This window comes from Rhodococcus sp. KRD162 (genome assembly GCF_017168335.1).
GTDB lineage: Bacteria > Actinomycetota > Actinomycetes > Mycobacteriales > Mycobacteriaceae > Rhodococcoides.
The window spans coordinates 540,172-653,806 of the sequence record NZ_JABFAU010000013.1 but is presented as its reverse complement, the minus strand read 5'-3'; the positions used below and the strand labels follow the sequence as shown (position 1 = coordinate 653,806).

Genomic DNA, 113,635 nt, shown 5'->3' with positions numbered 1-113,635 from the left:
GATCGAATCGAGTTCGCGCGGGACGGTGTCGTTGACCAGCGACGGCAGCTGAGGATCCTCGCGTACGTGCTGGTAGGCGACGGCGACCGGAGAATCACCGGTGAAGGGCGGCTCGCCGGTGAGGATCTCGAACAGCACACAGCCGAGTGAGTAGACGTCCGATCGGGCGTCGACCTGCTCGCCGCGGGCCTGTTCGGGAGAGAGATATTGGGCGGTTCCGATGACGGCCGCAGTCTGGGTCATCGGCGACGAGGAATCGGCGATGGCCCGGGCGATGCCGAAGTCCATCACCTTCACTGCGCCGGCGTGGTTGATCATGATGTTGGCGGGCTTGACGTCGCGGTGCACGATGCCGTTGCGGTGGCTGAAATCGAGTGCAGCGCAGACGTCGGCGATGACCTCCATGGCTCGACGCGGCGCCATGGGTCCCTCTGCGCGCACGATGTCTCGCAGGGTGTCACCGTCGACGTATTCCATGACGATGAACGGGAGCGGACCTGCTTCGGTCTCTGCTTCCCCGGTGTCGTACACGGCGACGATGGCGGGGTGGTTCAAGGCTGCGGCGTTCTGGGCTTCGCGTCGGAACCTCAGATAGAACGTGGGGTCGCGAGCGAGGTCGGCGCGCAGAACCTTGATGGCGACGTCGCGGTCGAGCCGAGTGTCGCGTGCCAGGTGAACCTCGGACATGCCTCCGAAACCGAGTATCTCGCCCAGCTCGTAGCGAGAGGACAGCGTACGGGGAGTCGTCATTGTTGTCCTTGTGGCTCTTGCTGGAACGGAATCTGGATCAGCGGCCGTCTCGTCGTCTGCGTGGGCTCCTCCGAGGTCGTCGTCGGCTCCTCGGTTGTCGTCGGCTCCTGGGTGGTCGTCGTCGTCGTGGTCGTGGTGGTTTCTTCGGTGGTGGTGGGCTCTTCGGAGGTTGTCGTCGGTTCCGTCGTCGTGGTCGTGGTGGTGGTGGTCGGCTGCGTGGTGGTTGTCGTCGGAGGCACGAACGGCGTCGGTGTGTCGTCCCTGCCCCCGGTGAAGAGCACATAGCCGCCGATGAGCAGGGCCAGAAGCAGCAGCCCGGCACCGCCCCAGGCGAGGGCCTTCTGCGCCGAGGACATTCCGGTGGGCACCGGCGTGGCCGCGGCAGCCGTTCCGGTGGCGGGACCGCGATACTCGCGTTGCGAAGTCGGCATCATCTGGGTGCTCGACGGCCGATCCGGCTGCGGACTCGGAACGACTCCGGGAACCATCACCCGGCCGGTGCCCGTGCCTCGGGAGTTCCCGGGTGTCGGCGGTCGACGGCCTGCTCGGACCGCGGCGACGGCGTCCGCGAATTCGCCGCCGTCGGCGTAGCGGGCAGCGGGGTCCTTGACCATCGTGATCTCGATGAGTTCGCGGACGGCGGGCGGCAGATCGACCGGCATGGGTGCCGGTGCCTCCCGAACGTGCTTCATGGCGACGGTCAGGGCGCCGTCACCGACGAAGGGTCGCGAGCCTGCCAGCGCCTCGTATCCGACCACGCCGAGCGAGTAGACATCGGAGGCCGAGGTGGCCTCCTCGCCGAGAGCTTGTTCGGGCGCGATGTACTGCGCGGTGCCCATCACCATTCCGGTCTTGGTCACCGGGGAGGCGTCGACTGCCTTGGCGATGCCGAAGTCGGTGATCTTGACCTGCCCGGTGGGGGTGATCAAGATGTTGCCGGGTTTGACGTCGCGGTGCACGACGCCTGCGGTGTGGGCGATCTGCAGGGAACGGCCGGTCTGCTCGAGCATGTCAAGGGCATGGCCGAGCGGCAGCCGGGACATCCGTCCCAGCACGGCGTTGAGCGGCTCGCCGTTGACCAGTTCCATCACGAGGTAGGCCAGTGATTCGCCTGCGCCGTCGCGGGTTTCGCCGTAGTCGTAGACCCCGGCGATGCCGGGGTAGTTGAGCTGCGCTGTCGTTCGGGCCTCGAACCTGAAGCGCTGCAGAAACTCCGGGTCCTCGGAGAATTCGGCTTTGAGTACCTTCACCGCTACCCGGCGATCCAGACGATTGTCCATCGCTTCCCACACTTGCCCCATACCGCCGGTGGCGATGAGGCGCAGTAGTCGATAGCGCTGGGCGATGACTGCCCCGTTGCTCAATGGCACCTATCTCACCTCCCCTGCAATGCCGCTGCGATGACGGCGCGTCCGACGGGTGCGGCCACGGATCCACCGGTGGCTGCCAGTGCCCGGTCGCCACCGTTCTCGACGATCACCGCGATGGCGACCTTGGGGTCCTTCGCGGGTGCGAATGCGATGTACCAGGCATGCGGAGGAGTGTTGCGTGGATCGGAACCGTGTTCTGCCGTACCGGTTTTCGAGGCGATCTGCACGCCGGGGATCTTGCCTTCGCCGCTGGTGTCGTTCTCGGCACCGATCATCAGATCGGTCAGAGTTGCAGCGGTCTCCGGGCTGATGGCCGCTCCCATGGCTTTGGGCTGATAGTTCGACAGATCGGACAGATCAGGAGACTGCAACTGCTGCACCAGGTTCGGAGCCATCCGCACACCGCCGTTGGCGACGGTTGCGGCGATGACGGCATCCTGCAGGGGGGTCAGTGCTACGTCGCGCTGGCCGATGCTGGACTGGCCCAATGCCGCGTCGTCGTCGATCGGCCCGATGGTGCTGTCGGCCACCGGAAGTGGAATCGTGATGTCCTCGCCGATACCGAACGCGGCGGCGGCGTCGCGCATCTTGTCCACCCCGGTGTCGATGCCGAGTTCGACGAACGCGGTGTTGCACGAGCGCGCGAACGCTTCACGCAACGACGCGGTCTGGCCGCTGCCACACGTCGAACCGTTGTAGTTCTCGAGCGTCGTCGAGGTGCCCGGCAGCGTGATGTTCGACGCGGCCGTCAGCTGATCGTCCGGCGTTGCGCCCGCCTCGAGAGCGGCCGCGGTGGTGATCACCTTGAAGGTGGATCCGGGCGGGTAGGTCTGCGAGATGGCGCGGTTGACCATCGGCTTGTCGGGGTCGTTGCTGAGGTCCTCCCACGCTGTCGTCGTGGTGACACCGTCATGGCTGGCGAGCAGGTTGGGGTCGTAGCTCGGGGTGCTGGCCATGGCGAGGATGTTGCCGGTGGCGGGGTCGAGGGCCACGACCGAACCGGTGTATCCCTTGGCTGTGAGCTGGTCGTATGCGACCTGCTGAACGACGGGGTCGATGGTGGTGACCACGTTGCCGCCGCGGGGATCCCGGCCGGAGATGAGGTCGAACAGGCGTCCGCCGAAGAGACGGTCGTCGGAACCGTTGAGGACCGGGTCCTCGGCGCGTTCGAGTCCGCTGCTCGAGTACAGCATCGAGTAGTAGCCGGTGACCGGCGCGTTGGCCTCGGGGCTCGATGGCGAGATCGAATTCTGCGGGTAGGTGCGCAGGTACTTGTATCGGTCGTCGGTGGCGACGGAGGACGCGAGTACCTGCCCACCCGCCGAGATCTGACCGCGTTGGCGGGAGTACTCGTCGAGCAGGACCCGTGAGTTTCTCGGGTCGGTACGCAAACTGTCGGCCTTGATGACCTGAACGTAGGTGGCGTTGGCGAGCAGGGCGACCACCATCACCATGATGGCGATGGAGACGCGGCGTAGGGGAGTGTTCATGCGCGCTTCACCATTTCGGTCGGCGCCTCGGCGATCGGGGTGGCGACAGCGGGCTTCTTCTTGGGTGTCGCAGGTTCACGGGCGGCGTCGGAGATCTTGATCAGCAACGCCACCAACAGGTAGTTCGCCAGCAGCGAGGATCCGCCGTAGGACATGTACGGGGTGGTCAGTCCGGTCAGTGGAATCAGCTTGGTCACACCGCCGACGACGACGAACAGCTGGATGGCGACCGTGAACGACAGGCCGGCCGCCAGCAACTTACCGAAGCTGTCTCGCACGGCGAGAGCGGTTCGCATGCCTCGAATGATGAACAGCAGGTACAGGATCAGGACTGCGGCCAGCCCGATGAGGCCGAGCTCTTCCCCGACGGTGGCGATGATGAAGTCGGTTTTGGGGAACGGCACCTGGGACGGTCGGCCGCTACCGAGCCCGGTGCCGGCGAGGCCGCCGGTGGCGAGCCCGAACAGCGATTGGGAAATCTGATATCCGGTGTTGTTGTAGTCGGCGAACGGATCCAGCCAGGTCAACGTGCGCACGCGAACGTGACGGAACGCCTGGTAGGCGAAGAAGAACCCCACGAGCAACATCCCGCTACCGATGATGATCCAGCCCACGCGTTCGGTGGCGATGTAGATCATCACCAGCACGGTGCTGAAGATCAGCAGCGACGTACCGAGGTCCTTCTCGAACACCAACACCGCAACAGAGACGAGCCAGACGACGATGACGGGTCCGAGATCGCGGGCACGAGGGAAGTCCATCCCGAGCCAGTGCTTGCCCGCCGTGGTGAACAGTTCGCGCTTGGATACCAGCAGTGACGCGAAGAAGATCAACAGCAGAATCTTGGCGAACTCACCGGGCTGCAAACTGAATCCGGGCAACCGAATCCAGATCTTCGAGCCGTTGACCTCCGAGAACGCCGAGGGCAGCATCGCCGGGATGGCCAGCAGCACCAGGCCGGCGAGGCCGAGGGTGTAGCCGTAACGTGCCAGCGTCCGATAATCGCGCAGCAGCACCAGCAGTGCCACGAAACCGGCGATCGCGAGCGTCGTCCAGAGCACCTGCTGGGTGGCATCGGGTGACGGAATCGGGTTGCCGAGATACAGCGCCTGCTGTTGGTCGGCCAGATCGAGGCGGTGAATGAGCACCAGGCCCAGTCCGTTGAGCAGCGCGACGATCGGCAGCAGCAGCGGATCGGCGTAGGGCGCGAAGCGTCGTACTGCCAGGTGCGCCACCGTCATCAGCGCGAGATACGCGACGGCGTACTTGGCGAGGTCCCAGGTGATGGTTTGTTCCTGGCTCGCCTCGACCAACACCAGCGAGATCGTCGTGATCAGGACCGCGGCACCGAGCAGAAGTAGTTCGACGCCGCGCCGATTCGATTGGACCGGTGCGGGAGCGAATCCTCCGGGCGGACTCGGAAAGGACCCTCCCGTAGAAGCAGTGGAGCTCATTGAGTACCGGTCCTGCAGTTCTGGCCGGGAATCTGGGGAACCGTCGGGGTCGGCACCGCGGTGGTGGTCGGTGCGAGGTCCGGTACCGGCTCCTGTTCGGCCTGGGGCAGAGGCACTCCGGGCGGCGGGATGATCGTCGTCGGGGTCGGTTCGACGGTGGTGGTGACGACCGGCTCGGTCTCGCAGACCTGCAGCAGATCTCCGGACGCCAAGCGCTCGATCTGTCCGCGCGCATCCTCGAGGGATCCCGAGGGCAGTCCGGTGGTGACCTGCTCGCGCGCCGCAGGCAGGAGGTCGTCGATCTCGAACGGATTGCAGTCTGCGGGAACTGCATCGGGGCCGCTGAGTGTGACGGTGCCGTCGTCTGCGAGGCAGCCGGTCAGTTCCACACTCTGCAACGAGTATCCCAGGACCGAGCCGGGTAGACCGCGCAGCACGGTGACCTTACCGTTGTCGGCGCCGACGTAGTAGTTGCCCTTGATGATCGAATTGGCCACGAACACACCGATTCCCGCCAACACAACCAGGGTCAGGGCGATCAAACTCCAGCGCAGTTTGTGTGACTTCTTCTCGGGCGCGACCACCGGGGCGGTGACTCGTTTGGGCGTCGACCGTGGTGGCCGCATCGCGGCGGCCCGTCCTGCTGCGGTGTTGGGCGGAGGTGCGTCCTCCTCGTCCTCGGTGCTGGCAGCGCCGCCGAGGATCGGGTGGCTCTGTCCGTAATCGAGGTCGATGACGTCGGCGACGACGACCGTCACGTTGTCCGGCCCGCCGCTACGCAGGGCGAGTTCGATGAGTCGATCGGCGCAGGGACCGGTTTCGCCCTCGTTCATGGTGTTCTCGATGGTCTCGTCGCTGACGACGTCCGAGAGGCCGTCGGAGCACAGCAGGTAACGATCACCTGCCCGTACTTCCCGAACGGTGAGCGTCGGCTCGATCTCGTTGCCGGTGAGGGCCCGCATGATCAGCGAACGCTGCGGATGGGTGTGTGCCTGCTCGGCGGTGATGCGGCCCTCGTCGACGAGTGACTGAACGAAGGTGTCGTCGCGGGTGATCTGGGTGAGCGATCCGTCGCGCAGCATGTACGCGCGTGAGTCGCCGATGTGGACCAGTCCGATTCGTTTGCCCGCGAACAAGATTGCGGTGAGCGTCGTGCCCATACCGTCGAGCTCGGGTTCGTCCTCGACCTGATCCGCGATGGAGGCGTTGCCCTCACGGGTGGCTGCTTCGAGCTTGCCCAGCAAGTCGTCACCGGGTTCGTCGTCGTCGAGGTGAGCCAGGGCGGCGATCATCAACTGCGACGCCACTTCACCGGCAGCGTGCCCGCCCATGCCGTCGGCCAGGGCCAGTAGCCGAGCCCCGGCATACACGGAGTCCTCGTTGTTCGATCGAACGAGACCGCGGTCACTGCGGGCGGCATAGCGTAGGACGAGGGTCACGGGCGCAACTCGATCACGGTCTTGCCGACACGGACAGGGGTTCCCAGCGGGACGCGAACAGCGGTGGTCACCTTCGCTCGGTCGAGGTAGGTGCCATTGGTCGAACCGAGGTCCTCGACGTACCAGTCGCCGCCGCGCGGCGACAGACGAGCATGTCGTGTCGACGAATAGTCATCTGTCAGAACGAGAGTCGAGTCGTCTGCGCGCCCGATCAAGACGGGTTGGGTGCCCAGCGATATGCGCGTTCCGGCGAGACCGCCCTGGGTCACCACGAGGTACTTGGCCACCTTCTGCTTGTTGAACGACGGGAGAACCTTCGAGCCACCGGAGTAGCGAGCGGGCACGCGCATGCCTGCAGCGGCGTAGATGTCGCTGCGGAGGGTGCGAAGGACGGCCCAGACGAAGAACCACAACAGAAGCAGAAAACCTGCCCTGGTCAGCTGCAGAATCAATCCCTGCACGACGATTCACCTCCTCCTTCGCGATCGGACCGGCATCTCACACACTCGAATACTGCGGCGCGGCAGACATGGCTGCCTCGCAGCATCATAGGGTGAAGCCGCTCGTGTGGACGACATACGGGTGGACGAGTACGAAAGTCGACGAAACGAACATCGCCGCGGCTCCCCGCAGGCTCTACTCGCTCCCAGCCCACGCCGAGCGTCAGACGATCCGGACCAGAATTTCGGAGTGACCGGCTCTGATGACGTCACCGTCCGCCAATTGCCAATCCTGCACCGGAGCTCCGTTCACGGTGGTGCCGTTCGTGGAACCGAGGTCCGAGAGCATGGCGACGCGGCCGTCCCAGCGAATCTCGATGTGCCGCCGCGAGACACCGGTATCGGGCAGTCGGAACTGTGCGTCCTGACCACGGCCGATGATGTTCTGACCGTCTCGGAGCTGGAAGTAGCGGCCACTGCCGTCTTCGAGCTGGAGCGTGGCAGCGAGCGCCTGACCCTGACCGGAGTACGCGGCGGGCTGCTCGTAGCCGTACCCGTCTCCTCGAGGGGATCCGCCCTGCGGGTAGCCGCGGCCGTAGGCAGGCTGTGCGGGCGGGTAGTCGTAACCGGGCTGCTGGTAACCGGCGGCGCGGGGATCGGCGTACTGTCCGGCCGGCTCGCTGTATGCCTGCTCCTGATAGGGGGCCTCGGAGTAGGCACCACCTTGCTCGGCACCGTTGTAGTCGTAGCCCTGACCGTTGTAGCCCTGCGCGTCGTAGCCCTGGCCGTTGTAACCCTGGGCGTCGTACCCCTGAGCGTCGTAGCCCTGGGAGTTGTACGCCTGATCCTGGCCGTAGGGGTGGTGGTCGTAACCCTGATCGCGGCCGCCTGCGGCGCTGTACGCCTGACCCTGGTCGGCGTACGGCTGTTCGTCGTAGCCCTGACCGTTGTAGGGCTGCTGATCGTAGGCCTGACCGTTGTAGGGCTGCTGGTCGTACTCGCCGGGCGCGTAGGCCTGCGCGTCGTAGCCGTTCTGCTCACGTCCGGCGTAGCGCGGATCCTGGCCACCGGCATAACCATTGCGAGCGCGCGGATCGGGACGATGACCGTCCGCGGGATCGCGCTGCGGGTCGTAGCCTGGGTTCTGCGTCATGTGGCCGGCTCCTGGTATCGACATCGGTGGGGCAGACGGTCGCTGCGTAGCTGAAGGGATGGGACGGGGTGCTGGCGGAGCCGATACGTTCTGCTGGGCCGACGCGCCTTGCCGCGCGGACGTGTTCCGTGCAGCAGTCGCCGATCGTCCCACATCGGGATCGACCGAGCCAGTGGCGCGGAACTGTCCGGTGTGAAGAGTCGGGGACGGCTCGAAGCGAACCACCACGTCACCGTAGGTCTGCCACCCTTGATCTCGGATGTAGTCATCGAGGTGGCGAGAAAATGCCTTGACGGTGAGTTCTCGATCGCAGGCCAGTTCCTCGTGGTCGGAGCTGTTGATGGTGATCACGAAGCTGTTGGGAGCCAGATTGTGGCCGCCGTCGAGGGGACGGACCAGATCCGAGGCTTCCTGTTGCAGCGCTGCTTCCACCTCCGCCGGTACGACGCCCCCGCCGAACACGCGGGCGAAGACGTCGCCGACAGCACCCTGGAGCTTGCGTTCGAACCGCGCAACGATGCCCATCGTGACCCCTCCTCTCACTGTCTCGAGCCACCGTACGGTGCCTGCGGGTACACAGGGAGCGACGACCGCGTGTCATCACGAAGTCGCGCTGCAAGCATGATATACGTTGCCGCCGACGTGGACCGAGTCCCGCCGCTCGCTCCGGGCACCCCGAGGCCGCGATTTTCGAGCGCGGCAGGGTGCGTGTTAGTGTTCTCGCCGTCACCCGGGCGGGTGGCGGAATGGCAGACGCGCTGGCTTCAGGTGCCAGTGTCCTTCGGGACGTGGGGGTTCAAGTCCCCCTCCGCCCACCACGCTGGCCGCAGCTGACTCGAATCGCTGCGGCCAGTTTTTTTTACTTCCGAATGTCTTACACGCGTGTGCTTCTCGGGTGACGTGGCCCGTCCGTCACACATCGTGGCCGAAATGTCGACCTGTATAGGGAAATTCCCAGGTGAAACGCAATATTAGGCATGCCTTATTTGCGGGGGTACCCAGGTGCTGACTTATCGTTCGTAGTTGGATCGGCCTCACCACGGCCGAATCCGTCGAGACCTCACTTTTCTACCACGCGCTCACCTGCCCGTGCAGAGGAAAGCGTCGACCATCGACAGGTGCTGCTTCAACGGCGAGGACGCACCGAATGCCGTTCGTGCACGCGGTTACAACAAGACCGGCACCGACGAGTTTCAAGGCTGGACTTATCCGAAGGCTAGGTATGAAGCACACTCCGGGCCCGCAAGGCCTCTACGATCCCGTCAACGAGCACGACTCCTGTGGTGTCGCGTTCGTGGTGGACATGCACGGTCGTCGCAGTCGCGACATCGTCGAGAAGGCGATCACCGCACTGGTCAACCTCGAGCACCGCGGAGCCGCCGGCTCCGAACCGAACACCGGTGACGGTGCCGGAATTCTGATCCAGGTACCGGACGCATTCTTCCGCGCGGTCGTGGACTTCGAGCTTCCCGCTGCGGGCGCGTATGCCACCGGAGTTGCATTTCTCCCGCAAGGCCGCAACGACGCCGCACGCGCCTGCGAGGGTGTCGAGAAGATCGTCGTCGACGAGGGCATGACCGTCCTCGGATGGCGTGATGTTCCCACCGACGACTCCTCTCTCGGGGCGCTCGCGCGCGATGCGATGCCGACCTTCCGTCAGCTGTTCTTCGCCGCACCCGACAGCTCCGTTACCGATCTCGATCTCGAGCGCGTCGCTTTCGTCATCCGCAAGCGCGTCGAGCACGAACTCGGTGAGGAAGGCGCAGGCAAGGACGGCCCCGGTCGCGAAACCGTGTACTTCCCGTCGTTGTCCTCGCAGACCTTCGTCTACAAGGGCATGCTGACCACCCCGCAGCTCAAGGGTTTCTACCTCGACCTGCAGGACGAGCGAGTCGACAGTGCACTCGGACTCGTGCATTCGCGCTTCTCGACCAACACCTTCCCGTCGTGGCCGCTGGCGCATCCGTTCCGACGCGTCGCTCACAACGGCGAGATCAACACCGCCACCGGCAACGAGAACTGGATGCGGGCCCGTGAGGCACTCATCACCTCGGACGTCTTCGGTGGCCCCGATGCGCTCGAGAAGATCTTCCCCGTCGTCACCCACGGAGCGAGCGACACGGCACGCTTCGACGAGGTGCTCGAGTTGCTGCATCTCGGCGGACGCAGCCTGCCGCACGCCGTGCTGATGATGATCCCCGAGGCCTGGGAACGGCACGAGTCGATGGACCCCGCTCGTCGGGCGTTCTACAAGTACCACTCCTCGTTGATGGAGCCCTGGGACGGGCCGGCCTCGGTGTGCTTCACCGACGGCACCGTCATCGGAGCCGTGTTGGACCGCAACGGCCTGCGCCCGAGCCGGCTGTGGGTCACCGACGACGGCCTGGTCGTCATGGCCTCCGAGGTCGGCGTTCTCGACATCGACCCGTCGAAGGTCGTCCGGAAGGTGCGCCTGCAGCCGGGCCGGATGTTCCTCGTGGACACCGCACAGGGCCGGATCGTCTCCGACGACGAGATCAAGGACGAACTCGCCGCCGAACATCCGTACCAGCAGTGGCTCGACGAAGGCCTGACCTCGATCGACGATCTGCCCGAGCGTCCACACGTGCACATGCCGCACGATCGGGTTCTCATCCGGCAGCAGATCTTCGGGTACACCACCGAGGAACTGAACGTGTTGATCTCGCCCATGGCGAAGTCCGGGGCCGAGGCCATCGGGTCGATGGGCACCGATACTCCGATCGCCGTCCTGTCGGCTCGGCCGCGGATGCTGTTCGACTACTTCTCGCAGCTGTTCGCTCAGGTCACCAACCCCCCGCTGGACGCGATCCGCGAAGAGATCGTCACCAGCCTCGGCGGCACCATCGGCCCTGAGGGCGATCTGCTGAACCCGGGTGCCGACGGCTGCAAGCAGATCGTGCTGCCGCAGCCGATCCTGCACAACGACGATCTCGCCAAGCTCGTACACATCAACGACGAAGGTACCCAGGAGGGTCTTCGGTCGGTGGTCGTGCGCGGCCTCTACCCGGTCGCAGAGGGCGGCGAAGGTCTCCGAAAGTCGTTGGAAGCCATCCGCGCTCAGGTCTCTGCTGCCATCTCCGGCGGTGCGCGGATCATCGTGCTCTCGGACCGCGAGTCGAGTGAGAAGCTCGCTCCGATTCCGTCTCTGCTGCTCACCTCCGCAGTGCACCATCACCTGGTTCGGGAGAAGACCCGCACCAAGGTCGGTCTGATCATCGAGGCCGGTGACGCCCGCGAGGTGCACCACATGGCGTTGCTGATCGGTTTCGGTGCCGCAGCGGTCAATCCGTACATGGCCTTCGAATCGATCGAGGACATGATCGAGCGCGGAGCCCTCACCGACATCGATTTCGACAAGGCCGTCGCGAACTACATCAAGGCCGCCGGCAAGGGCGTGCTGAAGGTGATGTCCAAGATGGGCATATCGACACTGGCGTCGTACACCGGTGCTCAGCTGTTCCAGGTGATCGGCCTCTCGCAGGAACTGGTCGACGAATACTTCACCGGGCACAACAGTCATCTCGGCGGTATCGACCTCGACCAGATCGCCGACGATGTCGCAGCGCGGCACGCGGTGGCCTACCTCGAGAACCGTCAGGAACGAGCACATCGCGAGCTCGAGACCGGCGGCGAGTACCAGTGGCGTCGTGAGGGGGAGTACCACCTGTTCAACCCCGACACGGTGTTCAAACTGCAGCACTCCACCCGCACCGGTCAGTACGACATCTTCAAGGAATACACGAAGATGGTCGACGACCAGTCCGAGCGGCTTGCGTCCCTGCGTGGACTGTTCCGATTCAAGACCGAAGAGCGGCAAGCGATCTCGATCGACGAGGTCGAGCCGGCCAGCGAGATCGTCAAGCGCTTCTCCACCGGTGCGATGAGCTACGGCTCCATCTCGGCCGAGGCGCACGAGACCTTGGCCATCGCCATGAATCGTCTCGGCGGACGCTCGAACTCGGGTGAGGGCGGCGAGGACGTCTCGCGGTTCGAGCCGGACGAGAACGGCGACTGGCGACGCAGTGCCATCAAGCAGGTCGCGTCGGGACGTTTCGGCGTCACCTCGCACTACCTGACCAACTGCACCGACATCCAGATCAAGATGGCGCAGGGAGCCAAGCCCGGTGAGGGCGGCCAGCTTCCGGCCCACAAGGTCTACCCGTGGGTCGCCGAGGTGCGGCATTCGACGCCTGGCGTCGGACTGATCTCGCCGCCGCCGCACCACGACATCTACTCGATCGAGGATCTCGCGCAGCTGATCCACGACCTGAAGAATGCCAACCCGCAGGCCCGCATCCACGTGAAGCTGGTCTCCGAGGTCGGTGTCGGAACCGTCGCGGCCGGTGTATCGAAGGCCCACGCCGATGTGGTGCTCATCTCGGGCCACGACGGCGGCACCGGTGCCACGCCGTTGACCTCGGTCAAGCACGCAGGTGGACCGTGGGAGCTCGGCCTGGCCGAGACGCAACAGACGTTGCTGCTCAACGGTCTTCGCGATCGCATCGTCGTTCAGGTCGACGGCCAGCTCAAGACCGGCCGTGACGTGATGGTTGCTGCCCTGCTCGGCGGTGAGGAGTTCGGTTTCGCCACCGCTCCGCTCGTGGTCTCGGGCTGCATCATGATGCGCGTCTGCCACCTCGATACCTGCCCCGTCGGAGTTGCCACGCAGAACCCATTGCTGCGCAAGCGTTTCGCAGGTAAGCCGGAATTCGTCGAGAACTTCTTCATGTTCATCGCCGAAGAGGTTCGCGAGCTCATGGCCGAGCTCGGGTTCCGCACCCTCGACGAGGCCGTCGGCCAGGTGGGTCTGTTGGACACCACTGCAGCCAAGGAGCACTGGAAGGCGTCCAAGCTGGACCTGGCACCCATCCTCGAAGAGGTCGAATCGGCCTTCATGAATCAGAACCTCTACAACACCGGGGTTCAGGATCACGGCCTGGACAAGGCCCTCGATCAGCAGCTCATCGTGGCCAGCCGCAATGCGTTGGACAAGGGCGAGAAGGTCGTCTTCGAGTCCAAGATCACCAACGTCAACAGGACCGTCGGCACGATGCTCGGACACGAGGTCACCAAGGCATACGGCGGTGTCGGGCTCCCGGACGACACCATCGACATCACGTTCACCGGTTCGGCCGGTAACAGCTTCGGTGCTTTCGTTCCATCCGGCATGACATTGCGTCTGCACGGCGATGCCAACGACTTCGTCGGCAAGGGACTGTCCGGTGGACATCTCGTGCTGCGTCCGTCGTTGGAGGCACCCAAGGGATTCGTCGCCGAGGACAACATCATCGGCGGCAACGTCTTCCTCTTCGGCGCCACCAGCGGCGAGGCCTTGATCCGTGGTGTCGTCGGTGAGCGATTCGCCGTACGCAACTCCGGTGCCGAGGCCGTCGTCGAGGGCGTCGGTGATCACGGATGCGAATACATGACGGGCGGCAAGGTCGTCATCCTCGGCGCGACGGGCCGCAACTTCGGTGCCGGCATGTCCGGGGGCGTCGCGTTCATCTTCGATCCGGACAAGACGTTCGAGGCCAACCTCAACACCGAGCTGGTCGACATCGAGGAGCTCGAGGGTGACGAGTTCACCTGGCTCCGCGGCATTGTCACCCGTCACCAGGAGCAGACCGGCTCCGAGGTGGCCGAGCGGATCCTCGCGGACTGGTCACAGCAGGTGAACCATTTCGTGAAGGTCATGCCTCGCGACTACAAGAAGGTACTGCTGGCCATTTCCGAGGCCGAGAAGAACGGCGCGGACGTGGACGAAGCGATCATGGAGGCAGCTCGTGGGTGACCCACAAGGATTTCTGAAGAACACCGTTCGCGAAGTACCCAAGCGGCGGCCCGTCGACCTGCGTCTGATGGACTGGAAAGAGGTCTACGAGGACTTCTCGAAAGACACGCTGCGCACTCAGGCGAGCCGATGCATGGACTGCGGTATTCCGTTCTGCCACAACGGTTGCCCACTGGGAAACCTGATCCCCGAGTGGAACGACCTGGTGTTCAAGGATCGCTGGCGTGACAGCATCGATCGGTTGCACGCCACCAACAACTTCCCGGAGTTCACCGGACGGTTGTGCCCCGCTCCGTGCGAGGCGTCGTGTGTGCTGGGCATCAACCAGGACCCGGTCACCATCAAGCAGGTCGAGGTCGAGATCATCGACAAGGCTTTCGAAGAGGGCTGGGTCACCCCGGTGTATCCGACGCATCTGACCGGTAAGACCGTTGCCGTCGTCGGTTCGGGACCCGCCGGACTTGCAGCGGCACAGCAGCTCACCCGCGCCGGCCACACCGTGACGGTCTTCGAGCGTGCCGATCGCGTCGGCGGACTGCTGCGCTACGGCATCCCCGAATTCAAGATGGAGAAGCGCCACATCGATCGACGGCTCGCGCAGATGGAAGCCGAAGGTACCGTCTTCCGCACCAATGTCGATGTGGGCGTGGACATCTCGGCAGACGAACTGCGCGAGCAGTTCGACGCCGTCGTCCTCTCCGGCGGTGCCACCGCGTGGCGCGACCTGCCCATCGAGGGCCGAGAACTCGATGGCATCTACCAGGCGATGGAATTCCTGCCGCACGCCAATCGCGTCCAGCAGGGCGACATGGACGAGCCACCGGTCAGTGCACACGGCAAGAAGGTCGTCATCATCGGCGGCGGCGACACCGGTGCCGACTGCCTGGGCACCTCGCACCGTCAGGGTGCGGAAAGCGTCCACCAGTTCGAGATCATGGCCCGGCCTCCCGAGGAGCGTGCGACGTCCACCCCGTGGCCGACGTACCCGCTGATGTACCGGGTCGCCTCGGCCCACGAAGAGGGCGGCGAGCGCGTCTTCTCCGTCAACACCGAGCGTTTCGTCGGCGAAGACGGCAAGGTCACCGCACTCGAAGCCTGCGAGGTCGAATTCAAGGCAGGCAAGTTCGAGAAGATCGAGGGTAGCGAGTTCACCCTCGAAGCCGATCTCGTGCTGCTGGCGATGGGATTCGTCGGACCTGCGAAGGGCGGTCTGCTGACCGATCTGGGTGTCGACTTCAACCAGCGAGGCAACGTCGAGCGCACCAGCGAGTGGGTCACCAACGTTCCCGGCGTCTTCGTCGCAGGCGATATGGGTCGTGGCCAGTCGCTGATCGTATGGGCGATCGCCGAGGGTCGCTCGTGTGCGGCCGCTGTCGACACCTTCCTGCAGGGAAAGACGGCGCTGCCCGCACCGATCGTGCCCACCCAGGCGCCGCAGCGGTAAGTCACTTTTTCGCCGAGCTCGAAGTTATGGATGGATTACGGTCCGATCCCGTCCATAACTTCGAGCTCGGCTGCGTTTCACGACCTCGCGGACGCTGTTACGTCCGTTAACCATGTAGGCATCTGATGGTCACAGGCCCCTGGCACTGTGAATCTCGAACAGCGCTCGTTCGACTTTCACCAGTGAGGCCCCCTCCCCATGAGTGTCAAGAAGTTCTGCGCCGGTATCGGCGTCATCGCAGCTCTCGCGTCCGGTGTCGTCCTCGGCGCGGCATCACCCGCGATCGCCGATCCCGGCGACTGCCCCTCGATGTACGTGGTGGCCATTCCGGGAACGTGGGAGACCAGCTCGGGTGCGGCCCCGAAGCCGGGAATGCTCACCGATGTCACCGATCGTCTCGGCGGCGATATACGCACCGACTACGTCTCCTACCCCGCCACCGCGTTCCCGTGGGAGGGCGAGGTGTACGGACAGTCTCGGGCGGTCGCCGTCACCAACGCGGGCAGCATGCTCAAGGCCATGGCAGACCGCTGCGGCGCAACGAAACTCGCGATCATCGGATACAGCCAGGGCGCCGATGCGGCCGGCGATCTCGCCGCGGCGATCGGGACCGGAGCTGGCATCGTGCCTGCGGACAGAATCGCCGCAGTGGGTCTGATCTCCGATCCGAAGCGCTCCGACACCGACGCTCTGGTGGGCCCCGCCGTGGTGGGTACCGGAGTCGGTGGCCCCCGTGTCGGCGGATTCGGTCACGTCAGTCCGGTGGTGCGGACCTTCTGTGCCGTCGGCGATCTGTACTGCTCGACGCCGAAAGACGATTACGTGGCCCGGCTGGCCGGATTCCTCGCTGTGTCCTCCAGCCCCGAGCCCGATGTCGCGGATCAGTACTCGCAGGAAGCACAGTCGTTGCTCGCCGACCTCACGGCAGCCGGTGGCCTCCCCGTACTGCAGGGGCAGCTCACCGATCAGGCAAACGACCAGCGTCGGCGAGAGATCGAAGCGTTCTACCGGTCGGGAATTCACCAGGAATACCAGAGCTACGAGGTCCAGGACGGTCGATCTGCAACCAGTTGGCTGGCGGGTTACCTCACTGCCGCGGTCTGACGTCGTAGCAACAGGAAGACAGCCAGCGCACTGACGGCCATCAGGACAGCGCTGGTACCGGCAGCGAGTTCGAAGCCGTCGATGAACGACGAGTCGGCGACTTCGGTCAACTGCGAGGCAAACGGCTCGGGCAGGTAATCGGCGACGGCAATGGCACCTCCGATGGTTTCGCGCGCTGGGTCGGCGATATCGGCCGGTGTCCCGGCGGGGATGGCGTCGGACATGCGGTTGCGGTAGACGGTGCTGCCGATGGTTCCGAGGATGGCGATGCCCACGGCACCGCCCAGTTCGGCACCGGTCTCGGACAGGGCCGACGCAGCGCCTGCCTTCTCCGGAGCGGCTGCCGTGAGCACGATGTCGGAGTTGAGGGTCGACGCTGCACCGATGCCGAACGTCAGCAGGGCCATTCCGGTCAGGAGCAGGGGTAGCCCGGAGTCGACGGCGACGAAGAACATTGCTACGCAACCGAACGCGATGAACAGCAGGCCGCCCGCAATGATGGTGCCGGTGCTGATCACCTTGCTCAGCGTCGGTGCCAGGACGGCACCGGCGGCCGCGGCGACGGCGGGAATCAGCAACCACAGCCCGGCCTGGAGAGGCCCGAGGCCGACGACGAGTTGCAGGTACTGCGAGGCGAACAGGCTGAATCCTGTCATCGCGAAGATGACGAGGAACTGCACGACGACGGCGGCGCTGAAGGCACGTTCGGCGAACAGGGTCACGTCGATGAGGGGGTTCGCAGCCCTGCGTTGTCGGATGACGAACACCGTACCGAGAGCGAACCCGACGACCGCGGTGGTGATGGTGGCTGCGTCGATGCCTTCCTGCGCACCGTGTTTGATGGCGTAGACGATCGAGAGCATCGAGGAGATCGCGAGGACCACGCTGATCGGGTCGAACTTGCCGGGGTCGGCGTCCTTGAACTCCGGCACGAGCAGAGGGGCCGCGACGAACAGCAGCACCATGATCGGGATGTTGATCAGAAACACCGAGCCCCACCAGAAGTGCTCGAGCAGCACGCCTCCGATGACGGGTCCGACGGCCGCTCCACCCGCGAATCCGGCCGTCCACAGACCGATCGCTTCCTTGCGCTGAGCCGGATCGTGAAACATGTTGCGGATCAACGACAGTGTGCTCGGCGCGATGGTGGCTCCGCCGACTCCCAGCAATGCACGCGCCACCAGCAGCATCTCGGGAGAAGTGGAGAACGTTGCAAGCAGAGACGCGACACCGAACACGACCGCGCCGATCATCAGCAGAGTGCGTCGGCCGATCCGATCGCCGAGGGAGCCCATGGTGATGAGCAGCCCGGCCAGCAGAAAGCCGTAGATGTCGAGGATCCACAGGGTCTGATTGCTGCTGGGCTCGAGGTCGGCCGTCATGAACGGCAACGCGAGATACAGCACCGACATGTCCATCGAGACGACGAGAATGGGCACGACCAGTACGGCGAGACCGAGCCAGTCCTTCTTCGTGGCCAGTTGCTCGGCCGCCCTATGGGTCACTGTTGCTTCCCTTCCGCGTAGTCACCTCAGCTTAGGTGGCGCGGGAGTACGTTCGGTGAGGACAGTGTGTCTCGCCGAACGAAGGAACCAACTCATCATGAGCAACGATCTCGAGGTAGTCGCGACGATCACCGCCAAGCCCGACGCCGTGGACGCCGTGCGGGACGGATTGTCCGCCTTGGTCGCCGAATCACGGAAGGAAGACGGAAACGTCTCCTACAAGCTGTTCGAATCCGCAGTCGAACCGGGCACCTTCATCACCATCGAGGTCTGGAAGTCGCAGGAGGACCTCGATGCACACATGCAGACTCCGCATCTGCAGAAGGCGCTAAGCGAGTTCGGTGCCCATCTCGCGGCCGCGCCCGCTATCCACCCGCTCCGGCCCGTCGGCTGAGTCGCCCCGCGCACTCGCGTACACCAGTGCCGAGACGGCCAACAAGGCGACAGTGGCACCGATCGCGAGCCAGCCGGTCCCGCTCATCTCGCCCGACGCGATGATGCGGGCACCGGCCGCGGTGTAGCTCATCGGCATGAATGCGGCGAGATCGCCCCAGATCGACGCGGTCGAGGCGTACGCGAAGCCGCAGACGACGACCTGCACCGCCAGAGCAACGATATTGACGATCTGGCCGACGACGGCACCGAGAACACGTTGAATCGCCCCTGCAGCGGCGAGATACGCAGCGGCGGAGACGACCAAGAACGCACCTGCTCCGAGCACCGGCCCGATGGCGGCTTCGGTGGCGAACGCGAACGCGAGGGCGGCGCTGATGCCCACTGCGGCCACGGCTGCTCCGATGGCGAGCCATCGCGGCGTGCTGTCCCGGCCGAGCACCCGCACCAGGCTGACGCAGCCGAGGGCACCGAGTGCCACCAGGGCCGCGATCAGGTACGGGGTGGCCCCGGTACCGGTGGACGTCGAGGTGGTCGCGGTGCTCTGAGCGGACGTCGTCCCGTCCGTAGCTGCGGCGGCGGTGCCCGGCGGGAGGGCTGCGGAGGCGTCGCGCACGTTGGTGGCGATCCCGCTGACGATCCCCTCGACCGGCCCGACCGCCGTCACGAGCTGATCGGTACCCGCCTTGAGCTGCTGTCCGCCGTCGTCGAGTTGACCGAGTCCGTCGCGCAACTGCACCGTGGCGTCGCCGAGCTGGGAGGTGGCACCGAGGAATTGACTGTTCGGGTCGTTGAGCTCTCCGGAGAGCTGCCGAGCACCGTCCTTGAGGGTCTGCAGCTGCGCGAGCGTGTCGGGTCCGAAGGCCTGCGTGTTCAGGGTGTCGATCACCCCGCGGATTTCACCGGAGATCGCGTCGGAACCCGGGTGCGGGAAGCGGTCGACCTGATCAGCGGTTGCGGCCAGTTTCGCGGTGAAGTCGGCCTGCAGGGCACCGAATCCGGCGAGCTGGTCGACCACCTGGTCGACACCACCACTGATCTGTGATGCACCGTCGCCGAGCTCACCGATCCCGTCCCGGTACTGCCCGAAGCCGTCGGCGAGTTGGATCGTGCCGTCGTGAGCCTGGCTGATGCCGTCGGCGAGCTGCCCGACGCCGTCGTTGAGCTGCGTTCCGCCGTCGGTCAGCTGGCCGATGCCACTGGAGAGGAACGTGATGGGAAGCGATGCGCTGTTGAGGCTGCTGCGGGCCTTCGCGAGCGGATCTGCCGTCGGCTGGTCGGAGGCCGGTGCCTGGTCGGTGTCCGCTACCACGGTTGTGGTCTCCGTGGCGGGCTCTGCGCCGAGGTCGTAGCCGGTGCCGAGCGCGAATGCACCCACCGCTACCAGAGGAAACGCCAATGCGGTGAGAGCAACGGCAGGACGTCGGAAGATACGCAATTCACCCATGATGAGTTCGAGGCTATCTGGCCCGGGACCCTCGGCCGACCGACGGACGACCGTGAACGCCGTGTTCGACCGCGCTGAGCTGGGAATTTAAGAGGTCTCTGTGGATTGTCGGTTGCGGGGAAGCAGGTCCCATACATGCTCGGTCTCGTTCACCGAGGAGACCGATCTCGCGCCGCTTCGGGAGAACAGGACGCGCGTCACCGAGCAGTAGTCGATCGGAAACCCCAGCACCTTCGGAGTCTGCAAAATATCCTGCAGCACGATGTTGATGACGCCGCCGTGGGCGAAGAGTGCGACGGAGTCGGAGTGCGCGCTCGACGACACGATATCGCTGACACCCGCCAGGACGCGTCGGCGAAAGGCCTGCTCGTCGACCTGGTCGGGAAGATGCCCGGCCTTGATGCGATCGAAGGCTGCACGGAATTCGGTCTTGGCCGCCTCGATGGGCACGTAGCCACCGAAATCGCGATCGTATTCGGTCAAGCGGTCGTCCGGCTCGATCTGCACGCCGAGCCGCTCGGCCAGTGGTTGCGCGGTCTCGAGGGCGCGCAACTGCGAACTCGCAACGACCCGGGAGATCGGGAACCGGGCCATCGCGGCGGGTACCCGCAACGATTGCTCGACGCCGAGTTCGGAGAGAGCGGGGTTGGCGGAGGTCTCCGATCGTTGCGGCAGCGCGTGCCGCACCAGAACCAGTTGCATCGACTCACCTAATCACGAGTGTTCGACCGCTGCGCTGAACCATCGACCGGAACGCCGCAACCTGACGCGGCGAATCGGCTCGCGGGTTCCACACCATTCCGATGCGTCGCCGGGCAGCGGGCTGGGTGAGCCCGATGTCGACGGTTCCGCCGTCGCCGCCGTGCGCGCGGATCCGCGGCAGGATGGAGATCCCGAGGCCGGCACCGACGAGCCCGCGCACGGTGTGGGTGTCCTGGCCCTCGAACGCGATGCGCGGGGTGAAGCCGGCGGCGGCCCACAGCTCGTCGCAGATCGACCGCATCCCGAAGCCGTGGCCCATCGCGATGTAGTTCTCGTCGACGGTGTCGGCGAGATCGACCGATCTACGCGAGGCCAGGCGATGGTCGGCCGGGACGACCAACATCAGCCTCTCGTCGTAGAGCTGGAACGAGTTGTCGTCGGTGTGTTCGGCGCTGAGCGAGACGAACGCCAAGTCCGACGTTCCGTCCGCGAGGCGGTTCAGACAGCGGGCGCGTGCGCCCTGGTCCAGATCGAATGTCACGGCCGGATGGTCGACGCGGAACTGGCGAATCAGCGTGGGAACGACGTCCTCGCCCAAGGTGTTCTGAAACGCCACGGCGATGCGACCCCTGGCACGGGCGTCGTGCTCGGTGATGGCGTCGATACCGGCATCTATATCGCTCAGCGCTCGCTGCAGGTACGGGATGAGTACTCGACCGGTGCTGGTGAGGACGATGCCGCGGCCGCGTCGTTCCATCAGTTCGACGCCGAGGATCGCCGATGCACGCGCCATCTGACGACTGACGGTGGGCTGCGGCATGCCCAGTACGTGGGCGGCGTCGGTGATGTGTTCGGTGTCGGCCACCGCCACGAGAGTCGGCAGCAGAGGAAGCAGATCAGTGGTCTCCTCACGCATCCCCGAATCATACCGCTGAGGCATTGATTTGCACCGTCTCATGCATTGGACGAATGCTGTGAGCCCTCCTAACGTAATCCGTGTGACTTCGACGCAGCCGGCCGTTCTCCCATGGGAGGGGCATCCGCGGGGATCGAGTCAGTACCGACGCCTCGTACTGGCTCTGTTGTTCGCCGGGATCGCAACATTCGCGCAGCTGTACTCGGTGCAGGGAATCCTGCCGCTGATCGCCGCCGATCTCGACATCACGCCCTCGCAGTCCTCGCTGACCGTCGGTCTCGGGACCGTCGGAGTTGCGGTGTCGGTCATTCCGTGGTCGGTCGCAGCGGACCGCATCGGTCGCGTCCGAGCGATGACCATCTCGATTCTCACTGCGACGACGCTGGGTCTACTGTTGCCGCTCGCCCCCTCGTTCGAGGTGCTGCTGGCAGTGCGGTTCCTCGAAGGTGCTGCCATGGGCGGACTCCCGGCCATCGCAATGGCCTACCTCAGTGAAGAAGTGAACCGCAATCACACCGCCGTTGCCGCAGCGACGTACGTGTCCGGCACGACGCTGGGCGGTCTGCTGGGCCGCATCGTCGCCGGACCCGTTGCCGAGTACACCAATTGGCGCATCGGCACCTTGACGGTGTCGATGATCGCGGCACTGGCAGCGGCCCTGTTCGTGTGGCTGGCCCCGAAGCCGCGAACGGCGCTCGTGCACAGCGAGATCCGTGAGCTACCAGGACGACTGTGGGTGAACCTACGAGAACCGGGAATGGCTGCCCTGTACGGCCAGGCCTTCCTCCTGATGGGCGGATTCGTCGCCATCTACAACTTCCTCGGATTCCGTTTGGAAGCGGTGCCCTTCGGACTCCCACAATCGCTGATCAGCATGATCTTCGTGGCATACCTCAGCGGTACTGCCTCGTCACGCATTGCAGGCAAGCTGGCGACCAAGCACGGGAGGTCGGTGGTGCTCGCCGGATCAACCGCAACGATGATCGCCGGAGTCGCGTTGACCATGGCGGCGAACCTCGCCGTCATCCTGATCGGCCTGGTGGTCCTCACCATGGGATTCTTTGCCGCCCACGCCATTGCATCGGGATGGACGGGTCAACGCGCCGTCCACGGCCGTGCCCAGGCGACCTCGCTGTACAACCTGTTCTACTACGGCGGCTCGTCCGTCGTCGGCTGGATCGGCGGAGTCGTCTTCCAGACACTGGGATGGAACGCACTGGCACTGTTCGTCATCGCATTGGCCGTGACCTCGGGCGTGTGGGCGATGTGCCTGAAAGACCGCCTTGCGCAACCCGTCTCCGTAGGTCTCAGTAGGTCTCGGTAGGTCTCGGTAGGTCTCAGTAGGTCGATGACGTCGAGGCCGCAACTGCGAACAGAATGATCCCAGCCACGATGATGACGAACAGCGCGATCGACACGTAACCGATGACGAGGCCCGCCGTCGCAAGGCCGGACCCGCCTTCACCGGTGCGTTTGATCTGACCACGTGAGATATGGCCGCACACCACCGCACAAATCGATGCGAGCAGCGGCAGGAACGTCAACCCCAGAATGGCCAACACCAGCGAGACGATCGCCAACGTATTGGTGGGCGTCGGTGCCTGGTAGCCCGCACCCGCATAGGGATACTGGGGATTCTGGTACTGGGGGTTTTGGTATTGCGGGTTTTGGTATTGCGGGTTCTGGTACTGGGGATACTGCTGCTGTCCCTCGTACGGCTGCCCCTTGTCGGATTCGCCGAACTGATCGCTGCCCTCGCCCTGCGGATTCACCATTGCGGGAGTCTGACACCTCGAGACAGCCCCTGCAAGAGTTGAACCCCGACCCTACGAGCCGAGCTTGCCCCAGCCGACATACGCATCCACAGTCACATACCCGGTCACGCGCGGCTGATCCCGAACCGGATACGGATGGCCCGTGTAATGCGTCGAAATGCGATCGATGTCCACCAAATCCGGGTCGTCGCGCAACTCGATCGAGCCGTGCACCGTCACATGCGTGTACCAACTAGCCTCGTCCAACACCGAAATCGACACCTTCGGATTCGCCCGAATGTGCTCGAGGCGCTTGCGCGACGCATCGAAATTGAGCACTATCTGCCCGCCCTCCCACAAATACCAGGTAGGTGCAGTGATCGGCGTTCCATCAGCACGAACCACAGCCATGACTGCGGGATTCGCCTTCTTCAACAACTCGACAGCAGCATCGGGTAACGGGGGCTTCGGCATACGACAACCCTACGACTCGGCCGCAGTATTGGCCGCGATTCCGCCGACACCTGCCCCCGAGTCCACTCGATGTGACATTGACTGCCGAAAAGGCCACTAGATGTCACATCGAGTGCACTGGGGGCTCCGGGCGCATGCGTCGACGTGCGAGCGGGTCAGGCGTGAACCAGCTACTTACAGCTTCGGGAGCTTGACGACCTGCCCGGCGTAGGACAGTCCAGCTCCGAATGCGAGCAGCAGCGCCGTATCTCCTGCTTGTGCTTTGCCGGTGCGCAGGAGTTCTTCCATTGCCAGTGGGATCGATGCGGCCGAGGTGTTGCCGGTTTCCGCTATGTCGTTGGCGACGGGGGTTTCCTCGTCGAGGTTGAGGCTCTTGGCGAGTAGTTCGGTGATGCGACTGTTCGCCTGGTGGGGGATGAAGGCGTGCAGTTCGTCTGCTTTGATTCCGGCGACGTCGAGTACCTTCTGCGCGGCCTTGCCCATTTCGAACGCTGCCCAGCGGAAGACGGAGATTCCGTTCATCCGGATCCAGGGGCGTTCCATGTCGGCTTTGGTGATGTAGTCGTACCAGTCGATGGTCTGCACGATCGCGTCGGATTGCGAGCCGTCCGAGCCCCATACGGCAGGTCCGATTTCGGTCTCGTCGCTCTGTCCGACGACGACGGCACCTGCGCCGTCGGCGAAGATGAAGCGTGTGGTGCGGTCGTAGGGGTCGGTGGTGACGCTGAGTTGCTCGGCTCCGATGACCAGTACGTACTTCGAGGTTCCGGCCTTGACCAGGTCCGACGCGACGGCCAGGGAGTAGCAGAAGCCTGCGCATCCGGCGCAGATGTCGAATGCGGCGGGTCCTTTGGTGCCGAGGCCGTGCGCTACTTTCGCGGCTGCTTGGGGGGTCAGCTCGAGATGTGTCGAGGTGGCCACGATGACGGTGTCGACCTGGTCGGCGGTGATTCCGCTGGCCTCGATGGCTTTGCGTCCTGCCGAGATCGACATCTGCACGACGTTTTCCTCGGGGTCGGCGAAGCGCCGATTCTTGATGCCCGATCGCGACTGAATCCATTCGTCGCTGGAGTCGATGAACTCGCAGATCTCGTCGTTGGTCACGACCCGTTCGGGACGGTGGACGCCCAGACCGAGCATCTTCGACTGTCGACCTTGCGTTGTGCTGATCGCACCCATCTTCAATTTCCTCTCGTGCTACCGCGCCATCGCCGAGCTTCGGCTCGGGTCTTGGGCTGCGGGCTCGGTGACACACGTTACGTGCGTCGATTCGAGTAGCTCACACCAGTTCGGTGATGAGGGCTGCGACCTCGGCGGGCTTGTCGATCATGGCGTGGTGATGTGCGGGTGCGACGACGGTGAAGTCGGCTCGGAGGTAGTCGGCGAGTCTGCGTTGGGTTCGGATCCATCGGGCACCCCAGGGCGATGGCCGGCCGGTGTGCGCGACGGCAACGGTGACGGGAACGTCGAGCTCGAATCGGGTGCGGATGCGCTCGAGTTCGTCGACGAGATCCGGATAGACCAGGTCCTCGACCAGCGCGGCGGTGAGATAGCTGGGCCGTCGGTAGATTTCGTCCACCCAGTCGAGTGTCTCCTGCGGTGTGCCGTTCGGTGGGATCGCCTGGTTGAGCACCCTGCGCACGTGTGGTCCGAGGAGTCGCTGTACGCCCGTTCGACTCAGCGCAGCGGAGATGAGGTGTGCCGCACGGACGCGCACCGATGCCGGGATGATGCGTCGGGGGTCGGAGTCGGCGCTGGAATCGAGGAGCAGCACACCTCGGATGCGCGACGGGTACATCCGGGCGACGGCTTCGGTGTAGAAACCGGCAATCGAGTGGCCGACGACGACGGCTGTTTCCGTGATGTCGAGTTCGTCGAGAACTGCGATGATGCGGTCGGCTTCGCCGCGCACCGTGGGGGCGGCACCGGTGGGAAGCGGATCGCTGAGTCCGAATCCGGGCCGGTCGAGGACGACGACGCGGTGATCGGCGGCGAGAACGTCGACGGTGTCCTGCCAGTCGAACCAATTGCTGCCGAGACCGCCGCACAACACGATCGGCGGTCCGTCGCCGCGGACGTACACATGCAATCGCTGACCGTCTACCTCGACGAACCGGCCCGGTGGATGTTTCACGGGAAACAATGTCCTACTGCGTGATGGTCGACGGCGTAACGGCCTTCGACGGTTCCACTCGGTAGGCGATCGCGTCCACGCGGACCGGTTCCTGCCGCGGCTGCTGTCCAGTCACTGCCGAGGTTTGGCGAGTGGGAACGCCAGAGTCTCGCGAATACTGCCACCGGTGATGAGCATGACGACGCGGTCCACGCCCATGCCGAGGCCGCCGGTCGGCGGCATTCCGTGTTCGAGCGCCTGCAGGAAGTCCTCGTCCAAGCTCATTGCTTCCTCATCACCGCCTGCCGCCAGCAGGGATTGCTCGGTGAGTCGGTTGCGCTGATCGACGGGGTCGGTCAACTCGCTGTATGCGGTGCCCAGTTCCACACCCCACGCCACGAGGTCCCACTTCTCCGCCACTCCCGGGATGCTGCGGTGCGGCCTCGTCAGGGGCGACATCGACGTCGGGAAGTCCTTGTAGAAGGTAGGGAATTCGGTGAAGTCCTCGACCAGATGCTCGTACATACCCTGAGCGACTGCCCCTGCGTCCCATGATTTCTCGTAGGGAATCTCGTTCTCGTCGCACAGGCGCTGCAGTTCTTCCAGAGGAGTCGACGGCTCGACGGCCACACCCAACTTCTCGGCGACGGCACCGTGCAGTGTCTTGACCGGCCATTCGCCGGAGATGTCGATCTCGATCATCTCGCCGTTCGGACCATCGGGACGAAGGATGATCTCGCGACCGTGCGCTGCGACCGCAGCTCGCTGAATCAGTTCACGGCACAACACCATTGCGCGCTCGTAGTCGCTGTGAGCCTCGTACGCCTCGAGGATCGTGAATTCGGGATTGTGTTTGAAGTCCGCTCCCTCGTTGCGGAACACCCGGCCGATCTCGAACACTTTCTCCATACCGCCCACGCACAGGCGCTTGAGATACAGCTCCGGCGCGATGCGTAGGTACAGATCCAAGTTGTAGGCGTTGATGTGGGTGACGAACGGTGCCGCGTTCGCCCCACCGTGGACCTGCTGCAGGATCGGGGTCTCGACTTCCATGTAGCCGCGCTCTCCCAGCGAATCACGCAAGGACTTCACGACGTTGGAGCGTGCGATGAGCAGCGAACGGGCGTCGCGATTGATGGCCAGGTCGACGTATCGCTGTCGAACTCGGGCTTCCGGATCGGTCAGTCCGCGGTACTTGTCCGGCAGCGGATGCAGACATTTGGCGTTCATCCGCCAATCGGCCGCGAGCAGCGAGAGCTCTCCGCGTTTGCTGCGCCCGATCGTGCCGCTGACCTCGATGAGATCACCGAGATCGAAATCGGCGTCGAAGGATTCGATCGAGGGCCCGACGCGTTCGCGGTCGAAGAGGACCTGCATATCGGCCGACCAATCCCGCACTACGGCGAATGCCACCCCGCCGTAGTCCCGGATTCGAAGAATGCGTCCGGCGATCCGCACCGTGGTGCCCTGCGGCGACGCCACCGCGTCCTCGATGGTGTGCGTCGGCGGATACGCGACGGGGTAGCCCTCGATCCCGTCTCGGTGGAGGCGATCGAGCTTGGACATGCGTACGCGCACCTGGTCAGGGCGCTTCGGGCCCGGGGTCTGTTCGTCCGGATCACTGTCGGGACCACTGCCGTCGGGATGGATGTCGTCCCCGTTGGCCAGAGCGGCGGGGACTGCGACATGGGATCCGGTGTGCTTCGAGGCCCGTCGGAACGTCGGCAGCGTCAGGAAGCCCTCCGCGATGGCCGATGCGACGCCGACCTTGGGCAACACCCGATTGTCCGCGAAGCACAGGTAGCGCGGCTCCCACTCTGGCAGATACTTCACATTCGAGCGATACAGGGCCTCGAGCTGCCACCACCGAGAGAAGAACACCAACACACTGCGCCAAATCCGCAGTACCGGCCCCGCTCCGATCCGGCTGCCCTCCTCGAACGCCGCGCGGAACACCGCGAAGTTCAGCGAGATCTTGCTGACGCCGAAATGATCCGCACCGGTGGTGAGCTCGGTCACCATCAGCTCGATCACCCCATTGGGCGACGCCGGATCACGGCGCATCAGATCCAGTGACGCGCCGGTACGACCCCACGGCACCAACGACAGCACACCGATCACCTTCTCGCCCTGAACTGCCTGAACCAGAAGGCAGTCGCCATCGAGCGGATCACCCAACCGGCCCAACGCCATCGAGAAACCACGCTCGGTCTCGGTATCGCGCCAGGCGTCCGCGCAGGAAATGATCTCCGACATCTCCTGCGACGAAATATCGCGATGACGACGCACGGTGACCTCGACACCCGCTTTGCGAGCCCGCGTCACCGCCTGACGCACCGGGCGCATCTCGCGTCCATTGAGGTTGAAGTCTTTGGTTCTCAAGATTGCTTCGTCGCCGAGTTCGAGGACGCTGAGGCCGGCCCGCTTGTACGCGGTAGCTCCGATCTCGCTCGCCCCCATGACCGCCGGAGTCCAGCCGTACTTCTCGGCCAGGTCGAGCCACTCCGAGATCGCGTGTGGCCAGGCCTCGGGATTGCCGATCGGGTCCCCGCTCGCCAGACACACCCCGACCTCGACCCGGTACGTCACCGCCGCCTTGCCGCTGGCGGCGAAGATGACGCCCTTGTCGCGGCGGGTTGCGAAGTAGCCCAGGGAATCCTCGGCACCCCACTTGTCGAGCAGACCGCGAATGGCCGACTCGTCCCGGCCGGTCAGCGCATTGCTCGACCGCTGCGAACGGAACAGCGTCACCACCGCACCCAGCAACGCCAGAGCACCGAACAATCCCAGCGCTGTGTTGACGAAACCGTTGGGCCTGCCGTCGAACTGCTCGTTGTCCACGGTCGCCAACGCAGTGACCCGGTTGAACGACCACAGAAGCGTCTGCCCCTCCTGCAACGAACCAGGGAACAACGCCACCAGAGCCCAACCGACGATCGTCCCGACCGCTGCCCCGAGCACCAGCACCCCCAGTGCCTTCCACACCGCACCGCGGCGAACCCGGGTGTAGAACTCCTTGCGCGCCGCAATCAACACCCCCGCCACCACTACATGTACAGCCAGCGCGACCCACGAGTTGACGTTCTTGTCCTGGATGCCTTCGACGACATTGGTCAGGGCCAACAACACGAGATAGATCGTCAGCAACCACCACGCAATGCGCTTGCGACTCGCCAACGCCGCCGCCAACAGCCCCACAACCAGAGCCCACGACAAACTCGTATCCGGTGCATCGAAGTAATACCTGTCGACGTACTCGCGCGGAGCGTGAATCAAATAGCGAAGAGTGGGCGACAGACTCCACAGGAACAACAGCACGGCGAACACACCGAGCACCAGACCCGCGATATGCGGAACCTCACTCAACCGACCGCGCACGGGTGGGACGAACGACCGCGGAGTCGCGGAACCGGACCGATCCGTGGGAACTGCTGTCGCCGTCATGTCTCACTCCCGAAGTCAGAATGCACCTATGCAACGTAGACGGTATCCCCGTCACCCCGACTCGGTTCACCATTGCCCGCACCCCGGCTCACTCAATGTGACCGACAGTGGCCTTTTCGACGGTCGATGTCACATCGAGTGGACCTCGTGGGTCCTCGACGGGCGATCGATAGCGCGTGCGTTCGGCGGCTGAGTCAGCGCTGGATTCGGGATTCGTCCACAGGGCACGAGTTGTCCACAGGTCAGTCTGTTCTGCGTCGACGTGTCCGCATCGTGTCGTGTCGGCAGCGCATCATCGTGTGCATGAAACGGGGCGGTGGACGAATCGATGCCAAGGCGATCGCGGCCGCGTCGGATCGCGGTTTGGTGAGAACGGCGCATCTGCTTGCGCTGGGGGTGGCATCGAAGACGATCGTTCGACGCACATTGCCGGGTGGCGTCTGGGCACGTGCGCTTCCCGGGTTGGTGTTTCTGAAGAACCGGTCGTTGACGCCGATCGAACGTGCGACTGCGGTCTCGATCTATTGCGGACGCGACGCGGTGATCAGCGGCCGGGCAGGGCTGGCGCTGCATGGCCTGGGCGCATCGGGATCCTTCGAGGAGACGTTTGCACTCATTCCGGAGTCGCAGCATCGCAAGTCGGTGGGTTTCGCAGCTGTAGAACGTACGTGGAGGATGCCCACCCCGGAGATCAAGTCCGGACTTCGCGTCGCGCCTGTCGTTCGCTGCCTGTGTGATGCGGTCCGACGGATGAAGAACACCGAACAGTGCATGGCGTTGATTGCGAGCGTCGTGCAACGGGGCGCGGCGACGGTCGACGCGATCATGAAAGAACTGGACGCCGGGAGTACTCGTGGAACTGCGATGCCGCGTCGAGTGCTGAGAGAATTGGCTGCGGGCGCACACTCCGTGGCCGAAGCGCAGGCACAGAAGCTGTACGGGCGCAGCGGACTTCCGCCGATGCAACACAACGTTGCCGTGTACGACGAGCGCGGCAAGTTTCTGTTGATCGCGGACAATTGGCTCGACGACGTCGCATTGGACTGGGAAATCGATTCGCTCGAGTATCACCTGTCACCCGCGGATCATCGAGCGACTGTTGCGCGTCGCGAGCGAGCACAGAACGCAGGGCTCATCGTCGTGACGCACTTGCCGAGCGATGTTCGTGACGATCCGGAGCGTGTGCTCGCCGATCTCCGAGCGCGCTACGACCAGGCCAGGGCGCGAGCCCGACCGAACGTCACGGTGCGGCCCTTGGCGGATCGGAACTACCGACAATCCGGCTGATACACCCACACCATGTGGCGGCCGGTCTCGGACGCAGCAGCGATGGGCCGATTCTCGACTCGGTCGAGAACAAAGCCGAGCCTCTTGGGCACGGCCTGACTCCTGAGATTTGCTTCATCGCAATGGATTTCGACTCGGTCAATATCGTCGAGCTCCAGCGCGACCTTCGTGAGCGTCGCGGTGGCCTCGGTCATGACCCCGCGACCCTCGGCATCGGCATCGAGCCAATATCCCAATTCGATTCCGTGCGGGCCGATTCTGCGGTGCATCCCGATCTTGCCCAAGAACGACCCGTCGGAAGGGTCGAAAATTCCGAAATCGAACATCTGCCCGGTGGCCCACTGCTCTTCCGCCTCCGCGATGCGGGCGACCTGCGTCGTGACCTCGGTAGCCTGATCCGTCACCCACCTCATCCACGGAAGTAACCGAGCACGATTGCGGGCAATGGCATCGGCGACGACCGCAGCATCGTCCATCGACTCCCGACGAAGCACGAGCCGATCGGTTTCGGTGCACTCAGGAGGTACAGAAGCCATGCACACCAGTGTGGCGGCTAGCCGGTGCGTTGGCGAACGATTTTGGTCCGGACTCACCCCGCCGCCAGTCCACTCGATGTGACATCGACGGTCGAAAAGGCCACTCGACGTCACATTGAGTGAACGGGAGGACAGGTGAGCGGGAGGGCAGGAGGGCCGGGGGAGGAGCGGAAGTCAGGAAGCCGACCAGGATCTCCAGGCCAGCTTGTCGATGATGATCACCGGACCCCCAGGTCTGTTCCCTTGATACTGACTGTATTTCGCAACGAGGGCGTCGATGGCTGCTGTGCCTTCGTCGCTGGAGGCGTCGGCGATGTGTGCGTTTCCGTCGGCGCGGATCCACCACAGTTGTGACCAGTCGTCGCTGTAGTGGTCGATGATGAGGCTGACGGCCGGGTCGGCTCGGATGTTGTCCAGTCGTTGGAGTTTCCGGGTTGTTTTGGGTTTCCAGTCGATGGCGGTGACGATGCGGTCGCCGGTGGGTGCGACGGCGAACACGATGGGTACCAGGTGCGGTGTGCCGTCGGGGTTGATGGTGGACAGTTGTGCTCGGGGCGCGTCGGTGAAGCGTTGAACTTCGTTGTCGATCTTCACGTTCGGTCCTCGGTTCATGCGGATTCGCTGTGGGTGCTGTGTCGGGCGATGAACTGTTCGAGGGCGGCGGTGGACATGGGCCGGCCGAGCAGGTGTCCTTGGCCGAAGGTTACGCCCATGTCGGTGCAGATCTGGAGTTGTTCGGGGGTTTCGATTCCTTCGATGACGGTGTCTTTGCCCAGTGTGGTGGTGACTTCTACCAGGGCTGCGCAGAGCGTGGTCATGGCTCGGCGTCGGTGGAGGTTGTCGCTGTCGAGGTGTTGGGTGAGTGATTTGTCGATCTTGAGTATGTCGACGGGGAGGGTGGCGAGTCGTTCGAGGGAGGAGAATCCGGAGCCGAAGTCGTCGATGGCGATGAGGACGCCGTGGCGTTGGACGTCGCGGAGTTGGTAGTGGACGGCGTCGAGGTCGTGCAGTGTTTGTGATTCGGCGAGTTCGAGTGCCAGGCAACCGGGTTCGATGCGGTAGGTGTCGACGATATCGATGACGTCGGTGGCGAGGGTGCCGGTGGCGAAGTGTGCAGGGCTGACGTTGACGCCGATTTGGAGGTGGATGCCCCTGGCTTGCCAGTCGGCGATGGTGTGCGCAACTTCGGCGATGATCCACATGCTCAGCGGGACGATGAGATCGGCGTCTTCGGCGAGCGGTATGAATGCATCGGGCATCAGCAGGCCCAGTTCGGGGTGGTTCCAGCGGATGAGGGCTTCTGCGCCGACGACGTGTCCTGTCGCGAGTTCGACGATGGGCTGGTAGACCATCGTGAGTTCGCGTTCGACCATGGCGATGCCGCGTAGTCGTTCGATGAGGTCGAATCGGATTCGGTTGGTGTGGTGCAGTTGGTCGGTGAAGACGTGGTGATTGTTGCGGCCGACGGCTTTGGCGGCGTGCATGGCTGCGGTGGCGTTGTGGACCAGTTGTGTTGCGCTGATGTCTGCGTCGGTGCTGGAGGCGACTCCGACGCTGGCCGTGAGGGTCAGCTGCCGGTCGCCCAGTTCGAAGGCGGGTTCGAAGACGCTTGCGAAGCCTGCAGCCATGGCGCGAGCGGCGATGGAGTGGCATCGCCGGGCGATGACGACGAATTCGTCTCCTGCGAGTCGGCCGATGGTGTCGCCTGGCCGGAGCGATGAGGTGAGTCGGTCGGCGATCAGACGCAGTAGGGCGTCGCCGGTGGCGGGTCCGAGTGCGTCGTTGAATTCTCGGAATCCGTCGATGTCGACCAGCAGCACACTGCAGTGACTGTCTGCGCTGCGGTTGTCGAGTTCGGCGGTGATGAGGGCCAGGATTTCGTCGCGGCTCGGCAGGCCGGTGAGGGCGTCGTAGCGGGTTGTTGCGTCAGGGACATGACGGGGCGGCGCACCATGCTCTCGGCTCACTGTTCCCCCTCGTGGCCGGACAGCCATGAGTCATAGTAGCCCAAGAGATTGCTTTTGCGCTATAAACAGGGAACATGCCCTTTTTAGCGCCTATTAGACCATGTTGGTCTCGGTTTGTGGGCCGTTTCGGCGACCTGTGGACACGCGCTCCTCGATACTCCAGGCCGCGGAGTCGATCGCGGCGCTGAGTCCGAGTACCCACCGTGCGGCCGAGCGGCCCTGGTCGAACAACGACTGCGCGACGGTGGTCAGCCCCGCAGCCGCTGCAACGGTGGAGTCGTCCCACCCGGTGATGGCGAGTTGCGTCGGAATGTCGACTCCGGTTGCGGCAGCGGCGTCGAGTACCCCGAGGGCGAGTTCGTCGCTCATCACCAACAAGGTGTCGACGACGTCGTCTTGCAGCAACAGTCGCGCAGCTCTGTCGCCTTCTGCGCGTGCGTTGTGGGTGGTGAACAGGGTGGGAACTGCCGCCCAGTCGAGACCGAGACGTACGCAGGCGTCGCGGTAGCCCTCGAGTCGGGCTCGGGTCACCGGCATCGAGATGTCCGACGGTTCCGCACCGTGCAGGGTGGTCGATTCGCGTCGGGAATCAGGTCGAAGTGCCACGATCGCGGGGCGTGCGTGCTCGGTCATTGCCGCGGTGGCGACTGCATCTGCCGCTGCTCGGTCGTCGATGCCGATCCACTCGACTCCGGGGTGGTGGGGCCCGCCTTGAATGCAGGTCGGACGGCCGGTGCCGACCAGCACGTCGAGGAGGGGGTCGTCGATCTCGGTGGTCCACAGGACGTATCCGTCGACCTGTGCGTCTCGGATCCGCGCGTTGTCGTTGTCGCTGTGCAGGTTCGGCAGCATCACCAGTGCGGTGTTCGCCTCGAGGCAGGCGTCGGCGATGCCCGTCAGAAAGCGTCGGGCCTGTGGATCCTCGAAGGCATACGTGAGGTTTTCTCCGAGTACGACGCCGATGCTGTTGTGCTTGCCGTTTCGTAGCGAGCGGGCTGCTCGGTTGGGTCCGGTGTAGCCGAGCTGGGTCGCCGCCGCGTGGACGCGATCTCTCGTGGCCGACGAGACGCGGCTCGGTTGGTTGTAGGTATAGGACACGCTCATGGTGGATACGCCCGCGGCCGCTGCAACTTCCGCCATGGTCACCCGAGTGTTCACGGGCCAACTGTAGCGCGACATCCCGATGGTGTGTAACGTTACACAACATGTCCTCGCCCATGCCGAAGCTGCTCGTCCTCGCCGCGGCCGCCTTCATCTACGTCACCGCGGAAACGCTGCCCGTCGGGTTGCTCCCCGAGATATCGAGCGACCTGGGCGTCAGCGAATCTGCCGTCGGACTGCTGCTGACCTTCTACGCCTACGGTGTCGCTGCGATGACGATTCCGCTGATCAGGGTCGTGCAAGAGTGGCCGCGCCGACGCGTCATGGTCATCACCGTCGCCGCATTGGCACTGTCGCAGCTTCTGTCGGCAGTGTCGGTCGGCTACCCCATGCTGGTGATCTCACGAATGCTCTGTGCCGCAACGCACGGCATCTTCTGGGCCGTCGTCGCACCCGTCGCAGCCTCGCTTGCGTTGCCCGGTAAGCAAGGCAAGGCCATCGCCACCGTCTACGTCGGTACCTCGCTGGCACTGGTTGCGGGCAATCCACTCACCGCGGCGATGGGTCAATGGCTCGGATGGCGAATGGCTGCAACAATTCTCGGAGTCGTTGCAACAGCCATCGCGGTGGCACTGTACTTCGTACTCCCGCCGCTGCCGATCAGCCGAGCCGATGAGGTACGGAAAAAGACACCGCGAGTGCTCGACGGCACCCTGGCCATCTTGTGTGGCGTGACGTTCCTGGCGGTCCTGGGCCACTTCGTCGCCTACACGTATTTCTCCCTCATCGTCGATCGTGCGATCGGTTCAGCCGGAACGACGCTGACCCTGATGTTGATGCTGTACGGCCTGTTCGGGGTCATCGGTATATGGGTGATCGGCCGAACCTACGACCGGTGGCCGCGGTACTCCACCATCGCGGCCTTGGGCGCAGTCGCCGCTGCGGTCGCGATCTTGTGGTGCACGCTGATCGGAGCGCCGGGTGGGCTGGCCGTGTTCGCCGTCGGGGCCATTGCATTGTGGGGAATGGCGTTCACCACGATCCCGGTGTGTCTACAGTCCGCCGTGGTCAGGGCAGCCTCGGAAGATACCGACAAGGCGTCGGCGATCTATGTCGTGGCCTTCCAGTTGGCGATTGCCACGGGTGCACTGGTGGGCGGCGCCTTCATCGACCTCAGTGGCATCGTGACGGTCACTGCCGCCGCTACTGTTCTGGTCGCCGCTTCGCTGGCCGTGGTCGTGCTGGCGCGCAGTACTTTTCCTCGCAGTGTCCCGCTCGAGCCGGAGTCGGCAGCAGCACGCTGACCTTTCGGGTACCGCACACGATAAGGTCAGCACGCGACGAACGAGGGAATCCGGTGCAATTCCGGAGCTGGCGCGCAACGGTGACGGGCGAGAGCTCGAAGTCCGAATGCTCGGGCGTCGTGGTTCACCCCACCCGCGGCTCCGCGACACGAGCCCCAAGCAGGAAGCTCTTCGATGCGTACCACTCTCGCCGTACTAGGCGCTGTCTCCGTTCTTGCCGTGGCCGGCTGCTCCTCCCCACCGCCCACTGCCGCCGTCTCCGTCACCAACGCCGACTACCCGCTGACCATCGAGAACTGTGGACGCGCGGTCACCGTCGATGCGCCTCCGCAGCGCGCGGTGTCTCTGAACCAGAGTTCGACGGAGATCCTGCTGTCACTGGGCTTGGCCGACCGCATGGTCGGAACGGCCACCTGGACGGACCCGGTCCGCTCGAATCTCGAATCGGAGAATTCCACAGTACCGAGGTTGGCGGACAACAAGCCGTCCCTGGAGGTGGTGTTGGATACCGAGCCCGACTTCGTCTCGGCGTCCTTCAGCGGAACCCTCGGGCCGGGAGGCGTCGCCGATCGGGATCAGTTCGAGCAGCTCGGTGTGCCGAACTATCTCTCTCCCACAGACTGTGACGGAAAGACCGACGACAGTGTCAATTCCGACGGCGCACGCACCACGCCGCTCGAGATCGACACCGTGTATCGGGAGATCCGCGATCTGGCGGCAATCTTCGACGTGCGTGATCGCGGGGAACGCTTCGTCGCGCAATTGCAGGACCGTTTCTCGCAGGCCTCCGGTGCCGTCGACGCATCGGGTGTGCGCTTGGCGTACTGGTTCGCCGACACCGACACCCCGTACATGGCGGGATGCTGTGGCTCCTCGGGCATCATCACCGATTCGGTCGGTGCCGACAACATCTATGCGGACACGACCGACGAATGGCCACAGGTTAACTGGGAGAGCGTTGCAGATCGCAATCCCACCGCGCTCGTGCTGGCGGATCTGAGTCGGCGCAGCATCGCCGGGGACGCACTCGGCAGCAAGATCGAATTCCTCGAATCGAATCCCGTCACGAGCCGACTGACCGCCGTCGAGGACAAGCGCTACATCGTGGTCAACGGAGCCGATCTCAACCCATCGATTCGCACCATCGACGGAGTCGAGAAAGTTGCTGCCGCTCTACAGAATTGGGGCCTGACCACCCGATGAACCGCACCGATCGGGGATTGTTGATCCCGCTTCTGCTCGGTGGCGGTGTGGTGTTGGTGCTCTCGATCGCAGTGGCCGTGACGATCGGACCGGCCAGCGTATCCGTCACCGATGTCTACCGAGTGATCCTGGCGCACATCGGGATCGGCTCGGCGCAGGTGAGTCGCATTCAGGACGGCATAGTCTGGGAGCTGCGGCTGCCGCGAACCCTGCTGGCATCGATCTGCGGTGCCGGCCTGGCGCTGTGTGGGGCCATCATGCAGTCACTGCTGCGTAATCCGCTGGCCGATCCGTTCGTGCTGGGGATCTCGTCCGGAGCCTCCACCGGCGCAGTCGTGATTGCCGTGCTCGGGGTCGGCGGCGGAGCTCTCTCGCTGTCGACCGGAGCCTTCGCGGGCGCACTGCTGTCCTTTCTGCTCGTGATGCTTCTCGCCGCCGGGGCCGGCGGCGGCAACGACCGCGTCGTACTCGCGGGAGTTGCCGGTACCCAACTGTTCTCGGCCCTGACGTCGTTCATCGTCATTTCCTCGGCCGATGCCGAACAAACCCGCGGCGTGCTGTTCTGGTTGCTCGGCTCCCTGAGCGGTGCCGACTGGAGCGATGTGGCTCTGTGCGGCACGGTCGCGCTCCTCGGAATGGTGGTGTGCCTGCTCAACACCTCCGCCCTCGATGCGTTCACCTTCGGCCACGACGCGGCCGCATCACTCGGAGTGCCGGTCAAAGGGGTGCGAATACTGTTGCTCGTCATCACCGCACTGATCACTGCCGCCCTCGTCAGTGCCGCCGGAGCCATCGGATTCGTGGGACTGGTGCTCCCACACGCCGCCCGCTTCCTCGTGGGAGCGCGGCACCGAAGACTGCTCCCGACGACGGTTCTGATCGGCGCCATCTTCATGGTCTGGGTCGACACCATCGCCCGAACTGTGTTTGCACCACAGGAGATTCCCGTCGGCGTCGTCACGGCACTCATCGGTGTGCCCGCCTTCGCACTCATTCTGTTCCGGCTCAGGAGATCCCGATGACACTGCACGCAGCGGACATACGCTGGACGCGTGGCGGCCACCCGATCTTGAACGGCATCAGCTTCGAACCCGACGCGGGCGAGACCATCGGTCTGATCGGCCCCAACGGCTCGGGCAAATCCTCGCTCCTGCGCATCCTCGCCGGCATCGTCGCCCCCGACAGCGGTGACGTGCTGCTGAGCGGGCACAGTCTCGGAACCCTGCGTCGCCGACGCATCGCACGGCGCGTGGCGATGGTCGACCAACACTCCGACACCGACGTCGACATCAGCGTCCGCGACGTCGTCCGCCTCGGCCGCATCCCGCACCACGGCATCTTCGCCGGCGACACATCCGACGACGACACCGCCATCGCCCGAGCACTCGAAGACACCGGCATGACATCGAAAGCCACCCGCCGCTGGCACACACTCTCCGGCGGCGAACGCCAACGCGTCCACATCGCACGCGCCCTCGCCCAACAGCCCACCGAACTACTGCTCGACGAACCGACCAACCACCTCGACATCCAACATCAACTCGATATCCTGACGCTCGTCGCCGGACTACCCCTGAGCAGCTACATCGCCCTACACGACCTCAACCTCGCCGCCATGTTCTGCGACCGCATCATCGTGCTGAACAACGGCACCATCGTGGCATCGGGAACCCCGGACGAGGTGATCACCGAACACCTGGTGCGCACGGTGTACAACGTGCACGCCACCGTCACCAACACCGAGACCTATCCGCAGGTGACCTACCGACGTCCCTGACCGCCCAGCCGATGGTGGTCGACCCCACCCCACTCCCCTCGACCGAAGTCCACTCGATGTGACATCGACCCCCGAAAAGGCCACCGAATGTCACATCGAGTACCGGCAAACGCGGCGGATCGAGGCGATTGGAGCACGAATTCAGAGTTGCCGAAGCTTCCTCTCGAAGGCGTCGATTCGTGTGGTGTCCTCGAAGAAGTCTTCCTGGGAGACGATTTTTCCCCAGCTCGTGCGGACCAGGAGCACGGTGCGGTTGCTGTAGATCTGGGTACCGTCGGCCGCGTGGGCTTGGTCGTCGAAGCGCACGAGCAGGGTCATGCGCCATGGTGCGCCGCCGCTGTAGATCTCTGTGATCTGGCCTTTGATTCCGGCCGCGACGAAGTCCTGGAAGAATCTCTCGATGGCTGCGCGGCCGCGGTGGGTACCCGACCAGCGGCTGTCTCCATCAGCGAATTTGAGCACCGCGTCTCGGTGGAAGGACGACAGTAGCGGGCGGTAGTTGCCCTTGTTCAGTGCGTCGATGTCTCGCTGCAGCTTGAGTGTCAGCGCTCGCATCAGCAGGAGCTTGAATGCGAAGGCCGTCGAGATGCCGGCCAGAAATCTCAGTTGCATGCTCATACGTTTGCCTACCGTTCACCGGCGTGTCAATCGAGTCGGCGGTACGTTCTGACGATGATCCATCATGTGCAGGTCGCGTGTCCGGTGGGCGGCGAGAACCTCGAGCGTGCGTTCTACTCAGAAGCCTTGGGCTGGGAGGAGATCCCGAAGCCGCCGCTGCTGGCCGTACGCGGAGGCTGTTGGTTTCGAGTGCCGGGTGTCGGTGGTCCTGACGGCGAGCTACATGTCGGTATCGACGATGACTTCAGGCCGGCAGTGAAGGCGCACCCCGCATTTGTCGCCGACGTCGACGCGACCGCTGTGGCGTTGCAATCTGCCGGCTACCCGGTGGAGTGGGCCGACCCTGAGCAGATACCGGGTCGACGACGGTTCCATACCCGCGACGGGGTGGGCAACCGAATCGAATTCGTAGGCCGGTAGTCGGCGGGTGTTGTTGTTAGGAGGGGGAGTCGGACACGTCGCCCTCTCCGTGTCCCGATGACAATGCACGTGGGGACAGACCCAACGGTGGCGTCAGCCCGCAGCATCGTGCACGATCGATTCCATGCTGAGTTGGGAAGAGCGGATAGCGGAATTCTGGCGCGACGCGGACGATGCCGATCCCGATCGCATGCGGATCCAGATCAACCAAATACTGTCCGTTGGAGAGTGTTCCGACGCTCGTGGACTGTTCGAGAGAGCGTCCTTGGAAGACTTCCTGGGTGAGGAATCTGCGGCCGTTCCGCTGTACGAGGCATCGTTGTCCGAGGGGCTCGATGTCGACAGGGAGAACCAGGCTCGCCTTCAACTGGCTAGTTCGCTCCGCAATCTGGGTCGACAGGACGACGCGTTGCGAGTGCTGAACGAGTTCGAGTTCGCGGACGAATACTCCTCTGCGCGTGACGCATTCGCAGCACTCGCCCTCTGGGACAAGGGCGACGGTGCGCAGGCGTTGCTCAATGCACTGCATGCCGCAGATCCGGCGCTGGGGAGGTACCGTCGAGCAATCGGGGCCTACGCGGCGGAGCTGACCGACGACAGACAACCGTGAAGTCGGAACGGAACAAAGGCGTCTTCGACGACGTTCCCTGTTGAAAAGCTCGTGCACGCTTGTTTCGACGACCAATTGGGGACACCATGACCGGAACTACCTACGATCCACATGCGCTTCTCGAGCAGAGCCGAATCGGTGTGCTCGCCACCATCAAAGCGAGCGGAATGCCGCAGCTCTCACCGGTGACGCCGTTCTACGACCGTGCAGCCGGCACCATCACCATCTCGGTCACCGAAGGGCGAGCGAAAACGACGAATCTACGCCGAGACCCTCGCGCCGCGCTCGAGGTGACCAGCGCCGACGGAACAGCATGGGCGACGGCGGAAGGAACCGTTACCCTCACCGGGCCGGGATCGTCACCCGAGAGCCCCGAGGTCGATGCCTTGGTGGACTACTTCCGCGCCGCCGCCGGTGAACACCCCGATTGGAACGAATACCGCGCAGTCATGGTCGCCGATCGACGAGTGCTGATCACCATCTCGGTGACACGTGTGTACGGCCAATCGATCGCCTGACACCGATGACGAGTCCACTCGATGTGACATTGACCCCCGAAAAGGCCACTGAACGTCACATCGAGTGGTCATGGCGAGCCGCAACGGGAGGGGATGGGGTCAGCCACGATTATCGAATTCGTTGGACTGGAATCCAGAGCTCTCCCGCTCCCGAGGTCCAGTCGAGGGAGGTTTCGGTGACGGTCAGGATTTCCGGTCCCGGAATTGTTTCGTAGGGGTTGGACGGGAACCATTCGCTGAAGGCGTCGGCCCAGAGTTGTTGGAGTGCGGGGGCGAGTGCGGTGTCGCTGTTCGTCTCGAACACTGCCCATGTCGATGCGGCTACGGCAAGTGTCCCATCCGGGTGGTGCGGGTGATGTGGTGGCAACGGCGAAGTAGTAGTCGAACAGGCTGCCGTCTTCTCGTTCGGGTTCGAAGCCGTCGCTGACGAAGAGGATGTCTGGGAGTTCGGCCAGGTCGGCGAACTCCCGTAGTTTTTTGCCTGTTCCTGGGGTGAGGCTCCGGTGGAATTCGGTCATGGCGGTGTTCTCGCCGTGAAACCGGAGTGGGATTCGGGTGGTTTTGCCGACGATGTGAAATGCCGGCAGTTCGGTGATGCGGTTCCGCATGGTGCTTCGTCCTTCGATTGTCAGGTGAAATGTCACTGCTTGTCGGGAACGAAGGGTAGTTCCGGGTCGGCGTGCTCGAGATGGTGTGATGCCGTGCAGGTCTCGGAAGGCGCGGGTGAAGGCGTCTGCGGTGTAGCCGTATTTGCCGGCTACGTCGAGTATGTTCTGTCCGTCGAGAATGTCCGCTGCTGCCAACGTCATTCGGCGTTGCCGGATGTAGTGCGACAGCGGCATTCCCGCCAGTGCCGAGAACACGCGTCGAAAGTGATATTCCGATGTGAGGGTGATTCGAGCGAGCTCGATCGGGTCGATCTCGCGGTCGAGATTGTTCTCGATGTAGTCGAGTGCTGCGTTCCATCGTTCGAGCATGTGCCGGTGACCTTCCTATGTTCTGCCCGAAACGATAGGAGCACTGCGTCGATGGAGTCTCGATTTTTCGTGCCGCGAAAGGTCGGTTTCAGATCGTGCGGAGGTGTCGCTGTCTTCGCTGAGAACGCGACCGGCCGAGCTCGTCGAGGGCACAACGAGATTGTGGGTCCGCGGGCCGGTAGACGATCAACCGTAGGTCGGGGTCGCCGAGTGGTGTGAGGACATCGAATGTCACGGTCACCGGCCCGACGAGTGGGTGCCGCATGGGTTTGTCTCCTCGGCTGCGCACCGATACTTCGCGGGACTGCCAATAGCGCGAAAATTCCGCGCTGCCTCGTTCCAGTTCGTCGATCAAGGCTGCGAGTTCCTCGTCGTGTGAATGGTTCACCCAGGCGGCACGAAGATCGGCGACCGCGCCGCGGACGACGTCGTCGCGAGCGTCGTAGAAACCGTCGAATCGACTGTCCAGAAAGCACATTCGTAGTACATTCCGCTCCGACGACGGTCGTTTGTCGATGTCGAGCAGTAGCGCGGCCATCATCTCGTTGGTGGCGAGTATGTCGAGTCGGTGGTTGAGCACCATCGCGGGGAGTGGGCCGATGTCCTCGATCAACTGTCCGATGCCGTCGGGCACCTTCTGGGTGGTGGCTCGCTCGGGTGCGCGATGCCCGGCGAGGGTGAACAGGTAGCCGGTCTGATCAGTGGACAGCCCGAGTGCATTCGACAGTGACTGCACCACCTGAGCGGAGGGCCGGACATCACGGGCCTGCTCGAGCCGTACGAGATAGTCGACGCTCACCCCGGCGAGCGTTGCGACCTCCTCACGCCTCAAACCGGGTGTGCGCGACGCTCCGATCCGCGGTGGCAGGCCGACGTCCGTCGGCGCGAGCGCCTCGCGTCGGGCACGCAGAAATGCGGCAAGCTCGTGCCGACCTCGCCGCGGTGGCGTCGTGTTCACCCGTCCAGCGTAGGGCAGTTCAGCGCACGCGGCCTGGTATCGCGCGTCCCAGGATGACCGCATCCTTCCCGCTGCTCGACGCATCTGTGACGGTGATCGAGGTAGCTGAACCGAGGAGAGGGACCGGACATGACGCGTATGGAGGACTATCGATTGCTCGGACGCTCGGGATTGCGGGTGTCACCGTTGTCGTTGGGAACGATGACATTCGGTGAAGCCTGGGGGTGGGGTGCCGACAGGAACGACTCGAAACGCATCTTCGACGCGTATCTCGATGCAGGGGGCAACCTGGTCGATACCGCGAACATCTACACCGACGGGGAATCGGAACGCTATCTCGGCGAGTTTCTCCGCGGACGACGTGACTCGGTTGTCGTAGCGACCAAGTACGCGGCGACTCGTGATCCTTTGGATCCGAATGCCGGTGGGGGTGGCAGGAAGAGTCTTCGAGGGTCCGTCGAAGCGAGTCTGAAGAACCTCGGTACGGACTACATCGATCTGCTGTATCTGCATGCGTGGGACGGTATGACGCCGAGCGACGAGGTCATCGCATCGCTGGCAGACCTGGTTCGCTCGGGAAAGGTTCTTTACCTTGGTATTTCGGATACGCCGGCATGGGAGGTCGCGCGCATGCAGACCATTGCCGACATCCGGGGCTGGCCGTCGTTCGCGGCGCTGCAGGTGGAATACAGTCTGATCGAGCGGACCACCGAGCGGGACCTGATACCGATGGCGAACGAATTGGGTATCGGTGTCATTCCGTGGTCTCCGCTGGGCGGTGGGGTGTTGACGGGCAAATACTCTGCTGCTGACCTGGGAGCGGGCGGTTCCGACAGTCCGGTGGGTACCCGTCGCGATCACGCGCGGGCGAGCGGGACGCTCACCGTGCGGGGTCTCGAGATCGCGGAGGCCGTCGTCGATGTCGCCCGTGAACTCGGCGTGACTGCTGCTCAGGTGGCTCTCGCGTGGACGCTCGAGAATCCGGCTGTTGCCAGCTCGCTGATCGGTGCGCGAACCGTGGAACAGTTGCAGCAGAACATCTCTGCACTCGATGTCACCTTCGACGCATCCCACCTCGAGACACTGCAGGCCGCCAGCGCTGTGGACCTGGGTTTTCCGCACGAGTTTCTGATGCGGCCCATGGTCCGAGGCGTCACGACCGGCCACTCCACTGTTCGGCCCCGCCCGAGCAGGACATGGTGAGCTGGGCCGTCATGTTGTCGAAGAGCCCGAACCGGAACCGGAGGTGCGCCTCGTTTTCTACGCTGTGGCTCAACAGAATCGGTGTCACAACTCGTGGACCTGAGAGGTCAGGTCCCCGCTTGCATCACCGGTATTGACGGTGCCTGACCGCTCGAACAGCAGAGCCGACACCTCCTCGTCCGCTCTGGGGCAGTGCTCGACTCCCGCCGGGACGACGAAGACGTCACCCGGCCCGAGCACCACGTCGCGGTCGCGAAGTTGGATGATGAGTTCTCCGCTGTGGACGAAGAACATCTCGTCCGTATCCGGGTGTGTGTGCCAGACGAATTCGCCGAGAAGTTTGACCACTTTGACGTCGTAGTCGTTGATGCTGACCAGTCGGTGTGGTTGCCCAGGGCTCGTCGATCCTGCTCAGCGCGTCGACGACATTGCGTACGTGGTCGTTCTTGCTCGTGGTCATGCGTGCCGTCCTTCGTCGCCTGTCGATTCGACTGTCACAGAATCCTACCTGCCGGACGGCTTCTCGACGGAGCTGCTCGATATGCTCTGTCGCGCAACAGGTGTGACCCTCGATCGTCGCGCATCCGTCGTGCGATCGCAGAGACATCCGGACGGCCAAGGGCAGACGCAAGGCAGTAGGCTGCTCAGGAGATGTAGGCGTGTTCGACACGAGCAGTCGGCCGCCACCGAATTTCGTGAGGAGTACCCGCCGGATGAATCTTGCCGACTACGACGTACTGAGCTTCGATTGCTACGGAACGCTGATCGACTGGGAAGCGGGAATATTGGGCGTTCTCGGTCCGTGGGCGGAGCAGTCCGGTTCGTCGCTGTCCGGGGACGAGCTACTGGCCGCCTATGCCGTCAACGAGGCGAGGGTGCAACTGGATTCACCTGCCACGCTCTATCCCGATGTGCTCGCGGAGGCATTCCGCCGGAACGGGGATGCGCTGGGAATTACGGTGTCGGAAAACTGGGTGAGCAGACTCGGATCGTCCGTCCCCGATTGGCCGGCGTTCCCGGACTCGGCCGAGGCATTGGCGGCACTCGCCGAGAACTACAAGCTCGTCATCCTCTCCAATGTCCACCGCGACGGCTTCGCGGGTAGCAATCTGCGTCTCGGCGTCCAGTTCGACGCCATCGTCACCGCCGAGGATGTAGGGGCGTACAAGCCGGCCGACAATCACTTCGACGCCGTTGATGGAGTCCTCGAGGACCTCGGCGTGCCCCGGTCGCGACTGCTCCACGTTGCGCAGAGTCTGTTCCACGATCATGTGCCCGCCAAGCGTCACGACATCCCGTCGGTGTGGATCGACCGCCGTGAGGACCGGCCGGGTTGGGGCGCGACTCCAGAACCCAACGGCGAGTACAGCTACGACATGAGATTCTCGAGCATGGCTGCATTCGCAGCGGCTGCCTGTGAAGCCCGCTCGGGCACGTGAAGTCCTGAGTCGTTCATGCATTCGTCATCGACGATTCGAGGCTCTCGGATGGGGATCAGTCCTCGGATTCGCTGTGGGCGTCCCGATTTCGAGGGCGAGCATGACGACGGCGAAACATGAGCACACCGAGTCCAGCCACTACGGCAAGTTGTCCCAGCAGAATCGGCACTGGAACAAGCAGCAGATCCCATCCCGACGCCGTTGCCCGCGTCGACCATATGACGACGGCGACAACGCCAGCGCTGGCCGCTACGTGCCCGACGGTCATGAGCACGAAGGGGGAATTCCGGCTCGAGCGACGGATCAGCGCGCCGAGACCGACCAGTCCACCGAGAAGCGAGGTCACGACGGCGGCCACGGCCGGTAGGACGACCATGATCTCGAAAAGCGGGCCCGTCTCTATGATTCCGGTCGTCGCCAGATGCACCGCGGCGTACAACACGATCGACACCGAGCACACTACCGAGATCGTCGAGAGACCGACGAGTGCTCGCACAGCCGACATCCTCGCACACGAGGGCCGAGGTGACGTGACGTACCTGATTGTCACCAATGCCAGGCGTCGCCTCCCACGTTCTTGATTGTTCGTTGCAGGACTTCGATGGTGGTGACGAAGTCGGCCTCACTGATGCCGCTCATGCGCTCGTTCTGCAGCATGTTCTGCAGATCGGCCGCGCGCCGAAAGGTGTCGAGACCTTCTGGTGTGAACTTCATGCGTGAATTCGATTCCAGGATCCAGCCTTCGGCGCGCGCGGATTCGATGGCCTCGACTATTGCTTCCGGGGTGTCGTTGTGGCCGATCTTCTCGATCGTCTCGGCGCGATCAGCCCCTGCCGGATGCAGTGAAATCTGGTGCAGGAGCCACCATTGGGGTTGAGTGACGCCGATATCGTGGAGTGCCCCACGGGTCCGTGCTCGAATGGCTTCCCCTGCGCGGGCGGTCCAGAACCCGATGGGCTGACGCTCGGGCGGTTGCATCGGTCGGTTGGTTGTCATGAAAATGAGCCTAAAACCTCAACCAAACTTCAGGTCAACAGGACAGCCACCACAAGAGCGATAGCCAACAGTACTGCGCTGGCGGCAAGAGGCCCCACCGCTCCGAGGGCCGAACCGTAGACCAGGCCGCCGAGAGCGGGCCCGGTCGCAGCACCGATATTCAGGCCGGCCGTTGCGAACGCACCGGACATTGTCGGCGCACCGGCCGAGTTGCGCATCACTCGGCTCACCAGTGTGCTGCCGAGTGCGAACGACAGCCCTCCTTGTACGAAGGCCAAGACGATCACGGTGATCGGATACTGGGCAAGTAGCGCGAACAGGCACCAACCAACGAGAAGCGCTGCGCCGCTCAGTGGCACGAGCCTCGTTGCGTAGCGGTCACCGAACCTTCCGGCAGCCCACACTCCAGCCAGGGCTCCGAGCCCGAACAACGCAAGGACCACCGGCACCATCGCAGTCTGTAATTTCGCTCGTTCGGTGACGACGGGAGCCAAGTAGGTGAACGAACAGAAGGTGGCACCGTTGACAAGGACGCAGAGAGCGAGGACGCGAAACAGCGGGCGTCGGCGCAGGACAGCGAATTCGGTAGTCAGCGAACCAGCTTCCCGCCGGCCCTGTGTGGCGGGCGCCGCGATTGTCACAGCGACGAGGGCGGGAACCGACAGCAATGCCACACCCCACAGCGCGGCACGCCAACCCAGAAGTGCCCCGACCAGTGTCCCGGCGGGTACACCGAGCACCAAGGCAAGAGTGGTGCCCGCCAGGATGGTGGCGACGGCGCGCGAGAGGCGATCCGGTGTGACCAGCGCTGCGACCATGGCCAACGTGAGTGCCAGAAACCCGGCGTTGGCGAAGGCGGCCAGCACCCGAGAGGCGAAAAGCACCGGGTAACTGGTTGTTGTCGCGCCGATTACGTGCATTGCGATGAAAGCCGCCAAGAAGGTGGACAGTGCCGCACGGGGCGGCAGCCGACGGGTAGCGACTGCCATGACCGGTGCCCCGACGACCATGCCGAGTGCGAACGCCGAGGTCAACATTCCCGCACGGGGAACTGTTGTGGGGAGGTCGGTAGCGATGTCGGTGAGCAGCCCGGCGAGCATGAACTCGGATGTTCCCTAGGCGAAAACGGCAGAGGCAAGCAAGAATACGAGCGGTGGCATGGAGGTTTCTCCGAATGTGAGACGGGTCCAGGACAAGTGGACCGGTACACAGGTGCTCACCGAATTCTTCGTGATCGAGTGCTTCGGGTTTGTCGAGCTACCGGGGTACCGGTAGCTCGAATCTGGATGCCTCGGGTGAACTCACCGCCACACCGTAGCCTGACTCGGTGCCCGATGCCACCGCATTCTCACGCCGTCGGTTGCCGGGGCGGCCATGTCGGCTAGAGTCCCGACAGTGGAGAGGCCGTCAGGCAAGACGCTGGTAGCAGTGCTGGCTGCAGTCGGTGCATCGGTCGGGTGCGCGGCAGCGGTTGTCTGGCATGTCGCCGTAGCTGGTTCGTCCGACGTTGCGTCAGGCATCGGTACTGAGTACATCCGACCGAATTGGTTCCCCGCATCCCTCTACCTCGCCGGAGCTGGGTTGGCGATCGGATTGATCGCGGCGTCGTTTCTCGTCGATTCGGGTCTGCGCATCGTTCAGGATCGCCAGCGCAGTCGCCTCCAGCTGTTCATGTTGCTGATCGTGATCGGCGCGGCTCTTGGAGCCAGCAGCGCACTGGCTTGGACGCACTGGCCGCCGCAGCGTGCAGAACTGGCCTCCGAGCCTTTGTCCGGTCAGGTGCTGTCCTTTTGGCAGCGAGGGACCGACATCACTCCACCGGCGTCGGACTTCGGTTGGACGGCATACACGGCATATCTAGAGGGTGACCAAGATCGAGCAACCTTCCGCCCGACCATCGATCATCCGTGGTTGGTGTTTCCGATCGGGGGAGTACTGATTGCAGCATTGGCAGCACTTACTTTGTCGCTGAGGGACTTTCGACTCACGGTGTTATCGGACCAGGACTCGGTGTGAAGCGACCGGAGCTCTACTCGTCTGAGCGCAATCGGTCGACCAGTGTGAACAGACGCTCCAGGTAGTCGCTGTGGAACACCTCGGTCGCGCGGATTTTTGCGTCTCCGTCGAGACCGAATTGCAGGTTGACCAGCTCGACTCCGATGGCGACGCGTCGAGCATCGAGTTGTTCCAGTTCGGCGGCGAGAGCGTCGACTTTGGCCACCGGGGACAGTTCGTCGGTCATCTCCGAAGCGTAGAGGTCAGCCGACGGCTGCGAGGAATTCGCTGTAGAACAACCCGAGCCCCAGCGCCGACGCGATGGCCGCGAACAGCCATAGCCGGATGATGACCGTTGTTTCTGCCCAGCCGGCCAACTCGAAGTGGTGATGAATCGGGGCCATTCGGAACGGCCGTTTGCCGGTGGTCTTGAACGAGGCGACCTGGATGACGACGGAGGCAGTCTCGGCGACGAAGAGCGCGCCGAAGACGACGGCGATCAGTTCGGTCTTGCTCACGATCGACAGTCCCGCGAGCAGGCCGCCGAGTGCGAGGGAGCCGGTGTCGCCCATGAAGATCTTCGCCGGAGCTGCGTTCCACCAGAGGAATCCGATGCAGGCTCCCGCGGCTGCGGCGCAGACCACGGCGAGGTCGAGTGGATCGCGTACCTGGTAGCACCCGGCGATGTCGTTGGTCGCGCACGATTGCCGGTACTGCCAGAACGTCATCACCGTGTAGGCACCGAGGACGAGGGTCATCGAACCGGCGGCCAAACCGTCGAGTCCATCGGTGAGGTTGACGGCGTTGGACCATGCGATGACGAGGAACACGCAGAACAGGACGAATACGATCGGGGCCATCGTGAAGAACGTGGATTGCCGGACGAGCGAGAGTTCGGTGTTTCCCGGAGTCATGCCGTTTCCGTTGCGAAACTGCAGAGCCAGGACCGCGAAGATCACCGCTGCACTGATCTGTCCGACGTATTTTCCGGTCGCTTTGAGGCCGAGGTTCCGCTTCATGCGGAGCTTGATGTAGTCGTCGAGAAATCCGACGCCGCCGAGCGCAGTGGCGAGGCCGAGGATCAGCAGCGCGGACGCCGACGGACCGTCGCCCCCCATCGCGACGAGGTGGGAGCCCAGGTAGCCGGCCCACAGGCCCACGATGATGGCGACTCCGCCCATCGTCGGCGTTCCTCGTTTGGATTGGTGACTTTGCGGGCCTTCGACGCGAATCTCCTGGCCGAAGCCCTGCCGGGTGAACAGTGCGATGAGAAATGGCGTCAACAGAATCGAGACCGCCAATGCGATACCACCGGCAACGAGAATGTTGATCATGCGTCCGAGCCCACTCTTCCTCTGTGCTGCTGTGCCCCGCCCGGTGCTGATGAGCACCGCGGGATACTGTGCCAAACGAACAGGCAAAAGTCCCAATGCGTGACGAAGGTGTTACTCACCGTGAATACGAACCGGGTGGTGTACCGACCAGTTCGGTGAACTCGCGGGTGAAGTGCGCCTGGTCGAACCAGCCGTAGCGTGCTGCGAGGTCCGCCAGGGGACCCGAGTAGCCGGCGTCGAGCTCACTGAGTGCATCGTGGATCCGATACCGGGCCAGAACCCATTTCGGCGTCGCGCCGACGTAGTGCTCGAACAGGCGCTGCAGCCGACGTGTCCCGATGCCGCATCTCTCTTCGACCTGGGCGACGCGAATCAATGTCCGATCCCGCAGCATCGTGGAGATGACGTCGAGAACGATCTCGTAGTCCGCATCTACGTCTCGGGCGTAGGGCGCGAGAACGGAGTCGACGACGGTTCGGCAGTGGTCGGTGTCGAGGTGACCGCCCAGTTCGGCGAGTGCTTCGACGGTCTCGGCGCGAAAAGCCGTGGGCTGTGCGGCCGGGACGTCTCGCAGCGTTCTCGCGACGGTTCCGGTGAGGGCCGCGTACCCGCCGGGCCGAAACTTGACGCCGAACACCCACCCGGATTCGGCGAGCGCGACGTCGAAGCGGCGCGTGAGCACTCCCGTCACGACCACAGGATCGATGACGCCTTCGCGGGTCCAGCCGTGTTCGACGCTCAGAGTGCAGGCCGGGTGCGGAAGCGTCGAGCTGCGATGGACGGTCCCGGACGGCAGATCCCAACGCAGTAGCCAGTAGTTCTCGACCCAGGGGTCCAACGACTGCGAGCAGGGCAGTCGTTGGAGGTCGACGTGCTGTGCCAGCTGTTCGGGTCGCAGAACGCCGGCCTGGGTGGCTGTCGCGTTTTTCCTATCCGGCACGCGGGTCAGTGTAGGAGTCTGGTCCGACATCCACTCAGGAGGAGGAACACCATGACCGATACCCCCGTCGCCACGCTGAAGATGGTCACACTGGATTGCGCAGACCCCGCGGCCAGCGCGAGCTTCTGGTCGTCGTTGTTGGGCTGGAGCGTCGTACATGCGGAGAAGGACTACGCGATGCTGCAGGGTCCCAGTAGTGCACTCGGCTTCGGTCGTGTGCCGGACTATCAGCAACCGTCATGGCCGAACTCCCACGGCAGCAAGCAGTTTCACTTCGATCTGGCGGTCGAGGACCTCGACGCTGCGGCGGCGGCAGCGGTGCGCCTGGGTGCAACGTTGCCCGAGGATCAGCCGGGTGAGACCTGGCGAGTGTTGCTGGATCCTGCTGGGCATCCCTTCTGCCTGACGAATGCCGCGAACTGGGGCTGACCGGTCTACTGTGTTCCGTGTGACACCGCGCCTGGCAGGAATCGAAATCGTCGTCGCCGATATGGCTGTGGCGCTGGCCTTCTACCGCCTACTGGGGCTCGATATCCCAGCGGCTGCGGACGCCGAACAGCATGTGGAGGTCGACCTCGGTGGAGTGCGGCTGCTGTTCGACCTACCGTCGACCATTACCTCGTTCGATCCGTCGTGGACCGAGCCGAGCGGTGGTCACCGCATAGCGCTGGCCTTCGACTGCGGGACGCCCGACGGGGTCGACGCGACGTGGACGGCCGTGACCGAGGCCGGGTACCCAGGGCACCTCGAACCCTGGGATGCGTTCTGGGGGCAGCGTTATGCCGTCGTACACGACCCCGACGGCACCACCGTCGATCTGTACGCGAACCGCTGAGGCATCAGCTCGCGGGTGCGATGATCTGAATGAGATTGCCGCAGGTGTCGTCGAACACCGCTGAGATCACCGGACCCATCTCGGTCGGTTGCTGGGTGAACCGTACGCCGAGTCTGCTGAGCCGATCATGTTCTGCTGCAACGTCGTCGACTGCGAACTGAGTGAAGGGAATGCCGTCGGCGAACAGCGCATTCTTGAACGGGCCGGTCGCGGGATGCCCGCTGGGCTCTAGTAGCAGTTCGGTGCCGTCGACCTCCTGTGGCGATACGACGGTGAGCCAGCGGTCCGTCCCGCCCATCGGAATGTCGTGCTTGACGACGAATCCCAATATGTCGGTGTAGAAGGTCAGTGCCTTGTCCTGATCGTCGACGAAGACGCTGGTGATGTTGATTCTCATGCCGGTCCTTCCCCTGTCGGTCCGCCTGCCAGCTCGACGGCAACGTCGAGGTGGCCGAGGTGGCGTGCGTATTCCTGAAGCACGTGGAAGCAGATCCAGATCAGCGTCGGCTGCTCCTCGGTGAATCGTCCACCCAAGGTGGCCAATTCGTCCATCCGATGCGAGCGAAGCACCTCCTCGGTGAGTCGGACACCGTCCTCGAGCCTCGCCAGCAGATTTTCGGTATCGATGTCGGCCGGTACGTCCCAGCGCCCGTCCTTCTGGTCTCCCCAGGGTGCGTCCACCGCCCTGCCGAGGAATCCCCAGGCGAACCAGCGCTGCTCCATGTGCACCAGATGGGTCAGCATCTGCAGCGGAGTCCACTCCGAGGGGACGGACGAGGCGGTGAGGTCATCGCCTCTGAGCGCGGTGATTCGCCGAGCCAGCTCACTCCGGTAGAAGCGCAGGTACTCGCGAAAAAGTTCGGCGGGATCGGACAGCGCCGAGTCGGGTTCGGGAAATGTCGTCAGCTTGGTCACGGCGTCCCCGTTCTTCGTGCATCGAGAGCGGTCGGTCTCATTCGCTACTGCGCTGCTCACGAGCGATGCGGCGCTGTTCCTCGGCACGTTCGCGGCAACGGCGTAGGTACTCCTCGGCAGTTTCCTGCGTCGGAGGGAGTGGCCGGCCGCGATCGGCATCGCGTCGGGGATCGGCGGACGCCGTCCGTGGCGCTCCGCTGCCACCCCAGATTCCGCCACCCTCGGGTCGTCCGACGACGAGCCACGCGATGGACCCTGCAAGCGGCACAACGATGACGAGCAACAACCACACCATCTTCGGGAGGTGGCGGATGCCGGAGTCGTCGGCGGTGATGACGTCGATCAAGCAGAAGATCGACAGCAGCATGATCAGTAGGCCGAGGTACGGCACGGGAAATCCTCCAGGGTTGTCAGACCGTGCGGTCGGTCGTCGCGACTATCAGATCACTCGTTGTACCGCCGATCAAGCCCACGTCCTCGGCCCTTCAGCCGAACACCAGTAGTGCCGCCAGTGTCAGCATCATCACTCCGATGCCGAGGTCGAGAATGCGCCAGGCCGACGGTCTCGCGAACAGGGGGCTGAGCAGGCGCGATCCGTACCCGAGCGCAACGAACCACACGACGCTGCCGAGCACGGCACCGAGCGCGAACCACCACCGCAGTTCGCCCGGCTGACGGTTGCCGATCGAGCCGAGGAACACGACGGTGTCGAGGTAGACGTGAGGATTGAGCCAGGTCAGAGCAAGGCACGTGGCGATGGCGGCGATCAGCGAACCGCCTCCGGTCATCTCGGCGGTCAGGGCGGCGGGATTTCGGGCGCGGTTGAGCGCCATCAGTCCGTAGACGAGTAGGAACAGGGCACCGAGGACGGTCACGACACCGAGGGCGACGGGGAACCGATCGACGAGAACGCCGATTCCCGCGATCCCGGCCGTGATGAGCACCGCGTCGGAGAGGGCGCAGACCGCCACTACCGGCAGCACGTGAGTGCGTTGCAGCCCCTTGCGCAGCACGAATGCGTTTTGCGCACCGATGGCAACGATGAGGGACAGGCCGACGCCCAAGCCGGTGAGGGTCGATTGCGCGGCGGCCAGTGAGGTCATGCCGATAACGCTAGGAGTGCGTGCTGATTAGGTCCAGCGAATGTATTTCAGTATCGATTAGCGTACCTTCATCTGATGGAGATCGAGCAGCTCAGAGCATTGAGGGCAGTGGTCGACGGCGGCACATTCGAGGCGGCGGCCCGCGCTCTGCATGTGACTCCGTCAGCGGTGAGCCAGCGGATCAAGTCGCTCGAGCAGTCGCTGGGCCGAACACTCGTCCAGCGAAGCAAACCGGTGGTGGCTACCCAGTCCGGCATCGCGGTGCTGCGCCTGGCCCGTCAGATCGACACCTTGACCGACCAGACTCGGGCCGAGCTGAGCGACGACGGTGTGGCTGCTCCCATTTCGATTGCCGTCAATGCAGATTCGTTGGCTACCTGGGTGTTGCCAGCACTCGCCGGGCTTGCCGGGGCGACGACTTTCGACCTGCATCGGCAAGATCAGGACCGTACCGCGCAACTGCTGCACGACGGGGTCGTCTCCGCCGCAATCACATCGGTCGAGGACCCGGTGCGTGGCTGTACCGTTCGACGCCTCGGTGCGATGCGGTACCGGCCTTCTGCCACCCCGGACTTCATTGCGCGTTGGTTCGCTGCAGGTCCGAGTGCCGACGCACTGCGCAGCGCCCCGGTGGTCGTCTTCGACGCCGATGATCGATTGCAAGACAACTACCTACAGCGTTTCGGCATCGAACCGCACGAGCCGCCGCGGCACCTCGTCCCGGCGTCCGCCGACTACGCGCGGGCCGTCGATCTGGGTTTCGGCTGGGGCATGATCCCGGATCTCCAGGCGCGGGAGCCGTTGACCTGCTTCGACGACAACGGAATCGAGGACGTGCTGCTGTATTGGCAGCAATGGTCGCTCTCGTCACCCGCACTCCACCGTGCGGCCGATGCGGTGGCAGCACATGCGAGTCGGGTGCTGCTGTAGTTCAGGCCCGGCTGTCGTCAGGGACGATCGCGGGCAGCCCATCGCCGACCGGGTCGAGTATCGCTGTGGATCGTGCGCCCCACCGCTCGTGCGCAGACTGCCGCGACATGCCCACTGCTGTGCCGATCGTCGCCCACGTTGCACCTTGAACGCGCAGCACCACAACGGTTTCGATGCCGTCCAACCCTGCGGCCAGCTGTACGCGCAGGCTCAGCAGGTGCCATGCGAGGCTCCGTCTTGCCGGCATATCGGTCGACTGTTCGGCCTCCCATTCCGGTGTTCCGGGTAGGGGACCGGTGCCGATGATCTCGTCGGCAATGCGTCCGGCCTCGGTGGCCGCTGCCGTCACGACCGCCCGTGTTGCAGTGTCGATGTTTGCCTCGGTGGCGAGGGTGATGGGATCCACGACCGACCTCCTGATGTCAGGAAAAGCCTGACACCGAGAGGTCGGCTTGTCAAGCCAAGCCTGACAACCCTAGAGCCTGCCCAACACCCGATCGATGGCCTCGACAGCCTGGGTCAGTTCGGCCGCGGTGATGGTCAGAGCCGGTCGGAATCGCACTGCCGCTGTGCCACATCCGAGGGCGAGCACGTGTTCCTCGGTGCGCAACATCTCGATCACGCGGTCGCGGGTGGCGGCGTCGGGCAGGGAGAAGGCGCACATGAGGCCACGTCCGCGTACCTCGGAGACCATGGTGTGTCGAGTTGCCAACTCCTGCAGCATCGTCAGCAGTGTCGTACCCAGTTCTCCGGCCCGATCGATAAGTTTCTCCGATTCGACCACTTCCAGGATTCGACGCGATCGCACCATGTCGGTCAGGTTGCCACCCCACGTCGAGTTGATGCGAGAGCTGACGGCGAAGACGTTGTCGTCGATGTCGTCGACGCGACCGCCTGCCATGACGCCGCAGACCTGAACCTTCTTGCCGAAGGCGACTACGTCCGGTACAACGTCGAGCTGCTGGAAAGCCCATGCGGTACCGGTCATTCCGGCACCGGTCTGCACCTCGTCCATGACGAACAAGGCGTCGAACTCGTGGCAGAGGTCACGTAGCTTCTGTAGGAAGCGGGGCCGGAAGTGGTGATCGCCACCCTCGCCTTGGATGGGTTCGATGATGGCGCAGGCGATGTCGTGCGGGTTGGCCTCGAACGCCGCCCGAGCCGCAGCCAACGACGCGTCCTCTCGCTCGTCCATGTTCACATCGGACCTGATGAACGGGGATGGGATTCGCGGCCAGTCGAACTTCGGGAACCGCGCAACCTTGTTCGGGTCGGTGTTGGTGAGCGACATCGTGTATCCGGAGCGCCCGTGAAACGCGTGCTCGAAATGCATCACTTGGGAGCCGAGCGATGGATCCAGGCCGCGCCTTTCGTTCCATCGGGACTTCCAGTCGAATGCGACCTTCAAAGCGTTCTCCACCGCCAGCGCGCCACCCTCGACGAAGAACAGGTGGGGGAGCCGATCGTCGCCCAGGACCCGGGCGAACGTGTCGACGAATCGGGCCATGGGGACGGTGTAGATATCGGAGTTGCTCGGCTTGTTCATTGCCGCCTGCATCAGATCGGCCCGGAATTCCGAGTCGTCGACCAGGGCGGGATGGTTCATGCCGAGCGCATTGGACGCGAAGAATGTGAACAGGTCGAGGTAGCGGGTGCCGTCCCTGGCGTCGACCAGGGTGGACCCGGTCGAGGCGTCGAGGTCGAGGACCAACTCGAACCCGTCGGCCAGCAGGTGGCTGCCGATCACCTCGCGAACGGTGGAGGCATCGATGCGTGCTCCTGTGCGCTGTAATACTTGCGTCATGAACTCGAAGATACCCATAAAAATTCCGTAAGCAAGTCGGTAGAGCAGGAAATAATACTGTTCTGGTGCTTCTCGGTAGGCTGATCTCCGACAGTTCGGTTCTCTTCACGAAAGGTGTACGCGCATGTCTGCATCCATCACCCACGACGAGTTGAGTGTGCGCACTCGCGCGATCCTCGACCGGATGGGTGCGACGATCGCGCTCGACGCGCCCGCCGGACCGGACGCGATCATCGCGCGCTCGCCCATCACCGGTGGGAACCTGGCGTCGTTGACCTGTGCTTCGGCCGACGACGTCGACGGTGTCATCGCCGATGCGCATGCCGCGTTCGTGTCGTGGTCGCAGGTGCCTGCCCCGGCCAGGGGGCAGGTGATCCGAGAACTCGGGGAACTACTGCGTGTACACAAGGAGGATCTGGGCGCTCTGGTCTCCATCGAGGCAGGGAAGATCGTCTCGGAGGGGCTCGGCGAAGTACAGGAGATGATCGATATCTGCGACTTCGCGGTGGGGCTCTCGCGTCAGCTGTACGGCAACACGATTGCCACCGAGCGCCCAGGGCATCGGATGATGGAGCAGTGGCATCCCCTCGGTGTCGTCGGAGTCATCACGGCCTTCAATTTCCCTGTTGCCGTATGGAGTTGGAATACGGCCTTGGCGCTCGTCGCCGGAGACACCGTCATCTGGAAGCCTTCCGAGAAGACTCCGCTCACGGCCATCGGAGTGCAGGCGCTGTTCGAGCGTGCCGCCGCTGCAGCCGGAGTGGACCCCAAGATCGCGCAGCTGGTGATCGGTGATCGCGCGTCCGGCGAAGCGCTGGTGGACGATTCGCGGGTCGCACTCGTCTCGGCCACCGGTTCGACGAGGATGGGCCGTGCGGTGGCGCCGCGTGTTGCCGAACGGTTCGGCAGGGTGCTGCTCGAGCTCGGCGGAAACAACGCAGCGATCGTGACGCCGTCGGCGGATCTCGATCTGACGACGCGCGGTCTGGTGTTCTCGGCAGCAGGCACCGCCGGTCAGCGCTGCACCTCGCTGCGACGGGTCATCGTGCATTCCTCGGTCGCAGACGAATTGGTGGCCAAGCTGGTTTCGGCGTACGAGTCGCTCTCGATCGGATCGCCCTTGGCCAGTGACACTTTGGTGGGCCCGCTCATCGACGCCACCGCATTCGCGGGGTATCAGAAGGCGCTCGAGACCGCGGTGTCCGACGGCGGAACGGTCGTCGTCGGTGGTGAGCGGGTGAACGTGGTGGACGAGTACTCGTTCTATGTTCAGCCCGCGATCGTGACGATGCCCTCGCAGTCCGACATCGTCAAGCACGAGACCTTTGCGCCGATTCTCTACGTCTTGACCTACGAAACCCTCGACGAGGCCATCGCACTGCACAACGATGTGCCGCAGGGTCTTTCGTCGTCGATCTTCACCACCGACCTGCGCGAGGCGGAGCGCTTCCTGTCCACCCTGGGCTCGGACTGCGGCATCGCGAACGTCAACATCGGACCCTCCGGAGCCGAGATCGGCGGTGCGTTCGGCGGCGAGAAGGAAACCGGCGGCGGACGCGAATCCGGTTCGGACGCCTGGAAGGCCTACATGCGCCGAGCCACGAATACCGTCAACTACTCGAACGAACTGCCCCTGGCACAGGGAGTGAAGTTCGGCTGACGGCATGATCGACAGTATGAAAGTTCTGTCGATGCTCCTGGCCGGCCTCACCGTCGGCTATGCCGTCAGTGATATTCGGCCGTCCTACTCCCTGTTGAGCAGGACGGCCGAGTTCGGATCGTTCTGGGCAATTGTCAACGGGCTGACCGTCGTTGCCCTGGTCGCGTGCGCGGCCGCGGTCGCGCTGGCCCGCGCGAGCGCACGGGCCGTGACCGTCGTGGCGATCGCCGCTGTACTCGTGGTCGTGTTTCAGACCGTGGGAACGGTGCCCGGCATGGTGGGCGACTGGGCCGTCGCGGTGGGCGCTGGGGCGCTGCTCGGTTCGGCCGCTGTGCTGTCGGGACAGCATCGCGCTGCGCAGGCGTCGTTGAGTGTCGCTGTTCTCGGTGCGGGACTACTCGGTGGTGCGTTGGATGCGGTACTGCAGGCGAACGACGGTCCGGTGTTCGTCTGGGATGTGGTCGGTGCCGAGGACGATGTCCGTCCGCAGCGGGCGATAGCGATGGTGATCATCGCATCGGTTGCAGCGATCGCGTTGTTCCTGGCCCACCGCAACCAGGTGTTGCAGCCACACGAGCCCCGAAAAGTCCTGCTCGTCGGCCTTCCGCTGCCCATCGCGGCCGGTGTCCTGAGTTGGATTGCTGCAGGTCACGAACCTCGGAGCGGCGAGTGGCTCGGTGCATTCGCCGGTATGACGGTTCTCGCCCTGATTGCGGCGTTCGCTCTGCCGGGGCGGGATGGACGCGTGCTACTGGCGCTCTTCGCGGGATCGGCGGCTGCCCTCGGGTCGTTCGGCTTTGCCGCCGGCGACAGCGCGCAGCTGGCTGCGAGTGTGGGCCTGCTGATCGTCGGGGCAGGCATCGGCTACCGGTGGCCGCAGCTGTACGTCGGGCTGGGCGGACTGTTCGTCGTCGCCGTGGCCCAAGTGCTCGAGAGTCAGTTCGATCTGCCCGAGAGTGCGCAGTTCGTGCTGCCGCTCGTCACCGCGTACGTGCTGGTGTCCGCACTCTCGACCGCACCGGGATCTCTGGCACTGTCACTGCCCGCTCTGTTCACCATGGCACTGCCGGTGACGGTGTTCGCCGCGAGCTACGTACCGTCACTGTCTTCGGACGTTGCTGTCGCCGCGCGCACGACCGAGCCCGACCACCTGGTGTTGTCGGTGGCCGGGCTCGTTGTCGTTGTGGTGGTGACGGGTGCCTGCGCTCTGCTGCGGCGCAGATAGCCAGGAAGCCCCTTTTCGGCGGGTCGATTTCTGGTAACTTCTTCGCGTAGCGCATATCGCGCGAGCTGAGGGCGCATCCCTGTACACGTCGGGAGCACCTTCTCCCGGCCATGTTGGCCGAAGGAATTGCCGCCCCAACATGTGGAGCGGTGGGCGAGGTTTCGACTCCGACAACTCACCTACAGGGATACCCATGTCTTCTCGCACTCTTTCTCACGCCTTCATCACCGGTCGCGTCCGCGCCGCCTCGGCGCTCGTCACCGCAGAAATCGGAATCGGCGCGGCCGGACTGTCGCCGATGATCGCGAACGCCGCTCCGTCTGGTACACAGGCCCCGGCCGTCGTCCGCAACGGTTCGTTCCCGGCCAACGCTTCCGAGGAGGTCGCCGATCTCCTCATCGGCTTGTCCGGTGTGGGCAGCTCGGCCTCGGCGTGCATCTGATGTCCGATCATGGCGAGAACACAGATCTGCCCGACGACGTCTCCGATGTGACCTTGGGGTTCTTCGTCGCCGTCGCAATGTTCGTACCTTCGTATTTCGGTGCGACACTCATCACCGACGCGGTGCTGGGCAGGGCAGGACTGCCGCTGTCCCCGCTGATGTGGCTGATCGCGGCGGTACCACTGGCGATTGCCATGGTGCATCTGGAGGACCGGGTCAAGAGTCGTTCCGATTGGGAGCGAGTCAAGGGGTACTGGTTCGGCGGAGGCGTCGGCGCACTCACCTTGCCGCCGCTGGCGCTGGCGCTGCTCGCGCCGCTTCCGACACTGACTGGTCTCGACCGTGGCGGTCCGTCGATGGTGGTGTTCGTGGCTGTGGCGCTGTCGATCGTGGGCATCGTGGTCCGGGGGAAGCTACGCGGGACGGCCTGAACCACGACCGTCGGTCGGACGGATTCGCACTGTGCCTACATTCGCGTCTTAGCAGGCTCGACTGCGGGCCGATCCCCATCGCACCGTCGGGTGTGGGACGGTTCGGTGGTGACAGACAACAACGGTTGGTTGCTTCTGGACGTCCTTGACCGTCGCCATCCCGGAGTAGTGATGGTCGGCAACAGAGTCAAGCAAGGCGTGTCCTGGCGATCGGTTGTCCGCCGTAACCACGACGAAATTCTGGCAACGGTGCTTCGTTCGTGTCGCACCAAGACAGCAACCACGGTGCAGACTGCTCGATCTCGACAGATATCCGCAGTGCCGGTGGTGGAACGCGTTCACACCCTCGTGCACGGCGTCTGGGTCTGCACTCATGAACCGTCGACACCACCGCCTGCCCACCCTCCGACGTGGGCGTTCCTGTGGGACCTGGACGACGGCAGCGCCGTGCGCAGCGAAGCAGTCGGTGTTGATTGGCACTGGGCAGATATCGGCGTACCGGTACGGCGGCCGATCGCCGACGCGATGCGTCAGGTGGATTTGGAGCAGATGACAACGAAAGCTCTGGCCCTGTTGGCGAGCAAGTTGGACGGTTCGGTTCACCGTCAGACCGTCGTAGAGCATCGCCCCGACGATGACCACAAGGTGCATTTTGTTGCCCGCATGATGAAGTCCGGAACTCAGCACGATTGCGCTGCCCGCTTCGTTCGTGGTCTCTCCGTCGACTTCGGTAGGCCACAATCCGTTCCAGAACCATCGACCAACCTCGGCGATCGGATCGCCGACGCCCTGACGCCGCAGTTGCAGTACCGCGCGATAGCAGATCCGGTATCGCTGAATTTGTTGTACTGGCATGGTCCACCAGCCCCACGCATTGCCTGGATGGCAGGCAACACCGCGCAGAAACCGGTGCTGCACCCACAGGACATGCCGGCAGCATTGGCAGCCGCCCAATCCTTGATCGGTGCCGGCCCCGCAAAGACAGTAGAACTGACTGCACGTTTCTTGACCCTCGACAACAAGTACGAGCCGATACACATGACTGCGTCTCTGATCGACCTCGACTCGGGTGCGAGAGCACTACTGGTAGTTCTCTGCGTCGAGTAGCACTACCTCGGTCTTGCCCCGTTGGCTGACAGACTCGGCTGGTCACTGAATTCTACTGTCGCACAATCGATGCGAAACCACGCGAGCCCGCCCACCCGATGACTGCGGTGGACGGGCTCGTGAGCGTTCTGCACTGGACTACGGCGCAGGCACAACCTCGGTGGTCGTTGGAACGACTGTCTCGGTTGCCGACGCGGCAGCCGTTTCGGTCGGGGTGACGCAGACCGGCGGTGCTCCCTCGGCGGGGGTCTCACCCTCGACGGGGACGGTGCACTCGGGGGTCGTCGTGACGGTGGCGGGTGCCGGTGTCTCGACAGCGGGAGGCGTCGTGGCCGGGACTGCGGTTGTCGTGACCGGGCTGGTGGTGGCAGGTGCGGTCGTCGTCGGCGTCGGCGTCGGGGTTGCCGTCGCCGAGGTGGTCACCGGTGCCGTGATGGCCTCGACAGCGGCACGTCCTGCCTTCTCCTGAACCTCCTTGGACTTGACCGGCTCGCCCTTGTTGGCCTGCTCGGCCAGCTGCGTCAGCCACGCTGCGGCGTACTGCACCGAGGTCAGCGGCTTGCCGTTGGCTGCGTCGGCGTCACGCCAGTAGTCGAAGTGATGTCCCGATCCCGGGCCGAGCGTGAGGCCGTACGGATCGTTCATGATCACCGGAACGGTGTTCTGGTTGGAGGCGATGAATCCGGTGATCTCGCGGAAGATCTTCTGCGGCAGGTACACCAGGTCGACCATCTGACCGGCCTCGATGGGTTCCTGTTCGCCGTCGACCTTCGCGGCGACTGGTGTGGTCGCTGCACCGGGCTTGTAGCCGGGCTCCGACACCTTGATCAGCACGTCGAGGAACGTCTCGTCGCTCTGCATCCAATTGGGCTGCGAGGCGATGTCGTTGAAGGCATTGACGGCGATGCGACCCAGTGCCAGTGCCAGATCGGCTCCGGTGGCCGGTGTCAGCTGCTCGTTCTGCAGCGCGTCGGCATTGACCTGGCGACCGACATTGGCGGCCAGATGAATCAGTGACGTGTTCTCGGGTAGTGCGCAGGTGAGGTCTCCGTCGGAGCAGAAGGACGCCACGCGGCCGTCGAGCGATCCGAATCCACCGGAGGTGCCGGGCAGTGCGCCCTGGCCGGGAATCGGGGTGTTGCCGTTCTGGTATTTGGTGTCGAAACCGTCCGGGTTGCTGAACGGGTTCTCGGCTCCCGGGAACGGTCCCTCTCCTGCGACGCGGCCCGCGTCGGCGAAGATCACGACGCCGACCACCTGTGAGGGATCGACGATGCCGTACTTGCCGTCGCCATCGGCAACCTGGTTGCCGACCTCCATGGCGGTGCGGCGGGCAACGTCTGCGCCTTCGCTGTAGCCGACGATGGCGAAGCGAGTGTTGGGGCAGGACGACGAGATCGACTTCATGATGGTCTGGGAGTTGGTGACACCGGTCTGCACGGCGTTCTCGTAGCTCGCGAGATCGGCCGGGTACTCGACGTACACGGCGGCGTAGGAGTCGGGGACCACATTGCCGTTGTTTGGTGCACGCACGGCCTGGTCGATCCAGTCGCTGGAGTAGTCACCGGACATCGCGGCGGGCAGGCGCTCGCCGTCAGGGGTGGTGAGCCACTTGACGCCCTCGCGTGGGGTATCGCCGCGTCCGCCGATCGCGATGCTGACCATGTCGTAGCACGTCGCCGTCGACACCAGTTCGATGGACGCTTCGGTGCTGGTTGTCGATGTCGACCACGGTGCGGCCACGACCACTCCGGCACCGAGTGCTCCGATCGCGAAGGCGCTCAACGCGACGCGCGCTCGCTTCGACTTGCCAAAGTCCATGTTTCAGATCCCCATCGCTCACGGCCCGACACCGATTTTCCCGACTGCAGTTGCCAGTGGGTTACCCGGCATTTCGTCGGCGGGATCGTTCGCGTTACACAGCACAGGATTCGGCCTGGTGCGCACGACATTTCCACCGTGAATCACATTGATGGGATTCGACGGCCCTTCGGCGTGACCCGTTCGGCGTATCCGTCTGCTGTGGGAGAACCGGCCTGCTTTCGGAACTGGCACGTAGATACCCTGGGGGGGTAGGGTAAGGGAATGAAGCAGGGACGGAACGCGAGCCAGGACACCGAACTGATTCTGGGCGGAATGACATGCGCGTCGTGCGCCAACCGCATCGAACGCAAACTCAACAAGCTCGACGGAGTCTCGGCGACGGTCAACTACGCCACCGAGAAGGCCCGCGTCACCAGTGCCGGGGTGGCCACGGAGGATTTGATCGCGGCCGTCGAAGCCGCCGGATACACAGCATCGTTGCCCGCCGTCGAGCCCGCCGAGGCAGAGCAGACCACCGATCCGCTGAAGCAGCGACTGGTCGTCTCGGCAGTGCTCAGCATCCCGGTGATCGCGATGGCCATGATCCCCGCCCTGCAGTTCACCAACTGGCAATGGCTCTCACTCACACTGGCTGCTCCCGTCGTCGTATGGGGAGCCCTACCCTTCCACCGAGCCGCCTGGACCAACCTGCGGCACGGCACCGCAACCATGGACACCCTCGTCAGCATGGGAACCCTCGCAGCGCTGGGATGGTCGCTGTACGCACTGTTCTTCGGACACGCCGGGATGCCCGGGATGACGCATCCGTTCGAGTTCACGATCGAGCGGAGCGACGGTGCCGACAACATCTACCTCGAGGCCGCGGCAGGGGTCACCACCTTCATCCTTGCCGGCCGCTGGTTCGAGAGCCGATCCAAACGGCAAGCCGGAGCAGCGTTGCGCGCCCTGATGGACCTCGGTGCCAAAACCGTCGCGCTACTGAAAGATGGACGGGAACAGCAGATCCCAGTGGAACAGCTGGCCGTCGGCGACCTCTTCGTCGTTCGACCCGGCGAGAAGATCGCCACCGACGGCACCGTCGAGAACGGGTCCACTGCCGTCGACCGATCGATGCTCACCGGCGAATCGGTACCGGAGGAAGTCGGCGTCGGCGACGCGGTGGTCGGTGCCACCATGAACGTCGGTGGCCGAATCACGGTGCGGGCGAGCAGAGTCGGTGCAGACACCCAGCTCGCGCAGATGGCGAAAGCAGTGGAGGACGCGCAGACAGGCAAGGCGCAGGCACAACGCCTGGCTGATCGCATCTCCGGAATCTTCGTACCGATCGTCATCGCAATATCCATCGCGACACTCGGATTCTGGCTCCTGACAGGCAATTCCGGAGCCGCCGCGTTCACTGCTGCAGTCGCGGTACTCATCATTGCCTGCCCCTGCGCGCTCGGATTGGCCACTCCAACCGCGCTGATGGTCGGGACCGGACGGGCAGCGCAACTCGGGATTCTGATCAAGGGCCCGGAGATTCTCGAATCCACCCGCCAGGTCGATACCGTCGTGCTGGACAAGACCGGAACCGTCACCACGGGCCAGATGACTCTGCACTCGGTGCGGGTGGCGGACGGTGAGCACGAGGACACCGTCCGCGCGGTCGCGGCTGCCCTCGAGTCCGGCTCGGAGCATCCGATCGCGCGGGCCATCGCCGCGTCGACCCCCTCGAAGGCGGTCGAGGACTTCACCAGCCTCGACGGTCTCGGCGTACAGGGCGTCGTGGACGGCCGGGCGGCGGTCATCGGCCGTCGCTCATTGCTGGCAGATCGGTCGATGCCCCTGCCTGTCGAACTCGCCGACGCGTTCGACGCGGCCGAACGTCAGGGACGCACCGCCGTCGCACTCGGGTGGGACGGCAAGGCCCGCGGCGTGCTGGTGGTCTCCGATGCCGTGAAGCCGACCTCGAAGCAGGCCGTCGCCGAATTGCGCGCTCTCGGCCTGACGCCGGTGATGCTCACCGGTGACAACGAGGCAGCTGCCCGAGCGATTGCCGACGAGGTGGGGATAGAACAGGTCATCGCAGGCGTGTTGCCTTCGGGAAAGGTCGACGCCGTCCGAGAGTTGCAGGCCTCGGGCAAGGTCGTGGCGATGGTCGGCGACGGCATCAACGACGCGGCGGCGCTGGCCACGGCCGATCTCGGGCTCTCGATGGGCACCGGCACCGATGTGGCGATCGAGGCAGGCGATCTCACGCTGGTGCGCGGCGACCTGCGAGCAGTCGTCGATGCCATCCGGCTCTCGCGGCGCACCCTGAGCACCATCAAAGGCAACCTCTTCTGGGCCTTCGCATACAACGTCGCGGCGATCCCACTCGCCGCTGCCGGCCTGCTCAACCCCATGCTCGCGGGTGCGGCGATGGCGCTGTCCTCGGTGTTCGTGGTGAGCAACAGCCTTCGACTGCGCAGGTTCCGTTCCGCGATGTGACTCGTTGGTAGCAGCAAGCGGCTCGCTAGTACAGGATGGAGACATGTCCGACGCACATGATGTCCCCATCCGCGACGAATCGATCAGGCTGGGCCAATTCCTCAAACTCGCCAACCTCATCGAATCCGGTGCCGAGGCCAAGGGTGTCATCGCCGACGGTTTGGTGAGCGTCAACGGGGACGTGGACGTGCGGCGTGGACGGCAATTGCAGCACGGTGACGTCGTGTCGGTGCAGGGTGGGCCCTCGGCTCGCGTGAGCAAGGAAGAGGCACTGTGAAGGTCGGCAAGCGCGGACTGCCGCGCAACGAAGTTCCCGGAGCATTCGACGTCGGTGCCAAGGCTTACGACCGACTCGTCGGAGCCAACCCCGGCTATCACGAACACTTGATCAAGTCGGCTCAGCGGCTGCGGATCCCCGATCTCGGAGCGGGTCTTCGCCTACTCGATATCGGTTGCGGTACTGGTGCATCCACTGCCGCTCTGCTCGAAGCAGCTCCGCACGCGGAGATCGTCGCCGCCGACGCGTCCGCCGAAATGCTCGAGGTAGCTCGTGGCAAGGACTGGCCGCCGAATGTGACGTTCGTGCATTCGCGCGTCGAGGATCTGGCGATCAACGGCGTCGACGGACCGTTCGACGCGATTCTGGCCGCGTACCTGATCAGGAACGTCGACGAGCCCGACACCGAGTTGAAATCGCTACTGGCGCTGCTGCGTCCGGGATCGACCATCGCCTTTCACGAGTACTCGGTACACGATTCGCTGCGAGCGAGGATCTCCTGGAACGTGGTGAGCTGGGGAATCATCATCCCGTTGGGCTGGCTCGCCACCCGCGACGCGACCCTGTACCGGCACCTGTGGCGGAGCGTCGTCACCTTCGACGGCGCGTCGGCGTTCATGCGACGTATGCAACGCGCAGGCTACACCGGCGTCGCCAGAGAAACGATGACCGGATGGCAGAACGGTGTGGTACACACCTTCCTCGGCTCTCGTCCCGCGGAGGAAAAGCGTTGACCGATTCCAAGAAGGTCACTCATGCTGCGCCACAGGGATATTCCGACGCGCGTCAGTTGGCGGACATACCGCACGTGGTGGTGGTAGGGGGCGGTATCGCAGGTCTGAGCGCTGCGACCGCGCTGGCCGAGCGTGGTGTGAAGGTGCACCTGATCGAACGGGAGAGCTACCTCGGCGGCCGCGTCGGCGGGTGGGATACGACGCTCGACGACGGATCGACCGCGACGATGAGCCGTGGATTCCACGCATTCTTTCGGCAGTACTACAATCTGCGAAACCTGCTGCGTCGCACCGACCCCGGGCTGGTCAGGTTGCGTCCGGTCGACGACTACCCGCTGATCGACGGTAGCGGCAGGATCGACGGATTCAAGGGGCTGCCCGATACACCGCCGCTGAACGCCTTCGCCTTCGTCAAGCGCAGCCCGACGTTCCGGTGGAAGGATCTCACGAAGCTCAACGGTGTCGCCGCCCTACCGTTGATGACGGTGAGCGTGCCCAAGACGTTCGAGCAGCTCGATACCACCCCGGCTGCAGAGTTTCTGCGTAACATCAACTTTCCCGATGCCGCTCGGCACCTGGCATTCGGGGTGTTCTCGCGTAGCTTCTTCGCAGATCCCGAGGAGATGTCTGCCGCGGAGCTGGCGATGATGTTCCACATCTACTTCCTCGGCTCCTCCGAGGGCCTGATCTTCGACGTACCACGTGACCCCTACCCCCAAGCTCTGTGGAACCCGCTGGGGGAGTACCTCACCGGACTCGGAGTCGACATCAGAACCTCCACTCGGTGCGGCGAGATCAGCCGCGGCGGGCTGCGAAGGTTCCGCGTCGACGCGGGCAGAATCATCGACGCCGACGCGGTGGTCCTCGCCACCGACATCGCCGGATTACAGACCGTGCTCGAGCAGTCACCCGAGCTGGGATCGTCCACGTGGCGTGAACAGGTTGCGACGCTGCAGAACACGCCACCGTTCCTGGTACACCGAGTGTGGCTGAGCAAGCCCGTCAACGCAGAGCGCCCCGCCTTCATCGGCACCGGCGGAATGCCGCCGATCGACAACATCAGCGTGCTCGAACGATTCGAGGACGAGGCGGCGCAGTGGGCTGCGCATACCGGCGGCTCCGTCGTCGAACTGCACGCATACGCCGCAGAGGAATCAGAGGAGATCACCCGCGCGCAGCTGATGGACCGGATGCACCAGATCTACCCGGAAACTGCCGCCGCAGAGGTGATCGCCGAGCGATCCGAGTGGCGCGACGACTGCCCCATGTTCGGCCTCGGAGCGTTCGCCGAGCGGCCGACGGTCCGCACACCGGAGCCGGGGCTGGTACTCGCGGGCGACGGAATCCGGATCGACCTACCCGTGGCTCTGATGGAACGCGCGGCCACCACCGGATTACACGCTGCGAACACGCTGCTGTCGAGCTGGGGCGTCTCCGGCCACGACATCGAAACAGTGCCGACAAGCGGACGATTCACGATGTTCGACGCCATCGAGAAGCTGCTGAACAGGTGAAGATCGAGGTCGATGGTCTCACCCGGCCAGCAGTACACGCCCTGCTCGCCGAGCATCTGTCGGACATGCACGCCACCTCGCCTGCCGAGAGCGTGCACGCCCTCGATCTATCCGACTTGCGCGGATCAGATGTCACCGTATGGACCGCCTGGGATGCACACGTGTTGCTGGGAATTGCTGCCCTGAAGCAGCTTTCGGCCGATCACGGGGAGCTGAAATCGATGCGTACCTCGGCGATGTCGCGGGGCCGCGGGGTGGCGTCGAGCATGCTCGTCCACGTTCTCGACGATGCGCGTCGACGCGGGTACGCGCGACTGAGCCTCGAAACAGGAACGCAGGACTACTTCGCAGCTGCCCGTCGCCTGTACGTGCGGCACGGATTCGTCGAGTGCCCGCCGTTCGCTGACTACGTGCGGGATCCGTCGAGCACGTTCTATTCGTTGTCGCTGTAGAGACTTCGAGAACGTGGGCCGGCACCGAGTGCTCGGTGCCGGCCCATCTCGTCAGGCTGCGTGCGGTGTGTGCGGGTAGAGATCGTCGTCGACGGGCTCGACTCGACACTGGTCCAGCACATCCGCCGCGGAGCATTCGCTCATGCTCGTCTCGACGCCTACAACCGTGCGCCACCACTGCTCACGGTCCGTCGACTCCGTCCACACCACCGCATCGGATTCCATTGCGCATCAACCCCACTGCCCTGTCATGGTCGGTTCCGTCAGGCCGGCTCGGGTTCGATGGACTTCTGCTCGCTGGGCGACTCGGAGCGAGCGATGTCGATCTTTCGTGGTTTCGCGCGCTCCGCGAGCGGAATCGTCACCGACAGAACGCCGTTGTCGTACGACGCTGCGATACGCTCGGTGTCGACACCGTCACCGAGTGAGACCTGGCGGCGATAGGTTCCGGCGAAACGCTCCGAGGAAATCCACTGCACGCCCGAACTTTCCGGTACCGAGCGATGGGCGGTGAGCGTCAAGGTGCCGCGATCGACGTCGACGTCGATTGATCCCGGATCGATGCCTGGCAGATCTGCGCTGAGTACGTAGTGATCGTCGACCTTGTACAGATCCATCGGCATGAATCGTGGAGCGCGGTCCGAACCGGAAGAGACACCCAACATCGCCGAGGCAAGTGAATCGACGTCACGGAACGGATCGAAACGAAGCACAGCAACCACCTCCTGTACCCAGATGCGCTCACCCCTGTGGTGAGTCGCTCCTCGAACTGTGCAGAACAAAAATTAGCACTCTCCTGCGCCGAGTGCCAAGTGTCTTTCGGCAATTTTTCAGGAAATTTTCAGCTCCAATAGTGCTGCGGCGCAGTGGGGTCGAGCTCGCGGCCCCGTCGAGCTGAAAATGGCAGGAAGCCGGCTACGTCGCCGCTTACACTCGCGTACGTGACGACCATCGTGCCGTACGTCGAGTACTACCGAGCCGAGGTGCTCGCGCTGTCGCTTCGCGCGTGGGAACCGGTGTTCCCTCTCGTGCAACAGGCTGTCCCTCCGTTCGTGTACGACTGTTTCTATCCGGCGGGTTGGCGGACTCGACAATACGAAGATCTCGCGGCCGTCCTCGACGACGAGCCCGAGAACGTGGACGTCGCTCTGCGCGGTGACCAGCCGATCGGCTGGGTCTGCACCCGACTGCACCCCGACGACAACATGGGTGAGGTGTATGTACTCGTCGTAGATCCGGCCTGGCAGCGAGCCGGTGTCGGACGAGCGCTCATGAAGCGATCGTTCGAGAGGATGAGGGCGGCCGGACTTCGGATGATCATGGTCGAGACCGGTGATGATCCAGGTCACTCGCCAGCGCGAGCAGCATACGAGGCGAACGGTTTTCAGCGATGGCCCGTTGCTCGGTACTTCAAGGATCTCGCCGACGGTACATAGTGCGGTCCGGTCGGTCCTCGACGTGTTCCAGGCATTGGCCGATCCGACGCGACGCGCCATTCTCGGTCGGCTCGGGTCGGGACCGGCCACTGTGGGAGAGCTCGCCGAACCGTTCGACATGACGTTGCCGTCGTTCATGAAGCACATCCGACTGCTCGAACGACGTGGATGGACAAGCACGCGTAAGGTCGGCCGAGTGCGCGCATGCACGATCGAACGAGCCAACCTGGATACGGCAGGCCACTGGCTGCAGGAGCAGCGGGCCCTCTGGGAATCCCGCACCGATCGCAGCGCAATGACAGCCATCGATCCTGACCGGGACCTGACCATCTCCCGCGTCATCAGGGCTCCGCGCGCCGCCGTATGGGACGCATGGACAGACCCGTCCAAATTCGAGAAGTGGTGGATTCCGGCACCAGCGCTGTGCCGCGTCGACGCCTGGGATCCGAAACCCGGCGGCGCATTCCGCACACTGATCAGCGAATCAGACGGCCAGTACGAGCCCCACATCGACGGTTGCTTCCTTGCCGTCGACGATGGTGAACGCATCGTCTTCACGAACTCGCTGGTCGAGGGATGGCGACACGCGCCGCAGTTGTTCATGACCGCGGTGATCACGTTCACCGACCACCCCGACGGAACGGACTACCGCGCCCACGTGATGCACCGCAACGTCGAAGACCGAAAGATGCACGAGGAGTTGGGTTTCTACGACGGTTGGGGAACCGTCATCGGGCAACTCGCCGAGTTCGTCGAGGCTCAGGTGGTCAGAGATCCCACGTAGTGCGGAAGCCCGGTTCGGCTAAGCGGTCCACCAGTTCGATGTCCGCTCCGATGGTGTCGATCCGGTGATAGCTGAACGGCCGGCCCAGTGGGCAGGCGTCGAACAACGTTTTTCCGACGCCGTCCAGGGCCGTCCGGTCCAAGTCCATGTCGTCGGACCAGAACCCGAGGTGGTGGAATCGCGGGCCCTTCGTGCAGTCCCATGGACTTCCTGATGGTCCCTCGATCAACTCGAAATGTGGAGCTGCGATGGAGAACACGATGCGATACGTCCACTCGCCCAGCGTGCCTGTACGGGGCGCTCGCCAACGTGCACCGGTCGTCGCCGATAGGTCCGACATTGCCGCAGAGAGATCGCGCACGGCGAAGCAAACGTGGTAGAGCTGCACTTAGGCCCGCCCCGTCGAACGCAGTTCGTAACGGCGTTCGGCGTACTCGAGATCGTCCTTCCACAAGCGGGCGGCGGTGAAGTTCATCGCCGGACGCAACAGTCCGGACACCTTGCGCGCCATCTGGAACCCAGTGCGATCCGAGGCTGCGATCGTCGCCTCGATGACCGCGGTGCGCGGGGTTCCGTCGGACGCCGGAGAAAGCGGAGTCGCATGCGTCTCCACGACGCTGCCAACCCCTTCGCCGTCGAGAATGCGCATCACGATGGTGCGCGGACCGGGGCAGACGAACTCGGCCCGTACCGGCACCCCGACTCCTCGGCTGACGCGGAAGGTCACGTCGACGAGAAAACGATCGTCTTCCTCCGCTACATCGATCTCGGTCGGCGCGCTGACCACCTTCAATCTCGCGAACGAATACGGATGAAACCACGCACCGTGCCAGGGATCGAGCCGGTTGGCGATGATGTCATCGGGCTCGCACTTCCCGACGAGAGTGACCACACCGGCGATGGCAGTCGACGCAGGCGGTCGGATCGGGACCACCGGCACGGGCGTCGGCTCCTCACCGCCGAGCTCATCGAGCCGAACCCACACCAGAACCCCGTCGTCGAACGCGGGAACCGGACGCCAACCAGCCTTGCCCTTCGGCCCGAGAGCCAATCCATGCCAGCGACAGACCAATGCATCGCACTCGATCTTCGCGGTGTCCAACGCAGCGCCGAGATGCGGGCACGCACCCGGGCCGATGTGCACCTTGCCCGACGAGTCGCGCCACGCCACGAGTTCGGTGGTGCCCACATAACGGCCGAACGGCTTGTCGGCCTTCACATCGCGACTGGCGGCGAACACGAACCAATTGCCCGACGTCCGCGTCTTCGCACGCTTCAGCGCAGACTCGATGACCTGGGGATTCGCACCCTTCCAGGTGGGCTCCTGCTTCGCCCACGACTCCGACAGCAACGGCTGCAGAGGCATCGTCTTCGGCCACCGTCGGCGTATCGCATCCAGCGCGGTCATTGCTGCTCCCAAAGTCGACAGTCGTTTCCGTGTTCCCCTCACCATTGTTCCCGTTTGTCGGTACTCAATGTGACATCTGGTGGCCTTTTCGGGGGTCAATGTCACATCGAGTGGACTTGGGGAGGCAGTGAACGGGCAGGGTGATCTCGCGGGGCGTGCTCGCGGGCGTCTGCGCTTCACCAGTCGACTGCGGTCGATGTCCACGATTTGGCCCGAGGAACGGAATGCCGTCGCTGCAGGGAAATAGTGGACGCTCAGATCAGTAGTTCGACGTATCGGTCACCTGGCGACGCAGCGTGTCGATGGATCCACGAGACGATCGCCAGTTCGGCGCACCGGGTGTTCGGAGTCGGTGGTGCGCGACGAGTTCGGCGTCGGTGCCACCAGTCAGCCCATTTCGCTGCAGTCAATGTGACATCTAGTGGCCTTTTAGTGGGTCAATGTCACATGGGCGAGACGACCTGCATCTCCTGAACGAGGTTCGCCGGGATCAGCGTGCCGTCGAACAGTCCGCGGAAGAACGTGTTCAGGTCGCCGACGGTGGACACCACTGCTGCGCCCGAGGACCAGATGCTCGCATCGTAGTCGGTGACATCGGTGTACGACCCGTTCTCCAGAACGTAGCCGTGCAGGGCATCGTCGGCGATCGCGGCGTCGGTGGGATAAGTGGTGGCGGTCATTGCCAACGGATCGAAGATCCTGTCCTGCAACGACTGTCCGATGGTGGTGCCGTCCAGATCGGCGACGATGCGACCGAGTACGACGTAATTGGTGTTGGAGTAGACGAATTCGGATCCCGGCTCGGTGGTCCACGGCAGCGACAGAGCGTCGGCGATCAGCTCGTCATCGGTGACGATGTCACTCGATCTGGCCGATATGGCAGCGGCACTGTCGAATCCGTTGAGGTAGTCGGGCAGTCCGCTGGTGTGATCGAGCAGCTGACGGACCGTGACCGGTTTCGGCAGCAGACCGGGGAGCAACTCCTCGACCGGCTGATCGAGTTGCAGCTTGCCTTCGTCGACGAGTTGCAACACGGCCGCTGCGACCATCGGTTTGGTGACGCTCGCGATCCGGACCGGAGCATCGGCGGACGCGGGTTCGGTGCCGCCGCGCTCGACCAGACCGGCCGCCCCCGACCACGACGCCTCGCCGTCGCGAACCTGTGCAACAGCGGCCACGGATCCGGCGTCGACCAGCGCGTCCAGGGCAGCCTGCACGTCGTCGGTTCTGATGTTCCCACTCGACGTCGTCGTGGTGGCCGCCTGACCGGCTGAGGGCTCGTCTGACGACGTGCATCCACTGACCAGCAGGGATGTCGAGACGGTGAGGGCGGCGAGGATTCGTAGCGTGCTCATGTCCTCGACGCTATTAGCCTCCGGTCGAGGATTTCAGTGTCAAATGTCAGTGAATATCGGTGAGAGAACGCACCGGATTGTTCAGAAGTGGGCCGAAGGCGCGGGACACCGCCGATGGAGAACGATCCTGAACAGTCAGGTGCGCCGCCGGAGGGCGCTTACGCCGTCGATGCACGCGTGTCGGGCCGTCCCACGCTCGCATCTATCAGAACCGTTGCCGCTGCCTTTGCCGCAGCCGCAGTCTCGGCTAGTTCGGTGATGGCCGCTGTGGTTTGTGCCCCTTCGGCGAGCAGGGCGATCTGCAGTCCGACGGGCGGAGCGCATCCGGCGTCGACTGCCAGTGCGGTGACGTACTCGATGAAGTTCTTCTTGTGCTGATGTGCGGCGTCGGCGACCTCGGGCATGGTGGCCCCGAGCTCGCCGAACGAGTTGATGAAGGCGCACCCGCGGAAATTGTCCTCGCGAAACCAGTGATCGAGAAAGTCGAAGATCGACAGCAGCTTGTCTCGTGGTGACTCGTGAGCGGCGGCTTCGATTTCGATTCGGTCGTTCCATCGGCTCGTGCGACCGCGAAGAACCTCGGCCACGATGGCAGTCTTCGACGGGAACAGTGAATACATGCGTTTGAGGGAGATGCCCGCCGCTGTCCGCAGTTCGTCCATTCCGACGGCCTGTATTCCGCGGGCGTAGAACAGCGTATCCGCTGCTCTGATCACGTCGTCTCGCCCGTGTTCCGTATTCGTCATCGCCTTCCCCTCACCGAGAGAACCAACGTTCTCGGCACTGGTCCGCCTAGTAGAGCGAATGTTCGCGCAGGTCGAACCGCCTGACACCGGAAAGCGCTAGACCGCGACGACTCCGTCGTGGTCGCTGTAGACGATCTCGCCCGGATTGAACGTGACGCCGCCGAAGCTGACCGGGACGTTCTTCTCGCCCGACCCGGTTTGTGTGCTCTTGCGCGGGTTGGTTCCCAATGCCTTGACGCCGATCTCGAGGGTGCGCAAGATCGCGGAATCGCGAACCGCACCGTTGACGATGACACCGGCCCAGCCGTTGGTGACGCCGCGGCCGGCGATGATGTCGCCGACGAGTGCGGTGTGCACGCTTGCGTCACCGTCGACGACGAGGACGCCACCGTTGCCCGGCTCGCTCAGCGTTTGCTTGACCAGCAGGTTGTCCTGAAAGCAGCGGATCGTGGTGATAGGTCCCGCGAACTCGGTGTGCTTGCCGAACTGAATGAACTGCGTGTCGCAGCTGCGGAGGTCGGGGCCGATGTCATCGGCCAGATCAGCTGTTGCCTTGAATTCCACGGGTGCAGTCATATTCCTCAGACTATCGTTCGACTCTCACCCACGGCCGTGGCGGCGCTCGTAGTCGTCACGAGTGCGGTCGACGCGACTCTGCGCTTTGGCGTTGATCAACTGTGGATCAAGACCGTGAATCAACAGGCGGTGCCGCCGATAGACGTTCATCAGGGCGATCGAGAAGTACACCAGCGGGATGAACAGCAGCGACATCATCGCCAACGACATCCACAGTGGCCCGGGGACGAGCAGGAACAGCAGCAACAACGGCACGGCGGGCACGATGAACCGTGCGATGTAGCGAACCTGCGCACCGTTGCCCACGAGATCGTCGCGCACCCAGCCCTGCATCGACTCGGGCAGCGTGCGTCCGAACGAATAGCCCAGGTATTGCCGCAGAGTTGGCGTGGTGCGCTCGGTCGTCATCGCGCAATGCTAGTCCGATCGGTATCGGTGAATCTCAGGATTGACTGCGGTTTATCTCACATGTGACGATAGCGTCAGATTGAGCGCAATCGAGAACTGACGGGCCACGACGAAGGACGGTGCCCGTACGTTGCTGAAATCTCTCACCGGGGGGCGAGCAAGATTGACGAACACGCGGGCACGGCAACCGATATCCGAGCACGCGGATTGGCAGATCCGAGCCGCCTGCCGCTCGATGCCGGTCTCGATGTTCTATCCACCTCTGGGAATGAGGGGGTACTCGTTGCGGCATCTCGAGCGGCAGGCGAAGCTCGTGTGCGGTCGATGCCCCGTGATCTCGCAGTGTCTACGGCATGCGCTCGACACGGACGAGAGATACGGCGTCTGGGGCGGATCGACCGCACAAGAGCGATCTCTGTTGACTCGCGTCACTCCTGGCGAGCAGCGTTCGCAACGATGACATCGCGAACGTACTGAGCCAAGCCCGGCGCAATATCGTTGTAGTGCTTGGCGAATCGCTCATCCGCGATGTACATCTCAGCCAGATTGACCTGCATCTCGTGGTTGCAATCGTAGTGCCGAGCTATACCCGAGCGATGTCTCTCGGCCAGGACTCCGGCCTCGGCGGAATCCGCAGCCACACCATTTCGTAGCGCGGCAGCGAAATCGGCCTCCAGGCGGTCTGTTTCTTCCTTGATGGCCGCCCAGTCGTCCTTGGTGAACGAGGACGTACGCTCCTGCGACTGTTTCCACGCGTCGGTGTTGCCCCAACGCTGTTCGGCCTCCTCGGCGTACTCCTCGCCGAGCCAGTTGTCGCCGAAAATCTCGCGCTGCTCCTCGGGAGTCAGTTGCATACCCATCTTCTTCGCCTCCATCATCTTGTCCACGGCCGTAGCCATTGCGCGCAAGTGATCGATCCGTTCGTCCAACAGTTCCCGCTGCCGGCGCAGATGCGCCATGGCGTCGACCGCCGGATCGTCGAGCAAAGCCGCGATGGTCTCGAGGGGAAATCCGAGTTCGCGGTAGGTCAGCACCTGATGCAGCCGTTCGACATCGGCCGAGGAGTACGTCCGATAGCCCTTCGGGGTCCTTCCCGATGGCACCACCAAGGCGATCTCGTCGTAATGATGCAGCGTTCTCACGCTGACACCGACCAACCGTGCGACTGCACCGACCTGCATGCTGTCCGAATCATGTTCGAAGGCCGAATCACTCACGAAGGACACTGTGCTGCCTCCCGTGGCGTAAGGGTCAAGACGAAATTCGGACCTCTAGCGAATCACACGATCACAGCCGGAGGTAGGAACTCCGGCGAGGCGCTGGGCGAGCCAGTCGTATGCGCCGGGGCGACCGTTGGACTGAGCGAGTGTGTGCTCCCCTGGAACCAATTCCAGGTGCACCGACGCGCCGGCCGCACACCACTCGTCCTGCACCGCTTCTGCGCCTTCCTTGGGGATGAGGAAGTCCTCTTTGCCCTGATAGATGTAGATCGGTGCATCCGGTTTCTTCTGGCCCATGCGGTTTTCCTCGACGATGGCCTTGGTGATCGGATGATCGAAGACATCAGGGACGCTGGAGAGGTTTCGCTGGTCCAACAGCAGTAGTCCCGTGTAGGACAACACATCTACGCACTGATCCTTCTGCGCCAGAGCCAGTCGCTTGCCGTTGTCATTGGCAAGCTGCCGCATCTCCGGGTACTCACGGGACAGTCCGATCGTCGCCGCAGTGAACAGGCCCGATCCGATCTGGCCGTTCAGCGAGGTCTGCAAGATCTTGTAATCGGTCGGCGGGCCACCGAAGGCGACGCCGGCGATGTTCAACTCCGGTGCGTATTCGGGAGCCAACTGCGCGGCCCAGCCGGATGCGATCGCACCGCCGGAGTAGCCGGTGATGCCGATCGGTGCCGTCGCGCTCACCCCGGCAGTCTGCGACGCGCGGAGGCCGTCGAGCACGGTGTGTCCGGAGACGATACCGGCCGAGTACGCCTGACGAGGACCCTGATAGTCGGTGACGACCACCGTGTAGCCGCGACCGAGCAAGATGCGAACCTGGTCGATCTCCTTGTTGTTTCCGCGGGGGAGTGTGTACGACGGCGCGCACGTGTTTCCGAGCGAGTCCGTCGCCTCGTTGTACGCAATGACGGGCCGGTCGCCGCCACCGCTCCACGGCGCGTTCGGAGTCAGGACCGTCGTCGCCGCAGCGATCGGGCGGTTCTTCGAGTCCGTCGAGCGAAAGAGCAACTGCACCGACGTGGCCTCGGGAGTGATGGCGACGTCGCGGCGGTTCAGTACCGTGCCGGGCTGGAGATCCTCGTACCCGGCCGGCGGATCGAACCACGGATCACCGAGCGGGGTGGGGAGATAGGCCGCCGGATCGCTCGGCGGCGAGATGAAGTCCTGAAGGGGATCGGCCTGGGCCGATCCTGCGAACGACAGCATCAACGCTGCTGCTCCGGCCAGAACGAGTGCCTTGCGCATGGATTCCCCACCCTGTTGCTCCGAACGCCCCGACGTCGAAGTAGACCGCCGTCCATCGTGCCACAGGGTTGGACGAAATCGGCCCTGTGAACTGAGCCCAAGAGCGGGTAGGTTATCTGTTACTCCGAACACTACTCACCAGTAGGGACCTCGAAATGCCTGCACCGTCCGCCTCGACCTTTGCCCGGCTCGCCGATCTCATCGCCATTTCCGACGTCGAAACGCGACCGACGAGAACGATCACAGAGGTGTTCACCGGCAAGGAGCTGGCGACGATCCCAGTCGGCACCGCTGCCGATGCGACGGCGGCAATCGCTCGCGCGCGTGTAGCTCGAACGGCATGGGCCAAGCGGCCGGTGTCCGAGCGTGCCGAGATCTTCCACCGCTACCGCGACCTGGTGCTCGCCCACCGCGACGAGCTGATGGACATGGCACAGGCCGAGACCGGCAAGTCTCGCGCCGCTGCCCTCGAGGAAGTTCTCGACATCGCGATGACCTCGCGGCACTATGCGCGCACCGCCGCGAAGTTGCTGGCCCCCAAGAAGGTCACCGGCATGCTGCCGGTGCTGACCAAGACGCGGGTTCGATACCAGCCGAAGGGCATCGTCGGGATCATCTCTCCGTGGAACTACCCGATGACCCTCGCGGTGTCGGACGCCATTCCGGCCCTGCTGGCAGGCAACGGGGTGGTGCTCAAGCCCGACAGCCAAACCCCGTACTGCGCGCTCGCGTGCGTCGAGCTGCTCTACAAAGCAGGACTGCCCCGCGACTTGTTCGCCGTGGTGCCAGGTCCGGGTTCGGTGGTGGGTACCGCGTTGGTCCAGAACACCGACTACGTCATGTTCACCGGCTCCACCGCGACGGGGCAGCTGCTGGCCGAGCAGGCAGGCCGTCGCCTCATCGGATTCTCCGCCGAACTCGGTGGCAAGAACGCCATGATCGTCGCCAAGGGTGCGAACCTGCGCGAGGTCTGCGACGCGGCCGTACGTGCCTGCTTCTCCAATTCGGGGCAGCTCTGCATCTCGATCGAACGCATCTACGTCGAGAAATCGATCGCCGCCGAGTTCACCGAGAAGTTCGGTCAGCGGGTGCGCAACATGACCCTCGGGGCCGACTACGAGTTCGGCATCGAGATGGGCAGCCTCGTCTCCGAGGACCAGATCAAGATGGTCTCCTCTCACGTCGACGACGCCAAGGTCAAGGGGGCGACGGTGGTCGCCGGGGGCAACGCACGCCCTGACATCGGCCGGCTGTTCTACGAGCCGACGCTGCTGACGAACGTCACCGAGGACATGGAGTGCGCAGCGACCGAAACCTTCGGACCGCTGGTGTCGATCTACCCCGTCGCCGACGTCGACGAGGCCATCGACAGGGCCAACGACACCGAGTACGGACTCAACGCCAGCGTGTGGGCCAAGACCAAGGCGCAGGGCGAAGCCATTGCCGCACGCCTGCATTCGGGCACCGTCAACGTCGACGAGGGTTACGCGCCGACCTGGGGAACCACCGGCGCGCCGATGGGCGGGATGGGTGTGTCCGGGGTCGGTCGACGCCACGGAACCGAGGGATTGCTCAAGTACACCGAACCGCAGACCATTGCGACGACGCGCCTGCTCAATCTCGGTGGGCCGCGCGGACTTCCGCCGAAACTGTGGGCAAAGATCATGCCTCCCTTCGTGAAGGCACTGAAGTACGTTCCCGGGCGGTAGCAGGCAGCCTCGACGACGGGGGCGCTCTACCCCGCCTCAGGGACCGAGATATCCCGAAGGACCGAGATACTCAGTGCTCTGGTGTAGATCGAATCGGTTCCGACACGATCGAGCATCGGCCGCGACTGCGCATCGATTCCCTCGTCGTCGAATGCTGTTGTAGGGATGTCCCACACGATGTTTCCGGTTTCGACGTCGACGCCCTCCAGCACCTCCGGTCCGAAGAGCGTCGCCACGGAACCGTCCAGCGCGCCGACCTGCGCGGACCTTCCGGAATCTCGACTCCACAGCAGTTCTCCGGTGTCGAGATCGATCGCCGATTCGGTGGCCGCGTCGGTGTCGCGGAGCAGGGCCACCGAACCGACGACGGCATAGGCGAGTCCGTTCGTGGCCAGGAACCTCGTCGCCGAGTCGCTGATGTCTGCCGGAAGGGCCCAGACGAGGGCGTCGTTGGTCCACACCGGATCGGGTTCGGCGGGCCGGTATCCGCCGGTGCCGAGCAGTAGCGGACTCGACTCCGCAGGAGAATCGAATGTCGGCCGCTGAATCGTAGCCGAATCCGTTGCGGCCAGGACGTTTCCATCGGTGTCCACGATCTCCGAACCCGTGACTGCGCTGGGATCGGAGCAATCGGTGCGAACGACCCGCACAGCGCCGCTACGCGAGGCAGCGGCGGACCGAGCGCAGTCGGGAGCTGTTCTGGACCACAGACTGTCGCCGGTATCGAGGTCGAATGCGTACACGTGCCGAGCCTGTTCGACCAGCCCGATTCCATTGTCGGTGCGCAAGGTCGAGGCCGACTGCGAGTTCGCCGACTCGAACGGCACCGACCAGTCTGCATCGAGATCGTCCGCAGTCCCGCGAGATACCGTCGTCCGGCCACTGTCACCGGCCGTGTGAGAGGTGTAGACGTGGTTGTCGGCCGTGGTCAGTTCGATGATGGGAAAGCCAGCGTCGTAGGTGCGCGATTGTCCGGATCGGCCGTCGACAGTGAGTATCTCGGAGCCCGAGCCGCCGATACCGCGGTAGCAGACCAGACGTCCGTCAACGAATTGCGCACCGCATCCGAGGATGTCTTCCGCCGGGACGCGCCAGCGCACCGCACCGTCGGCGATGTCGAAACCCACCAGCGTGGCGTCGTCGTAGTCACGTCCGTCGAGGTGACCGACGAGGGTGACGACCGTCGAGCCGTCGGTGATGGATCCGGATTCCATCGAATCGGTGTCGGCGCCTGCAGTGGGATCGCGAAACTGCCCGCCCGGGACTCCTGCGTCCGCGGGAGTGAGTGTCCACGCCATACCGGGAGCTGCTCCGGTTGCGCCGTCGATGGGGGTGCCTGCCGGAGGCGGGGGCTTGTCGCCTGTGCAGGCTACACAGGCAAGCGCTGTTGCCAGGACGGCCGCGGCGGCGGACACCCGGTGACGACGTGCCATGGAAGCCTCCCCGCCTGTGTAGTTCCGACCGAAGTGGCGGTCGACCGACACACGAGCATAGAGAACGAGAATTCCCCGCACCCTGAGCAGGGTACGGGGAATCGAGGACAGCGGCGAACTAGTTGACGCTGTGGCCGTTCAGACCGGCATGTGCGTAGTGATTGCGACTGTCGGGAATGTGGTTGTCTCCCAACACCCGAGCAATCTGCTCCTCGCTGAGCCCGAGGCGACGCAACCGCTCGCACACCGCGTCGAAGTCGATCATCTTCGCGTCGAGTTCTTGCTGCAATGCCACAACTTCGGCGCGAAGGGTCTCGGCCTCGTCGAGCGCGGCCAAGGTGTCCTTGGGCTCGGGCAACAGCAGAGCCAACAGTCGGTCACGTGCATCGGTGCTCAGGCCCTCGAAGGGTCGTTGCCCCGGCTGCGCCTCGTGCCGACCCTCCAGCCGCCGATCGGCACCGTAGGGAGTGGCCGTGAGGTAGTCCTGCGTCGCACCGAAGGACGGGATCTCGGCGAGCTGCTCCTGCGGCTCGTCGACCGGCCCTGCGGCAGGGGTCGACGCGATGTCGATCGTCTGGCGCAGTGGACGATTCGGGATGAAGATCACGGCGATCAGCGTGACGATCGCCACGAAGCCGGCGATCATGAAGATGCGTCCGGTCGCGTCACCGTAAGCGGTACGGATGACGTTGACGACAGGTGCGGGCAGCGAGGCGAGGTCGAGGGATCCGCTACCGCCGCCCGAGCTGTCGACGCCGAGCTGAGCCAAGCCGCTCGCCGACTTCTCCGCGACCCGGGTTGCCAGTAGCGAGCCGAGGACCGAGACGCCGATCGCGCCGCCGAAGGTACGGAAGAAGGCAACCGTCGACGATGCAGCGCCCACGTTCTGCACACTGACCGTGTTCTGCACTGCCAGAACGAGATTCTGCATCAGCATGCCGGTACCGAGGCCGACGATGGTGATGAAGATGCCGACCGTGACGAGGCTGGTGGCGTGATCGATGGTGCCGAGGAGTAGGAAGCCGACAACCAGCAGAACGGAACCGGTGATGATGAACGGCTTCCACTTACCGAACTTGGTGATGAGCTGACCGGAGCCCACAGAGGCGACGAGCATGCCGAACACCAGTGGGATGGACAGCAATCCGGCCTCGGTGGGGGTGTAGCCGCGAGCGGTCTGGAAGTACTGACCGAGGAAGGTGGTGGCCCCGAAGAGGCCGACACCGACAGCGATCGACGCGATGATGGCCAAGCCGGTGGTGCGCTCGGTGACGATCTTGAGCGGGATGATCGGCGACTTGTGCCGAGCCTCGACGATGATGGTCAGCACGAGCAGCGCAACTCCGCCGCCGACCAGGTATGCCGTCTCACGTGAGAGCCATGCGTAGTAGTCGGCCTTGCCTGCGAACGAGACCCACACGAGGAGAACGGATACGCCTGCGGTGAGCAGCAGCGCACCGAGCCAGTCGATCGACACGTCGTCCTTGCGGACGGTCTTGATGTGCAGGGTCTTCTGCAGCAGGATCAGGGCGATGACGGCAAGCGGCACGCAGACGAAGAAGCACCAGCGCCAGCCGAGGGGGCTGTCGACGATGACGCCGCCGAGGATCGGGCCACCGGACATCGACACGGCCATGACTGCGCCGGTGTAGCCGGAGTACCGACCGCGATCACGCGGGGAGACGATGGTTCCGATGATGGCGATGACGAGCGCCGTCAGACCGCCCATGCCGATGCCCTGCACCACGCGAGCGGCCAGGAGGATCGGGACGTTGTGTGCGAACCCGGCGATCATCGAGCCTGCTACGAAGATCAGGATCGCGGTCTGAACCAGGACCTTCTTGTTGAACAGGTCGGCGAGCTTGCCCCAGATGGGCGTCGATGCAGCGTTGGCCAGCAGGGCGGTGGTGATGACCCAGGCGTATGCGGTCTGCGAGCCCTTCAGGTCACCGATGATGGTGGGCAGTGCCGTCGAGACGATGGTGGTGCTCAGCAGTGCGGTGAACAGTGCCGCCAGGAGGCCGGTGAGGGCTTCGAGGATCTGGCGATGTGACATCGCATCGGGATCGCCGACTGCCGTGTTGGGCGGATTTTCCGCGGTAGACGTTGTGGTCATCTTTTATCTCGCAATCAATTCGATGCGTGCCACGTCCTGGTGATGGGCGTGGGCGTCTTCGGTGAACGTGTCGTTGAGCTTGCGAATCGAATCGAGGGCATCGAGTGCCTCGGTTTCGCTCCATCCGCTCAACATCTCTGCCAGGCGACGTGCTCGCCTGTCCCAAATCTGTTTCAGTCGAGCCTGGCCTTCGTCGGACACACAGACCCGGGACGCTCTTTTGTCGTCGGGGTCGGGGTGTCGGTCGATGTAGCCGAGTTCGACGAGGTCCGCGATCTGCCGGCTGAGGGCGGACTGGCTGACGCAGAGCCTGCTGGCGAGGTCGGTCTGTCTGCATTCGCCTTCGGTCGCGAGGATGGCCAGAACTCCGGTCAGTGCCTGCGGCAGGGGCGAATCCTCGACTCCGGTGGTCACGGCCCGCTTCAGCGTGCGCCCGAAGAGGAAGACCTCTTCGACCAGCGACTCCGCCGTCGTGGATTGAACTGCCATGAGTGCTCCAACGATGAGTTCGATTTACTTGCTGTCCGCAACCATATATATACATACATGCGCTAAGCAAATAATATTTCTGTCTCGTGGATCACAGGGGCCGAGCGAGGTCGTTCGCGGCTACCGCGGAAAGAAGAACGACCGAAGGACCCTCAGCTCGACGGCGTCGCCCACCTGCGGGCGCGGTCCACGTACCGAGCATCGGAAGTCCACCTCGCCCGAACGCACCACGACATCGCCGGCATCACGCCCGAACAGCGAGGAGGTCACGGTGCCACTCACCCCACCGTCGGCCACGATCTCGATGTCGGTCGGCAGGATCGCGAGAGTCCCTGGTCCCGAACCCGTCGCCTCGAGCGTGAGTGGGCCGGAAGTGAAGATGCCGCCCGCGACGGTGCCGTCCACCAGGGTGGCGTCGGAGAGGAAGCGGGCGACGAACGCCGACGCCGGTGCACGCACCACATCCTCCGGCGTACCGATCTGAGCAACGCTGCCACCGTCGAGGACGACGACCCGGTCTGCGAGGGCAAGGGCCTCGGTGCGGTCGTGGGTCACGTGCACGACGGTCAGATTCGCCGCTCGCGTCAGTGCGCGCAGTTCGAGACGGAGGCGATCACGAAGTGGCTCGTCCAGCGCGGAAAGGGCCTCGTCGAGCAACAACGCCCGCGGCGCGGAGACCAGGGCGCGAGCGAGCGCGACCCGTTGCCGTTGGCCACCGGACAACGTCGACGGGTCCCGCTTCTCGAGCCCGGGTAGCCCCACGAGCTCGAGTACATCGGCTACCTTCTTCGCGCGTTCGGTCTTGGCGACCTTGGCCAGTTCGAGAGGGTAGGAGACGTTCCGCCCGACGCTGCGATGTGGCCACAGTGCGTGCTGTTGAAACACCATGCCGAGCCTGCGCGACTCGGGCGGTGTGGAGAGTTGCTCGTTCGCAACCACATCGGGGCCGATGGCGATCGAGCCGGCAGTCGGGGTGAGGAAGCCGGCGACGGTACGCAACAGCGTGGTCTTACCCGAGCCCGACGGGCCGACGAGCGCAACGAATTCGCCGTCCGCGACATCGAGGTCGATGCCGGCCACACCGATCGAGCCGTCGGGGTATCTGAGGCCGAGCTGGTCGATCGTGATGGCGGACATCGATTCCTTCTTCTCGGCGAGGAGCTACGGTCGTCCGACTCGGGTGGAGGCGAGGAGGCCGAGGCCGGCGAATCCCACGAGCGCGACGAGTAGGGACAGGGCGGAGGCAGCGTTGTAATCCCCGGCTTGCTGCAGGTTGAAGATGGACACACCGAGGGTCTGCGTGCCAGGAGCGACGAGGAGGACCGACATGGTCAGCTCGCGCACCGCTGTGAGGGCGACGAGTACCGCACCGGTGATCGCAGCCGGGATCGCCATCTTCCACGGCACGTCCCACAACGATCGAAGATGTGATGCGCCGGAGGATCGCGCGACTTCTTCGAGAGCTGTGGGAGTGGAGATCAACGGTGCTCGCACCGCCTGAACGACGATCGCGAGGAACGCCATGACATAGGCGCACAGGATGACCCACCTGGTGTCGAACAGGCCGGTGTATCGCCCGATGATCAACCAACCGACCGCGATGACGAGCCCGGGAATCGCCTGCGGCAGCATCGCTGCCAGATCCAGGCCGACGTTGTCGCGGGATCGGGTGCGGGTGGTGACCACGCCGATGGCCAATCCGAGGAAACCGCAGACGAATGCGGCTCCGAGAGCAAGCATCACAGAGTTCTGGATACCGACCAGGGTTCCCGGTGCAGTGACTGCGCTCTCGATGCTCTGCAGGGTGAGGTTGCTCCAGGTGAGCGGCACACCGGGAGCCGGGAGCAGAGCCTGCGTGGCCAACGCCAGAATCGGGAGCACCGTCAGAGCCAGACCGATGAGCCAGGCAACAATGCCCGCCGGAATTCGACTGTGACCCAGCGGAAGTACCTGCGGGGCCGTGACTGCACCGTCGAGCTGAACGGAGCGACGGCCGACGATGCGATCGACCGCCACCGCGACCACCGCCAGTGCAAGGAGTCCGATGCCGATGGTGGAGACGACCTCGAGCGGTCGAGCGACGGTGCCCGACTGGATGTATCGATACACCATGGTCGAGAGCGTGACGTAGCGCTCGGGCAACCCGATCAGAGCGGGAATGCCGAAATCCGCAAGGTTGGACACGGTCGTCAACGTCAGTGATGCCAGCAGGGCCGGGCGCAGCAGTGGCAGCGTCACATCGCGCATGGCCCGGAACGGAGCTGCTCCGGCGATCCGAGCCGCCTGCTCCAGATCGCCGGGTACGCGTCGAAGAGCGGCCGAAACAATCAGGTACGCAAGCGGATACGAATGAATCGTGAGCAGGAAGATCACCCCGTCGCCGCCGTAGATGTTCCACAGCGGGCCCCCGCCGAACGTCTCGTTCCACCACGAGTTGATCATTCCGCTCGGGCCGAGCAGCCCCGTCCAGGCAATCGCGCCGACGAACGGCGGAATCAGCAGGGGGCTGAGCAGAATCAGCCGCAGCACCGACCGGCCGGGCAGATCGGTGCGATCCAGAACGAGCGCCATGACGGTCGCGATCGCCACCGCCGCCACCGCCGACACACCTGCCGACACGACACTGTTGGTTGCCGCCGACGCGATTCCGCCGTCGAGCAGCTCCTGTATGTGGTTGCCGCCCAATCCGATCGAGACCACAGCGGCCAGCGGTGCGCCGATCAGGGCCAGTACGGCCAACCACAGGCAGGCACGTACCCAGGTGACGCGGTCAGCCAAGAAGATCGTTGAACGTACGCACGGCATCGGGCTGCGAGGCGGTGATCGCGTCGAGATCCGGGTTCAACAGATCGACGTCGTCGAGCGCCGGTGCGCCCTCCGGTGTGCCGACATCGGACCGCACCGGCAGGTACTGCTGCTCCACGGCGATCTCTTGACCCCGCTTGCTGACCAGGAAGTCCACGTACTTCTGGGCAGCCTCCCGGTTGGCCGAGTCCTCGAAGATCCCGGCGGGCTCGGAGATGTACGGGACGCCGTCGGTGGGGTACGACGCAGCGATGGGCGAGCCCTTCGCGGCCAGCTCACGCACCAGGTAGTCCACGACGATCCCGACCGGCTGGGTGCCGGCCGCGACGGACTGAGCGACCGGACCGTTGCTCTCGGCGACCACGGGATCGTTGGCGACGAGGTCGGTGAGCCACGGAAGTCCGAGGTCGTCCTGGCCCAACCAGACGGCGGTGTTGAAGGCCGCCGCGCCGGACACGTCGGGATTGGGCAGCGTGATCTGGCCCTTGTACCGCGGATCCGCCAGTTCTTTCCACGAGGTCGGAGGCTGCGAGATCGCCCCGGTGTTGTACGCGATGACCGTCGGGATGATGCGGGTACCCACGTAGTAGCCGTCGGGATCGACGACGTTCGGGTCCAGTGCATCGACATCGGCCGGGGTGTACTGCAGCAGCAGGTCGTCGGCCTTGTACTTCTCGAACGTTGGGGCGTCCGCGGCGAGCAGAACGTCGGCACCGATGGAACCGGTCTGCCGCTCCGACGCGATGCGTGCGTTGAGATCACCGGTGCCTGCGCGAAACACCTGCACATCGATGCCGGGATTCTCTGCGGTGAACTCGGCATTGAGTGCGTCGATCTTCGCTTGCGGTTCCGAGGTGTACACGGTGAGGGTGCCGCCTGCCCCGTCGCCGTCTCCGCCGGCCTCGGGAGCCGCAGGCTCGGAGCAGGACGCAAGGGTGAGAGCAGCTGCGAGACCGAGGATTCCACCGGTGGCAACGCGACGAACAGTGTTCACTTGGTACATCTCCTGGAAGCATCGAGCACGGAAGTCGCCCATGTTTCCGACCCGAATCGACACGCAGGCATGTGTTGTGGGAACTGCATGTGTCGCCGGGGTGAACGACGCAGTCGGATCGATGTGACGCTCCGGAGACGCTCGCCCAGGCATCGTTCGGCCATACACTGTCGACCATGGACGTTGTGCGTGCGGTGCCATTGCTCACGGTCACCGATCTGAACGGGACACTGGACAAGTACGTCCAGGTCACCGGCATGGAGGTCGTGATGAACCACGGATGGATCGCGACGCTCGCCCCGGCCGGTGACAGCTCGGCTCAGCTGAGCCTGATCACCGCCGACCCCACCGGACCGATGAATCCGTCCGCGTCGGTCGAGGTGGACGATGTGGATGCGGCCTACCGAGCAGCGATGGATGCGGGCCTCGAGATCGTCTACGAGATCAGCAACGAGGAGTGGGGCGTTCGCCGATTCTTCTTCCGCGACTCCGGTGGCAACGTGGTGAACGTGCTCGGCCACCTGTGAGATCAGCTCGGCTGAAGAAGGTTTCTGCGAAGGACGCCGCGAATTGTGTGCGCGGCGACGGTGATCCACGCCGCGAGAAGTACGACGTACAGCACGACGGCCAGTGTGCGAACCACGCCGAACTCGAGCGCGTTGCCCAGTGCAGTCGCCCCGGTGACACAGGTGCCGATGGGAAACGTGAACGACCACCACGTCAACGAGAACCCCAGATTCCGGCGTGCTGCATGGACGGTCAAGGCCGTGGCGAGCCCGAACATCAAGGCGCCGAAACCGCCCATGATCAGCCCGTAGCCGATGCCGAACACGTGTAGGCCGACCGCGACCGAGGACTGGGCCCCGGTGAACACCGTCGACGCATCGGTGCCGAGTAGATTGGCCGCGGTGATCGACTGCCCGATCAGACCCAGGGTGATCCACACGGTAGGGGCCGCGGCGACCGGAGGCATACCGCCGTGCACCAGGCGTCCGTAGATCAGAGTCAGGGTCATCATCCCGACGATCGCCGACAGGCCGAACATCGCGTAACACGCGCACAGCAGAGCCAGCCGCCACTGGCCTTCGGGCAGATGGGGGAGCAGCACTGCCCCGGTCGATGCCGACACCATCGGCGGCACGACGGGCATCAGCCAGGCCGGCACCGCCGTCACTCCGCGAGGATCGGCAGCGGTGATCATCCGGTACGGCACGAGAACGCTCGTCAGCAGGCCGAGGGCTGTGCCTGCGATCCACAGGGTGGCGAACACCGCGGTCGACGCCGCGGTGCCGAACAGATCCGCGCCCAGGAGGCCGGCACCAGCGCCGACAGTGAGCAAGGCCATGGGCGGAGCTCCGTAGAACTGCATCATCACCGGGTGCTGCCAGTATCCGAGTGCGTGCTCGCGATGCCGGACCCAGTGCAGTGCGAACGCCACGCTGATCAGGACCAATGCTGCGGCCGCCAGTATCCAGACGGCGACGGCGAACACGTGCACCACGGGAAACCGAACGGGGAGGGTCGCAGCCGAGGTGGCGACGATCCCCGTACCCATCACTGCAGCGAACCAGTTCGGGGTGATGTGCGCGAACGGCTCGGTGCGGGGAAGGGGCACGCGGGTGGCGAGTGCGGGAGCTGACACGGTCATGGCTCCAGCGTGCGAGGTTCGGCGGAAGTCCGGTAGATGCCGATATCGGCATCGGCCATAACCCAGCGTTATGGCTGGGTTGTCGTTGCCACCCTCAGCAGCTCTGCAGCCGGCCCGGTCGGGGTGCGACCCTCCGGCCAGATCGCCATCAACCGTCGGCGCAGTACCAGCCCTGGGATCGGTACGCGTACCAGAGTTCCGGCAGCCAACTCCGGCGCGACTGCCAACGAGCTCAGAACCGCACCGCCGATGCCTGCCGCGACGGCCGACTTGATCGCCGTCGTCGACGAGACTTCGAGGAGCGGAGCCGTCGGCTGTCCGAGTCCGGCCGCCGCCACAGCGGCCTCGTAGGCGGAACGGGTTCCCGATCCAGCCTCGCGGGTGACCAACGCGGTGGCGACGATCTCGGCGGCCGAGGGTGCAGTACTCGCCCATGAGTGGCCGGGCGGTACCACGAGCACCAACTCGTCCACGGCCACCATTCGATGTGCAAGGGCACCAGGAACACTCGGACTCTCGATGAATCCGATGTCTGCACTGCCCGCCAGTACTTTCTCGGCGACCACCGTCGAATTGCCCGAACTCAGACTCGGAACGATATGGGGGAGCAGGCTGTGAAGAGTGACCAACCAGCGGGGCAGAAGATACTCTGCGACAGTCTGACTCGCAGCGATCTGAACATGACCGATGCGTTCGGCATGCAACGTCGCGATGGCCGTCGCCAAATCCGCAGCGGATCGAACTACCGGGGCGGCCCAACTCGCGACGAGCTCACCGAACTCGGTCAACACCGTTCCGCGTGCGCCCCGTTTCAGTAGTGGCGCACCGACACGACGCTCCAGTGCGCGGATACGGGCACTGGCAGCGGGCTGAGACATGCCGTGCGCCCGACCCGCTCGGCCGATGCTGCCGAGCTCGGCCACCGACAGCAACAGATCGATGCTGGTGAGATCGGCGACGTGAGGGGGAAGCGGCACGAGGCGAGCCTACTTTCCGTCAGTAATCGCTGAACAGGTCCAGCTCGCCCTCGTCGTCCTCCTCGGTCTCGCCGCTCTCGGGGTCGGGTGTTGCGTCCTCGCGCTCGTGCAGCACCGAACCCACCAGGGCCGTGACGTCGATCGCGGCGGGATCGGGAATCGGATGCCCCTCGACGAAGGCGAGACGCTCGGCCGACAGGTACGCAAGCCGCACCGCCTGCACCACCAGAACGCGCCGCAACCCCTCGGAGACCTCCCCGCGTTCGCGCGTGACGGCCGCCAGCCGAGAGATGGTCTCGGCGCGGCGCGCGATGCGAATGTCCGGATGACCACGCTCGCGTCTGGTCTGTTCGGAGATCAGGGACCGACGCAGCGACGCGGGGAGCGCGATAGGCTCGGACACCGGCGGGATCTTCTCGTTGAGGATCGCCTTGTGCCGTGACTTGTCGATGGCCTCGAGATACGCCGTGTACTCGTGGGCATTGAGATCGCGCTCGGCAGCGCGGAATTGCTCCGCGCCGTCGGACTTCTTGAGGTCCTCGTACCGCCACAGTGGCCAGATCTCGATCTCGGCGACTTCGAAGACATCGAGTACCCGCATTGCGACGGCATCGGTCCGCTGGTTGGTCAAATGCCGCTGCACGCGGACGCTGAGCTTCTCTTTGGTCTGCCCCACGTAGATCGGCTCGCCGTCGTAGTCGTAGAACGCGTACACGCCCCACTTGGCAGCCGACCACACCCGGCCCTGATCGTCCTTCTCGCTCAGGACTTCTCGTAGTGCGGTGCGAAAGGACTGAACGTCGTCCGCGGGAAGAGTGCTCTTGCGCGGCGCGACGGCGGACGACCGCAGCGAGGACTTACCGTGACTGGACATGCGCTGCTGTTGTAGTGGCTGCACTCGAGCTCAACGTCCCGGTGACGAGCGGCATGAGGTAGTGCTCGGCGAGCCATGCCACCACCGGAACGCACACGGCATCGCCGAAACCGAAGAGCGCCTGATTGTTTCGCAGGCCGTCGAGTGTGTACTCGCCCGCACCCATCAGGCGGGCGTACTCGCGGGGTGTCATCCACCGCACTTGCAGCCGACCGTTGCCCATCTTGACCACGGCCTGCTTCGAGGAGCCGCCCCGTGCGGTACGCAAGCAACCGGAGATATCGTCGGGTCGAGCCTCCCACACAGCGACCCCATTGCGGGTGCGGCGGTAGGCGGTACGGTAACTGACCTTGCGGGCCTTCTTCAGAATCTCGATGCGCTGCAACTGAATCGGCGACAGTGAATGCACGAACGCCGCGGTTCGGTCGGCATCCCACCACCGAGAGTCGCGGTAGTCCATGCGCTCGACCAGATCCCCGAGACCACTGGTCAACGGGATCGGCGGACTGGGCAGTGGTGCCCGATGCGTCAGCAACGTCGAATCGCCGAACACCGCCTGCAACCAATCGGGCCGCAGCTCACTGTTGGGATCGCGGGCATCCTCGGGAGGATTCTGCGCACCGATCAAGAACAACCGCGGACGTGACTGCGGCACGAAGCGTCGGGCATCGATGGTCAGGACATCGACCGAGTAGCCGAGCTGGTTGAGCTCCCGGACCGCGGCAGCCAGATCGTCACCGCCATGGCTGGTGGCCAGGCCGACGACATTCTCCAGTGCCACCACCTCGGGACGCGCCGCACCGAGCTCACTGAGCACCCGCGTGAAATGCCGGAACGTCGAGGAGTTCTTGCCAGCCAGGCCCGCCCGGCCACCGGCCAACGACAGATCGGTACACGGAAAAGACGCCCACGCCAACGACAGGTTCTCCGGCAGATCCCCAGCACGTGTATGCGCAACATCGCCGAGCTGAAAACGCCCCGCCTCGTCACCGAAGTGTTGGCGGTACATCGAGTGCTTGTCGCGCTCGATGTCGTTGGCCCACCGAACCTCGAAACCAGCCTGCTCCAGGCCCATTCGTACCAGACCGATACCGGCGAAGAACTCTGCGACCGTGTGGATCCGACCGACCGAGGACGCCGAAGAACCACCCGGTACCACAGTCAACTTCGGCATTCACTCAGGCTAGTACAGAACCCCGACAGGCTTGGATATCCGGTCATTCCGCGGGCTCCACTCCTGCCTATCCGGTCATTCCGCAGGCTCCACTCCTGCCTGTCCGGTCATTCCGCAGGCTCCACTCCTGCCTGCCGGGTCGTTCCGCAGGCTCCACTCCTGCCCCTCAGGCGGTGGTCGCCAGCGCCGCAGCCAAGCCGAACGCCACCGCCAGCAGGCACACGTGCGCAGCCGCTCGCCCCAGTGAATACTGCACCGTTGATCGATGCGCGGCCACGGTCGGCAACCACGTCCCGCGAATCCGATGGGCCAACGCGACCAAGAGCACCGTGATCGAAAGCTTGGCGAGAATTATTCGGCCGTATCCGGTCTCGACAATCGCTTCGACACTCCCCAGCTTCAGGATCGCATCGAGCACACCGGTGACGGCAACCCCCACAACGCACCAGAACGCAACCGTGGAATAGATCGGCAGCAACACCGCCCACCCGGACTTGCTTCGCACGCTCAGCGCCATCGCCCCCAACACACCGAGCCACACCGACGCGCAGATTACATGCACCGCAACGGCAATGGAGCCGAAGGCGAACTGCGACATATGCCCGGTGATCGGCCGCGCCACCAGCGCGATCGACGCCAACACGATCACCGGAATCGGAGACCAACTCGCCGCGCGCCGATACCCGACCACCCCGATAGCGCACAGAGCCAGAGCCAGGATCACCGTCGCCGAACCCAGCCGACCGACGGAGATCGAAGTGGCGAAGGCCGTGAATGCGCTCGGCGACAACGTCAACGGGGTACGGCCGGCCGAATCCGCTGCCGCCGCCGCCAACAGGGCGAACTCGGCCACCGCCCACACTCCGGATAGAAACCCGATGGCCCGCCACATCACCGATGGCTCGACGGCGAGGCGTCGGGAATCGGAATGTCCGTCCATCACCGCGAGAACGCCGAACCCCAACACCACCGAACCCGACGCCACCGCCACCACTCGTAACCACGACGACCCACTGGGAAATGTCGGATACGCCAACGCGAAAGCTGCCGCAACCCCCAACAATCCCGAGGCTACGGCGGCGAGAACGAGTCGAACACTTCTCTCGCCCACCGCAGCCACGTCGGTACTACTTCGCCGTGCGCTGGCTCTTGGACGTGCGCTGGCTCTTGGGCTTGCGCTGGCTCTTGGGCTTGCGCAGTGCCAATGCCAACGCACCGGCGAACGCAAGGACTGCGACAACGATCAACGCGACCGGGCCGTAGCCGCCGAGAAACGAACTCTCGGACTCGTCCGAGGAACCCGACGCGTCCGCCGACGCACCCGGCGTGCCGGTCCCCGCCTGCGTCAACGTGAACGTCGACGTACCGCTCACCGGATGGCCATCCGCCGAGGTGATGCGATACGCGAGGGTGTACTCGCCGACCGGTCCCAGCTCGCCGACATCGACGACGACGCTCTGACCCTCGATGCGGGCATCACCCTTCGACCACAGGTTCCCGTCGGGCCCGACGACATTGAGCGTGGCGAACTGCGACTGAGGCACCTCGTTGAACGACACCGATGCCGTGGCCGGAGACGTATCGAGCGACGAACCGTCGGCCGGGCTGTATCCGGTGACCTGCGAATGCGCCGACGCGACGGGCGCGGCGATCAGCAGCGTCAGCAGTGCCGCGACGGAGACGATCACTGCCCTCGTGGACGTGACCAGCGCCCTCACGAGCGTCGACTCCTGATCGTCGCCCCGATGCCCAGTCCCGCGCCGACGGCTCCGAACACCAGCGCGATGCCGGCGAGCCAACGGGCCGTGCTGTCGGACGAGGAAGCCTCGCTGGACGCCTCGGTCGACGCCTCGGAGGACTCCGAATGGGAGCCACCGTGCGCATCGCCACTGGACGCAGCGAGAGTCAGAGTGGGAGCAGGCAACTCGGGCTCACTGCCGTCATCGCCCATCGGCTCGTCCCACTCGACGACCTTGCCGTCCGTGTACGTCTGCGTGGCCGGGAACGAGACGGTCTCCTGCTCGGGCAGGGGGCCCGCCGAGAGCAGGAATTCCTGGAACTGGCCCGGGCCGACCTCGGACCCGGGATTCGCCGTCCACGTCACCGACACCGCGAGATCGGAGGAGTTCTTCTCGACGGTGGACGTCCAGCCCGGCATGGGCTGCGTACGAGCAGAATTGAGGCCCGGCAGGGTGACCTTGACCGAGTTGGTCGAGGCGGTGTCGGACTCGGTGGGTACCCGGAACGTCAGGACCGAGTAACCGCCCTGCTCGGCGTCCGGGGCAGCGACGACGACATGGGCAGAAGCTGCGCCTGCGCCGAGCAACAACGCGCCGACGGTGGCCCCGGAAACGAACAGGGCACGGGAAAGAGAGCTCTTCATCAGTATTCGGTTCATTTCTGTGCAGAAGTGCGGAATGGGATGTCGGTCAGTACACCGACACCGGTGGCCCGCGACGAGAAATGGCCCAGTCCAGCACAGTGCCGTGCACCGACGACACCGCAACCGAGAACCTGACGCGACCGACGGCGGAACCGTCGGGCAGGGGAGTGAGGAGTGCGAGAACCGCGCGGACGATGGACGTGATCGGACCGTAGAGACGTTCGGCCGCGGCGATCAACAGCCCGGCCACCACCGAAGCGGCCGCATGGAACCCGATCATCGCGGCACTGGGAAGAATCGAGTGGCTGTGCATCGAACCCATATCGCTCATGCTCAGCCCGAGATGCGCGAGAAGTTGGCCACCCATCAGAGCGGGCAGCAACACCGTCGATCGTCGCGGTAGTGCGGTCAAAGCACCGATACCGAGGCTGATCACGACCAGCAGCGCCACTGCCGATCCGTCGGGATAACCACCGCCGGCCATGCCGTGTGCGGCCGCCGCGAGCACCGCCGTGACGCTACCGACAGCTCCGCCTCGAAGCGGTGCTGCGGAGGCATCGTTCATCGCGTGTGCAGGTTCAGCGCACGCCGAGACGGGCGAGCAGATCTGCTTCGATGCCGTCGAGCTCGGCCGAAATGGCCGCATGGGCAGTCTTGCGTCGCGCAGTCGGCATCTGCTCGGACGCGCGCACCGCGGTCGTCAGATCATCGAGGCGCTCGCTGATGGCCGCGCCGAAGCTCTTGGTCTCGGGATCGGAGTGACGCTCACCGATGGTGTTGAGCGACTGCTCGGCACCGGCGATACGGGCACTGAGCTTCCCCCCGTGGCCGGTGTACTCGCTGAGCTCTTCCGGAGCTACTCCCAACTGCTGAGCCTTGCGACTGTCCAGCTGGGCGCGCACAGCGGTGGCACCGCGATAGACGATCGGAGCCAACACCGGCAGAAGCAACCGAGCGATGCCGAGGTACTTACGGATCTGAGCGACACTGAGCGTGCCCTGAGCTGCAGCCTTCTGCTGAGCGCGCAGAGCCGCGACCTGCGCCTTCTCGACGTTCTTCTGCGACTTCGCCTCCACCGTGCTGAGCTTGCGCTGCGCCTTGGCGATCGACTTCAACTGCTTGCGCTCGTTCTTCGCGCCGAGTTTCGCTTCCAATGTCGCCTTGTGCTTGAGTGCCTTGGCCTCTGCCTTGCGGGTGGCACGACCCTTACGCTTGCGGAACAAACCCATCGACGAGGCTCCTGACGTGTGCAGCTAGGCGGAAACGGTGCGTCACACACAGCGTATCGGGTCGTTCCGCAGGCTCCACTCCTGCCTATCGGGTCGTTCCGCAGGCTCCACTCCTGCCTATCGGGTCGTTCCGCAGGCTCCACTCCTGCCTGTCGGGTCGTTCCGCAGGCTCCACTCCTGCCTGTCGGGTCGTTCCGCAGGCTCCACTCCTGCCTGTCGGGTCGTTCCGCAGGCTCCACTCCTGCCTGTCGGGTCGTTCCGCAGGATGTCGGAGGGCTGACCTAATGTCTAACCCTGTGAACGGTCAACGAGGTGCGCCAGTCTCATCTCCGGAACCCGTGCTGCTCGACGCCGGATCGCTGACGCGGTGCCGTCATCGTCTCTACCTCGACACCGCCTACGGCTCGTTGCTCCGCGGAGAACCCGAGAACCCAGGCGTACGTCAACGCCGGGAAGCAGCTCAGGCTCACCGAGAGAACGTCCGCGCGCAGCTGGCCTTACCCGATCCGATGCAGTGGACCGAAATACACGAGCCCACCGCCAGGGCCGCCGCCGATGCCACCGTCGCCGCCTGCCGCGCAGGCGTCGAGCGGATCTGGAACGCCGTTCTGCCTCTCGAACGCGATACCGGCCGCCGCGGTCGCAGTGAGCTACTCGTACGCGAGCCCTCGGGTGGATACATCCCCGTGATCGTCGTCAATCACAAGGTCACCGACCCGGGCCGCGGCGCGAGAACCACACCGCTGACGCACTGGGCACCCATCGTCGACGAGACCCGCAAGGTGCGTAGTCAGCTACGCGACCAGCTTCGGCTCGCCCACCTGTACCGGATGCTCGCCCACGAGGGATTGGCCACCGCCACGCCCGTCGGAGGCGCGGTGGGCTATCGAGGCGAGTGCATGCTGGTGCACGACCTGACGACGGTTCTCGCCGAATACGACACGCGCTTCGCCGATCGGCTCGCCGTCGCCAGGGGCAACGAGTACACCGTTCCTTCGCAGGTCAGCGAGTGCAGATCGTGTGCGTGGTGGTTCGACTGCAAACCGCAGCTGATCGCCGTTCGTGACGTCTCGCTCGTCGCGTCCGGCTCCCGCGCGGACGTACTGCGCAGCGCGGGTGTGCGCACCATCGACGAGTTGGCGCAATGGACCGGCCCGGCTCCCGAGGAATGGCCGTTCGGAAACTTCGACGATGCGGTGTCCGCCGCCCTGGCCTGGCGTGCCGACGTGCCGCTGCTGCGCCGCTCCGAGACCGTGTCGGTCCATCGCGCCGACGTCGAGGTGGACGTGGACATGGAGAGCTATCAAGAACACGGCGCATACCTGTGGGGCACGCTGCTCACCGAAGCGGGCGGCCCGCCGTCGACGTATCGGGGGTTCGTCACCTGGGATCCCTTGCCGACAGTCGACGAGGGACGTTCGTTCGCAGTGTTCTGGAACTGGTTGATGGACACCAGGGCCGACGCCGCTGCCCGTGGGAAAACCTTTGCGGCGTACTGCTATTCGCGCCAAGCGGAGGACAAGTGGTTGCTCGATTCGGCCCGTCGGTTCGCCGATGTGCCGGGTGTGCCGACCGAGGCGCAGATACGCGAGTTCATCGACAGTCCCCAATGGGTGGACGTCTACCAGGCCGTGAGCGATCAGTTCATCTGCCCGAACGGTAAGGGGCTCAAGAAGATCGCGCCGGTGGCTGGGTTCGCCTGGCGGGACGACGAGGCCGGCGGCGAGGCCTCGATGGGCTGGTATCGCGAGGCCGTCGGATACGACGCCGAGCCCGATCCGACGCAGCGCGAGAGACTGCTGGTCTACAACGAGGACGACGTTCTCGCCACCAAAGTGTTGCGCGAGTGGATGTCCGACAGGGCCGAGATCGAGATCCCGACCGTGGCAGACCTGCGCGCTCGCGCGTGACCCCATCGACTTCGACGGGGCCACGCATCGACTTCTAGCGCGGAGCCATACGGATCGCACCGTCCATCCGGATGGTCTCGCCGTTGAGATAGTCGTGCTCGGCAATCATCTGGACCAGCTGCGCGTACTCGCTCGGCTGGGCCAGGCGTGAGGGGAACGGGACCGAAGCCTCGAGGCCCTGACGGTATTCCTCGGTGACGCCGGCCAACATCGGGGTGTCGACGATGCCGGGAGCGATGGTGTTGACGCGGATACCGACCTGGGCAAGGTCGCGGGCCGCGGTGATGGTCATCGCATGCACGCCGCCCTTGGAGGCGGTGTAGGCGATCTGGCCGATCTGACCCTCGAACGCCGCCACCGACGCAGTGTTGATGACGACGCCGCGCTGGCCTGCCTCGTCGACGGTGGACTGCGACTGCATCCGATTCGCGGCCAGTCGCATCACGTTGAACGTACCCAGCAGGTTGATGGTGATGACCGTGCGGAACAGCTCGAGATCGTGCGGTCCCTTCTTGGACAGGATGCGACCAGCCCAGCCCACACCGGCACAGTTGACGACGATGCGCAACGGCACACCGGACTCGACGATCGTGTCGAGTGCGGCCTCGACCTCGGACTCGCTGGTGACGTCCGCAGGTAGCAGCGTCACCCCGTCCGGGACACTGTCGCCTGCGCGCTCGATGGACTGCGGCAGATCGAGCCCGAACACGGTCGCGCCCGCGGCGGCCAGACGTGCGGCCGTTGCGGCACCGAGGCCCGAAGCCCCGCCGGTGACAAGTGCTGCTGTTCCTGAAATCTCCACGTCGTCGATCCCCTTCGCTCACAGTGGCGGGCCGCGGCCAGGCCGCACCCTCGTGGTCGCTTGCACCATAACCGGCGGGGTACCTCACCCTCTCGTGAGGCACTCGTCACAGCGACCGGGTCCCCCTCAGCTCCGAATGCGGCCGGTGTCGTCGTACTCGACGCGTTCTGCACCGTCGCCGAGGTCGTCGAGCAGAACCGTCGCTGCGACGGGGCGGCCGGGAGGCAGTAACCGCACGGTCACGGAACCGGCTCCGACGGTATCGAGAGTGCTCGACGCGGCAGCCACGATGCGTTCGCGTACGTCGTCGTCGAGCGCGGCCGACCCGCGGTCGTCGAGAAGTATCACCTCGACACCGCGGGCCCTGGCGGATCGTGCTGCACGGGAGAGTTCGGGCAGCATCAGACCCCGAGCGCGCAGGGAGTCGCGGAGCTCGGCTTCGAGGAGCAGGCAGGCGAGGATTTCCTCCTCGGTGGGTTCGGGTCCGTCGGCGATGCGCTGCAGCAACGGACGGGCCAGCGCGTCGAGGCTCGCCAGGCGAGCGTCCCGCTCCTCGAGGGCGGCCGCGGCCGCAGCCTGGGAAGCGATTCGAACGGTCGATTGCTTGCGCAGCTCGAAAATCGAGGCGGCCAACGGGCGAATGGTGAAGGCGAAGAAGGTCGCCATCACCATCGGTGCGGCGTTGATCGCGCTGAACGAAAGCCCGTACAGGAATCCCTGGCCCGTCACCACCGCCCACCCGATGGCCACCGACATGGTCAGTGTCAGCCCGAGCCACGCGGCCAGGGTGCGACCGCGAACACACATGAAGGTGTAGATCACCAATGGCATGCCCAAGGGCCAAGTCTGCAGGCTCCCGGCAAGTGGTACCGGCAACACGGCGAAGACCAGCGCGGCTGCGACCGGGCCCGATGCGGCCATCAGCGCGGTCGCCCGCCGGCTCGGTGGGTCACCCGGCGCTCTGAGCAAGAGGATGACTGCGGCCGAGAGCACGAGCACCGCTGCGTATTCGGGCCACACGGCGGACACCCCGGTCAGGGTCGCGGATGCGCATACCAGGCACGCGAGGATGTAGAAGACAGCAACCGCGTACGCAGCCGGCGACTTCATCGACAACAGGTCACGGATGTCCTGACCGTTCATCGCTTCCAACTCAACGTCACGGTGGTGCCGGAGCTGGACGATTCGATCTCGGCCGCACCGCCGTCGAGCTGCCGCATTCTGCCTTCGATGCTGACGGCGACGCCGAGTCGGTGCGAGGGCACAGCCCGCGGATCGAAACCGATTCCGTCGTCCCGTACGGTGGCTCGCAACGTGATGGGTGTGAGCTCGACCGTGACCGACCTGCTCGACGCACGAGCGTGAATGAGACTGTTGCGCATCGCTTCTGCGAGTGCAGAAGCAACGGCGTGGACGACATCGGCCGGGTAGCTCGCCGTCGCCGGTTCCTCGTGCGCGGTGAACACGATGGACTCGTCGACGGTCGTAGCGGCTGACCGCAGCCGCGCGAGAGTCTCGTCCGCAGACAGTGTCTCGGAGACTGTGCCGGTGTTCAGGTCGTCCAGATGCGCAAGAGCCGAGCGGGCCTGGAGCGCCAGGCCCGGAGTGCGGCCGTATCGTGCCACGGCCAGCATCGACGACATGACCTCGTCGTGGATCAGGGCATCGATCCGTTCACGCTCGACCTCACGCGCCGAGGCCGCTGCCGCGCGCGCGGCATCACCGTGGGTCGAGCTGATCGTGGCGTCCAAGAGCCGGCCGGTGCGCAGTGCCGCCAACGTCGCGGCGACGAACACCGTGCAGAACATCAACCCGAAGAAGATCTCGGCAATCACGTTGCTGCGCGGAAATGGCTCGCGTACAGCTTGATTGGTCAGCTGCACGATGACGACGCAGGCAATCATGTGGATGAACACCGGGATGGGGCGCCGCCATACGGTCGCGGCGGCGAGCGCGGCCAGACCGGGAAACGAGGCGAGAAACGATCCACTGCGATCGAAGGTGATGCCGTCCCACGCCACCCACCACAACAAGGCCATGATCGGAAAAGTGAGGGCAGCAACCGAGCCGGCAACTCGGACGACCGCCATGCTCGGATGAAATGTGAACGCTCCGAAGGTCAGACCGCTGCCGAAGACGGCCACCACAGCCGTCCACATCCACCACCCTGGCATCCCAGCGCTGTTGCGCGCGATGTCGGGAACGAGCAACACCAGATACACGAGGTAGCCGGTGCCGACGAACCGGCCGAAGATCCTGATCAGGCGTTCGGTCGATCGATGCGCCTGGTCGGCCCCCGCCGCCTGATGATCTGTTTCCATGCACCCCTCCAGAGCAGGAGTGTAGTTCCAGGGTCAGGCTCCGGTGGTGTTCTGCTCCACTGGCTCCCGGGCGGACCTCGCGCGAGAACGCCGAAGGATTGCGATGACGACGGCGGAGACTGCGAGCACCACCCCGGCCGCGATGTACGGAGCGGCAGTGCCGGGCATCAAGCCCTCGAAGAACAGGACCGCACCGAAGACGAAGAACAGGATGGCCGCGCCGAACTGAATCACCCGCTCCGGCAGGTGCTTTCCGAGTACCGCGCCGACCACGATGGCGAGCGCGTCCGCCGCGACCATGCCGACAGTCGAGCCGATCCACACCCCGACCCAGTCGTTGTCGGCCGCGAGAGTGACGGTGGCCAGCATCGTCTTGTCGCCCAGTTCGGCGAGGAAGAATGCCGAGGCGATCGCCAGGAATGCAGATCTGGTGACGCGGGAGGCCTTCGCGCCCTCGTCCTCGGACAGGGAATCGCCGCGCAACGTCCAGAGTCCGAAGATGACGAACGCGATGCCGCCGACGATGGAGATCAGCTCGGTCGGGATCGAGACGCCGAGGAAATGGCCGACCGCAACCGAGACCAGATGCACGACGGTGGTGGCGGCAGTGATGCCGCCGATGACGACGTACCACTTGTAGCGAAGTGCGAACGTCATGGCCATGAGCTGGGACTTGTCGCCCAGTTCGGCCACGAAAATGACAGCGAAACTCAACAGTAATGCGGACAGCACAGCAGACTCCTCGGTCGTCCAACGGACCGAAGGTCTCGCCCACCGGAACTGGCCGGTTCAGGTGCCGGGCCGCATTGGGCGGCCAGTATGTCGACACGATGATTGGGGGCTACTCCCCTTCGCTGCATCGACTTTATGGGCCCTATCGCCAATTGTCCAATGCAGCAATAAGTTTGGGGTGCCGAAGAATCCGGTGCGGGTACCGGTCAGGATGCGAGGAGCATCGCCAAAACCGCTGTGTCGGGATCGCTGATCGGGTCGAGGCCCACCCGGCTGACCATCGAGGTCACGGTGCCGTCGGACTCGGCCTCCACCCATGCAGCCCGATGATCCAGGCCCAGGTGGGGAAGGCCGGGAAGCAGAACGCAACCGGATGCTGCACCCATGCACTCGGGGAGGGTCGGCGTCGTCTCCGATGGCGGATGCAACATCAGCAGTGCGGCCGGTTGGTGCTCGGAGAAGCGTCCGGGAGCCAGTGCGAAGTCGCCGATCACAGGGCCCTCGGCTACCACCAATCCCACCGTCCCGGGCGCGGGATCCTCGGGCAACTCCTCCCGCACCCCGAACACCGTCGACGTCGCCAACAGGCCCGGCATCGAGGCGACCCGGACGGCGAGGGCCAGAAATTGAGCCCATTCCTTGGTTGTGTCCGGCCAACGGCCGGAAATCACGAAGCCGCGTAGCAGGCCGGCGGCATGAAACGGTGAAACACCGATGAGATCTCGCTCGTCCATCTCGTCAATTCCTCCCAGACAGGTACAGGGCAGAAAGCCAGGCACACGACGTTGGGTAAAGAAGAGAATGACCCGAAAACGGCTGGCACACAAGATAGGGAGAGTGCCAGCATCGGAGTCGGACGGCTTCGAAGCGTGAATGGACCACTGCACCCGTCTGAGCGGGGCAGTGGTCCATCGACGCTATCGGTGACGCTGGTGATGCTCGAGCTTCACGCTCGTGGTGCGAAACCTACGGGAAGATCAGGCCCGGAGTCTTCGACGTTGCGGCCTCGAAACGAGCCTGGACATCGGCCCAGTTGACGACGTTCCAGAACGCCTTGACGTAATCGGCCTTGACGTTCTTGTACTGCAGGTAGAAGGCGTGCTCCCACATATCGACCTGGAGCAGCGGGATGATGCCGAGCGGCACGTTTGCCTGCTGATCGTAGAGCTGGAAGGTCAGCAGCTTCTTGCCGAGCGAGTCGTAGCCCAGAACTGCCCAGCCCGAGCCCTGCAGGCCGTTGGCGGCCGCGGTGAACTGCGCGCGGAACTTGTCGAACGAACCGAACTGATCGTCGATCGCGGCACCGAGATCACCCTCGGGCTTGTCGCCACCGTTGGGCGAGAGGTTCTTCCACCAGATGGAGTGGTTGACGTGGCCACCGAGGTGGAACGCGAGGTTCTTCTCGAGCAGGAAGATGCTGCCGTGATCCTCGGCCTCGCGGGCTGCGGCCAGCTTCTCGAGTGCGGTGTTGGCACCTGCGACGTAGGTGGCGTGATGCTTGGAGTGGTGAAGTTCGTTGATCTCGCCCGAGATGTGCGGCTCGAGGGCGGAGTAATCGAAATCAAGGTCGGGCAAGGTGTACTCGGACACGTGGTTCCCTTCTCTAACGACGCCGTACCCATCGTGTGATGCGGGCACGTTCGTCCTACTTCGGATCTTTCGTAGGGTTCAACCCAATCTCATTCCTACCCCGTGTGCAACCGTTGTAACCGAGATGCTTTTCTCGGAATAAATTCGTGTGAACAAGGCAGTCGAATTACCGGCTGAGAATCCCCTTCGAATATCACGAAACAGTTGCGGACCGGCTCTGGATTGGTACTCGAGATGAACGGAACCTAAACTCGCGAGGGTGGAGGGGAACCGGCCGAGCCAGAGTGCGGTCGAGGAGTCCGTCACACAGCGCGACGTTGCGCCTCGAGTCCAGTTGGGCGGCGCAGACCTGCTTCGCGTGATCGCCGTGTTCGCCGTCCTGTACTCGCACATCTCCTTCTATCTGATCGACGATGTCGGCGGCGGTTGGTGGGTCATCGACGTCGTCACCGCAGTACTCATCGGGGGCGCAGGGCTCAACCTGCACCTGTCCTTCGTCGGCGTCAGTATGTTCATGCTGCTCACCGGCCTGCTGATCACCCGATCCGCGATGCGGCAATCGCGTCGGGACTTCATGGTCGCCCGCCTCGCCCGCCTGATCCCGACACTCTGGTTCGCCGTCGCCCTGGCCATCATCCTCGTCAGGCTCGGCCTCAACGGCATGTTCAGCGGACAACCCGGAATCACCAACGGCGAGGCCGTGCTGAGCTTCTTCCTCGGCGGATTCTTCCTGCGGCCCGAAGTCGCCGTGCTCGGCGTGACCTGGACCCTCGTCGTGCAGATCGTCTTCTATCTCTACTGCATCTCGATGCGCGGGACGCTACGCACCACACCGATCGCGGTACCACTTCTCGGCGCAGCACTGTGCGCACTGGTCATCGCCTACAACCTCTACCTGCCCCAGCCCTACACCGTTCCGTTCCTGACCAAGGTTGCAGGCGTACTGCCGACCTTGTTCCTCGGCCAGATCATCTACCTCGGCTGGGCGAAGCTGGTCACCTGGCGGTGGGTGGTGGTCGGCGTGATCGCCCAAGTCGAAGTCATCCGACTGTCCATCGACGTGCACACCTTCTGGATGGGCGACACCTACCTCTGGACGTTGGTGGTCGTCACGGGCACTGTCCTACTCCTGGCCCGATACGACGGGCCGATCACCCGCCTGCCCGTCGTCCGCTGGATCGGCACCCGCAGCTACGCGATCTACCTGATCCACACCCTCGTGCTCTACCGCATCTACGCCACGGTCGAGCCCCACCTGGGCCCCAGCGCTGCGGTACTGGCATTCCTGGCAGGCACCGCCGCACTCTCCGAAATCATGTACCGCTGGATCGAACTGCCCGCGGCGCGGCGGATCAGCGCGACCTACGCCCGCCTGCGCTCCGAATCCGCCGCCTGACCCGAGGGACCTCTGGGTACTCGATGTGACGTTCAGTGGCCTTTTCGGCGGTCGATGTCACATTCAGTGGACTTCAGGGGGCGGGACTGCAGGTGGACTCGGGTGGAACGACTCCGGACGCTACAGCTGCGGCATCACCTCGGACGCGACGAGTTCGAGGTGATCGATGTCGGTGATGTCCAGGGTCTGCAAGTACACGCGGGTCGCTCCGGCGGCTCCGAAGGTTCCGATTTTGTCGACCAGTTCGGCGGGGTTGCCCGCCGCGCCGTTCTCGCGTAGTTCCGATACCTCCCGGCCGATGGCAGCGGCGCGTCGGGCGATGTCCTCTTCGGTGCGGCCGCAGCAGAGCACGAGGGCGTTGGAGTAGATCAGCGAATCGGGATCTCTCTCGATGGTGGTGCAGGCCTCGCGGACGCGGCCGAACTGTGTCCGGGTATCGGCGAGCGAGGCGAAGGGGATGTTGAACTCGTCGGCGTATTTTGCGGCGAGTGCCGGGGTGCGTTTCTTGCCGCCGCCGCCGATGACGATGGGCGGATGCGGGGTCTGCACCGGTTTGGGGAGCGCAGGGGAGTCGGTGACGGGGTAGTGCTTCCCGGGGTGTGAGAACGTCTCGCCGTCGGGGGTCTTCCATAGGCCGGTGATGACGGCCAGTTGTTCTTCCAGTCGGTCGAAGCGTTCCCCGAGCGGCGGGAACGCAATGCCGTAGGCCTTGTGCTCGTCTTCGAACCAGCCGGCACCGAGGCCGAGGTCGACGCGTCCGCCGCTCATGGCGTCGACCTGCGCGACGGCGATGGCGAGTGGCCCGGGGTAGCGGAAGGTGGCCGAGGTGACGAGGGTGCCGAGACGGATGGTCGAGGTCTCGCGCGCCAGGCCCGCCAAGGTGATCCATGCGTCGGTGGGGCCGGGTTGGCCGTCGCCGGCCATCGCGAGGTAGTGGTCGGACCGAAAGAAGGCCCCGTAGCCGAAGTCCTCGGCGGCTTTGGCGACGCGCAGGAGGTCGTCGTAAGTGGCACCCTGCTGGGGCTCGGTGAACACGCGCAACTCGATGGAGGTCATGATTTTCAGACTAATCCTCGCCCTGGGCCACTCGCGGCGACGTGATCAGTGGGACTTGCCACCGTCGGATTCGGAGGGACTCCCGCCCATCATCGAGAGCATCGAGGCGCCGCCCTGCCGAAAGAATCGGGTCACCAGCGCTGCGGCCAGCACCAGCGCGAGGATGTTGAGCCAGGTCGTGTAGTTCCAGGAGATGCCCTCGTCGGGTAGGTGGGCCGAGGAGGCGTCGGGCACGAGGTCGAACGCGGAGAACACGATCTCGATGATGTATCCGGTCGCGACCATCGCGATGTAGAAGACGAGAACGATGCGCACCGTCATCGCCATGCCGTAGTACTTCCGGTAGATGTTGAGGATCGGGAGGATGAGCAGATCGGCGAAGATGAAGGCCATCACGCCGCCGAAGCTGATTCCGCCCGTCCAGAGCACCACCGCCAACGGGACGTTGCCCACCGAGCAGACGAAGCTGAAGATGCCGACGATCGGGCCGATGATCGGACCCCACACTGCAGACAGCAGGGATGAATCTTCGAGGAAAAGTCCCTGCCAGAAGCTGTTCGGTACCCACGCACCGATCGCTCCCGCGATCAACAGGCCGCCGAGGAGGTCTTTCCAGATCGCCGCCCATTCCATGACGAACACGTTCGCGACCGCGGTGGCACCTGTGCCGGAGAACAGACGCGAGAGGAAGCTGCCGTCTCCGTCCGCGGACATGTCCATCGCCGCATGGCCCTCCATGGACCCGGCCAGTGCCTTGTCTGCTTGTTCGGCGGCTGCGTCGAGCACTTTCCGGCGCAGCACGATGCGAAACAGCAGCGCGACGATCACGATGATGATCGGGCCTGCCATGAATTCGGCGAGGGTGAACTGCCATCCCATGAGCAGGGCGAGGATGACTCCCAGTTCGATGACGAGATTGGTCGACGCGATCTCGAAGGCCATCGCGGCTGTGAAGTCGGCTCCTCGCCGAAACAGTGAGCGGGCCAACGCAACCGACGCGTAGGAGCACGAGGACGATGCCATTCCGAAGCCGGTGGCCACTGCCAGTGTGCGTGGTCGGTGATCGCCGAGAGCGCGCACGATGGTGGATCTGCGCACCACGGCTTGGATGACGGCCGAGAGGGTGAACCCGAATATCAGTGCCCACAGAATGCTCCACGCCATGGAAGCGGTGAGGCTCAGTGCGTGACCGAGAGCGTTCATCGATTCCCCTTTCGTGGCACGGTCGGTGCTGTTCGATGGGCCCGGTGCGGCCGGAGTCACATAGCGTGTGACGCTAGACGCCTGGGCGCGATCGCGTGCACCACGGGCAGGAATGGACGGAAATCGAATGAGAATGAAGCTGTCACGTCTGTCCGATGTGTTCTGGTTTCTGCCGATGGCGTTGGGCATCGGTGCGCTGCTGCTCGCGCAGGGTTTGATCTTCTTGGATCGAGCTCTCAACGATGCCGACCTCGGCGTCTGGGGCGCTCTGTTCTACCGCGTCGGTGCCAGCGGCAGCCGCGATATCCTCGGCGCGATCGGCGGCTCGATGTTGGCCGTTGCCGCGACGTCCTTCTCGATCACGGTGTCGGTGTTGGCCACTGCGAGTTCGACTTACGGCCCTCGCCTGGTCCGCAACTTCATGAACGACCGTGGCAATCAGTTCGTGTTGGGAATCTTCGGGGCGACGTTCCTCTATTCGCTGATGGTGCTGCGATCGATTCAGGACGCCACCATCGACAACGGTTCGTTCGTTCCCGATATTGCCGTCAACGTCGCGGTGCTGCTCGCCGTTGTCGATGTTGCCGTGCTGGTGTATTTCATCAATCACATCGCTCGTTCCATCCAGGTGTCGACCCTGTCGGCTCGGGTGCGTTCGGAGTTGGTTGCGGTGGTGGACACGCTGTATCCGGAGGAGCAGCCGGACAACTCGAGGCCCGCGGTTCCACCCCGGACGGACAGTGCGCCGATTGTGAGCACGGAGTCCGGGTTCGTGCTGAGTGTGGACGAGAACGCATTGCTGCGGGCCGCGGAGTCGGCCGACTGTCTGGTGGAAGTGCTGGTGCGGCCGGGCGACCATATCGTCGAGGGTGAAGAGCTGGTGTGCGTTCATCCCCCGGAGCGGGTAGCCGATGTCACGGAGGCGGTGTGCAAGGCGGTGGAGTTCGGGATCACCCGAACTCCGTATCGGGACATCCAGTTCGCGGTGCAGCAATTGGTCGAGATGGCGGTGCGTGCGTTGTCGCCCGGAACCAACGATCCGTACACCGCACACAATGCCTTCAACGAGTTGGCGACCGGGCTGGTCCCGATGGCCCGACGCCCCGCGCCGAGGTTGGGCCGGGTCGACTCCGGCCAGACCGTGCGGCTCATCGTGACCAGGTTGCCGCTGACGGAGTTGATCGACGATGTCTTCGACGCGGTGCGAATCTACGCTCTGGACGCGCCGGTGGCGATGACCTCGGCGATCATGCTCGCCCGTCGTATCGGAATCGCGGCGGTGGACACGGATGTCCGTGAGTCGGTTCTGCGACATCTGGCGTTGATCGATGCAGCGGAGGCTGCGTCGACGGCAGATCGGGTCAATGTCGATTTCTGCCGCGGCGAGATCGATGTCGCCCGACAGGCGATTCTGTCGGCCTCGTAGCGGCACACGAGCCGCCATACCGAGGCTGTGTCAAATCACCATTGATCCACAACCCGAGTTGGTACTCGATACACCGCGAGTCCGACTCGGAGCTCTGACCTGTGGATGGAAACCGGCACAGGGCCCAATTCTGTGTATCAACCTGTGGATACTGTGGATAACTTCTGTGACGGATGTGACATAGGTCATAACCGGCCTCGGCTTCGGCCCTCGGGACACGGGTGGCAGCCCCGCGCGACGCCGTGACAAGATCGAGGTGTGTCTCACCCCGAGCAGTCGCCCTCAGTGACCGTAGACCGACTCCCGGCGCCCTTTCCGGCGACGGCGCTGCTGCTCGATGTGCGCGAACACGAGGAGTGGCAGGCCGGACACGCTCCCGACGCCGTGCACATCCCGATGGGAGACATTCCGTCCCGCGCCGGTGAGCTGAACAATCAAACCGAGGTCTACGTGGTGTGCAAGGCAGGTGGCCGCTCTGCACGAGTCGTCGAATACCTCAACCGCGTCGGATTCGAGGCGATCAACGTCGACGGTGGGATGTTGGCCTGGCAGGAATCCGGTCGACCGATTCAGCGCGACGACGACTCCCACGAACCGAGAATCATCTAGATGACGGCACCGCAGGGACGCGCACAGGCGTTCCAGGTCTGCGCCCGCTGCAGCACTCGCTGGGCGGTCGGCGCACGGCCGGGCACGTGGTGTCCCCGCTGCCACGGGGTTCTGCTCTCGCCGGTTTCCACCCGGGCACCCGCGCAGGATCGGCGAAATTTCCGCTGGGTGGCCCGCCCGGCCGAAGGAAATCCGCGAGCCGCACGTGCACCGCGAACCGCGTCGCCGACGCCGACGCCGACGCCGCACTACGACACGATGCCTACGTGGGGCCTGCGTGACACTCCCCGCGACACGATGGCCGATCGCCGGGTCGGTCGCATCGAACGGTATGGCGCCAGTGCGCAGTCGCTCGTCCTCGTCACCGCGCTGCTGCTGGGGCTCGCCGCGATCGCCGAAGTGTTCCGGTACGCAATCCTGCTGTACAACCGGACCCGGTTGGTCTCGCCGATCACGCTGGCCGCATCGGACGCCCTGGTGTATTTCGCTCAGGTGGGCGCGCTCGTCGTTGGATTGTTCGCGCTGATCAGTTCGTCGTGCTGGCTGATCGAGCAACGCAGGCATGCCTTCGCCGCGGTCGGCTCCAGCGATCCGCGGTCGGTGCGGCGGATGTTGCTGCTGTCGATGCTGCCGGTGGTACGCATCGTGATGCCGGGGGTGTACCTCACCGAGGTCGTACGCCTCAGGGGTGAGTGCGAGGCGGACGTCGATCGTGAGCTGGCGCTGGTTCGCCTCTGGTGGGGGGTGTGGGCCACCAGCAATGTGCTGGTGATCGTCCAACTGCTGTGGAATCTGCAGGGGACGTTGCAAGCTCGGGCCGACGGAGTGCTGCTGTCGGCGTTCGTCGCCGCGGTCGCCGCCGCGTCCGCGGTGCTGACTCTGGCGGTGATGCGACGATTCGAAGGCCGCACGCTGCGAGGATCGACTCTCGCGCTACCCACCCGCTGGGTGATCGCCACTGGTACCGAACGCAGGCCCGCCGATCACGAACCCGGGGCGGTGTCGGCCTCGTGAGCCCCGACCGCCGCGGTCCGCTCGTCGTCGCGCATCGAGGGGCGTCGGCCGCGAAGAAGGAACACACTCTCGCCGCCTACGATCTCGCACTGCGGGAGGGCGCAGACGGTGTCGAGTGCGATGTTCGGCTGACCAAGGACGGCCATATCGTGTGTGTGCACGATCGCCGCGTCGACAGGACCTCGAACGGCACCGGGATCGTCAGCGAGATGAACTTTGCCGAGCTGGCGAAGCTCGACTACGGCGAACCCGACGAACCCGCCGAGCTTCTGACGTTGCGCGACCTGATCTCCCTCGTCCTCGACTGGAGCAGCAAGCCGGTCAAACTCTTCATCGAAACCAAGCATCCGGTGCGCTACGGCTCGCTGATCGAGAGCGCGGTGCTCGCCGAGTTGCACAGGTTCGGCATCGGCGCGCCGGCCTCGGCAGACCACTCACGCGCGGTCATCATGTCGTTCGCGCCCTCGGCGGTCTGGCGAGTTCGTCGCTCGGCCCCGATGCTCCCGACAGTGCTTCTCGGCGACAGTTCGCACTACCTCGGCGGGGGAGCAGCGACGACCGTCGGTGCCACCGCGGTCGGCCCGTCCATTCGTGCACTCCGCGAGCACCCGGGCCTCATCGACCGCGCTGCCGCGTCGGGCCGGGCGAGTTACGTGTGGACCGTCGACGAGAAAGAGGACGTGGACCTGTGCCGCGAACTCGGTGTCGGGTGGATCGCCACGAATCATCCCGGCCGAACGCGAGCCTGGCTCGAATCGAAGAACGTGTAGGTTCTCGGGCGTGGGTAAGAGCAAAAGAAACAGTGGACCGAAGCAGGGCAGCAACCGAGCGGCGAAGCTGGCCCAGCGTGAGGCCGAACGCGCGAGCCTGGAGTCGGCGTCGACGCGCCCGTTCGAGGGCCTCGCTGCCGAGTGCGATCTGGTGGCCCTGCGGGAGTTCGTCCCGTCGGCGACGGCAACTGCGCCGATCACGGTCGAGGGTCGCACCGTGACCCTGGCGACCGTGCTGCCCGGAGCGGTCGCGGCACTGGTGCGCGAGGACGCGGGCACCGTCGAAGGATTCGTCGGCCTGCAGGTGCAGACACAGTCCAAAGATGTTGCCGCAGATATCAGTAGCGCTCTGGGCTGGGTGTCGACCGCCGCCGCCGGCGAGTCCCTCGAGGCTGCGGCCGTGGACGAGAACACTCCCGCATTGACCGATGTGCTCGACGCCTCCGCATTGCTCGAGATCACCGTCCATCAGGATTTCAACTGGTGGATTCCCGAAAGTGCCACTCCGGCACCAGATGTCGCTGCCACGGTGGAACGCGCGAACCAGGCGATCATGCCCTCGGCGCGGATCGAGGCGGACGGCGTCGTTGCGGCCTGGTGGGTCGATGCGGGCGAGAAGGCGCACATCCGTTGGGTGCGCCCGGAAAGCGAGGACGAGGTGATGCTCGCTCTCGCCCGACTCCACGCTGCGGGAGATCTGCACCTGGGCGAAGGATCGCGCTACGCCGGTTCTTTCCGCACCCACGGTCTGCTGGTGCCGGTGTTCGATCTCGATCCCGAAATGCACCCCACCGAATGGGCTGCTCCCACCAAGGAATTCGGTGACAAGCTCGATCAGGCGCTCGCTGTCGATGCTCCGTTGACTGCGGCGCAGCTGCGTTCGCGTGACGGACTGCGCGGCAGGCAGGTCACGCTGCGCTGATCGGCCGGATCCGCTCGCGCCGAGATCGGCAACAGAACGTGAGTCGGGTGGTCGTCGATCGCGATGTGCGTGTGCGACGACCACCCGTACGAGCGTGAGTTACTCACGCCTCGCGTCGGCGTGAGATCAGAGCGATCCGCCGGCGACCGTCGGTGCGCCTGCGTCGACGGTCACGGCGGTGTTCATCTCGCGGGCGACGAACTGCTCGAGATCGAACAAGTTGTGGCCCGCGCGATCGGCGATGTTGAGCAGGGTCTTCATGCTGGCAACTTCTTCGACCTGCTCCTTGAGGAACCACTGCATGAACTGCTCGCCGAGGTAGTCGCCCTCCTCGCGCGCGGTGCTCGCCAGGGTGATGATCTGCTCGGTGACGGTCTCTTCCTGGGCCAGCGCCAGAGCGATTGCCTCACGGGGATCGGTGAAGACGGACTTCGATGCGTCGACGCCGGTCAGCTCGACGGTGATGTCGCGATCGAGGAAGTACTGCACGATCATCATGGCGTGATTGCGTTCTTCGACCGACTGCGCGTAGAAGTGCTTGGCCAGCTGCGGCAGATCGACATTCGCGAAGTAGACAGCGGTGGCGATGTACTGCTGCGAGGCGTTGAACTCGTTGCGAATCTGGTCACGAAGCAGGGCATGGAATTTCGTGTGGCTGGTTTCCTTGATGTCAGAGCTCATGGAAGGACAATATGCCTGGTCAGAGGCCCTTGTCATCCAAGTGGAACCTTAATGAGGCGAACGTTGCCTAATACAGTGAATCCTAATTGTCCGCTCTGAGCAGGGCCGAAGACTACGCGCTTCCCGCCTCTGCGGGGGCATTGGTGGCTCGGGTCACCGAGCCGCCCATCTCGCGGGCGACGTACTGCTCGATGTCGAACAGATTCGATCCGGCCCGGCGCACCACGGTGAGCAGAGTGCGCATCGCGGCGACCTCGTCGACCTGCTCGGTGAGAAACCAGTGGGTGAACTGCTCGCCGATGTAGTCACCCTCGGACCGAGCCGCATGCGCGAGCGCGGAGATCCGATCGGTCACCGACAGTTCTTGCTGGAGCGCCAGTTCCACCGGTTCGACCACCGACGAGAAATCGGTGACGACATCGTCGATGCCCGACGCGTCGACGTCGAGCCGGTTGTCGATGAGGAACCGAATCATCATCATCGCGTGCCGACGCTCTTCGGCGGACTGGGCATAGAAGCGCGCGGCCAGCCGAGGCAGATCGTTACGGTCGAACCACACCGCAATCGCGACGTACTGCTGGGATGCGGTGAACTCGTGGCGAACCTGAGCTCGGAGCAGATCGTGAAACGACCCACCGGAAGTCGCGGTGGACGGGGCAGACGGCGATGTCATGAACCCCAACCTATACCGGTGCGGTGAGTGCCTCAGGGTCCGCCGGTCAGCAGGTCCGGCGGAATCTCACGATCCTGCGCGATGGCCTCGAAGAAGGCCGGCGCACGAGTGTCGTCCCACAGCAGTACGTTTCCGACGTCGGAGTCCTCGAATCCGCCGACCGGCACCGTGGTGGTCACCGGTCCACTGCGCATCGCCCAGGCCAGCATCGCCAGGTTCCAGATGTGATCTCCGTCGTCGACGCTCAACGAGGACGCGGTATCGGACACCAGCGGCCACAACCGCAGTGGGTTGAGGAAAGTCGACGCGCTGGTGGCCTTTTCGAGTAGCGCGGACATGAACGCGCGTTGATTGTTCATCCGGTCGAGATCGGCCAACGCGGTGGCGCGGGACCGGACGAATCCCAGCGCCTCGGACCCGTCGAGATCCTGGCATCCGGCGGGAATGTTGATACCTGCCAACGGATCGTCGATCGCATTCTGCACGCACACGTTGACCCCGCCGACCGCGTCGACGATCCCGGCGAAGCCGCCGAAACCGATCTCGGCATAGTGATCGATGTGCACCCCGGTTGCCTCCTCGACCGTCTGCACCAGCAGTGGCGGTCCACCGAATGCGAAGGCCGCGTTGAGCTTGTTCTTGCCGTTTCCCGGGATCGACACATACGAATCTCGTGGCAGGCTCACCATCGTGGGCGGGCCGTCGCCCTCGGGGATGTGAATCAGGATGATCGTGTCGGTTCGGCTCGGGCCGACCTCGCCGCCGGTGGCCAAATCGGCTTCCTGCTCCGGCGTCAGGCCGGCGCGTGAATCCGATCCGACGAGCAGCCAATTGGTGCCCGGTGTGTCGCCGACGCGGCCAGGGTAGGAGCTGAGTGCGTCCACCCGCGTCAGTGAGCTGTCGACGTAGTAGACGACGCCGCCGATCCCCAGTACGAGGATCAGCAGCACGATCAGGAAACGTCGACCCCAATGCCTGCGTCTACGTGGCTTGGCGGCTTTCGGGGGGCGTGAATCACGTTGTGGCCGAGGCGGTTCAGGTCGTCGAAGCGCTCGTTGTGAGGGGGCCGGTTGCGGCGTGCGGTCGGCGAACGGTTCCGGCTCCTGACGGGGCGCGTACTCGGAACCGCGCTCCTCGGAGGAGCGCGAGTATCGACGTGTCGAATTCGGTGTACCCGACTGAGCCGACCGGGGTTCGGGGGCGAGAGACCACGCCCGCGGCGGGGCAGCCGAACCTTCGGCTCCGGCGGGGGGCCTGCCGTCGCGCCTGATGAACTCGGCGTCTTCCGCGGTGAACCCGTGCGGTGCAGGGCGACCAGGCGCAGGGCGCATGGGTGGTTCGGCGCTCGAGTGGCGGGGGTTCCGATCCGGCGGCGGAGCTGGGCGATCGTGCCGCGGGGG

The 113,635-nt window shown here is 64.4% G+C and carries 113 protein-coding genes, 1 tRNA gene, 3 pseudogenes and 1 riboswitch (1 of these 118 cut by a window edge); of the genes and pseudogenes, 43 read left to right on the top strand and 74 right to left on the bottom strand.

Going from position 1 to position 113,635, the window contains the following annotated elements; translation table 11 throughout:
* The 7 genes from pknB to J1M87_RS20205 form a co-directional block, all read right to left on the bottom strand.
* On the bottom strand, positions 1–750 hold the start of the coding sequence (gene pknB / locus J1M87_RS20235) for a Stk1 family PASTA domain-containing Ser/Thr kinase (protein ID WP_206491333.1). It extends 1,188 nt beyond the left edge of the window; 750 of the gene's 1,938 nt are visible here — the first part of the coding sequence; it begins with the start codon at positions 748–750; its stop codon lies off the left edge, out of view.
* On the bottom strand, positions 747–2,120 hold the full coding sequence (locus J1M87_RS20230; RefSeq protein WP_206491331.1) for a serine/threonine-protein kinase: 1,374 nt from the start codon (positions 2,118–2,120) through the stop codon (positions 747–749). Before J1M87_RS20230 ends, pknB begins: the two co-directional genes overlap by 4 nt.
* A 5-nt stretch (positions 2,121–2,125) precedes the next feature.
* On the bottom strand, positions 2,126–3,610 hold the full coding sequence (locus J1M87_RS20225) for a penicillin-binding protein 2 (protein ID WP_206491329.1): 1,485 nt from the start codon (positions 3,608–3,610) through the stop codon (positions 2,126–2,128).
* On the bottom strand, positions 3,607–5,064 hold the full coding sequence (locus J1M87_RS20220; protein WP_206491327.1) for an FtsW/RodA/SpoVE family cell cycle protein: 1,458 nt from the start codon (positions 5,062–5,064) through the stop codon (positions 3,607–3,609). Before J1M87_RS20220 ends, J1M87_RS20225 begins: the two co-directional genes overlap by 4 nt.
* Positions 5,061–6,503: a PP2C family serine/threonine-protein phosphatase gene (locus J1M87_RS20215; RefSeq protein WP_206491326.1), complete on the bottom strand. Its 1,443-nt coding sequence runs from the start codon at positions 6,501–6,503 to the stop codon at positions 5,061–5,063. The genes J1M87_RS20220 and J1M87_RS20215 overlap by 4 nt, the downstream gene beginning before the upstream one ends.
* Complete coding sequence (locus J1M87_RS20210; protein ID WP_027494977.1) at positions 6,500–6,964, bottom strand: FHA domain-containing protein; 465 nt, start codon at positions 6,962–6,964, stop codon at positions 6,500–6,502. The genes J1M87_RS20215 and J1M87_RS20210 overlap by 4 nt, the downstream gene beginning before the upstream one ends.
* Before the next feature lie 202 nt (positions 6,965–7,166).
* Positions 7,167–8,621, bottom strand: a complete 1,455-nt coding sequence (locus J1M87_RS20205) for a DUF3662 and FHA domain-containing protein (protein ID WP_206491325.1) — start codon at positions 8,619–8,621, stop codon at positions 7,167–7,169.
* 207 nt (positions 8,622–8,828) lie between these two features.
* On the opposite strand from J1M87_RS20205, the gene J1M87_RS20200 reads away from it, so the two are divergent.
* From J1M87_RS20200 to J1M87_RS20185, 4 genes are all read left to right on the top strand, one after another.
* Positions 8,829–8,914, top strand: a tRNA-Leu gene (locus J1M87_RS20200).
* 404 nt (positions 8,915–9,318) lie between these two features.
* Positions 9,319–13,908: a glutamate synthase large subunit gene (gltB, locus tag J1M87_RS20195; protein WP_206491324.1), complete on the top strand. Its 4,590-nt coding sequence runs from the start codon at positions 9,319–9,321 to the stop codon at positions 13,906–13,908.
* Entirely contained in the window at positions 13,901–15,352 is a 1,452-nt protein-coding gene (locus tag J1M87_RS20190) for a glutamate synthase subunit beta (protein ID WP_206491323.1), read from the top strand. The genes gltB and J1M87_RS20190 overlap by 8 nt, the downstream gene beginning before the upstream one ends.
* A 198-nt stretch (positions 15,353–15,550) precedes the next feature.
* Positions 15,551–16,456: a cutinase family protein gene (locus tag J1M87_RS20185; protein ID WP_206491321.1), complete on the top strand. Its 906-nt coding sequence runs from the start codon at positions 15,551–15,553 to the stop codon at positions 16,454–16,456.
* On the opposite strand, the gene J1M87_RS20180 is transcribed toward J1M87_RS20185, so the two are convergent.
* Positions 16,435–17,961: an MFS transporter gene (locus J1M87_RS20180; RefSeq protein ID WP_206491319.1), complete on the bottom strand. Its 1,527-nt coding sequence runs from the start codon at positions 17,959–17,961 to the stop codon at positions 16,435–16,437. The two genes, J1M87_RS20185 and J1M87_RS20180, sit on opposite strands and share 22 nt — an antisense overlap.
* Before the next feature lie 97 nt (positions 17,962–18,058).
* On the opposite strand from J1M87_RS20180, the gene J1M87_RS20175 reads away from it, so the two are divergent.
* Positions 18,059–18,355, top strand: a complete 297-nt coding sequence (locus tag J1M87_RS20175; RefSeq protein ID WP_206491317.1) for a putative quinol monooxygenase — start codon at positions 18,059–18,061, stop codon at positions 18,353–18,355.
* Here J1M87_RS20175 and J1M87_RS20170 read toward each other — a convergent pair.
* From J1M87_RS20170 to J1M87_RS20160, 3 genes are all read right to left on the bottom strand, one after another.
* The gene (locus tag J1M87_RS20170) at positions 18,290–19,801 is read right to left on the bottom strand and encodes a phage infection protein (RefSeq protein WP_206491315.1); all 1,512 of its coding nucleotides are present in this window, start codon (positions 19,799–19,801) and stop codon (positions 18,290–18,292) included. The genes J1M87_RS20175 and J1M87_RS20170 overlap by 66 nt on opposite strands.
* An 87-nt stretch (positions 19,802–19,888) precedes the next feature.
* The gene (locus J1M87_RS20165) at positions 19,889–20,503 is read right to left on the bottom strand and encodes a histidine phosphatase family protein (RefSeq protein ID WP_206491313.1); all 615 of its coding nucleotides are present in this window, start codon (positions 20,501–20,503) and stop codon (positions 19,889–19,891) included.
* 4 nt (positions 20,504–20,507) lie between these two features.
* A complete protein-coding gene (locus tag J1M87_RS20160) occupies positions 20,508–21,419 on the bottom strand; it encodes a LysR family transcriptional regulator (RefSeq protein WP_206491312.1) in 912 nt (303 codons plus the stop codon).
* Between the two features lie 82 nt (positions 21,420–21,501).
* Here J1M87_RS20160 and J1M87_RS20155 point away from each other — a divergent pair, with 82 nt between their 5' ends.
* Positions 21,502–22,743: an MFS transporter gene (locus J1M87_RS20155; RefSeq protein ID WP_206491310.1), complete on the top strand. Its 1,242-nt coding sequence runs from the start codon at positions 21,502–21,504 to the stop codon at positions 22,741–22,743.
* A gap of 13 nt (positions 22,744–22,756) precedes the next feature.
* Here the strand turns inward: J1M87_RS20155 and J1M87_RS20150 are convergent, their stop codons facing one another.
* From J1M87_RS20150 to lysX, 5 genes are all read right to left on the bottom strand, one after another.
* Complete coding sequence (locus J1M87_RS20150; protein WP_206491308.1) at positions 22,757–23,194, bottom strand: DUF4190 domain-containing protein; 438 nt, start codon at positions 23,192–23,194, stop codon at positions 22,757–22,759.
* A gap of 51 nt (positions 23,195–23,245) precedes the next feature.
* A complete protein-coding gene (locus J1M87_RS20145) occupies positions 23,246–23,647 on the bottom strand; it encodes a PPOX class F420-dependent oxidoreductase (protein WP_206491306.1) in 402 nt (133 codons plus the stop codon).
* Between the two features lie 174 nt (positions 23,648–23,821).
* Positions 23,822–24,826, bottom strand: a complete 1,005-nt coding sequence (locus tag J1M87_RS20140; protein WP_206491305.1) for a beta-ketoacyl-ACP synthase III — start codon at positions 24,824–24,826, stop codon at positions 23,822–23,824.
* Between the two features lie 100 nt (positions 24,827–24,926).
* Positions 24,927–25,790, bottom strand: coding sequence for an alpha/beta fold hydrolase (locus J1M87_RS20135; RefSeq protein WP_206491304.1), 864 nt, complete (start codon positions 25,788–25,790; stop codon positions 24,927–24,929).
* Positions 25,791–25,892: 102 nt separating this feature from the next.
* The gene (gene lysX, locus J1M87_RS20130; RefSeq protein ID WP_206491303.1) at positions 25,893–29,204 is read right to left on the bottom strand and encodes a bifunctional lysylphosphatidylglycerol synthetase/lysine--tRNA ligase LysX; all 3,312 of its coding nucleotides are present in this window, start codon (positions 29,202–29,204) and stop codon (positions 25,893–25,895) included.
* Between the two features lie 303 nt (positions 29,205–29,507).
* Here lysX and J1M87_RS20125 point away from each other — a divergent pair, with 303 nt between their 5' ends.
* Positions 29,508–30,491 carry a hypothetical protein gene (locus J1M87_RS20125; protein ID WP_206491302.1) on the top strand — a complete coding sequence of 328 codons (984 nt, stop codon included), beginning with the start codon at positions 29,508–29,510 and terminating at the stop codon, positions 30,489–30,491.
* Here J1M87_RS20125 and J1M87_RS20120 read toward each other — a convergent pair.
* The 4 genes from J1M87_RS20120 to J1M87_RS20105 all read right to left on the bottom strand — a co-directional run bounded on the left by J1M87_RS20120 (position 30,473) and on the right by J1M87_RS20105 (position 34,152).
* A complete protein-coding gene (locus J1M87_RS20120; protein ID WP_206491301.1) occupies positions 30,473–31,027 on the bottom strand; it encodes a GNAT family N-acetyltransferase in 555 nt (184 codons plus the stop codon). The two genes, J1M87_RS20125 and J1M87_RS20120, sit on opposite strands and share 19 nt — an antisense overlap.
* A 174-nt stretch (positions 31,028–31,201) precedes the next feature.
* Positions 31,202–31,621, bottom strand: coding sequence for a TIGR03668 family PPOX class F420-dependent oxidoreductase (locus tag J1M87_RS20115; protein ID WP_206491300.1), 420 nt, complete (start codon positions 31,619–31,621; stop codon positions 31,202–31,204).
* A 14-nt stretch (positions 31,622–31,635) separates the two neighbouring features.
* Entirely contained in the window at positions 31,636–32,994 is a 1,359-nt protein-coding gene (locus tag J1M87_RS20110; RefSeq protein ID WP_307830878.1) for a bifunctional diguanylate cyclase/phosphodiesterase, read from the bottom strand.
* 93 nt (positions 32,995–33,087) lie between these two features.
* Positions 33,088–34,152, bottom strand: a complete 1,065-nt coding sequence (locus J1M87_RS20105; RefSeq protein ID WP_307830877.1) for a substrate-binding domain-containing protein — start codon at positions 34,150–34,152, stop codon at positions 33,088–33,090.
* Between the two features lie 47 nt (positions 34,153–34,199).
* On the opposite strand from J1M87_RS20105, the gene J1M87_RS20100 reads away from it, so the two are divergent.
* The 4 genes from J1M87_RS20100 to J1M87_RS20085 all read left to right on the top strand — a co-directional run bounded on the left by J1M87_RS20100 (position 34,200) and on the right by J1M87_RS20085 (position 38,379).
* Positions 34,200–35,399, top strand: a complete 1,200-nt coding sequence (locus tag J1M87_RS20100; protein WP_206491297.1) for an MFS transporter — start codon at positions 34,200–34,202, stop codon at positions 35,397–35,399.
* Positions 35,396–35,532, top strand: a riboswitch (cobalamin riboswitch). It overlaps the preceding gene by 4 nt.
* Positions 35,533–35,573: 41 nt before the next feature.
* Positions 35,574–36,602, top strand: coding sequence for an ABC transporter substrate-binding protein (locus tag J1M87_RS20095; RefSeq protein ID WP_206491296.1), 1,029 nt, complete (start codon positions 35,574–35,576; stop codon positions 36,600–36,602).
* Entirely contained in the window at positions 36,599–37,624 is a 1,026-nt protein-coding gene (locus J1M87_RS20090) for an iron ABC transporter permease (protein ID WP_206491295.1), read from the top strand. Before J1M87_RS20095 ends, J1M87_RS20090 begins: the two co-directional genes overlap by 4 nt.
* Entirely contained in the window at positions 37,621–38,379 is a 759-nt protein-coding gene (locus J1M87_RS20085) for an ABC transporter ATP-binding protein (protein ID WP_206491294.1), read from the top strand. Before J1M87_RS20090 ends, J1M87_RS20085 begins: the two co-directional genes overlap by 4 nt.
* Before the next feature lie 141 nt (positions 38,380–38,520).
* Here J1M87_RS20085 and J1M87_RS20080 read toward each other — a convergent pair whose 3' ends face one another.
* Positions 38,521–38,997, bottom strand: coding sequence for a nuclear transport factor 2 family protein (locus J1M87_RS20080; protein WP_241257154.1), 477 nt, complete (start codon positions 38,995–38,997; stop codon positions 38,521–38,523).
* A 54-nt stretch (positions 38,998–39,051) separates the two neighbouring features.
* On the opposite strand from J1M87_RS20080, the gene J1M87_RS20075 reads away from it, so the two are divergent.
* The 3 genes from J1M87_RS20075 to J1M87_RS20065 all read left to right on the top strand — a co-directional run bounded on the left by J1M87_RS20075 (position 39,052) and on the right by J1M87_RS20065 (position 40,545).
* On the top strand, positions 39,052–39,417 hold the full coding sequence (locus tag J1M87_RS20075) for a glyoxalase (protein WP_206491293.1): 366 nt from the start codon (positions 39,052–39,054) through the stop codon (positions 39,415–39,417).
* Between the two features lie 124 nt (positions 39,418–39,541).
* Positions 39,542–40,027, top strand: a complete 486-nt coding sequence (locus tag J1M87_RS20070) for a tetratricopeptide repeat protein (protein WP_206491292.1) — start codon at positions 39,542–39,544, stop codon at positions 40,025–40,027.
* An 86-nt stretch (positions 40,028–40,113) separates the two neighbouring features.
* Positions 40,114–40,545, top strand: coding sequence for a PPOX class F420-dependent oxidoreductase (locus J1M87_RS20065; protein ID WP_206491291.1), 432 nt, complete (start codon positions 40,114–40,116; stop codon positions 40,543–40,545).
* Between the two features lie 109 nt (positions 40,546–40,654).
* Here J1M87_RS20065 and J1M87_RS28780 read toward each other — a convergent pair whose 3' ends face one another.
* The 3 genes and pseudogenes from J1M87_RS28780 to J1M87_RS20055 form a co-directional block, all read right to left on the bottom strand.
* Positions 40,655–40,912: an effector binding domain-containing protein gene (locus J1M87_RS28780; protein WP_241257268.1), complete on the bottom strand. Its 258-nt coding sequence runs from the start codon at positions 40,910–40,912 to the stop codon at positions 40,655–40,657.
* Positions 40,913–41,279: 367 nt separating this feature from the next.
* Positions 41,280–41,522: pseudogene (locus tag J1M87_RS28775) on the bottom strand (helix-turn-helix domain-containing protein); the annotation flags it as partial.
* 88 nt (positions 41,523–41,610) lie between these two features.
* The gene (locus J1M87_RS20055; protein WP_307830876.1) at positions 41,611–42,480 is read right to left on the bottom strand and encodes a helix-turn-helix transcriptional regulator; all 870 of its coding nucleotides are present in this window, start codon (positions 42,478–42,480) and stop codon (positions 41,611–41,613) included.
* 129 nt (positions 42,481–42,609) lie between these two features.
* Between J1M87_RS20055 and J1M87_RS20050 the strand changes: the two genes are divergently transcribed.
* Complete coding sequence (locus J1M87_RS20050; RefSeq protein WP_206491289.1) at positions 42,610–43,683, top strand: aldo/keto reductase; 1,074 nt, start codon at positions 42,610–42,612, stop codon at positions 43,681–43,683.
* 84 nt (positions 43,684–43,767) lie between these two features.
* Here the strand turns inward: J1M87_RS20050 and J1M87_RS28770 are convergent, their stop codons facing one another.
* Positions 43,768–44,031 carry a cupin domain-containing protein gene (locus tag J1M87_RS28770; RefSeq protein ID WP_307830875.1) on the bottom strand — a complete coding sequence of 88 codons (264 nt, stop codon included), beginning with the start codon at positions 44,029–44,031 and terminating at the stop codon, positions 43,768–43,770.
* A 365-nt stretch (positions 44,032–44,396) separates the two neighbouring features.
* Here J1M87_RS28770 and J1M87_RS20040 point away from each other — a divergent pair, with 365 nt between their 5' ends.
* Complete coding sequence (locus J1M87_RS20040) at positions 44,397–45,122, top strand: HAD-IA family hydrolase (protein ID WP_206491288.1); 726 nt, start codon at positions 44,397–44,399, stop codon at positions 45,120–45,122.
* A 55-nt stretch (positions 45,123–45,177) separates the two neighbouring features.
* Here J1M87_RS20040 and J1M87_RS20035 read toward each other — a convergent pair whose 3' ends face one another.
* The 3 genes and pseudogenes from J1M87_RS20035 to J1M87_RS20025 all read right to left on the bottom strand — a co-directional run bounded on the left by J1M87_RS20035 (position 45,178) and on the right by J1M87_RS20025 (position 47,278).
* A complete protein-coding gene (locus J1M87_RS20035; protein ID WP_206491287.1) occupies positions 45,178–45,618 on the bottom strand; it encodes a hypothetical protein in 441 nt (146 codons plus the stop codon).
* Between the two features lie 50 nt (positions 45,619–45,668).
* The gene (locus tag J1M87_RS20030) at positions 45,669–46,118 is read right to left on the bottom strand and encodes a hypothetical protein (protein ID WP_241257153.1); all 450 of its coding nucleotides are present in this window, start codon (positions 46,116–46,118) and stop codon (positions 45,669–45,671) included.
* A gap of 29 nt (positions 46,119–46,147) precedes the next feature.
* Positions 46,148–47,278 (bottom strand): annotated as a pseudogene (locus tag J1M87_RS20025) (Cmx/CmrA family chloramphenicol efflux MFS transporter).
* Positions 47,279–47,513: 235 nt separating this feature from the next.
* Between J1M87_RS20025 and J1M87_RS20020 the strand changes: the two are divergent.
* Positions 47,514–48,134, top strand: coding sequence for a hypothetical protein (locus J1M87_RS20020; RefSeq protein ID WP_206491285.1), 621 nt, complete (start codon positions 47,514–47,516; stop codon positions 48,132–48,134).
* Positions 48,135–48,147: 13 nt separating this feature from the next.
* Here J1M87_RS20020 and J1M87_RS20015 read toward each other — a convergent pair whose 3' ends face one another.
* The 3 genes from J1M87_RS20015 to J1M87_RS20005 form a co-directional block, all read right to left on the bottom strand.
* A complete protein-coding gene (locus J1M87_RS20015) occupies positions 48,148–48,360 on the bottom strand; it encodes an oxidoreductase (RefSeq protein ID WP_206491284.1) in 213 nt (70 codons plus the stop codon).
* A gap of 16 nt (positions 48,361–48,376) precedes the next feature.
* Complete coding sequence (mraY, locus tag J1M87_RS20010) at positions 48,377–49,447, bottom strand: phospho-N-acetylmuramoyl-pentapeptide-transferase (protein ID WP_206491283.1); 1,071 nt, start codon at positions 49,445–49,447, stop codon at positions 48,377–48,379.
* A 115-nt stretch (positions 49,448–49,562) separates the two neighbouring features.
* The gene (locus J1M87_RS20005; RefSeq protein WP_307830874.1) at positions 49,563–50,387 is read right to left on the bottom strand and encodes a helix-turn-helix transcriptional regulator; all 825 of its coding nucleotides are present in this window, start codon (positions 50,385–50,387) and stop codon (positions 49,563–49,565) included.
* A 51-nt stretch (positions 50,388–50,438) separates the two neighbouring features.
* Here J1M87_RS20005 and J1M87_RS20000 point away from each other — a divergent pair, with 51 nt between their 5' ends.
* Both J1M87_RS20000 and J1M87_RS19995 read left to right on the top strand, forming a co-directional pair.
* Complete coding sequence (locus J1M87_RS20000) at positions 50,439–50,816, top strand: VOC family protein (RefSeq protein ID WP_206491282.1); 378 nt, start codon at positions 50,439–50,441, stop codon at positions 50,814–50,816.
* Positions 50,797–51,222, top strand: a complete 426-nt coding sequence (locus J1M87_RS19995) for a VOC family protein (RefSeq protein WP_241257151.1) — start codon at positions 50,797–50,799, stop codon at positions 51,220–51,222. Before J1M87_RS20000 ends, J1M87_RS19995 begins: the two co-directional genes overlap by 20 nt.
* A gap of 4 nt (positions 51,223–51,226) precedes the next feature.
* Here the strand turns inward: J1M87_RS19995 and J1M87_RS19990 are convergent, their stop codons facing one another.
* The 4 genes from J1M87_RS19990 to J1M87_RS19975 all read right to left on the bottom strand — a co-directional run bounded on the left by J1M87_RS19990 (position 51,227) and on the right by J1M87_RS19975 (position 53,240).
* Positions 51,227–51,619 carry a VOC family protein gene (locus J1M87_RS19990; protein WP_206491280.1) on the bottom strand — a complete coding sequence of 131 codons (393 nt, stop codon included), beginning with the start codon at positions 51,617–51,619 and terminating at the stop codon, positions 51,227–51,229.
* The gene (locus J1M87_RS19985) at positions 51,616–52,137 is read right to left on the bottom strand and encodes a DUF664 domain-containing protein (RefSeq protein ID WP_206491279.1); all 522 of its coding nucleotides are present in this window, start codon (positions 52,135–52,137) and stop codon (positions 51,616–51,618) included. Before J1M87_RS19985 ends, J1M87_RS19990 begins: the two co-directional genes overlap by 4 nt.
* Positions 52,138–52,174: 37 nt before the next feature.
* Entirely contained in the window at positions 52,175–52,528 is a 354-nt protein-coding gene (locus tag J1M87_RS19980) for a PLD nuclease N-terminal domain-containing protein (protein ID WP_206491278.1), read from the bottom strand.
* 94 nt (positions 52,529–52,622) lie between these two features.
* Positions 52,623–53,240, bottom strand: coding sequence for a LysE/ArgO family amino acid transporter (locus J1M87_RS19975; RefSeq protein ID WP_206491277.1), 618 nt, complete (start codon positions 53,238–53,240; stop codon positions 52,623–52,625).
* A gap of 75 nt (positions 53,241–53,315) precedes the next feature.
* On the opposite strand from J1M87_RS19975, the gene J1M87_RS19970 reads away from it, so the two are divergent.
* On the top strand, positions 53,316–54,170 hold the full coding sequence (locus J1M87_RS19970; protein ID WP_206491276.1) for a LysR family transcriptional regulator ArgP: 855 nt from the start codon (positions 53,316–53,318) through the stop codon (positions 54,168–54,170).
* Between the two features lies 1 nt (position 54,171).
* Here J1M87_RS19970 and J1M87_RS19965 read toward each other — a convergent pair whose 3' ends face one another.
* The gene (locus J1M87_RS19965) at positions 54,172–54,576 is read right to left on the bottom strand and encodes a hypothetical protein (RefSeq protein WP_206491275.1); all 405 of its coding nucleotides are present in this window, start codon (positions 54,574–54,576) and stop codon (positions 54,172–54,174) included.
* 69 nt (positions 54,577–54,645) lie between these two features.
* Positions 54,646–55,974 (bottom strand): L-lysine 6-transaminase, encoded by a 1,329-nt coding sequence (lat, locus tag J1M87_RS19960; protein ID WP_206491274.1) that lies wholly within the window; start codon positions 55,972–55,974, stop codon positions 54,646–54,648.
* Between the two features lie 124 nt (positions 55,975–56,098).
* Between lat and J1M87_RS19955 the strand changes: the two genes are divergently transcribed.
* From J1M87_RS19955 to J1M87_RS19935, 5 genes are all read left to right on the top strand, one after another.
* The gene (locus tag J1M87_RS19955) at positions 56,099–57,634 is read left to right on the top strand and encodes an aldehyde dehydrogenase family protein (RefSeq protein WP_206491273.1); all 1,536 of its coding nucleotides are present in this window, start codon (positions 56,099–56,101) and stop codon (positions 57,632–57,634) included.
* A 16-nt stretch (positions 57,635–57,650) separates the two neighbouring features.
* Positions 57,651–58,859, top strand: coding sequence for a hypothetical protein (locus J1M87_RS19950; RefSeq protein WP_206491272.1), 1,209 nt, complete (start codon positions 57,651–57,653; stop codon positions 58,857–58,859).
* Positions 58,860–59,052: 193 nt separating this feature from the next.
* A complete protein-coding gene (locus J1M87_RS19945; RefSeq protein ID WP_206491271.1) occupies positions 59,053–59,301 on the top strand; it encodes a hypothetical protein in 249 nt (82 codons plus the stop codon).
* Positions 59,301–59,732 (top strand): hypothetical protein, encoded by a 432-nt coding sequence (locus J1M87_RS19940; protein WP_206491270.1) that lies wholly within the window; start codon positions 59,301–59,303, stop codon positions 59,730–59,732. Before J1M87_RS19945 ends, J1M87_RS19940 begins: the two co-directional genes overlap by 1 nt.
* Before the next feature lie 108 nt (positions 59,733–59,840).
* Positions 59,841–60,839, top strand: coding sequence for a GAF domain-containing protein (locus J1M87_RS19935; protein ID WP_307830873.1), 999 nt, complete (start codon positions 59,841–59,843; stop codon positions 60,837–60,839).
* 138 nt (positions 60,840–60,977) lie between these two features.
* On the opposite strand, the gene J1M87_RS19930 is transcribed toward J1M87_RS19935, so the two are convergent.
* Positions 60,978–62,660: a cutinase family protein gene (locus tag J1M87_RS19930; protein ID WP_206491269.1), complete on the bottom strand. Its 1,683-nt coding sequence runs from the start codon at positions 62,658–62,660 to the stop codon at positions 60,978–60,980.
* 264 nt (positions 62,661–62,924) lie between these two features.
* On the opposite strand from J1M87_RS19930, the gene J1M87_RS19925 reads away from it, so the two are divergent.
* Genes J1M87_RS19925 through J1M87_RS19905 form a run of 5 tightly spaced genes read left to right on the top strand, consistent with a single transcriptional unit; the run spans position 62,925 to position 68,109 of the window.
* The gene (locus tag J1M87_RS19925; RefSeq protein WP_206491268.1) at positions 62,925–65,132 is read left to right on the top strand and encodes a cation-translocating P-type ATPase; all 2,208 of its coding nucleotides are present in this window, start codon (positions 62,925–62,927) and stop codon (positions 65,130–65,132) included.
* A gap of 43 nt (positions 65,133–65,175) precedes the next feature.
* The gene (locus tag J1M87_RS19920; protein WP_032397061.1) at positions 65,176–65,409 is read left to right on the top strand and encodes an RNA-binding S4 domain-containing protein; all 234 of its coding nucleotides are present in this window, start codon (positions 65,176–65,178) and stop codon (positions 65,407–65,409) included.
* Positions 65,406–66,143 carry a class I SAM-dependent methyltransferase gene (locus tag J1M87_RS19915; protein WP_206491267.1) on the top strand — a complete coding sequence of 246 codons (738 nt, stop codon included), beginning with the start codon at positions 65,406–65,408 and terminating at the stop codon, positions 66,141–66,143. The genes J1M87_RS19920 and J1M87_RS19915 overlap by 4 nt, the downstream gene beginning before the upstream one ends.
* Positions 66,140–67,657: an NAD(P)/FAD-dependent oxidoreductase gene (locus J1M87_RS19910; protein WP_206491266.1), complete on the top strand. Its 1,518-nt coding sequence runs from the start codon at positions 66,140–66,142 to the stop codon at positions 67,655–67,657. The genes J1M87_RS19915 and J1M87_RS19910 overlap by 4 nt, the downstream gene beginning before the upstream one ends.
* Positions 67,654–68,109 carry a GNAT family N-acetyltransferase gene (locus tag J1M87_RS19905; RefSeq protein WP_307830872.1) on the top strand — a complete coding sequence of 152 codons (456 nt, stop codon included), beginning with the start codon at positions 67,654–67,656 and terminating at the stop codon, positions 68,107–68,109. Before J1M87_RS19910 ends, J1M87_RS19905 begins: the two co-directional genes overlap by 4 nt.
* Positions 68,110–68,160: 51 nt before the next feature.
* Here the strand turns inward: J1M87_RS19905 and J1M87_RS19900 are convergent, their stop codons facing one another.
* Both J1M87_RS19900 and J1M87_RS19895 read right to left on the bottom strand, forming a co-directional pair.
* A complete protein-coding gene (locus J1M87_RS19900) occupies positions 68,161–68,334 on the bottom strand; it encodes a hypothetical protein (protein ID WP_206491265.1) in 174 nt (57 codons plus the stop codon).
* A 38-nt stretch (positions 68,335–68,372) separates the two neighbouring features.
* Complete coding sequence (locus J1M87_RS19895; protein WP_206491264.1) at positions 68,373–68,822, bottom strand: Hsp20/alpha crystallin family protein; 450 nt, start codon at positions 68,820–68,822, stop codon at positions 68,373–68,375.
* A 228-nt stretch (positions 68,823–69,050) separates the two neighbouring features.
* On the opposite strand from J1M87_RS19895, the gene J1M87_RS19890 reads away from it, so the two are divergent.
* From J1M87_RS19890 to J1M87_RS19880, 3 genes and pseudogenes are all read left to right on the top strand, one after another.
* The gene (locus J1M87_RS19890) at positions 69,051–69,545 is read left to right on the top strand and encodes a GNAT family N-acetyltransferase (protein ID WP_307830871.1); all 495 of its coding nucleotides are present in this window, start codon (positions 69,051–69,053) and stop codon (positions 69,543–69,545) included.
* Positions 69,546–69,567: 22 nt separating this feature from the next.
* Positions 69,568–69,834 (top strand): annotated as a pseudogene (locus J1M87_RS19885) (ArsR/SmtB family transcription factor); the annotation flags it as partial.
* Between the two features lie 6 nt (positions 69,835–69,840).
* Positions 69,841–70,329, top strand: a complete 489-nt coding sequence (locus tag J1M87_RS19880; protein ID WP_206491466.1) for an SRPBCC family protein — start codon at positions 69,841–69,843, stop codon at positions 70,327–70,329.
* Here the strand turns inward: J1M87_RS19880 and J1M87_RS19875 are convergent.
* From J1M87_RS19875 to J1M87_RS19850, 6 genes are all read right to left on the bottom strand, one after another.
* Positions 70,313–70,717 carry a VOC family protein gene (locus J1M87_RS19875; RefSeq protein ID WP_307830870.1) on the bottom strand — a complete coding sequence of 135 codons (405 nt, stop codon included), beginning with the start codon at positions 70,715–70,717 and terminating at the stop codon, positions 70,313–70,315. The two genes, J1M87_RS19880 and J1M87_RS19875, sit on opposite strands and share 17 nt — an antisense overlap.
* Complete coding sequence (locus tag J1M87_RS19870) at positions 70,718–71,737, bottom strand: DUF5914 domain-containing protein (RefSeq protein ID WP_206491262.1); 1,020 nt, start codon at positions 71,735–71,737, stop codon at positions 70,718–70,720.
* Positions 71,738–72,180: 443 nt separating this feature from the next.
* Positions 72,181–73,092, bottom strand: coding sequence for a beta-lactamase family protein (locus J1M87_RS19865; protein ID WP_241257150.1), 912 nt, complete (start codon positions 73,090–73,092; stop codon positions 72,181–72,183).
* Positions 73,093–73,250: 158 nt separating this feature from the next.
* Positions 73,251–73,838: a TetR/AcrR family transcriptional regulator gene (locus J1M87_RS19860; RefSeq protein WP_206491261.1), complete on the bottom strand. Its 588-nt coding sequence runs from the start codon at positions 73,836–73,838 to the stop codon at positions 73,251–73,253.
* 96 nt (positions 73,839–73,934) lie between these two features.
* Positions 73,935–74,414, bottom strand: a complete 480-nt coding sequence (gene rraA, locus J1M87_RS19855; RefSeq protein ID WP_206491260.1) for a ribonuclease E activity regulator RraA — start codon at positions 74,412–74,414, stop codon at positions 73,935–73,937.
* 24 nt (positions 74,415–74,438) lie between these two features.
* Entirely contained in the window at positions 74,439–74,822 is a 384-nt protein-coding gene (locus tag J1M87_RS19850; protein WP_206491259.1) for a DUF5313 family protein, read from the bottom strand.
* A 130-nt stretch (positions 74,823–74,952) separates the two neighbouring features.
* Here J1M87_RS19850 and J1M87_RS29075 point away from each other — a divergent pair, with 130 nt between their 5' ends.
* Positions 74,953–75,282 (top strand): WhiB family transcriptional regulator, encoded by a 330-nt coding sequence (locus J1M87_RS29075; protein WP_307830869.1) that lies wholly within the window; start codon positions 74,953–74,955, stop codon positions 75,280–75,282.
* On the opposite strand, the gene J1M87_RS19840 is transcribed toward J1M87_RS29075, so the two are convergent.
* Both J1M87_RS19840 and J1M87_RS19835 read right to left on the bottom strand, forming a co-directional pair.
* On the bottom strand, positions 75,251–76,003 hold the full coding sequence (locus J1M87_RS19840; protein WP_206491465.1) for a MerR family transcriptional regulator: 753 nt from the start codon (positions 76,001–76,003) through the stop codon (positions 75,251–75,253). The genes J1M87_RS29075 and J1M87_RS19840 overlap by 32 nt on opposite strands.
* A 90-nt stretch (positions 76,004–76,093) precedes the next feature.
* Positions 76,094–77,299 carry a lipase family protein gene (locus tag J1M87_RS19835; protein ID WP_206491257.1) on the bottom strand — a complete coding sequence of 402 codons (1,206 nt, stop codon included), beginning with the start codon at positions 77,297–77,299 and terminating at the stop codon, positions 76,094–76,096.
* 116 nt (positions 77,300–77,415) lie between these two features.
* Here J1M87_RS19835 and J1M87_RS19830 point away from each other — a divergent pair, with 116 nt between their 5' ends.
* Complete coding sequence (locus J1M87_RS19830) at positions 77,416–79,008, top strand: succinic semialdehyde dehydrogenase (RefSeq protein WP_274611010.1); 1,593 nt, start codon at positions 77,416–77,418, stop codon at positions 79,006–79,008.
* 26 nt (positions 79,009–79,034) lie between these two features.
* On the opposite strand, the gene J1M87_RS19825 is transcribed toward J1M87_RS19830, so the two are convergent.
* From J1M87_RS19825 to J1M87_RS19800, 6 genes are all read right to left on the bottom strand, one after another.
* The gene (locus J1M87_RS19825; protein ID WP_206491255.1) at positions 79,035–80,441 is read right to left on the bottom strand and encodes a PQQ-binding-like beta-propeller repeat protein; all 1,407 of its coding nucleotides are present in this window, start codon (positions 80,439–80,441) and stop codon (positions 79,035–79,037) included.
* A 118-nt stretch (positions 80,442–80,559) separates the two neighbouring features.
* Positions 80,560–82,557: an MDR family MFS transporter gene (locus J1M87_RS19820; protein ID WP_241257149.1), complete on the bottom strand. Its 1,998-nt coding sequence runs from the start codon at positions 82,555–82,557 to the stop codon at positions 80,560–80,562.
* Between the two features lie 3 nt (positions 82,558–82,560).
* Positions 82,561–83,046, bottom strand: coding sequence for a MarR family winged helix-turn-helix transcriptional regulator (locus tag J1M87_RS19815; RefSeq protein WP_206491254.1), 486 nt, complete (start codon positions 83,044–83,046; stop codon positions 82,561–82,563).
* 120 nt (positions 83,047–83,166) lie between these two features.
* Entirely contained in the window at positions 83,167–84,183 is a 1,017-nt protein-coding gene (locus J1M87_RS19810) for an ABC transporter ATP-binding protein (RefSeq protein ID WP_206491253.1), read from the bottom strand.
* 24 nt (positions 84,184–84,207) lie between these two features.
* The gene (locus J1M87_RS19805) at positions 84,208–85,824 is read right to left on the bottom strand and encodes an iron ABC transporter permease (RefSeq protein WP_241257148.1); all 1,617 of its coding nucleotides are present in this window, start codon (positions 85,822–85,824) and stop codon (positions 84,208–84,210) included.
* Positions 85,817–86,854: an ABC transporter substrate-binding protein gene (locus J1M87_RS19800; protein ID WP_206491463.1), complete on the bottom strand. Its 1,038-nt coding sequence runs from the start codon at positions 86,852–86,854 to the stop codon at positions 85,817–85,819. The genes J1M87_RS19805 and J1M87_RS19800 overlap by 8 nt, the downstream gene beginning before the upstream one ends.
* A 167-nt stretch (positions 86,855–87,021) precedes the next feature.
* Between J1M87_RS19800 and J1M87_RS19795 the strand changes: the two genes are divergently transcribed.
* On the top strand, positions 87,022–87,372 hold the full coding sequence (locus J1M87_RS19795) for a VOC family protein (RefSeq protein ID WP_206491251.1): 351 nt from the start codon (positions 87,022–87,024) through the stop codon (positions 87,370–87,372).
* A 2-nt stretch (positions 87,373–87,374) separates the two neighbouring features.
* Here the strand turns inward: J1M87_RS19795 and J1M87_RS19790 are convergent, their stop codons facing one another.
* The 9 genes from J1M87_RS19790 to J1M87_RS19750 form a co-directional block, all read right to left on the bottom strand.
* Positions 87,375–88,493 carry a TDT family transporter gene (locus tag J1M87_RS19790; protein ID WP_206491250.1) on the bottom strand — a complete coding sequence of 373 codons (1,119 nt, stop codon included), beginning with the start codon at positions 88,491–88,493 and terminating at the stop codon, positions 87,375–87,377.
* A 68-nt stretch (positions 88,494–88,561) separates the two neighbouring features.
* Complete coding sequence (locus J1M87_RS19785; protein WP_206491249.1) at positions 88,562–89,470, bottom strand: LysR family transcriptional regulator; 909 nt, start codon at positions 89,468–89,470, stop codon at positions 88,562–88,564.
* A 19-nt stretch (positions 89,471–89,489) separates the two neighbouring features.
* On the bottom strand, positions 89,490–90,344 hold the full coding sequence (locus J1M87_RS19780) for a GIY-YIG nuclease family protein (RefSeq protein ID WP_206491248.1): 855 nt from the start codon (positions 90,342–90,344) through the stop codon (positions 89,490–89,492).
* Positions 90,328–91,518 (bottom strand): DNA cytosine methyltransferase, encoded by a 1,191-nt coding sequence (locus J1M87_RS19775; RefSeq protein ID WP_241257147.1) that lies wholly within the window; start codon positions 91,516–91,518, stop codon positions 90,328–90,330. Before J1M87_RS19775 ends, J1M87_RS19780 begins: the two co-directional genes overlap by 17 nt.
* 166 nt (positions 91,519–91,684) lie before the next feature.
* Positions 91,685–92,638, bottom strand: coding sequence for a CopD family protein (locus J1M87_RS19770; protein WP_307830868.1), 954 nt, complete (start codon positions 92,636–92,638; stop codon positions 91,685–91,687).
* Positions 92,639–92,645: 7 nt separating this feature from the next.
* Positions 92,646–93,236 (bottom strand): copper resistance CopC family protein, encoded by a 591-nt coding sequence (locus J1M87_RS19765; RefSeq protein WP_206491247.1) that lies wholly within the window; start codon positions 93,234–93,236, stop codon positions 92,646–92,648.
* On the bottom strand, positions 93,233–93,901 hold the full coding sequence (locus J1M87_RS19760; RefSeq protein ID WP_206491246.1) for a YcnI family protein: 669 nt from the start codon (positions 93,899–93,901) through the stop codon (positions 93,233–93,235). Before J1M87_RS19760 ends, J1M87_RS19765 begins: the two co-directional genes overlap by 4 nt.
* A 46-nt stretch (positions 93,902–93,947) precedes the next feature.
* Positions 93,948–94,466: a hypothetical protein gene (locus J1M87_RS19755; protein WP_206491245.1), complete on the bottom strand. Its 519-nt coding sequence runs from the start codon at positions 94,464–94,466 to the stop codon at positions 93,948–93,950.
* Positions 94,467–94,479: 13 nt separating this feature from the next.
* A complete protein-coding gene (locus J1M87_RS19750) occupies positions 94,480–95,130 on the bottom strand; it encodes a DUF6474 family protein (protein ID WP_206491244.1) in 651 nt (216 codons plus the stop codon).
* A 284-nt stretch (positions 95,131–95,414) separates the two neighbouring features.
* Here J1M87_RS19750 and J1M87_RS19745 point away from each other — a divergent pair, with 284 nt between their 5' ends.
* On the top strand, positions 95,415–97,040 hold the full coding sequence (locus J1M87_RS19745) for a TM0106 family RecB-like putative nuclease (protein WP_206491243.1): 1,626 nt from the start codon (positions 95,415–95,417) through the stop codon (positions 97,038–97,040).
* A gap of 34 nt (positions 97,041–97,074) precedes the next feature.
* On the opposite strand, the gene J1M87_RS19740 is transcribed toward J1M87_RS19745, so the two are convergent.
* From J1M87_RS19740 to J1M87_RS19715, 6 genes are all read right to left on the bottom strand, one after another.
* A complete protein-coding gene (locus J1M87_RS19740; RefSeq protein ID WP_206491242.1) occupies positions 97,075–97,842 on the bottom strand; it encodes an SDR family NAD(P)-dependent oxidoreductase in 768 nt (255 codons plus the stop codon).
* 126 nt (positions 97,843–97,968) lie between these two features.
* Complete coding sequence (locus J1M87_RS19735; RefSeq protein WP_206491241.1) at positions 97,969–98,985, bottom strand: hypothetical protein; 1,017 nt, start codon at positions 98,983–98,985, stop codon at positions 97,969–97,971.
* Positions 98,982–100,163 carry a sensor histidine kinase gene (locus J1M87_RS19730; RefSeq protein ID WP_206491240.1) on the bottom strand — a complete coding sequence of 394 codons (1,182 nt, stop codon included), beginning with the start codon at positions 100,161–100,163 and terminating at the stop codon, positions 98,982–98,984. The genes J1M87_RS19735 and J1M87_RS19730 overlap by 4 nt, the downstream gene beginning before the upstream one ends.
* A 33-nt stretch (positions 100,164–100,196) precedes the next feature.
* Positions 100,197–100,895 (bottom strand): TMEM165/GDT1 family protein, encoded by a 699-nt coding sequence (locus tag J1M87_RS19725; RefSeq protein ID WP_206491239.1) that lies wholly within the window; start codon positions 100,893–100,895, stop codon positions 100,197–100,199.
* Positions 100,896–101,101: 206 nt separating this feature from the next.
* Entirely contained in the window at positions 101,102–101,629 is a 528-nt protein-coding gene (locus J1M87_RS19720) for a peptidase (protein WP_206491238.1), read from the bottom strand.
* Positions 101,630–101,861: 232 nt separating this feature from the next.
* Positions 101,862–102,485, bottom strand: a complete 624-nt coding sequence (locus J1M87_RS19715; RefSeq protein WP_206491237.1) for a superoxide dismutase — start codon at positions 102,483–102,485, stop codon at positions 101,862–101,864.
* Positions 102,486–102,744: 259 nt separating this feature from the next.
* On the opposite strand from J1M87_RS19715, the gene J1M87_RS19710 reads away from it, so the two are divergent.
* Positions 102,745–103,881, top strand: coding sequence for an acyltransferase family protein (locus J1M87_RS19710; RefSeq protein ID WP_374222407.1), 1,137 nt, complete (start codon positions 102,745–102,747; stop codon positions 103,879–103,881).
* 120 nt (positions 103,882–104,001) lie between these two features.
* Here J1M87_RS19710 and J1M87_RS19705 read toward each other — a convergent pair whose 3' ends face one another.
* Both J1M87_RS19705 and J1M87_RS19700 read right to left on the bottom strand, forming a co-directional pair.
* Positions 104,002–104,928 (bottom strand): LLM class F420-dependent oxidoreductase, encoded by a 927-nt coding sequence (locus tag J1M87_RS19705; protein WP_206491458.1) that lies wholly within the window; start codon positions 104,926–104,928, stop codon positions 104,002–104,004.
* Between the two features lie 54 nt (positions 104,929–104,982).
* Complete coding sequence (locus J1M87_RS19700) at positions 104,983–106,140, bottom strand: permease (protein ID WP_206491236.1); 1,158 nt, start codon at positions 106,138–106,140, stop codon at positions 104,983–104,985.
* 127 nt (positions 106,141–106,267) lie between these two features.
* Here J1M87_RS19700 and J1M87_RS19695 point away from each other — a divergent pair, with 127 nt between their 5' ends.
* From J1M87_RS19695 to J1M87_RS19675, 5 genes are all read left to right on the top strand, one after another.
* A complete protein-coding gene (locus tag J1M87_RS19695; protein ID WP_206491235.1) occupies positions 106,268–107,566 on the top strand; it encodes a DUF2254 domain-containing protein in 1,299 nt (432 codons plus the stop codon).
* A gap of 285 nt (positions 107,567–107,851) precedes the next feature.
* Positions 107,852–108,175, top strand: a complete 324-nt coding sequence (locus tag J1M87_RS19690) for a rhodanese-like domain-containing protein (protein ID WP_206491234.1) — start codon at positions 107,852–107,854, stop codon at positions 108,173–108,175.
* The gene (locus J1M87_RS19685; protein ID WP_206491233.1) at positions 108,176–109,189 is read left to right on the top strand and encodes a DUF4328 domain-containing protein; all 1,014 of its coding nucleotides are present in this window, start codon (positions 108,176–108,178) and stop codon (positions 109,187–109,189) included.
* Positions 109,186–109,959, top strand: coding sequence for a glycerophosphodiester phosphodiesterase (locus J1M87_RS19680; protein ID WP_206491232.1), 774 nt, complete (start codon positions 109,186–109,188; stop codon positions 109,957–109,959). The genes J1M87_RS19685 and J1M87_RS19680 overlap by 4 nt, the downstream gene beginning before the upstream one ends.
* Positions 109,960–109,969: 10 nt before the next feature.
* A complete protein-coding gene (locus J1M87_RS19675; protein ID WP_206491231.1) occupies positions 109,970–110,881 on the top strand; it encodes a DUF5926 family protein in 912 nt (303 codons plus the stop codon).
* 126 nt (positions 110,882–111,007) lie between these two features.
* Here J1M87_RS19675 and J1M87_RS19670 read toward each other — a convergent pair whose 3' ends face one another.
* The 3 genes from J1M87_RS19670 to J1M87_RS19660 all read right to left on the bottom strand — a co-directional run bounded on the left by J1M87_RS19670 (position 111,008) and on the right by J1M87_RS19660 (position 113,566).
* Positions 111,008–111,562, bottom strand: coding sequence for a ferritin (locus J1M87_RS19670; protein ID WP_206491230.1), 555 nt, complete (start codon positions 111,560–111,562; stop codon positions 111,008–111,010).
* A gap of 112 nt (positions 111,563–111,674) precedes the next feature.
* On the bottom strand, positions 111,675–112,235 hold the full coding sequence (locus tag J1M87_RS19665) for a ferritin (RefSeq protein ID WP_206491229.1): 561 nt from the start codon (positions 112,233–112,235) through the stop codon (positions 111,675–111,677).
* Positions 112,236–112,267: 32 nt separating this feature from the next.
* Positions 112,268–113,566: an LCP family protein gene (locus tag J1M87_RS19660; protein WP_206491457.1), complete on the bottom strand. Its 1,299-nt coding sequence runs from the start codon at positions 113,564–113,566 to the stop codon at positions 112,268–112,270.
* Positions 113,567–113,635 lie beyond the last annotated feature (69 nt).

Excerpts from the sequence above, each read along its gene's own strand:
- J1M87_RS20225 (WP_206491329.1), bottom strand. The coding sequence starts at position 3,610 with ATGAACACTCCCCTACGCCGCGTCTCCATCGCCATCATGGTGATGGTG.
- J1M87_RS20220 (WP_206491327.1), bottom strand. The coding sequence starts at position 5,064 with ATGAGCTCCACTGCTTCTACGGGAGGGTCCTTTCCGAGTCCGCCCGGA.
- J1M87_RS20205 (WP_206491325.1), bottom strand. The coding sequence starts at position 8,621 with ATGGGCATCGTTGCGCGGTTCGAACGCAAGCTCCAGGGTGCTGTCGGC.
- gltB (WP_206491324.1), top strand. The coding sequence starts at position 9,319 with ATGAAGCACACTCCGGGCCCGCAAGGCCTCTACGATCCCGTCAACGAG.
- J1M87_RS20185 (WP_206491321.1), top strand. The coding sequence starts at position 15,551 with ATGAGTGTCAAGAAGTTCTGCGCCGGTATCGGCGTCATCGCAGCTCTC.
- J1M87_RS20175 (WP_206491317.1), top strand. The coding sequence starts at position 18,059 with ATGAGCAACGATCTCGAGGTAGTCGCGACGATCACCGCCAAGCCCGAC.
- J1M87_RS20170 (WP_206491315.1), bottom strand. The coding sequence starts at position 19,801 with ATGGGTGAATTGCGTATCTTCCGACGTCCTGCCGTTGCTCTCACCGCA.
- J1M87_RS20165 (WP_206491313.1), bottom strand. The coding sequence starts at position 20,503 with ATGCAACTGGTTCTGGTGCGGCACGCGCTGCCGCAACGATCGGAGACC.
- J1M87_RS20160 (WP_206491312.1), bottom strand. The coding sequence starts at position 21,419 with ATGCGTGAGGAGACCACTGATCTGCTTCCTCTGCTGCCGACTCTCGTG.
- J1M87_RS20150 (WP_206491308.1), bottom strand. The coding sequence starts at position 23,194 with ATGGTGAATCCGCAGGGCGAGGGCAGCGATCAGTTCGGCGAATCCGAC.
- J1M87_RS20145 (WP_206491306.1), bottom strand. The coding sequence starts at position 23,647 with ATGCCGAAGCCCCCGTTACCCGATGCTGCTGTCGAGTTGTTGAAGAAG.
- J1M87_RS20140 (WP_206491305.1), bottom strand. The coding sequence starts at position 24,826 with ATGGGTGCGATCAGCACAACGCAAGGTCGACAGTCGAAGATGCTCGGT.
- lysX (WP_206491303.1), bottom strand. The coding sequence starts at position 29,204 with ATGACGGCGACAGCAGTTCCCACGGATCGGTCCGGTTCCGCGACTCCG.
- J1M87_RS20125 (WP_206491302.1), top strand. The coding sequence starts at position 29,508 with ATGAAACGGGGCGGTGGACGAATCGATGCCAAGGCGATCGCGGCCGCG.
- J1M87_RS20120 (WP_206491301.1), bottom strand. The coding sequence starts at position 31,027 with ATGGCTTCTGTACCTCCTGAGTGCACCGAAACCGATCGGCTCGTGCTT.
- J1M87_RS20100 (WP_206491297.1), top strand. The coding sequence starts at position 34,200 with ATGTCCTCGCCCATGCCGAAGCTGCTCGTCCTCGCCGCGGCCGCCTTC.
- J1M87_RS20095 (WP_206491296.1), top strand. The coding sequence starts at position 35,574 with ATGCGTACCACTCTCGCCGTACTAGGCGCTGTCTCCGTTCTTGCCGTG.
- J1M87_RS20090 (WP_206491295.1), top strand. The coding sequence starts at position 36,599 with ATGAACCGCACCGATCGGGGATTGTTGATCCCGCTTCTGCTCGGTGGC.
- J1M87_RS20085 (WP_206491294.1), top strand. The coding sequence starts at position 37,621 with ATGACACTGCACGCAGCGGACATACGCTGGACGCGTGGCGGCCACCCG.
- J1M87_RS20080 (WP_241257154.1), bottom strand. The coding sequence starts at position 38,997 with ATGAGCATGCAACTGAGATTTCTGGCCGGCATCTCGACGGCCTTCGCA.
- J1M87_RS20075 (WP_206491293.1), top strand. The coding sequence starts at position 39,052 with ATGATCCATCATGTGCAGGTCGCGTGTCCGGTGGGCGGCGAGAACCTC.
- J1M87_RS20070 (WP_206491292.1), top strand. The coding sequence starts at position 39,542 with ATGCTGAGTTGGGAAGAGCGGATAGCGGAATTCTGGCGCGACGCGGAC.
- J1M87_RS20065 (WP_206491291.1), top strand. The coding sequence starts at position 40,114 with ATGACCGGAACTACCTACGATCCACATGCGCTTCTCGAGCAGAGCCGA.
- J1M87_RS20050 (WP_206491289.1), top strand. The coding sequence starts at position 42,610 with ATGACGCGTATGGAGGACTATCGATTGCTCGGACGCTCGGGATTGCGG.
- J1M87_RS20040 (WP_206491288.1), top strand. The coding sequence starts at position 44,397 with ATGAATCTTGCCGACTACGACGTACTGAGCTTCGATTGCTACGGAACG.
- J1M87_RS20030 (WP_241257153.1), bottom strand. The coding sequence starts at position 46,118 with ATGACAACCAACCGACCGATGCAACCGCCCGAGCGTCAGCCCATCGGG.
- J1M87_RS20015 (WP_206491284.1), bottom strand. The coding sequence starts at position 48,360 with ATGACCGACGAACTGTCCCCGGTGGCCAAAGTCGACGCTCTCGCCGCC.
- mraY (WP_206491283.1), bottom strand. The coding sequence starts at position 49,447 with ATGATCAACATTCTCGTTGCCGGTGGTATCGCATTGGCGGTCTCGATT.
- J1M87_RS20000 (WP_206491282.1), top strand. The coding sequence starts at position 50,439 with ATGACCGATACCCCCGTCGCCACGCTGAAGATGGTCACACTGGATTGC.
- J1M87_RS19995 (WP_241257151.1), top strand. The coding sequence starts at position 50,797 with ATGCCGCGAACTGGGGCTGACCGGTCTACTGTGTTCCGTGTGACACCG.
- J1M87_RS19990 (WP_206491280.1), bottom strand. The coding sequence starts at position 51,619 with ATGAGAATCAACATCACCAGCGTCTTCGTCGACGATCAGGACAAGGCA.
- J1M87_RS19975 (WP_206491277.1), bottom strand. The coding sequence starts at position 53,240 with ATGACCTCACTGGCCGCCGCGCAATCGACCCTCACCGGCTTGGGCGTC.
- J1M87_RS19970 (WP_206491276.1), top strand. The coding sequence starts at position 53,316 with ATGGAGATCGAGCAGCTCAGAGCATTGAGGGCAGTGGTCGACGGCGGC.
- lat (WP_206491274.1), bottom strand. The coding sequence starts at position 55,974 with ATGACGCAAGTATTACAGCGCACAGGAGCACGCATCGATGCCTCCACC.
- J1M87_RS19955 (WP_206491273.1), top strand. The coding sequence starts at position 56,099 with ATGTCTGCATCCATCACCCACGACGAGTTGAGTGTGCGCACTCGCGCG.
- J1M87_RS19950 (WP_206491272.1), top strand. The coding sequence starts at position 57,651 with ATGAAAGTTCTGTCGATGCTCCTGGCCGGCCTCACCGTCGGCTATGCC.
- J1M87_RS19945 (WP_206491271.1), top strand. The coding sequence starts at position 59,053 with ATGTCTTCTCGCACTCTTTCTCACGCCTTCATCACCGGTCGCGTCCGC.
- J1M87_RS19940 (WP_206491270.1), top strand. The coding sequence starts at position 59,301 with ATGTCCGATCATGGCGAGAACACAGATCTGCCCGACGACGTCTCCGAT.
- J1M87_RS19930 (WP_206491269.1), bottom strand. The coding sequence starts at position 62,660 with ATGGACTTTGGCAAGTCGAAGCGAGCGCGCGTCGCGTTGAGCGCCTTC.
- J1M87_RS19925 (WP_206491268.1), top strand. The coding sequence starts at position 62,925 with ATGAAGCAGGGACGGAACGCGAGCCAGGACACCGAACTGATTCTGGGC.
- J1M87_RS19920 (WP_032397061.1), top strand. The coding sequence starts at position 65,176 with ATGTCCGACGCACATGATGTCCCCATCCGCGACGAATCGATCAGGCTG.
- J1M87_RS19900 (WP_206491265.1), bottom strand. The coding sequence starts at position 68,334 with ATGGAATCCGATGCGGTGGTGTGGACGGAGTCGACGGACCGTGAGCAG.
- J1M87_RS19880 (WP_206491466.1), top strand. The coding sequence starts at position 69,841 with ATGACAGCCATCGATCCTGACCGGGACCTGACCATCTCCCGCGTCATC.
- J1M87_RS19870 (WP_206491262.1), bottom strand. The coding sequence starts at position 71,737 with ATGACCGCGCTGGATGCGATACGCCGACGGTGGCCGAAGACGATGCCT.
- J1M87_RS19865 (WP_241257150.1), bottom strand. The coding sequence starts at position 73,092 with ATGAGCACGCTACGAATCCTCGCCGCCCTCACCGTCTCGACATCCCTG.
- J1M87_RS19860 (WP_206491261.1), bottom strand. The coding sequence starts at position 73,838 with ATGACGAATACGGAACACGGGCGAGACGACGTGATCAGAGCAGCGGAT.
- rraA (WP_206491260.1), bottom strand. The coding sequence starts at position 74,414 with ATGACTGCACCCGTGGAATTCAAGGCAACAGCTGATCTGGCCGATGAC.
- J1M87_RS19850 (WP_206491259.1), bottom strand. The coding sequence starts at position 74,822 with ATGACGACCGAGCGCACCACGCCAACTCTGCGGCAATACCTGGGCTAT.
- J1M87_RS19840 (WP_206491465.1), bottom strand. The coding sequence starts at position 76,003 with ATGCAGGTCGGTGCAGTCGCACGGTTGGTCGGTGTCAGCGTGAGAACG.
- J1M87_RS19835 (WP_206491257.1), bottom strand. The coding sequence starts at position 77,299 with ATGCGCAAGGCACTCGTTCTGGCCGGAGCAGCAGCGTTGATGCTGTCG.
- J1M87_RS19825 (WP_206491255.1), bottom strand. The coding sequence starts at position 80,441 with ATGGCACGTCGTCACCGGGTGTCCGCCGCCGCGGCCGTCCTGGCAACA.
- J1M87_RS19820 (WP_241257149.1), bottom strand. The coding sequence starts at position 82,557 with ATGACCACAACGTCTACCGCGGAAAATCCGCCCAACACGGCAGTCGGC.
- J1M87_RS19815 (WP_206491254.1), bottom strand. The coding sequence starts at position 83,046 with ATGGCAGTTCAATCCACGACGGCGGAGTCGCTGGTCGAAGAGGTCTTC.
- J1M87_RS19810 (WP_206491253.1), bottom strand. The coding sequence starts at position 84,183 with ATGTCCGCCATCACGATCGACCAGCTCGGCCTCAGATACCCCGACGGC.
- J1M87_RS19800 (WP_206491463.1), bottom strand. The coding sequence starts at position 86,854 with ATGTACCAAGTGAACACTGTTCGTCGCGTTGCCACCGGTGGAATCCTC.
- J1M87_RS19795 (WP_206491251.1), top strand. The coding sequence starts at position 87,022 with ATGGACGTTGTGCGTGCGGTGCCATTGCTCACGGTCACCGATCTGAAC.
- J1M87_RS19790 (WP_206491250.1), bottom strand. The coding sequence starts at position 88,493 with ATGACCGTGTCAGCTCCCGCACTCGCCACCCGCGTGCCCCTTCCCCGC.
- J1M87_RS19780 (WP_206491248.1), bottom strand. The coding sequence starts at position 90,344 with ATGTCCAGTCACGGTAAGTCCTCGCTGCGGTCGTCCGCCGTCGCGCCG.
- J1M87_RS19775 (WP_241257147.1), bottom strand. The coding sequence starts at position 91,518 with ATGCCGAAGTTGACTGTGGTACCGGGTGGTTCTTCGGCGTCCTCGGTC.
- J1M87_RS19760 (WP_206491246.1), bottom strand. The coding sequence starts at position 93,901 with ATGAAGAGCTCTCTTTCCCGTGCCCTGTTCGTTTCCGGGGCCACCGTC.
- J1M87_RS19755 (WP_206491245.1), bottom strand. The coding sequence starts at position 94,466 with ATGAACGATGCCTCCGCAGCACCGCTTCGAGGCGGAGCTGTCGGTAGC.
- J1M87_RS19750 (WP_206491244.1), bottom strand. The coding sequence starts at position 95,130 with ATGGGTTTGTTCCGCAAGCGTAAGGGTCGTGCCACCCGCAAGGCAGAG.
- J1M87_RS19745 (WP_206491243.1), top strand. The coding sequence starts at position 95,415 with ATGTCTAACCCTGTGAACGGTCAACGAGGTGCGCCAGTCTCATCTCCG.
- J1M87_RS19735 (WP_206491241.1), bottom strand. The coding sequence starts at position 98,985 with ATGAACGGTCAGGACATCCGTGACCTGTTGTCGATGAAGTCGCCGGCT.
- J1M87_RS19730 (WP_206491240.1), bottom strand. The coding sequence starts at position 100,163 with ATGGAAACAGATCATCAGGCGGCGGGGGCCGACCAGGCGCATCGATCG.
- J1M87_RS19720 (WP_206491238.1), bottom strand. The coding sequence starts at position 101,629 with ATGGACGAGCGAGATCTCATCGGTGTTTCACCGTTTCATGCCGCCGGC.
- J1M87_RS19700 (WP_206491236.1), bottom strand. The coding sequence starts at position 106,140 with ATGAACGCTCTCGGTCACGCACTGAGCCTCACCGCTTCCATGGCGTGG.
- J1M87_RS19695 (WP_206491235.1), top strand. The coding sequence starts at position 106,268 with ATGAGAATGAAGCTGTCACGTCTGTCCGATGTGTTCTGGTTTCTGCCG.
- J1M87_RS19685 (WP_206491233.1), top strand. The coding sequence starts at position 108,176 with ATGACGGCACCGCAGGGACGCGCACAGGCGTTCCAGGTCTGCGCCCGC.
- J1M87_RS19670 (WP_206491230.1), bottom strand. The coding sequence starts at position 111,562 with ATGAGCTCTGACATCAAGGAAACCAGCCACACGAAATTCCATGCCCTG.
- J1M87_RS19665 (WP_206491229.1), bottom strand. The coding sequence starts at position 112,235 with ATGACATCGCCGTCTGCCCCGTCCACCGCGACTTCCGGTGGGTCGTTT.
- J1M87_RS19660 (WP_206491457.1), bottom strand. The coding sequence starts at position 113,566 with ATGCGCCCTGCGCCTGGTCGCCCTGCACCGCACGGGTTCACCGCGGAA.